The organism is Paenibacillus sedimenti (assembly GCF_014534655.1).
In the GTDB taxonomy this organism is placed as follows: Bacteria; Bacillota; Bacilli; order Paenibacillales; family NBRC-103111; genus Paenibacillus_E; species Paenibacillus_E sedimenti.
On sequence record NZ_JACVVD010000002.1, the window covers coordinates 288,358 to 403,700 of the forward strand.

Below are 115,343 nucleotides of genomic sequence, written 5' to 3' on the forward strand. Positions count from 1 at the left end.
AAAAAGGATGACCTTCTTGGGAAAGGACCTTGAAATCATAAGCAAAGAAGGCAAGCTGACTGAAGGCAGTGTAAGCAATAATGCAGCGGCGGGACCTGTGCCCAGTCCAAAGGACATGAAAGATTGAATAATCGGTATCTCGGCAGCTGTAGGGATTACAAACAACATACCTGCGATAGCAAAACCTGCAATAAGAAGAATGCTATTTCCGGATGCTTCCCCGACTGTCGGGAATAACCAGGCTCTGCAAGCACCTAACAAGAGCACAGCGATGATGTAGGCAGGAACAATACGCAGGATCATCGACCAAATGCTTTTGAGCCATTTTAGTAGTAATGAACCGGATTGTTCATCTGCGATTTTCATCGGTTTAACAGCCATGTTCTCCGGAGGATTCATGTTGCCGGCAAATCGATTCGCGTAGAAACTTACGCCAAATGTTAGGATTAATCCGAATATCAGTCGTATTAAGGTGAACTTCCAAGACAACACAAAGGTCATAAACACTAAGGTTGCCGGGTTAAGGGTCGGATTTCCGAGCCAAAAAGCAAGACTTGCGCCTACAGATACATTCTTTTTACGTAAACCTACAGCTAGCGGCGCTGCACAACATGTGCACATCATGCCTGGAATAGAGGCGATGCCGCCGATGAATGTGCTGCCGAAGGAGGTTCTGCCGAGTACTTTCAGCAGCCATGCGGATGGCAGAAGCACTTGTACCAATGAACCAAGGATGACGCCGAGCACGGCCGCTTTCCATACTGATTTATAATAAGCGAGTGCATAATCCCATGCAGCTTGCCAGGAAGGAGCGGGAGCTGTCGGGTTATTGCCGGATACAATAGATGATCCAATAGAATGCTTGATTGCCGCATCAAACGCTTTATGATAATAAGGCCACCATTTGACATAGGTTAACCCTATAATAGCGATGATGAGAAATACGATAGCCGATAATACGGCCTTTTTGCTGACCGGTTCAACTTGGGGTGCGGAATGGCTGGTTTCTGGCATGATAGCCTCCAAGCATTAGATTTTGATCACATAAATCGGTTATCATTATATCATGTCGTGGCGATGTTGAAGTAGATACATTAGCCCAACTGAAGAGAGGATTGAAGACCATGTCGACAACAGATAAAATTAAGCTTACATCTTATTCAACCAAGGGTGGCTGCGGGTGCAAAATCGGTCCGGCAGATCTTTCCGAAGTCATTCGAACTTTACCTCCGGCTGTACCGAATCCCAACCTTCTCGTGGGGATAGATACAAGTGATGATGCTGGCGTATATAAACTAAGCGAAGAGATCGCTCTCGTTCAAACCGTGGATTTTTTTACCCCGATTGTCGATGACCCGTATTCCTTCGGACAAGTAGCTGCCGCCAATGCGATCAGCGACATTTATGCGATGGGCGGCAAGCCTCTTACGGCGCTTAATATTGTAGCTTTTCCGATTCGTACGCTGGACAAGCAAGTGCTCGCTGAGATATTGCGAGGTGCTGGAGAAAAGATGAAAGAAGCTGGAATTACCCTGGTCGGCGGACATTCCATTGATGATAATGAACCTAAGTTCGGACTTGCCGTTACAGGATTGGTGCACCCCCAAAAAGTGCGAACCAACGCAGGAGCCGTTCCGGGAGATAAGCTGATCTTGACGAAGCCGATTGGCGTAGGGATTTTGACAACCTCGATTAAGAAAGACCGCTTATCGGAAGAAGAAGTGCAAAGAGTCACTCAAGTTATGGCTACACTTAATAAAACTGCTGCAGAAACGATGGAGCCTTTCGATGTGCATGCCTGCACAGACGTTACAGGCTTTGGGTTGATCGGGCATTCTCTTGAAATGGCCAAAGGAAGCGGAGTAGGCATCCGCATTGTTGCAAGAGACGTGCCTGTGTTGCCCCGAGTTCGTGAACTGGCTGAAGAAGGCTTCGTTCCGGGAGGTACCAAAAATAACTTCGCCCATGTACAGGATTCGATTACGTTCCCCGACTCCTTAGATCAGATCGGTCAGTGGATTTTATGTGATGCTGTAACTTCGGGAGGTCTTCTTATCTCTGTTGCAGGAGATCAGGCGAATGAACTGCTGCATAAGCTCAAACAAGCTGGGGTTGAAGCCAGTCTCATTGGTGAAACGACGTCGGAATACCCTGGACGTATTGTCGTCATCTAAAGGAGCGAAAACCATTGTTTGAAGATATCACCCTAGAAGAGCTGCTATCATTAAGGGACAAGAAAGAGATCAAAATGATCGATGTCCGCTCACCTTCGGAGTTTAGGGATTCTACCATTCCGGGCAGCCTGAATATTCCACTGTTCGATGATGGCGAAAGAGCGGAAATCGGTACTATATATAAGCAAGTAAGTATACAAGCCGCGAAAGACAGAGGACTTGAAATCGTGTCTGGGAAGCTGCCGGCTTTCGTCAAGACATTTGAGCAAATTAAAGGGCAAAAGGCTGTTTTCTGTTGGCGCGGCGGCATGCGCAGTAAAACGACGGCCACGGTTCTTTCATTAATGGGAATCCGGGCGTACCGTTTAACGGGGGGCTTTCGAACCTACCGCAAATGGGTCGTGGATACGCTCGAAAACATGGAATTCAAGCCGTGTACGTTTGTTATCATGGGTAATACGGGAGCAGGAAAAACGTTTATTTTAAGAAGATTGCAGGAGGAAGGATATCCTGTTTTGGATTTTGAAGGTATGGCTGGGCATCGGGGATCGATTTTTGGACACGTGGGGCTGCAAGCTAACAATCAGAAGACATTCGAATCTCTACTAGTCACCCAGCTTCTCAAGCTTGAGAATTCACCTTATGTTTTATTAGAGGGAGAAAGCAAGCGAATCGGCAAAGCGGTGCTGCCTGACTTCATGGTCAGAAAAAAGGAGGCCGGCAAACAACTTTTTATTGAAATGCCCATTGAGGAAAGAGTTCGCCATATCCTGGAGGATTATCAACCTTGGGAGAACAAGCAGGAGCTGGTGCAGGCCTACCATCACATCAAGGATCGCATTCATACCCCGATCGCCAAAGAGATTGGGATGAATTTACAAGATGGACACTATGAGCAAGCGGTTAAGCTATTATTAGAGCACTATTACGATCCACGCTATGAGCACGCCATGAAGCAGTACGCGCAAGAAAGAGTCATCATTAAAGCACAGACAATCGAAGATGCGGTACAAGCTGTCAAGGAACATCTATCAACGATGAGTTTACAATTTATATCAAAATAATTAAGCACATAAACAAACAGACTGCCGATGAAGGCAGTCTGTTTGTTTTAGGTCGAGTTGATGAACTCGAAGTTTTACTAAATCACGCGGCGCGCGGTCATGTAGTGCGAATTCCAGTACGAGTTAATCGTTGAAATTTTAACGCCGCCTGCACCGTACGTGTGCAGCATTTTGTTGTTTCCAATGTAGACGCCTACGTGTCCTACGCCTGGACGACCAGGAACGGAGAAGAATAGGAGGTCGCCTTTCTTCCAGTTGCCTTTCGATACATAAGAACCTACTCTCGATTGTTGAGCAGCTGTTCGCGGCAAGTAAATACCATATTTACCGTAAATATATTTAGTAAGTGTCGAGCAGTCGAATGTCCGAGTCTGTCCTACTTTGGAACCGAATTTATAAGGTGTTCCCATATATCTTTTGCCCAGTGAAATAATATGATCGGCTTTCGTCGATGCGGAAACCGTAGCAGCCTGTGTAGGCTGAGGACTACTGATTACCCCTCCTGAGATGGCGATGGTTGCTCCAAGTGTCATGATGGCCAAACGCTTGCCCCATTTATGTTGTAATTTCATAGTTTCCCTCCTAGAGTTTGTGTACGGCTTTTGCTGCCTGAACACAGTATATCAGACATCAAGTCTCCTATTATTTGCTAGAGGGAAGTGAAACCGTTAGCCGGTAAAGGACGAGTCCCTTTTATTAAAAAACGATGAGAATGTTCTTTTGAAATTATTCTTGACAAGCAGTCAGCAGCGTAAAAAAACCCAAGATTCGGGGGATACTAAAGGTAAAATAAGTCGACGGAAGGTGCCGGATGTTAGGACCGATCAAACCATTTGAACCTGTGATTGCTGAGGAAAAGCCAAAAGGCGGTGATTGGATCGCCCAGATCAAATGGGACGGCGTCCGGATGTTAAGTTATTTTGACGGCCGGCAAGTTAGTCTGGTCAACCGGAAATTAAACAACCGGACATTACAATATCCCGAATTCTTGAGTCCGGCAAGATACTGTAATGCCTCTTCCTTTATTCTCGATGGCGAAATGATCGCTTTAAGCAACGGCAAACCGTCTTTTCACGAGATCATGAAGCGTGATAGTTTGCGAAGCGCTCTGAGTATCGGGCGAGGGGTTAAACAAACGCAAGTTACCTACATGATTTTTGATGTACTATTTTGTAACGGCGCTTGGGTGGTGGATCAATCGCTTCAAGAGCGGCAGCATCTTCTCGAAAGTATCATTATTCCTCAGAACGATGTTCAAATTGTGCGAAATTTCATGGATGCTGAAGCCCTATACGCACTGATGGAGCAGCATCATATGGAGGGGATTATTTATAAAAATGTAAAAAGCACTTACCTGATAGATGGTAAAGACAGACGATGGCAGAAGCGAAAAGTGATGCGCGATCTTTATGCTGTCATAGGCGGTGTAACGTTCCGAGGTAAAGTTGTGAATTCTTTATTGCTGGGTCTGTATGATGAAAGTGGGCGATTAGTCTACATCGGGCATGCCGGCACGGGGAAATTAAGCAATCAGGAATGGAGAGACTTAACCCAGCGGATTGAGCCGGACGTGAGGGTGTCCAGACCTTTTATCAATGAACCAGAGCGCAATAAAGACGCGGTATGGTTGGAACCGAAGTTAACGGTTAAAGTTCAATTTTTGGAGTGGACACCAGGACTGACAATGCGACAGCCCAGTATACAAGCAATTAACCCGGTACCTATTAAACAGTGTACAGTTACACAGATGCATCTCTGAAAAAAGAACAGCGCCGAAGCCTTGACTATCAAGGTTCAGCGCTGTATGTGATGCAGAATAGTCAGGAAACGGGTTCTTTTGCTTTTTTAGCTCTGGATCTCGGCTTTTTGACTTCCTTTACTGTGGCGTCCTGATCAAGCGCTATCTTGCCTGCTGCACCTGCGCCCGCGGGCTTTGTAGCGTCGAGGCTTGCTTGCAGTGCGGCCATAAGATCGATAACGCTCGTTTTTTGCACCTCTGGAGCGGTTTGTACTTCTTCTCCGGCGACCTTGTGCTCAATCGCTTCCATTAAGCGGCCGCGGTACTCATCTTTATATTTTTCCGGTTCAAAAGGTGTCGATAGCTGGTTAATCAGCATCTTGGCCATTTCGAGCTCTCGGTCGTTCACGTTGATTTGCTCGGGAAGGTTAGGCACCTGGCTGATCGGGCGGATCTCATCCGGGTAGAAGATCGTTTCCATCGCGAGGCAATTATCGATAACACGAATAGCCGCCAGCGAGCTTTTGGAGCGAATCGAAACTTTGGATATCCCGATTTTGCCGGACTGTCTCATAGATTCCAGCAGCAAACTGTAAGCGCCGGCCCCGGTTTCTCCAGGTGCAAGATAATACGTCTTCTGAAAATACACCGGATCAATATCCGTTAAATTCACGAAATCCAAAATCTTGATTTCTTTATTCGCTTCTCCGGAAATCGTCTCCAGTTCATCCTTTTCGAAAAGAACAAATCGTCCCGGTTCATACTCGTAGCCTCTAGATATTTCTTCCCACTCTACTTCTTTCTCGCAAGTATTGCATTTTCGTACATAAGCTAAAGGTGTAATACAAGCTTTGTGAATATAACGCATAGAAATATCTTTGTCTTCCGTCGCGGAAAACATCTTGACCGGTACATGAACAAGCCCGAAGCTGATTGCGCCTTTCCAAACGGTATGCATCCGTTATCCCTCCCAAGCGGACAAATAAATATCATTGTACTAGTATTCTCTTGATGCGATTCCTTTATACGGCAATTACTTAAGAGAATTCTTTTCGAAGCGGGAGGGCATCTTAAGGTTGAAAGTTTAGGTTGATCCAAATAGAAGCTAAGGAGGGATTCTCGGATGGCACAAGATCCGAATGCAGCCCAAGATACGACTAATCAAGGGCAAGACGATTATTTCATGGACATTGACCGAATGATTAACGAAGGCTTGGGAGGCGGGAACGTCACCATGCACAATGGACTGATCGAATCCTCGACTACGGATACGATGGATCATCCGGAATCTGTTACTGATGAGCCGTAGACGGCTAAGCGAGAGGAGATAGGGATATGAACGTTCATCGGGCGCAAGAAATTATAGCAACGAATGAGAAGATTAACGTGGAGCTGAACGGTACGCCAGTCTGGATCGATAGCGTCGATTCTACAATGGAACTAGCCAGAGTTCATGCCGAACAGAATCCGGCCGATGCCCGTACCGTGGCTGTGCAAGAGTTGAAAGAAGTTCATTAAAGCCCCGAATACGAAGAGAAGCCCGCTCCGATATAAGGGAGCGGGCTTTTTGTCATGCGGGGAAAGGAGTTTGAACTAGACGCTGCTTTCTTTGCCGGCGGATCGTGAAAGTGATTTGTTTTTAAGCAGCATAAAGAGTAAATAGAGGGAGAGGAGGAACCATACAGTAGCGCCTAAGTCATAAAACAGCCCGGTGAATGTGGTGCGACCCAGGCCTTCTTCAAACAGCCGAGGCATATGATTTTTGATCGTATGATTAAGTTCCAGGAGAGCGAATAGGAGAACCAAGATCGGAGTAAGCCAGGGCTTCATGCGAAACCAGAATGCCGCAATGAGCGCATACGGCACCATTTCGGCCAGTGGAAACGGGTCAAAACCATATAAAATCAGACTGTCGAAGTTGTGACTGGCGAGCAGCGCCCAGCCGACGAGAAATAAGTAGAAAGCTTTTTTATTCATTTGTTATAATCGCTCCTTCGTTTTTGCTTTACTGTTCCTCAGTATACGCCGATTTCAGCTGAGCGGAAGGATGATTATTTTCACCCTGTTGGCGGGTTTTGGTAGTATAATCAACATGAGGTGATTAATTTTGAAGAAGGATCAAATCCTTTTTATTGCGGCGACAATTTTGATGGCCGTTCACGTGGTGGATTATACATTGATTGTTCATTCCTCGCTGTTATTCTCACTGACTTTATTTGTCATGCCCTACATCGCAGTTTCGATTTTTTGGCATAAAATGAAGGAGAAAATTCGCTTATCATTCGTGGTCATTTTTCTGCTGCTTGAATTCAATCAAGTAGCGACAGATACGATTCCTATTTTTATGGAGCGCGGTTTGGAGCGCAGCACCCTGCATGCGGTGCTTTATCTCATTTCGATTGCGCTGATCATGATTATCGGCGGTCGGATCACGATGCGCCTGGTCGGAAGAAGAGGGTGAAAGTTTTCAACCTGTAATGGACGCCGGTATCCAGTTACAATAAGTTTTAATTGATGTGAGGGAGGTTGGTATTAGGATATGATCACAGATATCATCAAAGTTCTGATCGTAGAAGACGATCCGTTCTGGCAAAAACGATTGTCCGCTGATCTGGATATGGAAGCGGATATTCATGTTGTAGGAGTCGCGGGGTCGAGGTCGGAGGCCTTGGAACTGGCGGAAACCAATGACTTTGATGTCGTGCTGATGGATATTCAACTGACTACCGCCCGCCTGGACGGTTTGGACACTACGAGAGATATGATGGTAGCGAAAGGCGGTAAGCTCAAAATTATCATGCTTACATCACTCGATGATCAGGATGTCATCGTAAAGTCGTTTCAAAATGGTGCAGTCAATTACATCACTAAATCCAGTTACTCGGATATTGTTCAAGCGATTCGAGATGCTTATCACAGCATCCCGACGCTTCACGCGGACTCGATCCCTGCAGTTATGAAAGAAATGAAACTATCCCTCCTAACCCCTGTAGAGAAGGAAGTCTATCTACTGAAAGAACGCGGGATGTCCAAGCCCGAAATTGCCGGCCGTTTGCATAAATCGGTCAACACAATCAAAACCCAGCTGCGCACGATTAAAAATAAACTGCTCAAGCTTCCTTGAACCGGTGCCCCGGAAACGTAAGCGAAAAGGTTGTCCCCGTTTCGGCTCCACTTTCTGCAACCTGTATCGTTCCCCCGTGCTTTTGCATGACATTGTAGCAATAACTAAGACCGAGCCCATAATTCGCGGAGTTCGGTTTCGTTGTAAAAAAGGGCTCAAAAATGCGCTCCAATACCTCCTTCTCAATCCCCGTTCCGTTGTCCTGGATGTCAATCACAAGTTTTCTCCCCGAACGTTTAGTCCGCAGAACGAGCTTCCCGCCTTCAGGCGGCATCGCTTCCAGCGCATTCATCACCAAATTGTTGATCGTTTCCCGCACATGCAATCCATCGCAAAGCAGATCGCCTTCTATTTCATACAATTTTTGAATGTCCACAGCTTTTTCTCTCAATCCGGGTATTGCCGATGCGGCGTCCAGCAGTTCGCTTAAGGTATGCCATTGCGGCTGCAGTGTGATGTCGTGGGCTTTCTCTTTGATACGAGTCGTCATTTTCATTAAATGGTCGGTCACGGAACGGATATCCTGCAGCAGTTCATAGGCTTGCTTAGGACGATCTTGTTCGAGGAGTGACAAGGAACGCTCATGGATATAGGAAATTTTTTGGATTTCATTCTTAATCGTATGATTTAATATCGATGTTCCCGCCGATAATGTCCGCGTTGAATAGTCATGTTTCTCTTGTTCCATCCGTAAACGGATACCCCATGTTCCATGCTTAATGCTGATCATTACGAGTCCCGCCAACAGAATGGTTGTATTGATGTAATTGTAGGACCAGAAGTCACTCTTAATGATGTCGAAAATATACCAGTCGATTCGGATCGTTTGAATTGTGTAGTAATTTAAATTCTCAGAAACAATGCCAAAGAGAAGCAGCAAGACATAAATCAGACGTTTTTTCCTGACATGCACAACTTTTTCTTTGACGTAAGCCAAGGTATAGATAGCACAGCCCAGAAGCGTGTAGAAATGAGCCATGAAGCGCAAAGGGACCATATGAATTTCGATGGGAAACGTAAAATCCCCCCTTACGCTCATGATGAGCAAAGGCGGCACGATTAAGCAAAAAGAAGCTGCTTTTTTGACCTCTTCCGGAATAAAATCGGCAAAATAAACGCTGCTAACCAAAAAAGCGCCGGCCAAGAAATAAAAATGGATATAAATGCCGGGAATGCTAAGCAAAACGAGGAGCTCTTTGAACCAGGGGTCCAATAGATGGGCCTGCTCTAAAATGGGAATGAAGGTGAACTGGATCGAATAGGTCAGGTTAATCGAACCAATAACCAGCAGCAAGATGGCAATCCATCTGGAGTAAGCATTATGATAGCCCACAAGGAGCAATAGCGCAGAAACGCTAAGTATGGCAAGTAAATTGATTACATAAATATACACTTGAGCCCTGCCTTTACATGGTTAATGAAAAATGAACATCTATATAGGATGTATTCGACAAGTTCCTCTTAATTTCCTAGTTAGCTTGCAATGTTGCTAAGGCAGCTTTACGAGGGCTATAATAGGAGCAGCACGCGCAAACGGAAGAAAGGGATGAGGAAAGCTGACTCAATCCGCATATACGTATCGATCCTTGCATGAGGAAGATACAGACAAACTGGGCAAGCTGCTGGCTGCTTATTTGATGCCGGGAGCGGTAATTACGCTGGATGGCGACTTAGGGGCGGGGAAAACCCGATTTTCTCAAGGCTTCGCTAGAGCAATCGGGGTTACGGAAATTGTGAACTCGCCAACGTTTACAATTGTAAAAGAGTACGAGGGAGCCGAGCTTCCTTTCTACCATATGGATATGTACCGCATTTCTCAAGCGGAGGCTGACGATCTGGGGCTGGAAGACTATTTCTATGGCTCAGGCGTGACGCTGATTGAGTGGTCGAGCTTGATTGAAGACCTGCTGCCCCCTGAGCGGCTTTCGATTACGATTGCCCATCACGGCGGGCAAACAAGAGTATTTCACCTGACTCCGCACGGGGAGCCTTATCAGGGCTGGTGTATACACATGAAGGAGAACGGACATTTACAATGACAGAATCGACTAACATGCATAAAGGACGACTCCTGGCTATCGATACGTCCACATCGTCACTGACAGTAGCCGTATTGGATAACGGCAAACTAATCGGAGAGCTCACGTCTAATGCCGAAAGGAATCATTCCATCGGGCTTCTTCCCCATATTCAAAAACTGCTTACGAACCTGAAGATCAGGCCCAAAGACTTAACTGCGGTCGCGGTAGGCCAAGGTCCGGGGTCTTACACAGGGGTACGCATTGGCGTATCTGTTGCTAAAACATTCGCCTGGTCGCTAGGTCTTGATCTGATTGGCGTATCAAGCTTGGAAGCTATGGCACTTGGCGGAAGCAACAAGGACGATGAGGCTGGAGAAAACAAGGGTGCAGTGAGATGGATCATCCCGCTCATGGATGCGAGGCGAAAACAGGCTTTCACGGCGGTTTATGAGAATCGTGGAGAAACATGGCGGGCCATTATGCCGGATGGCATTCGCGTGATGGAGCCCTGGACGGAGCAGCTTTTGGCTCTCGCGACGAATGCGGAACTTCGCCAAGAAGCAGCAGGGATAAGTAGGATCGAAGCACCGGAAGAGATTGTTTTTGTCGGTGAAACGGAGGGTTTTTCTGAACAGATCGATGGCTTCGCGCATCAATGGAACGGAACCGTCCGCACACTGCCACACCGAATTGAAGCTCAATATGTAGGCATGCTGGCTTATCCGCGTTTGTCCAAGGGAGAGAAGGTGGAAGTCCATACCTTCGTTCCGAATTACACGCAGCTGCCGGAGGCGGAAGTGAATCTGCTTGCCAAAGAGAAACAGCTCAAAGGGGAGAGATAATCATGGAGCAGCATCAGCCGCATATCATTCCGGAAACATCTTTGGTGTTCCGTTCCATGCGTTTGGAGGACATTCCCTTTATTTGCGAGATCGAGCAGGAAGCTTTTACGACGCCTTGGACGGAAGGCGCTTTTCAGAATGAATTGACGAACAATCAATTTGCCCATTATATGATTATGGATATAGAGGGCGAGGTCGCCGGTTATGGCGGCATGTGGCTGATCATGGAGGAGGCGCACGTGACCAACATAGCGGTTCGAAATACCTATCGCGGCCGCAAGCTCGGAGAGCGTCTGCTTCGGGAGCTGATGCGGACTGCGACATTTCTCGGCGCCATTCGCATGACGCTGGAAGTGCGGGCCTCGAATTATGTCGCGCAAAATTTGTACGAAAAGCTGGGCTTCCGCTCGGTTGGCGTCCGTAGGGGATACTATACCGATAACCGCGAGGATGCCATTATTATGTGGGCTGATTTGCCCAAGTCCAAGAGAAGAAGGGATAGTCTCGAAGACTGAGACCGTAGACAGGTGAAGAAGTTGACTTTGCATAAAGAAAAACCCATTTATATCATGGCGATTGAAACGAGCTGTGACGAGACCTCCGTATCCATTGTGGAAAATGGCAAGGTGATACGCTCGAACGTTGTGTCGAGCCAGATCGAGACGCACCAACGCTACGGCGGCGTCGTGCCGGAAGTCGCTTCCCGCAAACATGTGGAGTCGATCACATGGATGCTGCAGGAAGCGGTGGAAGAAGCGGGCGTAGCGCTGAGCGATCTCTCCGCCATCGCCGTGACGCAGGGACCCGGACTCGTCGGGTCTCTGCTTGTTGGCGTCGTCGCAGGCAAAGCGCTCGCCTGCGCCTTGGAACTGCCCCTAATCGGCGTTCACCACATCGCCGGTCACATCTATGCGAACCAGCTTGTGCATGAGCTGGAGTATCCGTTGATCGCTCTGGTCGTGTCCGGCGGACACACGGAGCTGATCCATATGGAAGGGCCCGGCCAATTCCGCATTATTGGCCGGACGCGCGATGATGCCGCAGGCGAAGCCTACGACAAAGTCGCCAGAGCGATGGGTCTGCCGTACCCCGGCGGACCGCATGTCGATCGGCTTGCCCAGGAAGCCGATCATGAGATCACGATGCCGCGAGCCTGGCTCGAAGCGGACTCCTACGACTTCAGCTTCAGCGGATTGAAATCCGCGGTGCTGAACGTCGTCAACCAATCAAAGATGCGCGGCGAAGCCGTACAAACCGCGCAAATCGCCAAGGGCTTCCAAGAATCCGTCATCGACGTTCTTGTCGAGAAAGCGAGCCGCGCCGTGCGGGAGTTCGGCGCGAAACAGCTATTGTTGGCTGGCGGAGTAGCTGCCAACAAGGGGCTGCGCAGCCGGCTCGCGGAGCGCTGCGAGCAGCTGGGCGTGCCGCTGCTCGTGCCGCCGCTCAGCTTGTGCACGGATAACGCGGCGATGATTGCCTCCGCCGCGTTCCTCAAGTGGGACAAGCAGGAGTTCGACTCGCTGGATCTCAAAGCAGAGCCGCTGCTCAAGCTTGAAGAGTGGTAACAATGGAGCAGTTTTTGGAGTCGTTTTTTACAAAGTAGGACGAGCAGAAATAACGATATGTTGAGCCGGCAACGGCTCTTTTTATATATGGTTTGAATTGGATCCCATACAACAACGACCATTGTTCGTTAATAAAATACTCTGGAGACGTTAATATTTCGAGCTTACCCGCTAAATTATGCTTTATAGAACAATTTCCCATAAATTGCGAACAAGGTGCTTTAAGTAAAGACTTTTGTTCGTTCGGGCTCATTTTATGCATACTTTCGGAGATATAGCGTTGATTAGTTCCTTATCAACGACCTTCGTTCGTTTTCTGCTAAAGGCCTGTCCTGCCAAACAGCCATAAAAAATAAATTTTCAGATAACTGTATTGACTTCGCAAAATCTGCATATTATAATCACAATCAATACTTTCAAACGCAACGAACGGGATTAGTAAGGTTGAACAGTTTCGCTCAGAGAGCTGCGCGGTTGGTGAGAGCGCAGACGAAACGACGCCTGAACTCGCCCGGGAGCGGTTAGACCGATAAGGATGCCAAGGATCCAGCAGCCAAGTAGGTCTTGACGGTTGACCCCCGTGATCGGGTACATGAGTGGTTCTGAGCAGTAATAACGCTTGGATCAATTAGAGTGGTACCGCGGAAGGTGATAAGCCTGTCGTCTCTTATACAGAGATGGCAGGCTTTTTTGGTTGTCACAAACAAGATAAACATACACGACAAGAACATAGACAAACGCAATGAACAAGAGTAGTAGGGGTTCACTTGACGGTACAGAAAGCTGCGGGAAGATGCGACGCAGTCCGTAAACGCCCCGAACTCGCTTGGAAGCGGTCGTCCTGACTAGCTCTACGGGCTGTTAGGGACGAACGGATGACCTCCGTGATCAGGTGGCATAGGGCGGCAATACCGTTCTGTGCTTGAGGTGGGCTCCACAAAAGCGGGGCCAACAAGAGTGGTACCGCGCCGTGGTGAAGACCCGTCGTCTCTTACAAGGAGACGACGGGTCTTTTTGTGCATGCTGCGAGGTTGACCCAGTCGGAGTTAACGCTGTAAAACAGCATTAAAACCGGCCCCGCCCCCCAGTAGCCACACATTAACGCTGAAAAATAGCGTTAGCTTTTAAAAAAATACCAATCAAGCAGCCACCCAGGCTCGCCCCAATAAGAGGAGGATTTTCACATGGAAAACAACAATAACAGACGTATCCGCATTTTTGACACGACGCTGAGAGACGGCGAACAGGCGCCGGGCGCATCCCTGTATCCCGAAGAGAAAATCCGCATCGCCAGACAGCTGGCGAAAATGGGCGTTGACACGATCGAACCGGGCTTTCCGATCTCCAGTCCCGGCGACTTTCAAGCGGTTCAGCAAATTTCGCGCGAGCTGCAGACCGTAGAAATTTGCGGCTTCGCCCGCGCCGTTAAGGCGGACATCGATGCAGCCGTAAAAGCGACGAATGATGCTGCACATCGCCGTATCCACATGTTCCTCTCATCCTCGGACATTCATCTGGACTTTCAGCTGCGCAAATCCCGCCAGCAGGTCGTCGAAATGGCCCGCTCCATGGTCGCGTATGCGAAGCAATTCGTAGACCGTATTGAGTTTTCGCCGATGGATGCAACACGTACAGGGGACGAATTCTTGTTCGAAGTGCTCGAAGCCGTCATCGCAGAGGGTGCGACGATTTTGAATATTCCAGATACCGTCGGCTATGCGCTTCCAGAGGAGTACGGCGCTATGTTCCGCAGAGTGCGCCAGAGCGTTAGAGGCGGAGACACGGTCGAGTACAGCGCACATTGCCATAACGACCTTGGGCTTGCGGTAGCGAACAGTCTGGCAGCCATTGCGGCAGGCGTTACTCATGTCGAAGTCACCGTGAACGGCGTCGGAGAACGTGCCGGCAACTGCTCGCTGGAGGAGCTGGTCATGGCGATCGAAACCCGCAAACAAACGATGGGCGTTGAGACGGGGATCATCATAAGCGAGGTGTTCAATACGTCCAAAATGGTCAGCCGCATCATGGGCTTCCCGATTGCCTACAACAAGCCGATCGTTGGCCGCAATGCGTTCCAGCACGAGGCTGGCATTCATCAAGACGGATTGTTGAAGAACCGCAGCACCTATGAAATCATGGATCCGGAGAAGCTGGGCATTCCACGCTCGATGATCATCCTTGGCAAACATTCCGGGCGCCATGCACTTAAGCATCGAGTCGGACAGTTCGGCGTCGAACTGACAAGTGAAGAGCTGGAGACCTTGTATACACGCTTTAAAGAGAAAGCGGATGAGCAGAAAATCGTAACCGACGACCAACTGATGGAGCTCGTTGGTTCTACGGTTGAAGGACAGATGGAAGCTTTCACGCTGAACCATGTGCAAGTCGTTAGCAGCAGCGATCGCAGTCGTGTCGCTTCCGTATCGGTTCGCAACAACCAGACGGGCGAGGAGAAAGTATATTCCGGAACCGGCGAAGGTCCGATCGAAGCGATCGTTCAGAGCCTTAGACAAGCGATGCCGATGGAAGTGGAGTTCTCCGATCTGGAGATGCATTCGTTATCCACAGGGGAGAAAGCGACTGGTGAAGCCGAAGTTACGATCTTGGTAGGAGGTCAGACGTACAAAAATACGGGGATCGATCAAGACGTTCTCATTGCTGTAGCGAAGGCTTTCGTATCAGCTTGTAATCAGGCAGTTCGTATGCAGGGCAACCCTGTACCTCAAATCAGTGCTTCCTCAGCTTCATAAGCGAAATTGTAAGAAAACTTAGATATATACACAGCATGTGTGCAAAGTTATTCACAGAACCTGTGTATAATGTGTATAACCGTAGCAAAGTCAAGCGTATCAAGGGTTTCAAAATTCCCAGGAAAAGAATAACTTTTTCACAGATTTTTGTGGATAATGTGGATAAATATGTGGAAAAGGGAAAAAAGGCTGAAAGAGAGGCAGATTATGCCTCTCTTTTTATGTGGATAACGATGTGGATAAGTGAATAAGTGAGAAAATGATCTCCCGTAAATTTTCGGAAGAATCCTGCAGTGGGTAGGTTCCCATTCGATGAAAATGCTATAGGCAAAAACGTCGGGGGAATGGAGATGGGTTTACGAAAGCTCGTTATTTTTGTGGGTATCTTGATTTTTTGGCTAGAGTTGTCCACAAGTCTAACGGAAGCGTATGCGCATGCGGCATCTACCCGTACAAACAAACCATATTGTCCTTGCTAGCTTTTGATGTTATTCTCAGGGTAGTTATCAAAAGGAGGGGTTTCCTATCGAGAGAGAACTTGCCTTAGAAATCGTCAGGGTCACTGAGCTTGCCGCATTGGGAGCGGCAAAATGGATGGGCAGAGGCGATAAGAATAGTGCAGACGGTGCTGCTACTTCGGCAATGAGAGCGATGTTCGACTCGGTATCCATCAAAGGCACGGTGGTCATCGGAGAAGGCGAGATGGACGAGGCTCCCATGCTGTATATTGGGGAGCAAGTAGGTAATCAGGAAGGGCCGGAAGTTGACATTGCCGTCGATCCATTGGAAGGAACAGAGCTTGTAGCTAAGGGAATCAATAATGCACTCGCTGTTGTCGCAGTTGCTAGCAAAGGGAATTTGCTTCATGCTCCGGATATTTATATGGAGAAACTGGCTTGCGGACCTCAATTAAAAGGACGTCTCCGATTATCTGAGCCGCTAGAGACGACATTGCTGAAAGCAGCGCAAATTTTAAATAAATCCATATCGGAGTTAACGGTTTCCATTTTGGCTCGGGAAAGGCATGCCGCTCATATGGAAACGCTGCGAAGCGTCGGGGTGCGCATCAAACAGATCAGCGACGGCGACGTTGCCGGAGCGATGGCGCCGGCCTTCCCGGAGTCTGGGGTTGATCTCTACGTAGGCTCAGGAGGCGCGCCGGAGGGAGTGCTTGCAGCAGCGGCATTATCATGTCTCGGCGGTGAAATTCAGGGCCGATTGCTTCCGTCTTCTCCGGAAGAAGAGGAACGTTGCCGACAAATGGGGCTTAAAGATCCGTTAAAAATATTATCAATGGAAGAAATGGTCGGGGACGGCGACGTCATTTTTGCGGCAACCGGCATAACGCCAGGCGATTTTTTAGGCGGGGTGCTTTATTTGCCTGGACATCGCGCTGAGACATACTCGATCGTCATGCGGGCAAAAACCAAAACGATCCGGTATATCCGAACAAGTCATTTCTTGCCGAATAAACCATTTCTCGATACGATTTAACTGAAGTGATGCAAATGCAAAAAACGCTTGGCCGAAGTTTACGGCCAAGCGTTTTTTGTTTTTCGAAGCGCAAGATTTAACGCATCTTCCTAAGCGAGCAGCGTTTCCCACTCCTCATAGCAAGCCGCGAGCTCGTTCTTCTTCTGTTCAACAGCAGCGCTCTTCTCCTGCACAAGCATATAGTCATTGTACACATCTGGATCTGCCAGTTCTGCCTCCAGTGCGGACACCTCGTCTTCCAGCCGGGCGATATCCTGCTCCAACTGTTCGATTTTTCGCTGTCGGTTGCGCTCTTCGCGCTTCGCCAGCTTATCCGCCTCATAGCTGCCTGTTCCGCTTGCGCTGCCAGTCCCGCCGGCTTGTTCGCTCTTCGCATGGACTCCCGCTGTACCTGCGCCAGAGCCGGCTTTTTTCTCCGCCTCTTTAGCGAGACGCTTCGTCTCCATCTCCGCAAGCTCGGCTTTTTTCTCCACATAGTCGTCGTAATTGCCTAAATAGCTGGTGACGCCATTAGGACGAAGCTCCAGCATGCTTTCCGCCATTTTATTGAGGAAGTAGCGGTCATGCGAGATGAACAACAGCGTGCCTTCATAATCCATCAGCGCGGATTCCAGCACTTCTTTACTGTACAGATCGAGATGGTTCGTCGGCTCATCGAGAATGAGTACGTTGGCTTTTTGCAGCATCAGCTTCGCCAAAGCAACACGGGCCTTCTCGCCGCCGCTAAGGGAGGCTACTTTTTTAAACACATCTTCGCCGCTGAATAAGAAACTGCCGAGCACAGTACGAATGCGCGCTTCCTCCAGATGGGGATACGTGTTCCACACTTCTTCCAGAACGGTGTTCGATGGGGTGAGCCCTGTCTGTTCTTGATCGTAGTAGCCGATGGTTACGTTCGCTCCCCATTTGAAGCTGCCGGCGTCTTGCTGGTGCTGGCCAATCAAACTTTTGAGCAGCGTCGATTTGCCGACACCGTTCGGTCCGATGAGCGCGGCAGTTTCCGAACGCCGCAATTGGAAAGAGATATCTTCAAGCAGACGTTTCTTTCCATCGTAGGAGAGTGCTAAACCGTCGACCTGCAGCACTTCTTTCCCGGACGTCTGCTCAATTTCAAATGAAAACGAAGCCCGTTTCAAATCGCCCATCGGCTTGTCGAGCCGATCCATTTTCTCAAGCTGTTTGCGGCGGCTTTGCGCTCTCTTTGTTGTGGAGGCACGGACGATGTTGCGCTGAACGAAATCCTCCAGCTTCGCAATCTCCTCCTGCTGCTTTTCATACTGCTTCATTTCAATCTCATAATTTGCCTCTTTGATCTCGATGAAACGTGAATAGTTGCCGGTATAGCGCTTAGAGGCGTTGCGTTCAATTTCATAAATGGAAGTTACCAGCGCGTCAAGGAAATAACGGTCATGGGACACAACCAGAATAGCGCCGGGATATCCGCGCAAATAACCTTCAAGCCACGTTAGCGTCGGAATGTCCAGATGGTTCGTCGGCTCATCGAGCATGAGCAAATCGGGTTCTTCCAGCAGCATTTTTGCCAGTGCCAGCCTTGTTTTTTGCCCCCCGCTCAACGTTTGAACCGGTGTTTCCGGCGGGAATTGGCCGAAGCCCATCCCATGGAGAATACCGCGAATTTTAGCCTCGATTTCGTAGCCGCCTTGCTCCTTGAACCATTCTGACTTCTGGGCGTAACGGTTCATCGTCGCTTCGTATTTTTTCTCATCCCCGGCGAGCTTCGGATCAGCCATTTGGGCTTCAAGCTCGCGAAGCTCTTTTTCCGTATCCAGCAGCGATGTGAACACGCCAAGCAGCTCATTCCAAATGGACTTGTCCGTATGCAAGCCGCTGTTTTGCCGCAAGTAGCCGATTTTCGTTTCTTTCGCTTTGAAGATATCTCCGCTATCGTAGGACATCTCACCCGCGATAATTTGCAATAATGTCGATTTACCTGCACCGTTCACGCCAACCAAACCGATGCGTTCCCTGTTTTCAATTTGTAACGTTATATTCGAGAGAATGGAGCGGACTCCATAGCTTTTTGAAAGATTAGAAACTTGCAATAGCATCTGACCTGCTACCTCCTGCTTTTTAATGAAAGAACCTGCAAAGATCGCCTTCCAGGCTCCTGAAAAATCCCATCAATTCATTAGTATACACCATGCGCACCAGCGTCGTATGCTTTATTTTGCCGGAATAGGTACGAATGGGGGCTTCGAGGATGATGCAGAGGAATGGGATACCCCGGACCCCTGCTGCACTAGTACTGAATGGGAATGTTACTCCCGAATCCTTCACACTCATGACATTTAATATTCACCATGGTAAAGGTTTAGATGGTAAAGTAAATGTATACCGGATTGATTTCCACTTTTCAAGATGAGGCAGTGATTGATCATCTTTTTATAAATTTGCAAAAATCACAACCGGCATGGACGGTATAAACCTCTGTTTCCGACCATTTCCCTGTCGTGGCGCGCTTTCGGCTGGGGCCAGCGGTGCGAGTATAGTTTTTTTCCTTGTTTATGTTAAAATGGGGGAAACCACTCCTCGTTAGGGAAGGGCTGAGCATCAATGAACATCCGAGAGCGGAAAATCGAATTGCGTAAGGAGATGGAAGCGAAACGCGCCTCCTTATCGCCTGACGAACGTAAAAATAAACAGCAGAGCATCCATGAAAGAATGGTCAAGCTTAGCACTGAGCGGCTGCTTGGGGACGCGCATGTGCAAAATCCCCATCCACCAACGGTACTGACTTATATGCCGATTCGATCAGAACCTGACGTTGCACCGTTCATGGAATGGAGTTGGCAGCAGGGAATTCGCGTGTTGTTGCCGAAAGTTGTAACCGAAACGAAAACGATGGATTTACATGTCGTAAACAGCTATGAAGATCTGGATACCGGCGCCTATGGAATTCGGGAACCTCGAAGTGATGTGCCGGTCGAGCTCGATTTATCGCGAATCTCGATGATTTTAGTACCTGGGCTTGCCTTTGACATGGATTTCGGGAGGCTTGGGTATGGCGGCGGATATTATGACCGCTTCATGCAATTGTTTGCAGCACGCGGGCTAAAGAGACCTTTGTCGGTTGCGGCAGCATTTGATTTGCAATTGATACCCGGGGTGCCTTCATCCTGGCATGATTTTCGGGTGGACGGTTTGATCACGGAGAGTAAACTGATTTTTAAATCCGAATTATCTTAGAGAGAGGTGAGTGCGCTGAAAGATTCCCCCCAATTGACCCATTTCAATGAGCAGGGACGAGCACGGATGGTGGACATTTCGGAGAAAACAGAAACGAAGCGCACTGCGACCGCTCGTGCTACTTTGATCATGAATAATGAAACCCTTGATCTTATCAAGCAGGGGAAAATGAAAAAAGGCGACGTCCTCGCCGTAGCCCAAGTGGCCGGCATTATGGCCGCCAAGAAAACGTCCGACTGGATCCCCATGTGTCATCCGATTGCGCTGACGGGGATTGATATTCAGTTTAGTGATAATGGCAGCAATGAGCTATACATAGAAGCGACTGTTCGTACGACGGGGCTGACCGGAGTCGAGATGGAGGCTCTGACAGCCGTATCTGCAACTGCTTTAACCGTCTATGACATGTGCAAAGCCGTTCAGAAGGATATGGTCATCAGTTCTACGATGTTAATGACCAAAACAGGCGGGAAAAACGGAGATTTTCAAAGAAATGAACCGTAAATAATGGGTTATCTCAATCACTACAAGGGAGAGGTGACATGGATGCGCTGGAAAGTTGCGATTTTGACGGCCAGTGACCGCGGTTACCGGGGAGAGAGAGAAGATACGAGCGCTCAGGTAATCCGCGAGCTGGTTGAAGAGGAGATTCAAGGCGAGATCATCGAGTACCGGGTCGTTCCGGATGAGATGGATGAAATTATGGCTTCATTAATTGAGATGACCGATTACTATCAGGCAGACTTGATCTTGACCACTGGCGGAACGGGACTGGCTCCCAGAGATGTGACGCCGGAGGCTACGCTTAACGTGATCGATCGTGTGGCTCCGGGTTTCGCTGAAGCGATGCGCATGATATCGATGCAAAAGACGCCGAAAGCGATGCTTTCGCGCGCGGTGTCCGGTATTCGCGGACGTACTCTGATTATCAATCTGCCTGGTAGCCCGAAGGGTGTTCAGGAAAATTTGATGGCAATTATTGATCAGCTTCCGCATGCGCTCGGTATCCTCACCGGCAAAGAAGGTGATCACGGGCCATGAAACCTGAATCGATGCTTCGCGAGGTTAAAGTGGAAGATGCGATCGGCATGATATTGCCGCATGATCTTACGCAAATTTTGCCCGGAGAGTTCAAAGGGCGGTTATTCCGCAAAGGCCACCAAATTACGGAAGCGGATATTCCCGCGCTGCTCAGCATCGGCAAAGAGCATATTTATGTAATGGAGCTGCAGGATGGCTATCTGCATGAGGATGAGGCCGCACTTCGTATGGCGCAAGCTGTGAAAGGCGATAATGTGGTGCTCACTGAGCCCCATGAAGGCAAAGTGAACGTGAAGTCGGCGATTCACGGGCTGGTCAAGATCGATCGGGCATTCATCGACCGTGTGAACGGGATGGATCAGATCGTGATGTCGACGGTGCGCACGAATACCGTCGTTGGAGCCGGCGCTCCGCTCGTTGGCACTCGCGTTATTCCGCTGATCGTGGAGGAGTCGAAGATCGCGGAAGTTGAGCGTGTGGCGGCTGAGCTGCAGGCGGAAGGCACGGTTTTGGTCGAAGTGAAGCCGTTCCGGAAGCTGCGCGTCGGCGTGATTACGACGGGCAGTGAGGTATTTAAGGGCCGAATCAAGGATAAATTTGGCCCTGTCGTGAAGGAGAAGGTCGCGCAGCTCGGCTCCGAGGTGGTGGACCAGCGCTTCGTGTCGGATGACAGCGAAGCGATTGTTCGCGAGATCCACGCGCTGCTGGAGCTTGGCGTGGATTTGATCCTGGTCACGGGCGGCATGTCCGTGGACCCGGATGACCGCACGCCGGGCGCGATCAAGCAGGCCGGCGCCCGCGTGGTCAGCTACGGCACGCCGATGCTGCCGGGCTCGATGCTAATGATCGGCTATCTGGGCGACGTGCCGATCATGGGCTTGCCGGGTTGCGTGATGCACGACCCGTATACGTCCTTTGATGTGCTTCTCCCGCGCATTTGCGCAGGGGAAGAAATTGTGCGCAGCGACATTACGGAGATGGGCTATGGCGGGTTTTATCAGTGTTAGCCGGTATTTGACATGGAACGTGCTCCTAGCTGCAAATCGTTCCTGTATCTTTGACGAAATTCGGCAGGTTTTCCCGGGAAATAATGTACGAAATACATTAGCATGCTAAAACAAGCCGAAATACGCCGATTCCCCTATACTTTGTTGTATTTCATACAATGACTTTCCTGTTAATAGACTGATTCACTCTAATTCATTGTATTTTCTACAATAGATTGTATGAAATGAGCGTCTTCAAGCGGTTTTTCCCTCATTTCATTGCACGATTTACAGTGAAATCCGCAGAATATGCGAGATTTCATCGATCTTCTGTAATAAATACAATGGTTCTTGATTGATGTATGTATAAATTGAAAGCTACAAACCAATGGAGATGAAAACCCATGTTTCAAAATATCGGCTTCACCGAAATTTTATTGATCGGGATCATAGCTCTTCTGCTGTTCGGCCCGCAGAAGCTGCCAGAACTCGGACGTGCGCTGGGGCGCACAATCAGCGAGTTCAAGAAGGGCACGCGCGATCTGCTGAGCGACGTGAACCCGACTCCGCCGGCGGCTGAGACGCCGGCGAACCCGACATCGCCTGCGCAAAGCGCGGCGGTGCCTGTTGCTGCGCCGGCTGCAGAGCAAGCAGGCAGGAGTCCTGTAGCTGCTGAAGCTGCGGAGCAAGCAGCCGGAAGTCCTGCAGCGGCTATTGCGGCTGAGGAGCCGGCAGCCCCCGCACCGGCGCCAGCGCCGCCAAGCAATCCGCGGCGCCTACCGGATTAATTGATGCTATGAAGTATTACTCATTTACATGTAAAAGCTCCATCTAATTTTGCCTGTGTCTCCTGTATTTTGGCATTTACATGGAATATTTCCCGTTAATATTACGGAATTGGGGAAGTTGAAGTGAATTTCACTCATTTAGCAGGAAGAATTCCTGTTATTTTACTCCATGTAGATATCAGTAATTATTTAGATGTAGTTTTTCCTATTAAATTGATGATCAACTAGTTATTCGATTCACTTAAGAGGAGAGACTTTGAGCTCCGCTCAAAGATCCCGGAAGAGGAGAGACTTTGAGCTCCGCTCAAAGATCCCGGAAGAGGAGAGACTTTGAGCTCCGCTCAAAGATCCCTATATTAGGTTGGTGAAACATGACAACGAACGAAGAAATGTCGCTGGTGGAGCATCTTGGCGAGCTTCGCAAGCGAATAATGTGGATATTAATCGCATTAATTATCGGCATGGCAGGAGGGCTCATCTGCGCCAAACCGATTATCCGCTATTTGAAAAACATCCCTCCAGCGGATGATATTGGCTGGAATGTCTTTTCGCCTTGGGATGCGTTGCGGTTGTATATGAACTTCGGTTTGGCGGTGGGCATACTCATCACGCTGCCTGTCGCGCTTTATCATATTTGGGCTTTCGTGAAGCCGGGATTACGTGAAGTCGAGCAGAAAGCCTCTATCATTTATATCCCAGCCGCTTTCTTCTTGTTTTTGCTAGGTATCGCTTTCGGTTATTTTGTCGTTTTTCCGATGGCTTTTTTCTTTACTTCATCCATAAGCAAAAGCCTTGAAATTACAGAGTTGTACGGGGCTGCGCAATATTTTTCCTTTATGTTCAACATCATTATCCCATTGGCGGTCGTTTTCGAGATGCCGATCGTGGTGATGTTTTTGACCAAAATCCGCCTGCTTAACCCTAAGCGATTACACAAATTCAGACGTTATGCCTATATGCTCATGGTTATTTTGGCTACGGTTATTACACCGCCAGATGCGATTTCAGCGATTTTGGTGTCGGTTCCGCTCATCATTTTGTACGAATTTAGTGTCTTTTTGTCGGGATTTATTTATCGCAAGCAATTGTTGAAAGATGCCGAATGGGAACGGGAATTTGGCCCTAAATGATAAAAACAGTCTGCACATTACCGCAGGCTGTTTTTCTTTTGAACAGCGGAATATTTACATTTCATTTGGGTAGAATGAGGGGGGTGCCCAAAAGATTGAAAAATGTGTAAAAGGACTTGCAAAAACTTTCCGTTTTGATTATCATAAGAATTGTTGTTAGCACTAAAGACGTTTGAGTGCTAACGCGCATACACACCCCATTACCAATTTCTAAAGGAGGCTATTTTCCATGATCAGACCGTTAGGTGATCGCGTAGTCATTGAAGCCATTGCGAAAGAGGAGACAACTGCGAGCGGTATCGTGCTGCCGGATTCAGCTAAAGAAAAACCGCAAGAAGGTAAAGTATTAGCTGTTGGCGCAGGCGCTATTAAAGACGGAGTACGCGTTCCGCTGGAAGTTCAAGAAGGCGACCGCATCATTTTCTCCAAATACGCTGGAACTGAAGTGAAATACGAAGGCCGCGAACTGTTGATCTTGCGCGAAAGCGATATTCTCGCTGTATTAGCCTAATTTAGCAGGCCTATAGATCAATTCGAACGTATACTTAGCTTTTCCGTTTTATTACTTAGTATGTACAATTAATCATTTCGAGGAGGTTTCCTTATCATGGCAAAAGATATTAAGTTCAGTGAAGACGCACGCCGCGCTATGCTTCGCGGGGTTGATGCTTTGGCGAATGCCGTTAAAGTAACCCTTGGTCCTAAAGGCCGCAACGTAGTTCTTGAGAAAAAATTCGGCAGCCCGTTGATCACTAACGACGGTGTTACGATTGCAAAAGAAATCGAGCTTGAAGATGCTTTCGAAAACATGGGCGCTCAACTCGTTAAAGAAGTTGCAACTAAAACTAACGATGTAGCCGGTGACGGTACGACAACAGCAACAGTTCTGGCTCAAGCGATTATACGCGAAGGTCTGAAAAACGTTACTGCAGGCGCTAACCCAATGGTTATCCGCAAAGGTATCGACAAAGCGGTTAAAGCAGCTGTTGAAGAGCTGAAAGTTATCGCGAAGCCAATCGAAGGCAAACAATCCATCGCTCAAGTAGCTTCCATCTCCGCTGCTGACGATGAAGTTGGCCAACTGATTGCTGAAGCTATGGAAAAAGTAGGCAACGACGGCGTTATCACGGTTGAAGAATCCAAAGGATTCGCTACTGAGCTCGAAGTTGTAGAAGGTATGCAATTCGACCGCGGTTACACTTCTCCTTACATGATCACTGACACGGATAAAATGGAAGCTGTCCTCGACAACCCGTACATCCTGATCACTGACAAGAAAATCTCGAACATCCAAGAAATCTTGCCTGTTCTTGAAAAAGTGGTTCAATCCGGTAAACAACTTCTGATCATCGCTGAAGATGTTGAAGGTGAAGCTCAAGCAACTTTGGTTGTAAACAAACTTCGCGGTACATTCACTTGCGTAGCTGTTAAAGCTCCTGGCTTCGGCGACCGTCGTAAAGCTATGCTCGGCGACATCGCTGCTCTGACTGGCGGTCAAGTGATTACTGAAGAGCTTGGATTGGAGCTGAAATCCACAACTCCTGATCAACTGGGTAGCGCGCGTCAAGTTCGCGTAACCAAAGAAAACACAATCATCGTGGACGGCGCTGGCGACAAAAAAGACATCGGCGCACGCATCACGCAAATCCGTTCCCAACTCGAAGAAACAACTTCCGATTTCGATAAAGAAAAACTTCAAGAGCGTCTGGCTAAACTTGCTGGCGGCGTAGCCGTAATCAAAGTTGGCGCAGCGACTGAAACTGAGTTGAAAGAGCGCAAACTGCGCATCGAAGATGCTCTGAACGCAACTCGCGCAGCGGTTGAAGAAGGTATCGTTTCTGGCGGTGGTACAGCCCTCGTGAACGTATTCAATGCTGTAGCTAAGGTATCTGCTGTAGGCGACGAGCAAACAGGCGTAAACATCATCCTGCGCGCTCTGGAAGAGCCGGTTCGCACAATCGCAGCTAACGCTGGTCAAGAAGGCTCCGTAATCGTTGAGCGCTTGAAAGGCGAAAAAGTCGGCATCGGCTACAACGCAGCTACCGGCGAGTGGGTAAACATGTTCGACGCAGGTATCGTTGACCCTGCTAAAGTAACTCGCTCCGCGCTGCAAAACGCAGCTTCCGTAGCGGCAATGTTCCTGACAACTGAGGCTGTCATCGCCGACAAGCCTGAAAAAGATAAACCAGGTATGCCTGACATGGGCGGCATGGGTGGAATGGGCGGCATGATGTAATTTTACATCATATCGTAAGTAAGAGGTGTCTCCATCATTCTTCATTGAGTGATGGAGACACCTCTTCACTTTTTTAGGTCGAAAGGTCTAATAAACTAGTAAAATTGTATTGTAGTTCTATTGATTTTCTGTTAAAATTTTCTTGTGTACAAATTGTGACAACACTTCGAACCTGTCTTAGAAATAGATCATGACTCCAATCATTGACCTCAAGTGACAATGGAAAGGGGGTGTAACTATGAAAAGACTACTCGCCAATGTTGCCAATCGCGTGTTAACAGCAATCGCTCGCAGGCAAGCGATAACCGGATGTATCTGGGGATGCTACGAGCAAGAGCTTCCGGAAGAATTAGAACAATACAAACGCGAATATATGGCGCGTAAAGCCGTCAAGACTGCACGCGTATGATTCATGAAGAACCCAAAAGGAGCCTTCCTCTAGTCATTAAAATAGACTATGCGGAAGACTCCTTTGTGATAAGAAGAGCTATTTATTTTCATTCATTTTTTTCGCTTCCTCAACGTACTTGAGGAATTGTTCCATAGATTGAGATGAAGTTTCGAATGCCCCATACCTGGCTTGAACATGTTCTTTATTTCGGATATACGCGTGAATGAGACTAGCTACCAGAAGTGCAACCATTCCGATGAATATCCATATATGTAAGGACGGAGTATCCAAACCAAACACGGTAACTTCCATATAGACAAGGCTGATTAATAATACAACCATCCAGATGAAGTTTTTGCGTTTGAAGGCTTGCTTGCCTACAAATCTTCTTGTGATTAGTGATAAGTTGATGCCTAATTTTCGAATAACCCAGCTTAGTATTAACAAGATTAAGGCGACCATAATGTGTGCCACCGTATAATGCACGATGTCTGTACGCAGAAGAGATTCATTGGTAAATCCCAGGGTTACACCTGATAGAGTCACTAACATGTCAATCGTACCCGAAAGAATATAACCCGTCGCGGCCACTATGAAAGCATATAAGAGAGGATATCTTCTAAACAAAACCAACAGAGACGTGAAAATAATAACTGTCAGTATTAAAAAAATAGGGCTATTCAAGACTTCTCTCGTATAATAATTCGTGATGGCCATGGACAATACAAGTACGATAATTTTCACATCATAAATCGTATCCTCGAAAAAACCTTTTCCTGTAAAAACATGCGATTTCCTAAGCGGGATTTGGAACAAAGTAAAAGTGAGTACTACAATTGCATAAAAGGTGATACTCGATGTGAAAATCATCCATAAAACCTCTAAAAAGCTCATATGACGTTACTCCTTATGATGTACTGCCTCTACTTGAGGGTCATTCTTCCCTGAAATAATAACTCCTGTTAAGACAAGTCTGTAGTCGTAAAGGATATGTAGAATGATTGGGATTAGCAAGCTCCCGCTCAGCAGGAAGACGAAAGTCGCCACAACACTGAAAATCAAGCTATTCATAATGCCTTTCAACCCCTGTAAGAAATGCCCCAATCCAAAAGCAATACCCGCTATAACAAAGCTGAGCCATAAAGGCAATGAAAAATCTTGCAACAGAGAAGGAAGCCATCCTCGCCACATTACTTCTTCACAAATACCTATCGTTAAGGCAACAAAAGTAAACACTCTTCGCTCACTTAATGTCAGCGGCATGGAGTCATTCAAGATGACTTCTCGCTTCACCATAGCCCGATACTGAGCACTGGTTAAAGCCAACACGACCGGTAAACTCTCGGAAATCAACCAGACGATAATCCCGGTCCACATGCATATTTCTACAACAAATGGAGCATGCATTTTTTCAATTGTCAATATGTTAGAATCCTTATTAAGTGCATAAAGAATTGCCGTAAGAGCCCAATACCAGCCGATCAGATGATAATAAAATTTAATTTTCCCCAGCTTGGATAAATTTTTATAATAAAAATAACCGAGCAATGGAAACATGACAATAAGGATGACCGATACTACATTCATTTGGCGTTAACCACCCTGGTTAGAACTGCTCCTTTATGTCTAAGTCTAAAACCCGTATCGGTCGGCAGTTTTTTGCAGACTTTTTAATAGGGTTAAGGCTTGCAGGAAAAAGATAACGGCCAACATAGGAGATTGAATGAAAAAATTGATCCCGATCACGCACGCGGCAGCAATTTTCAAGGCAGGATATTGATTCTTCGTAAAGCGACTAATATTGGTCGGAGCCCTCAGAAGAGTAATCCACAGGGCAATTGCATTGAGTACAATACCTGCGTACCAAAACTCAATCGGTACATATACCGATGCAAGCATGAAAACGCTTGTAAGAACATTGCAAGCATTAGGATGCTTCAGATGCAATCCACCTGAAAAATAGCGCAAAACCGGGAAGGCAATTAGCGGAATAAGCGAGTACAAGAAATCACCCGTGATGATACAAATAACCTCGACAATCGAAACAATAATGATGTAATTCAGCAGGTTGATCAATGCATGCTTCATGACGTTCACGGAAGACGATGGCTGTGTCGAATTGTTATGTATAGAAATTGCAATCTTCTCGGCAATATCATTGACTAGCATCGTTTTATATCGCCTCCTCTAATAAAATCCACCTGCACTAACTAATACATAAACCATTATACCAAAAATTTCAACATCTTTTTGTACAATCGCCTTGCATTTACCGACCTGCTTGGATATATAGCCAAGATTACTCCCAGAATAGCCCAAATATGCACCGATTAGGCAATGGTACATTCTTTGGACTAGGGATAAACGTATATTAACACAAACCTATAAAGGAGTGACCCCAACCATGGCTTACCAAGCAAATCAACCCTATCAAGGCAATTTCCGATGTCCCCCGGCGGACCCCATTATGATGGAGCCACAACGCGTCGTAAGAGACCATTACCACCCGCAGCGTGTTCAGGTCGTGCATCCGATTGAGATTATTAACAGGCATCACTGTGTGCCCGTGTATGAGCATGTGTATACGTGTAGTGAGAAGGATGAGTATTGCGGCGGGCATCCGCATCAGGGGCATATGAGGAGGTAGCGCTAGAATCCCCTGTTCCGGAACGGTATGATTCAGAACAGGGGGATTATGACTAAGCATCGACAAACGACTAGCAAGAGGTCATCACGAGAGTTCCTTCCGATATTCAGATGGGGACTGGCCGACATATTTTTTAAAGGTATTGCTGAAATAGGATAGATCATTATAGCCCAGGCGATCGGCAATATTAGAAATACTCAAAGCCGTGGTACTGAGGAGCTTCTTGGCTTCCTCCATACGTTGTTTCATGACATAATCAATAAAGTTGATTTTTGTCTGCTGCTTAAACAGATGACTCAAGTAACTCGGATTCAGATGCACTTTAGCCGCGGCTTCTTGAAGAGTTACTTCCCCGGGAAGTTTATCCTTAACGTACGCCATGACTTGCTCAACAGCTGAAAGTTCCTTTGGTTCCGTAGTAAAGTCAGTGGTTAGAACAGCAGTTCTCGTCAATTGAGACTGCTTTTTTTTATTTTCCAGATAGTTGGCAAGCCGCTGTAAGCAAGCGGCCATATCTTCAACAAGAACAGGCTTTACTAAATAATCTCTCGCCCCAAGCCGCATGGCCTGCTGGGCGTATTGGAAGTCATCATGACCGCTAAAAATAATGGTCTCGATAGGCAGGTTCAGTTGGCTCAATGCACGGATAAATTGCAACCCGTCCATGACAGGCATGTTGACATCGGTGATGGCCAAATCGACCGTGTTCCCTTTAAGCCAGTCCAATGCTTCTAAGCCGTTAGGGGCTTCATGAACAACGGTAAAAGGAAGCTGTGTACGCTCAATGACTTTTTTCACCGAAGTTCTAACCCACCGTTCATCATCCATTAATAGTATCTTATACATAAGCTGGTCTTTCACCTGCCTTTTGAATAATGGTCTGTTTACCCGGGGTCTGGGGCAGGGGTTTCCCCTAACGGAAGTCTGACTTTTATTGTAGTACCTTCACCGAATCTGCTATCCACTTGTACTCCGTATCCCTCACCGTACAAATACTCGATTCGGCGATGCACATTAAGCAGGCCGATATGCGAGCCTCCTGCCGTAATGTCTTTGTGCTTCAGGTCGTACCGAATATGTTCAAGCGCATCGGGGGAAATTCCAGGTCCATCGTCTGAAATTTGCAGGATACAGGACTGTTCATTTTCGATAAAAGCGCTGACGGTTATTAACGTTCGCTTGATGCCGGGTTCAACGGCATGATGAATACAATTTTCTATAATCGGCTGTAAGGAGAATTTGACAATCGTTTGGTTCAAAAGATCGTTTGGAAGCAGAAATTCATAATTCAATCGTTCCTCAAAGCGGAATTGTTGAATCCGCAGATAAAGCTCGCATACGCTTATCTCATCTTTTAGCGTGACGGTTAGAGAAGATTCTTTGAGATTATACCGAAACAATCGGGATAAAGAGGAGCTCATTTCCGCGAGATCATCCATATCCTTTTCCAAGGCTATACCGCGCATTGTCTCTAAAGCGTTATAGAGAAAATGCGGGTTGATTTGAGATTGCAATACTCTTAGCTCAGTTTCCTTTTGGCGCAGATTCATCTCGGATTCTTTGAGCTTAGAGTAATAAATTTCTTCGATGAGTTGGTTAAGATGTACGACCATTCGATTAAACCCATGGGAAAGCAGTCCGATCTCATCCTTGGACTCCACCTTAATTTTTGCATTGAAATCGCCGATTTCAATTCTTTTCATATAATGTTGAAGATTCCGGATAGGTCGAATAAGGCTGGATGCGAACGTGAACCCGATGAGATAGGCTGCAATGAGGGTGATGGAGGTTACCCATAGGATTGTCTGTCCTATATATCCTACCCCGCGTGTAAGCTCTTTATAAGGTACAAGAGTAAGCAGAGTCCATCCCAGAGCCGATGAATGGCTGTATGTCAAAAGCTCACGATTGGGTTTCTCGATGGTATAGGAGCCGCTGGGTGGATCGTCAAAGAGAGCTATTTCCTTAAAACCGGATGGTTCCCCCAAGAGTGAAAGGTCGTGATGATAAACATAATGACCCTTAGTATCCAGGATGCTCATGTATCCTGTCCGTCCAATGGTGACCATGTCCGCTATTTCTTGAAGGCGCTTAAAATTCACATCTGTAATAATCATACCGATTGGCTTCAAGGTTCTGGGACTTATTATGCGTTTAACGATCGATATGACAGGTTCATTCCGATCCTGAAGCTTTATCATTCTGCTGATGAGGATGGGTGAGCCGTCAGAAGGCACGTCGTTATACCAATATTCCTTAACGATTTCATCAATTGGAGTGGACTTGTTTAAACCGGTCGTATCAATAATTTGAAGGTCATCCAAAATAATGGTGATACCCGTAATATCACCCCTGGAATAGGCCTCATTATGCAAAAGTTGCTGAATGGATGCCCGAATGCCGCTTTGCTGGATTTCTTCCAGTGTGCTCATGGCCATTAATTTTTGCGTGTCAGGGTGGTTCACAATCTTTAGGGTAGAAAACTCAAAATCTCTTACATAATACTCAACATGTGTTTTGACCTGCTGGATAATTTGTAGGCTGGACTGCTTAGCCTCTTCTTCTAATACTTCGGAGGAACGAACATAAGAAAAATACCCGACCGTCAGCATAGGAACGACAACTAATAGCGCCGAATATACAAGAAGTTTAACGGTGAACGGCTGATCCCTAAGTAATAGAAGACGAAGCAACTTCTTAAGCATACCTTTCAATATCCTCCTTTTCTACTCGGATGAACAGATTCTACCCACGGAATTATAGTTCATTTGTGTCTCGCAAGCAATCGCGGGAGGGTATCACAGCAAAAGAGGCTCTGAATTTCAGAGCCTCCTCAGTTACATTCGTTTATTTCTTGGCTGCATCAATCGCATCAAGCACCGCTTTATATTCAGGGCGGTATTTATCAATAACCGGCTTGACAGCTTCCTGCCATGGTTTAATATCTGCCACTTGTGTAATGACAGCCCCGGCAGCTTTTACTTTAGCTTCGGAATCCTGTTCATATTTTTTCCACTCATCCCGCTGGTATTGAACCGAGTCTAGAGCTGCTTGCTTCACAATCTTCTTGTCTTCGTCAGACAGCTTATCCCAAGTCGCTTTACTTGCCAAAAGAACTTCAGGAACTCTTTGATGCTGATCGAGCAGGTAGTTCTTCGCTACTTCGTAATGTTTCGAGGAATAATAGCTCGGATAATTGTTCTCTGCTCCATCGATGACGCCTGTTTGGAGGGAACTGAAAACTTCGCCATAAGCCATCGGTGTGGCATTAACGTTTAAGGCTTTCATAATATCTACGTTGACTTGGTTTTGAATGACCCGGATCTTCATACCTTTCAGATCCTCAAGTTTTGTAACAGGCTTTTTCGTGTAGAAGCTGCGTGCGCCTGGCTCGAAGTAGGATAAACCCTTCATTTTGGAAGCTTGCAGGCTGTCTAACAGTTTCTCGCCTTCAGCACCCTGCAAAAATTTCCACATATGCGCTTCATTGTCGAAAATATAAGGCAGACTGAATACGCCGTAATCCTTATTGAATCCAGCCATTGACCCAGTGCTTACCCGAGTGAACTCAATAGCGCCTAATTGCACTTGTTCAATGACTGCTTTTTCTTCGCCTAGCTGAGCAGAAGGAAATACATCAATTTTAATACGTCCACCGGAACGTTCTTTCACTAGCTCAGCAAATTTCTTATCGCCAAGCGTTGTCGGATAGTCAGGAGGATGCGTTTCGGCAAGACGGAACGTATAGGTAGGCTTCTTGGCGTCGGCAGCTGTTCCGCCTTGAGGAGCAGCTGTATTCTCTTTTTTGCCGCAGCCTGCCAATAGAGAGCCTGCAACAAGAACTAAAGATAAAGCGCTTACGGTTAATTTATAGCTTTTTTTCACTTTGAAATCCCCCTTAATGTTTACTTCAAATTGATTATAAATGAAAGCGCTTTACAAGTTTATATACTTTCTTTTGACCTTTTTGTAAAATTTTTAGGTTTTTTTGCTGTGACTATAATTCCCATGATCACTTATCTAAAAACATATTTGGCAGCCACATGACAATATCCGGGACATAGGTGATTAAGAATAAGACGCCAATCATGGCAAAGAAGAAAGGCATCATTGCCCGGCTGCCTTTATCTACCGACACGTTGCCAATCGCACATCCGACAAAGAGAACCGTTCCAACGGGCGGTGTCAATAATCCAATCCCAAGGTTAAGAATCATGACCACTCCAAAATGAACCGGATCCATGCCAAGACTAGTAACAACCGGATATAAAATTGGCGTCATAATCAAGATTAGTGGAGCCATATCCATCGGTGCGCCAAGGATCAAGAGGAGGATATTAATCAGAAGCAAAATGATATACGGGTTATCGGTTATGCCTAAGAAAAGATCAGTAACCATAGCAGGTACCTTCAAGTAGGCCAGAATCCAACCAAATGCATCAGAAGCGGCGATCAAGAAGAGAACCATCGCAACCGTACGGAACGTTTTCTTTAAAATAACTACGCAATGGGATAAAGGTACATCCTTATAAACAAAGAATGTTAAAATAAAGGCGTACAAACAGGCAATAGCCCCTGCTTCGGTTGCTGTAAACCATCCGGAAAAAATACCGCCTAGAATGATGACACCTGTCAACATGGCAAGGAAGCCTTCACGTAATATTTTGGGGATCTCGCTGAACGGGATAGGATCTCCTTTGGGAAAATTATTTTTTTTTGCGATGATGAATGCTGTTGTCATCAATGCCGCAAGCAAGATCAAGCAGGGGATGATCCCGGCTAGAAATAATGCGGATACCGATACGCCGCCGGCCGCCAGAGAATATAAGATCATGTTATGACTTGGCGGCATAACGACACCTTGTATGGCAGCAGCGGAAGTTAAACCAACTGTAAACTCCGGTTTGTATCCTTTTTTCTTCATTGCCGGAATTAAGACAGATCCGATCGAGGAAGCATCAGCAGCCGCTGAACCCGAAATGCTGCCAAAGAACATACAGGCAATACAGGTAACAAGACCAAGCCCTCCGCGAATAGCCCCGACAAACAGCTGAGCCATATTAATCAGTCTGGTAGCCAAACCGCCTTCACTCATGATTTGACCTGCCAAGATGAAAAAAGGAATCGCGAGCAAGCTGTAAGAATCCATTCCTTTGACCATACGTTGTCCAACAACAATCCATGGGATATCCAGATAGATGATCGTTAGCAGCGTGGAGCCCGCTATCGTAAGGGCAATAGGAAATCTTAAAATTAACATGACAATAAAACTTACCGTTAAAATCATGGTTGCAATAGCTATTGTGCTCATTCGCCAAACTCCTCTCCCAAGCCTCGGTGACGAATGGTTTCAATACCGAGTAAGCTTAATGCGCTGTAAACGCAAATCATGATGCCAGTGATTGGCATTACCAAGTAATAAAGGCTGTTGGTTAAGCCCGTAGCTGGAAGTGTAGTCTCGTACTGATCGATAGTAAACTGCCAACCGTTAATTACGAGGTAGAGACCAAATCCAAAAACGACCAGAGCAATAACTTTGTCCCAAATTTGATTAAAGCGCTTTCCAAAACGATTCGTGAATGAATCTGTAGCAATGTGCAGTTTCTCTCTAAATCCGATGGCGATTCCCATAAAAGAAAACCATACCATCAGGAGTAACGTTACCTCTTCAGACCAGAAAAACACGAAGTTAAAAAGCTTTCTGGTAATGACCTGAATAATAACGATCAAAGTCATCGATGTAAGCGCGGTCAACGAGAACCATTCGAATATGGAATCGATGGACAAGGCGAGTCTTTTTATCACCTTCATGTTAGTTTCGCCTCCTTTTGTAGATGTCATGTTATATCTATACTTATTGTAAGGGCTTTCTTTGGTGATGTGAATGGTGTTGGTTTTAGGATTATTTGTAGTATTTTTGGATTGGGATATAAAAAAGATGCCACATCACAGTGGCACCCAGTTTAAACTATTTCAATTGAAAGTTAGTAGCAGCGATGGAGTCAATGATTTGCTTTTCGTTCGGATCTTTAGCAATTAGCTTATCAAAAAGAGGTTGATCCGTGCTTCCTTGCTTCTGCATAGCAGCTAGATACCATCTGGCAAGCAAGCGGTTCGTTTGATCATCGAATTGATCGGTGATATACGGTTTAATCATGGTTGCTGCAGCCGCATAATCGCCGCGCATATAGGATACTTGTCCAACATTTAGCGCGATGCCAGGTGTTACAGCGAACTCCCGTCCTTGCAGCTGACCTTTAGGTAAGTTTTTCAAAGACTCGATCCTTTGTTGAACATCTTTGTAAACTGTTAGTACGTTGTCCAATCTTTGATTGAATTCAGCAGCATTATTCTTTTCTCTCGCTTGATTCGCGAGTTCAATATTTAACGAAATGCTCTTCTCATAGAGATCGATATACCATGGATAGTTAGGTATTTGAGCGTTAGACCAATCTAATGCTTCTTGCTGCTTTCCTTTGATGAGCAGCATATTCAACTGCTGCAAAGCTACCATTCTATTATGAGGCTCTTTTTTAAGTAATTGATTTAATAAATCCTGTGCCTGATTGAAAAATTCTTCAGCTTTCGACGGGTCTTGCGTTTTCATTTGATTGTAAACTTGAAGAAGGATCCCGATACGGCTAATCTGCCCAGTCAACAAATAGTCAGGGTGAGCAGGATGCAGCGAGATGGCCTTGTCCAATGGAGCAACAATGGCGTTATAATCTTGACTTTTTTTCACAACTTCAAGCGTTTGTTTAAATGAACTATTCGCAGAGACAAGCTGTGCTGAAATATAGAACATCACGATAGAAAGTACGGCCAGCAGCGCTGGAAAAGCTTTATGCAGAGCAAGTGATTCGGATTTAATACGAAGTGGAGCGGATGAACTGCTCGATAACATTCCACCAAGTGCAAGGAACAGAACAGCACCCAGATATACATAGCTTAAGTCAAAGTCAATCATACTGTGGACGAGCAGTGAGATCGTTACAATGAAGAAGAGGAAATGCATATCCCTTTTTTCTTCTGAACTTTTTATAAAACTACGGATATAGAAGACCATAACAGCGATAACGAATCCGATAAATGCCAGGAATCCTAGTGCACCAGCTTCAACTAGATATTGAAGAGCAAAGTTATGAGCTTGACGACTTGTATAAGGGTTGTTTTGGTACTTCTCATACAAGGCTGCCCATGCGCCGCCGCCAGCCCCGATAATCGGGTAGTCGGACCATAGCTTTACAGCATCCTTATAGAAAGTTCCACGCTCCAGCACACTGTGCTGTTGGAAATTGATATTTTCTAGACGAGTCTTAACGTTCTCTGGGAGAATATTTTTGAGACCTGTATCGCTTAGCAAAAGTGTAGCTCCTAGGAGGCCGATTACTATAGCTGCAACAGGCAATACGAAGTTAGTAAATTTTTTGCCCGCGAAACGAGCTGTAATACGCTCTAACCGTGGTGCACCGAAGTGCTGAATAACGATAGCAACCACTGCTAAAACTACAGAAGCTAGCAGCAAGATCGACCAGCCGTTCCAAGATAAAGAAGCACTAGGTTGCTTCTGCAATTCTGTACCGATATTCGTGATTTTTTGTAGAATCACCAGGGAAGCAGCAAAAGCCAGTCCAAGCTGAATTAACGACAAAATCTGACGGCTGATTGATAGGAAAAAAAGTATAATTAAGAAAATGACTGGAATTACAACAAGAGCACCACGAGACAATGTGAGCCAGAAGGACACGATCATTGGAACCATCATCAGTGCATGAGGAAGAACAGAATACCATTTAAGTGACTTCACAATAAAGAACAAAGAACCAAGAAATAACATAATCAGAAAGGCTGCATATGTGTTAGCATATTGGAAGACGGATGTGAGACGAAGGCCGTTGGCGTCTGTCATCACTGCGTCGCGGTAATGGTATGGATTGTTTCCGTCCATAAGAGCAAACCAGCTCACTAAGTGGCCGGCAAAGTTTCCGTTGCCTAGCCAATACAAGAGACCGAAAATAACAATCACATATCCAGATATTAGAAGTAATCCGGCAGCAATCGACGTACCTAGCTTGTTTTTTGTCAGAAATACGCCTAAAATGAAGAAGGTTGCATACAGCATCTGGATGTATACCATATTTGTTGCCATATAGTGAGATGCTGCATTGGTTAATGAGAAAACGTACGTCAGCGGCATAAGCATGACTAAAAAGGTCAGCACATCTTTTTGCTCTTTGAGCTTATAAACAAAAAAAGCAAAGATGGCGATTAGTAACAAAATGATTGAAGACCATACCGATGCTGAGTAAATCGATCTTTCGAAGTCGTAATTACCACCATTAAATAATGCCCGCTGAAACGGGGCCCAGAACAGGAACAGGCCAACAAAACTAGTAAGTATCCAAAAAATGACCGAGCCTTTCTCGGTTGATATCGTCCCGTTCGCTTTCGCTCGCGAAGCCGCATACGTATTTCTACTTGCACTCATGAAAACAGTCTCCTTCTTCGCTAAAGTTCGAGTTTAATTTTAGCATAGTGGGGGAGTGCGGACAAATGGAAGTCTCAAGTAACAGTGTTAAAACTATTGTAGCATTGAAGAAAAGACTTCAAAAAGAATTACTTGGTTTATTTACTTAGGGTTTGTGATGGAAACCGATCGCTAATTTATATAAGTAATACTTGGAATTTTCAATATTCTCTAAATTAAGTTTGACTATACTCTGCAGATGGGGCATTTATGATGAGAGAAAAGTTGCTACTATTTAATCCAATTCATATTTTTTTACAATTATTTAAGAAAAAAGAACTAATATTACAATTTGCAAAAAGGGATCTATTAGCACGCTATAAGGGCTCTTATTTAGGAATACTATGGTCTTTCATCAATCCTCTCCTTATGCTAGTAATCTATACATTTGTATTTAGTGAAGTCTTTAAATCTAAATGGTCTAGCGGCACCGAAAGTAAGGTCGAGTTTGCTTTGCTGCTTTTTTGTGGATTAAATGCATTCAATATATTTGCAGAGGTGATTGGTAGAGCGCCTGGATTAATACTAAATCATACTAATTATGTGAAAAAAGTTGTATTTCCATTGGAAATTCTTCCAGTCACGATTTTACTATCAGCTTTGATGCAATCATCCATAAATTTTCTGATTTTAATTTCAGCCTTGGTATTGCTTATGCACACATTACAATGGACTGCTCTTTTCTTACCTTTAGTGTTATTACCGTTAGTGCTTTTAACACTTGGTCTAGGGTGGTTTTTTTCATCGTTAGGAGTTTTTATGAGGGATATAACTCAGTTTGTGGGCACAGCAATTTCTGCCTTAATGCTACTCAGTCCTATTTTTTATCCAGTATCTATTGTTCCTGAACAACTTAAAATTTTATATTATATAAATCCTTTTGGTTATGTTATTGAAGATGTTCGTAGGATATTGGTGTGGGGACAGATGCCTCAATGGAGTTGGTTAGCATCTGGTATGTTTATCGGGCTATTATTTTTTGTATGTGGATATGCCTGGTTTGAAAAAACTAGAAAAGGCTTTTCGGACGTACTTTGATGTTCATTTTGGAGGGGAATATGGAAAGTAAACCAGTAATTTCGATACAAAATGTAATAAAGACATATAAAGTATATGACAAGCCACTGGATCGTTTGAAACAAAGTTTTTTTAGAGGAAGACGACAATATTACAAAGAGTTCACTGCCGTAAATAATGTTTCTTTAGATATTATGAAAGGTGAAACTGTTGGTATTATAGGGAGGAATGGAAGTGGTAAAAGTACCTTGTTGCAGATGATAGCAGGTACTTTAACGCCAACATCTGGACACATTGAGGTTAGTGGGAAAGTAGCAGCATTACTTGAACTAGGAAGTGGGTTCAACCCGGATTTTACTGGGCGCGAAAATGTATATATGAATGGTGCGATACTTGGTTTAGATAGAATACAAATAGACAAATTATTTGATGACATAGCATCCTTTGCGGACATTGGTGATTTTATTGAACAACCAGTAAAGACATATTCAAGCGGCATGTACGTTCGCTTGGCCTTTGCTGTTCAGGCACTCATCCCAAAAGAGATATTAATTGTTGATGAAGCCTTGTCTGTTGGCGACGAATTATTTCAACGAAAATGTTTCGCTAAAATCGATGAGTTTAAAAAACAGGGCGGAACAATTCTATTTGTATCACATTCAGGGGGATCTATTATCGAGTTGTGTGACCGCGCAGTATTAATGGATTCAGGGGAATGTTTGATCGTTGGCAGAAGTAAAAGAATTGTTAACTTGTATCAGAAATTTATTTATGCTCCTGCATCTAAAAAAGATAGTATGCGCAAAGAAATTAAAAACTTGAACGCAAATGAAACAATCAAAGAAGTTGTTGTTTCCAGTAATGTTATTAATGGGCGAGAAGAATTAAGTAACTCTTCAAGAAAAAATTCCGCAAAAAACCAGGCTATGTATGACCCCGAGTTAAAAGTCCATGATTCAGTTCATTATGAATCCAGAGGTGTAGAAATTTTTGATCCTCAGATTCTAACTTTGAGTGGCGAGAAGGTTAATTTGCTAATATCTGGAGAAAAATATGTATGGAGATATTTTGTCAAATTCCATAAATCATCTGAGAATGTTAGATTTGGAATGATGTTAAAGCCTGCTACAGGGTTAGAATTAGGAGGAGCGGCTACGGCTCTTCAGGGGCAAGGCATTCCTCAAGTCATAATCGGTCAAGTGTTTCAAATTGATTTCATGTTTGTTCCTAGACTTAATGCAGGAACTTATTTTTTGAATGGTGGAGTAGTAGGCATAACAGAAGAAGGCGAAGTGTATTTAGAACGTAAAATTGATTTAGCTGTTTTTAAAATATTATATGAAGAAGAGGCTTTAATGACTGGTATCGTAGACTTTTCCATCTCTTCAGAGTATACAGAGATTAGTTAATAACTTTTAAGCTGTGGAGGACAACATGAAGAAAAGAGCAATATGCATTTTAGGAATGCATAGAAGCGGAACCTCATTTATCACACGTTGTGTTAATTTATTAGGGGTTAATCTTGGACCAGAGCATGTTTTGATGCCTGCTGGAAACGATAATCCCGAAGGTTTTTGGGAGCATTCAGAGATTGTTCAGATTCATGAAGATATTCTTGAATATTTTAATGTATCATGGCACTCCCCGCATGTACTTCCCAATAATTGGTGGAATGAAAGTGGTGTTAATCAATTTAAACAAAGATTAATTGCAATTATACAACGCGATTTTGGGTCAAGTGACCTCTGGGGATGGAAAGATCCTCGAACGTGTGTGCTTTTGCCTTTATGGTTAGAAATACTTAAAGAACTTAATATAGAGATTAATTTTATTATTTGTTTAAGACACCCGCTAGACGTTGCTAATTCTTTGAAAAAGCGAGATGGGTTTCATCTTGATTACTCTTATGGCATCTGGACTCTTTACACTTTATCAGCGCTTTATTGGACGCAGCAATATCCAAGAGTAATGGTAACGTATGATGGTTTTTTGGAAAATTGGCATTCCAATTTAAATGAAATAGCTGGAAAGCTAGAGATTGATTGGCCACAAAACCAAGAACATTTAAATCATGAAATGAAATCTTTAATTAAGCCACAGCTAAGACATAGCCAATCTAATTTAGCAGCTCTTAATAATGCGCCTACTATTGTCAAAGAAACTTTTGAAAATTGCTGTGCTATTATTAACAAACAAGAGACGCTGAATACCCAATCTTTTAACTCAAAGATTGGCAGTTTATTCACATTATATAGCGAAATTTCGGCTTTTTTATTTCAGCAAACTAATAGCGGTTTTATTCAGGTTTTTTGGTCAGAAACTGAGGGGGAATTTACAGAAGAAGATTCAGAACGTATAACAATTACCCGGTTGAACAACACAAGAACTTATAGTTTTTCGATACCAAAAAACGGAAAGTATATTCGAATAGATCCCACTAGTTTTCCTTGTGTTATACAAATGAAATCTATTGAGATGAAATCAAACAATAGAGAATTATTATGGTGCATCAATAGCAACAACCAGCTTGAATATATCACTAGTAGTATTGGGATGCACAAACTCGATTCATTCAATACACTCGATTATGTTTGTCTATCCAACGATCCTCAGATTTGGATAAATAATGAAAGTTATGTTTATGCGGAAGACATGATATTAGAAATAACGTTAAACTTAAAAGCAGCAGTCCCCGATGATTTTGTCAATTATTTTACTAATACTCTTAAATTAAATAATGAAAAACAAGCTCAACTTGAGGAAAATTTATTTACTGCTAAAACTGAAGCGGAACGTAAACAAACCTTATTAGAAGAACGAGATTCACGCTTTGATGAATTGCGTAATCTTTTATTACAAATGCTAAAAGAACAAGATGAGCAAAAAAATGTTTTTGAATCAGCAATAAAGAAGAATCAGGAAATGACTTCCGATTTAATGAGTATAAATGAAGAATTAATTGCAAGTAATGAGCAATTAGCGATTAAAAACATGCAATTAATAAATGAGCAAGAAAGACTAAATATGCAATACGAGTATTTAAATAAACAATTTGTCGATCAAACACAATCTCTTCAAAGTATATTGAGATCTAAATCTTGGAAGTTGATGGCTCCATTACGCCTTATAAAGCAAAAGTTCAATTCTAAGTCATAATTTTAATGTTCTACGTACTATTGTTAGTTTTGCAGCTGTGTCTATTGCTAACAACCACTGAAAGTACATTAATGGTTTTACAAACAAAGAATGGGGAGCAAAACATGATTATCAGTACATCAATATGTGCCAATTACTTGCCTAAAGCGTTTGTACTTGGAAATTCAATAAAAAAGCATATAAAAGATGCTAAATTTGTCATTTGTCTTGTAGAGAGTGAAATGCCCGAAGAGGCAATACAAGGTGTAAATGACGGCTATGCAGATGCTGTTGTTTTAGGGAAGCACTTAGGTATCGATCATGGATTTAATAGTTTTATGTTTAAACATACAATTGTTGAAGCTTCTACCAGTGTAAAAGGCTTTTTATTTAAACATCTCTTTAACGCATATCCAGATGAAAATAAATTTCTTTACTTTGATCCAGATACGAAGGTTTATGACGACATCACTGAGCTTAGAGATTTGTTGGATAGAAGACCTATTGTCTTGTGCCCTCATTTGCTTCATCCAGGACATATTGAAATGGAGATTAGCTCTATCAAATATGGTGTTTATAATTTGGGTTTTTTAGCCGTAAACCGTTCGGAAGAAGCAATGAAATTCATAGACTGGTGGGCAGATAGATTATTTCACTATTGCTATGACGAATTATCCAATGGATTATTCACTGACCAAAGATGGGTAGATTTAGCCCCGACTTTCTTTGATGTAGAATTACTAAGACATTACGGGTATGACTTTGGAACATGGGCATTAAAAAGTGTTCAAATAACGAAAGAAAGCAATTTATATTACATCAATGGTGATCCATTAAAGCTTGCACATTTCTCGGGATATGATAGTGGAACAATTGATATGGTTCAACGTTGGTGGGTTAAAGGAGAAACTGCTACTTTATACAAAGAAATGGTTGATGAATATACTCGTGAACTTGAGGATTGCGGCAGCAAACAGTTATCAAAATTAAAATGGAGTTACGGGTATTATAAAAATGGTCAACCTGTTTCAAAAGAGATTAGAATCTCATATAGAAATGAAAACAAGTTACGCTGGGAAATTGACGATCCGTATTTATATAGTGATGAAATTCTTGCTAAAAAACTTAACGTTACTTATGGAAAAGATTATCCCAAATGGGCTTCATACACTGTTAAGGCAATTAACATGACAGTAAATTATGGTTTTACGTATCTGTTTAAAAAAATTATAAAAAAGTTAGTTCGCTTATAACATTCATTGATAGGAGGTGTAGATTTGAAAACCATCTGTTTCGTTATGACATTTGCACGGAAATCAATGATGGCTAACCTTTTAAATAGAAGTAAGATTCTTTCGAATGAAGGTTATCGAGTCACTGTGATTGCTTATGTTGGCAATGATTTAGAATATTTCAAAAATTCATTTTTAGAGAATAATATAGAATTCATACAGATAACAGATATTAATGCGGACATTTCCATACAAAATGAACCTTATTTGGTTTCATATAAAGTATATCATTACCTCATGCAAAAGAAGTTTGACTCCATACACTTTTCCGATTTTATGGGCAGCGGTTTCCATAGTATTCAAAGTAAAAAAAACTTAGGCTATTTTAAAGATACTTCGTTAGTGGTTGACATATACGGGCCAAGCCAGTTTATTAACGAAGCTAATGAGGATTGGGGCGAGGGTGGTTTTCATCAACTCCTGACTCAGTATATGGAAAGGTATTGTTGTGAATATTGTGATTCTATTTCAAGTTATTCACAATATTTGTTTAACTGGGCGGACTCAAGAAAATGGGTGCTTTCCGCTAGTCGAGAGACACATCGTTACTTTAGTCTTTATCAAGATTTTAATATTTTTTCCGATAATAACCCAATTAACTCTGAGCATTTAATTTATATAGGTGAATTTGGAAAACTAGGTGGACTCCACATATTCTTCAATGCGTTATTAAGGCTTTCTGATCAAGAGAAGAGTACAATCAAAAAAATAACATTTATTGGTGAGAATGGTAACATTGAAGAGGTGGACGGAAAATCGTATATTGCTAATTTCATGCAGAGCCATTTAATTGATTACCATATTTTCGAGCCGAGAGAGATTTCTGGCGTCAATAAATACATGCAGATGAACAAAGGTATTGTAATTTTTCCAGCGATTATGCCTGAGAACAGTACGTATCTCTTTGAACTTGCAGTTGGAAAAATGCCTCTGATTGTTGCTAATGTTGAGGCTAATCTTGAAATTGTGAAAAACGCACAGTTTTTCAACCCAACTCCCGCGGCATTATCGAAGTTAATTTCTGAGCGCTCAAATTTGAATTACAAAGACATTGAAATTACTTATGATTCTAAAAATGCAATGATGCAGTGGATAAATTCTTTTTTAGATACTGCAATTGATCATTCAAATAAATTTGACCACATTAGCTATCCAAGGGTTTCTATTTGTATAGCATATTATAATCATGCAAAATATTTAGCTACTTCATTGAAATCACTAGAGAATATTGATTATTCTGATTATGAAATTATTGTTGTTAATGACGGTTCAACAGACGAACAATCTATTATGGAATTTAATAGACTTCAAAGTGAGTATAACACCAGAGGCTGGAAGTTTATAAATAAATATAATGAGGGCCCATCCATAGCAAGAAATTATGCTGCAGCTCATGCAACAGGTGAATATCTTGTGTTTATGGACTCTGATAATATCGCAAAACCTAATATGTTAAAAGATTTTGTCGATGGACTTCAACTATCAGGTAATGATTGTCTAACATGCTACTTTGATCAATTTTACGGTGAAGGATCTGATCCTTTAAAAGCTCAAGGTTCAACCTATACGGTATTAGGGCCATCGCTTGAAATGGGACCGTTCATGAACTGTTTCGGTGATACTAATTTTATTATTAAAAAAGAAGTATTTGAAAAAATAGGTGGATTTTATAGTAGTAGAGTAGTTACAGAAGATTGGCAAATTTTAGCGAAGTTATCCTTGAGTGGATTTAAAATTGACGTAATTCCTAAGGCGTTGTTTTGGTATAGAGTATTACCAGAAAGCAATGTCAGTTTTGGTAGTGAGTATTACAAGCAACGACTTATTTTACAAACCTATGCAGAATATTTGCCGCCTTACGCTTATCATATTTTGAATTCTTTGTGTAGACCTACTTTTGTGAATCAAAAGGGTCTTTCAAAGTATGATATAGCATACTTCAATCTTAAGGATAAGGTAAGAAGGTTGGCTAGAAAAACTCCATTCATAGAGAAATTCATAAGTAAAATGGTTAATATATTAGTGAAAAGGTGATGTTTGTGTATACCAAGGTTTTAAAATGGGAGGAATAAACGTTGCCAAAGACGAAGATGTTTATATTAGAGAATCAAAACATTTTCAAGTTGATAGTTTTGATCAGCAGTATTTTCGCAGCTCTTTATTGGAAGTTTATTTTTTTGCATAAGACTTATATATTTGCTGACATCGGGGGAGATACAATTGAATCTTACGTTCCGACTTATACACAATTTATTCGAGATTTAAAAAGTTTTAGTTTTAACTTATGGGATTTTAACGTAGGGGTTGGAGCAAGTAAATTTGCTGCAGTTTCACACGTGTTTGATGTATTTTTACTTCCGATGTTGGTATTTCCAACAAGTAAGATTTATATTGGTCTTGTGTTTTCATTATATCTAAAGACACTAGTGACAGGCATCTTCTTTTATAAAATATTATGCCTTTATAATATTAAAGACACTAAAATTAAAATTGTTTGTAGTGCAGTATGGGCATTTAATGGATTTATGGTTTTATGGGGGCAACATTATTTTTTTGCAACCTTTGTAGCGTATTTCACAATCATAATGTACGGATTGGAACTTTTACTTAGAAAAGGAAAACCTTACGTATTCATATTTTCAATATTTCTACTTGCGGTTCAAAGTGTCCATGAAATGATTCATATCACCGTTTTTGGTGCTATGTACTCAATAGCTCATGTTCTTTATTATAGTAATTCTAGTCTTAAGGCTGTATTTTTAAAACTATTAAATGTTATTTGCTGCTATACATTAGGGTTGCTTTTATCAATGTTATCATTTTTACCGCAATTAATAGTATTATTTGAGTCTCCAGAAGGAGGAAAACCATTTTCGTTAAACCAAATTTCAATTTATAGTTTTGATATTATTCTTCAAAATATAGCTACATTTATATCTAACAATTTTTTTGGTGTCGGTTCCTCATACTTTGGATACTTTAATTATTATGAAAAGTTACAACAGTCGACCTCTATACTATTATTACTTTTTTGTTTTATAGCATTGGCAGAAATAAAGGGGAATTCGAAAAAACTTAGGAATTTATCAATTTTCATTATTTCAATATTCATCCTATCGACCTGTACAAATATTATTTCATATATATTCAATTTATTTCAATTACCCGATAATCATAGGTATACTTATACTTTTAGCTTTATAATATGTCTGTTTGGTTGCCTAAGTCTCGATAGTTATTTGTTTAGTAATTCTAAGCAGAAATTTGTAGAGAAAACTTCTACGTACTTTAATGAAGTATTATTGACAATAATATTCATTGTTTCGATCTATAGTATGTTTTTGAATACAAACAATGACTTGAAATATAACCTAAAATTAATGTTATACGTATTCCTAGTATGGGTGCTTATCGTAGCTTATAAATATCTAATTTCAAGTTATATTAATAACCCGGGCAAGAGGCGAATAGTCTCAAATGTATTAATGAGTATGGTTATAGTAGAGATAGTATTACTAAACTACCCAACGATGAATCTAAGAAATTTTGCTGAGATTAATCATTATTTTAAAGATCCATCTTACAAGATTGTTAATGAAATTAAAGCATTAGATAAAGAATTTTATAGGATTGTGAACGATAACCCACTTACTGCACACAATGACTCTTTATTGGAGAATTATTACGGTGTTACCACTTATTCTAGTCTGAATAATAGAAGTTATATAAACTTTTCTAGCGAGACAGGATTCCAGTACTGGATAGGCGGAAAGAAAATAGGTTTTGTGCATCATAATTTAGCTGATCGAAGACTTTTAGACTTTCTCGGAGTTAAGTACTTTTTACAAAGTCACAAAGAAAGTTTAAATAATACTGAAATAGCTTTAGCTGATGGTAACTACCATCTTTTAAAAAACAATGATTATTACAACTTCGGAACATTCTACAATAAAATCATTAATTATGATGGAATCTCGGATTATGATCCAGAAGTTAAAAGAGACATACTTCTTGATAACGCTGTTGTTTCGATAAAAAATCAAAACATTGTAAATGCAAATTATAAGATAGAGGATAATTATAAAAACTTGGACTACAGCTTTTCTAGAAAAAGTGGTGTTCTTGTTGAGTCACAGTTAAATAACAAAATTGCTTATGTTGTTGAAGGTACTGATCCGAATGTCCAAGTAGATTTAAATATTTCAGCCCAGAATGACTCTTTTATTGAGATGATTGTGGAATGTGCAAAACAACAAGATATCCAAATTTTTTGGAAGGATGATAAAAACGAATTTAGTGAAGCTAATTCAACTAGAATACCTGTAACTGCTGGGAAACATAAAATCAATGTTCCTATTTACATCAATGGTTCCGATACGATAAATAGTATTAGAATTGACGTTGGTCAGCCTGGTGAAAAAATAAATTTAAGTGACATAAGAATTTACGAACGCCCAAATGTAACTGCTATGAAATCAACGAAGATTCCATTAAATATTACATCTTTTAAAGAAACAAAAATAACAGGAAATATTGAAATTAGTAATAATGGAATGCTTGTTTTAACGTTACCTTACGACAAAGGATGGCATGCTATTGTAAATGGAGTTGAACAAGAAACCATTGAGGTGGACTTTGGAATGACAGGTATTTATTTAAAACCTGGAAGCTATGACATTGAATTGTATTACAAAAATTTTTACTTTACCATCGGGATCATTATTAGCGGAATTACTTTGTTTGGAATCATTTTATATAATTTGATTATAAATACAAAACGAAAAGTTGGTATGAAGAACTTCAAGGGCAATTAACTGCTACAAATGGTATTTATTATTATCTGTTAGACTGGTGTTCCTATCCGAGAATTGAAGACAACTGGGGTGAAGGGAGCTATTTCGATGAAGAAAGCTGAATGTCTGAAAGGAGTTATGACAAGATCTGCAGGGCATTGAAAAAAACAAACCTATAATGTTTATTTGAAAGCCTGACGCTTATAACTTAGATAATCCATATGATTCCGTTGGAGCCTCAATTTTTTTCTGGGACAAATGGGATAGAACAAATCCAGCTAGTGAATGCAGTCCAGGCAATATGCATTCATTAATTTGCATGGATACAAGATACAGCCATTTATAAATGCTGATGCAACTAGAGTTTCAAAGGAAATTATAGGAATCTCCAGTTATCCTGTTCAAGGATATATAAAGGATAATGGGGATTATGAAATCATCAAACTGGGCAACTCTTTTTTGGATCAGAAGTAGAAAAGAAACATGAAGTATTGCCGAATTCGATAAATAATTATTTTTAGGTGGAGATCTCATGTATATATCTGTCGTTATACCAGTCTATCGATCTCAAAAAACTTTGGAAAAATTATATGATAAGCTAGTCGTAGTGTTAAGTGAGGTTTGTGATAATTTTGAAATTATTTTTGTTGAGGATAATGGTGGAGATAATTCTTGGAAAATTATTAATGAAATAGCATCAAAAGATAGTCGTGTTTCGGGTATTAAGTTTAGTAAGAATTTTGGTCAACATGCCGCAACATTATGTGGAATAAGTAAATCGAGTGGCAAATGGGTTATTACAATAGATGATGATCTTGAACAAGACCCCGAAGATATTAAATTACTAATCAAAGAATCAGATAGTTATGATTTAATATATGGGATATTAGAGGAACGGACCCATTCATTTTGGAGGAATTTTACGTCGGAGATGGCTAGAAAGGTGTTTAAATTAGCTATTCCTAATTTAAATTACAACTATACTTCTTTTAGGATGATTGATGGAGAATTAGCTAGATCGCTTGCAAAATTTGAATCTCCGTATCCTTTTGTTGATGGTTATTTATCATGGCTAACTAATAATTATACGACAGTAAAATTAAAACATGGTTTCAGAGTTGATGGAAAAAGTAATTATTCGATAATTAAATTAATCAAGCACACAATTAATATTTTTACTACTTTTTCTATTATTCCACTCAGAATATCAATATGGATAGGACTGCTAACTTCGATTTTGGGAATTACTGGATTGATATATGTGATTATAAGTAGACTATTTAGTTGGGTTACACTTAGTGGATATGCTTCAATTATGGCAACTATTTTATTTTTCGGTGGAGTGCAAATGTTTACTCTTGGTGTTATTGGAGAATATTTGGGCAGGATAAATTATAAAACTTCAGGGAAGCCTTTATTTTTAATAGGTGATAGTACCGGTGACTCGCATAGCGGTAAATAGAGATAATCTCAATAAGCAATTATTGTTTTCTTTCCTTTTCAGGCTGAAAGTTTGCTGAGATAACCAAAATATAATACTAAAGAGGTCAATATTATGATTAAAATTTGTTTTCTTTGTTCTGGTAACGGTGGGAATTTAAGGTTTATAAACAAATGTATTCAAAAAAAAATTATACCAAATATTGAGTTGGTTGGGATAATTGCAGATCGGCATTGTGAAGCGATAACTTTTGCGCAATATAATAATTTATCTGCATATAAAATAAACTATTCTAGAAAAAATAATGCTGAGTTAAAAGAAGCATTAATTTCTTTAAATCCTGATATTATTGTTACCAATTTTCATAAGATACTTGATGAAGAAATCGTTAATTTGTTTAAAGGAAAATTAATTAACCTACATTATTCATTATTGCCTGCTTTTGGTGGAGTTATCGGCGATAAACCAGTTAGGATGGCCCTTGATACTGGGTGTAAATTTGTTGGTACGACGGTACATTTTGTTGATGAAGAAGTAGATAATGGCTTTATAATTTCTCAAAATTTACTGCCTGTTGCTAATAATTCAGAATTTCAAGTGATCATGAATGAAGTATTTAGAATGGGATGTGTGAATTTATTGAATGCAATATTGCACATTTCAAATCAAGAAATATCAATTGAGAATAATTTATCAAATATATATGGTTACGAAAGAAATGAAATAGTATCTTCTCCACCTTTTAACCATAGTATGATTTTCAATGAAGATTTTTGGAGGAGTATATAGGGTGAAAACGGTATCTATTATTCAATCCAATTATATTCCTTGGAAGGGATATTTTGATATAATTAATGATTCTGATCTCTTTGTTTTTTATGATGATGTGCAATATACAAAAAATGATTGGAGAAATCGCAACAAAATTAAAACTAGAAATGGTGCTAGTTGGCTTACGATTCCTGTGGGATCTAAGTTCGATAGATTAATTCACGAAGTTGAAATTAATGATAGGACGTGGCAAACAAAACATTGGAAAACATTGTCTTTGGAATATAAAGATGCGCCGTATTTCAATATGTATAAAGATTTTTTTAGGTATATTTATTTTGATATTGAATGGACAAATTTATCCATATTAAATCAGTATTTAATTAAACATATATCTCGCGAATTTTTAGGCATTAATACAACATTCAAAAGTTCGCTGGAATTTAACTCTCATGGTCAAAAGTTGGATAAATTGATTGATATATTAATTCAAGCTGAAGCAGACGTATACATTTCTGGACCAGCTGCAAAGAATTATATTGATGAGAAAATTTTTATTGATTCAGGAATTAAATTAGTATATAAAAATTATAATTCGTATCCGGAATATCCACAATTTCACCCACCTTTTGAACATGGAGTAACTATTTTAGATTTACTTTTTCAAGTAGGGCCTGAAGCACCATATTATATTTGGGGTTGGCGGCAAGAGTCAAAAGAATCTCTAAAGAACATTAGGTGAAAAGAATTTGCATAGAGAATTATACTATCTGTTGCTAAGTATATTGTTTCAATCTTTTGCTGTTTTACTTGGAAAGTATGCTGCTAACTCTATTTCCGAATTTTCTTTATCAAGCTTTTTCATAAATTATTTTTATATGTTGTCCATTATTTGTTTGATGTTTCAATCAATTTTTTGGAATAAAACTTTAAAGTCTATGCCACTATCAGTCGCTTATCCGTTTACGGGCATTGTTTATTTTTTTATTATTTTTTATAGTTGGTATTTTTTTCACGAATCAATTAAAATAAATAATTTTTTTGGAGTCTGTATAATAATGATAGGTCTATATTTTCTCGGTAAAGAAAATTCTCAGGTGAAGAGTAGTGAAAAACAAGTATGATTAAACTGTTGCTTATGTTACTAATGCCTGTTATCAATAGTCTATCTCACATATCACTTAAATATGGAACTACTAGACAAAAAAAAATTTCAAAATTACTATTTTTATTAATTGGTTACTCTGGATTTATTGTGGTTACAGTTCTTTCCACGTATATACTTAAATTTATTGAACTGAAAAGTTTAACTACTGTATTAGCACTCAATTATATTTTTGTTTTATTTTTTGCAAGTGTTTTATTAAAAGAAAAGTTGAATCTTAACATTTATATAGGAACAATCTTCATCTTATTGGGTGTTGTAGTATTTAATTTATGAATTTTAAATTCATTAGTTTCAAATATCTAATTCCCATACACATTATGCAATATTAATTATTGAGGAGAGGGTTGCGGAATGTTACCGTTTAATATCCCTGGGTTAACTGGGAATGAAGAGGCTTATATTAGAGAGGCGTTTAAAAATCAAAAATTATCTGGTGATGGATTATTTACAAAAAAATGCCATGGGTGGTTTGAAACTAATTTTAACGTAAAGAAATCGTTGCTTACAACTTCCTGCACTCACGCGTTGGAAATGTCCGCGATACTAGCAAATATTAAGGAAGGCGATGAGGTTATTATGCCTTCATTTACCTTCGTATCGACTGCTAATGCTTTCGTATTGAGAGGTGCTAAGATAGTTTTTGTTGATATTCGACCTGATACGATGAATATTAACGAAAATTTGATTGAGGAAGCTATTACTAGGAAAACGAAGGCAATTGTTCCAGTCCATTATGCAGGCGTAGCTTGTGAAATGGATAAGATAATGGAAATTGCAAGAAGATATGATTTATTAGTTATTGAAGATGCTGCTCAGGGTGTGATGAGCACGTATAATGGAAACGCTCTAGGGTCAATCGGTCATCTTGGTTGTTATAGTTTTCATGAAACGAAAAACTATAATTGCGGAGAAGGTGGAGCGCTTCTTATTAATGATGATAGATTCGTAGAGCGAGCGGAAATTATTAGAGAAAAAGGTACCAATCGATCGAGATTTTTCAGAGGTCAAGTAGATAAATATACCTGGGTTGATTTGGGATCGTCTTATTTGCCAAGTGAAATAAATGCCGCATTTCTTTATGCGCAGCTTGAGATGGCAAGTGATATCAACAATAATAGACTACTAAGCTGGAATCGCTATTTTGAGGGTTTAAGGCCTTTACATGATGGAGGATTAATCGAACTTCCTCATATACCGCAAAATTGTGAGCATAATGCACATATGTTCTATATTAAAGTTAGGGATTTAGAAGAAAGAACGGAGTTAATAGAGTATTTGAAACAAAATCGTATACTTAGTGTATTTCATTACATCCCACTTCATAGTTCTGATGCTGGCTTAAAATTCGGGAGATTCCATGGGGCAGATCTTTTTACAACTCAAGAGAGTGAAAGACTAGTAAGGTTACCAATGTATTATAATATAAGTAAAGAAGATATTACTAAGGTAATTGAAAATATTAATAGTTTTTATGGGGTAGGCCAACGATATTCAAATAAAATTTATACAAATTGAGGTGTCTGGATGAAAGGAATCATTCTTGCAGGTGGAACAGGATCCCGTCTGTATCCACTAACAAAAGTAACTAATAAACACTTGCTTCCAGTTGGAAAATATCCAATGATTTTTCATTCAGTTGCTAAGCTTAAACAAGCAGATATCCATGATATTCTTATTGTCACAGGCAAAGATCACATGGGCGATGTAGTAAACCTTCTAGGAAGTGGTCTAGAATTGGGGGTAACATTTACTTATAAAGTACAGGATGAGGCAGGCGGAATTGCTCAAGCACTTGATCTCGCAGAAAACTTTGTAGGTGAAGATCAGATGGTTGTAATTCTTGGAGATAATGTCTTTGAAGAAAGTATCGTCCCGTTTGTGAAAAATTTCAAAACCCAACAAAATGGTGCAAAAATTCTCATTCAAGAAGTCAACGATCCACAAAGATACGGTGTACCTGAATTGCAAGGAGACAAAATTATTTCTATTGAAGAAAAACCAAGAAATCCAAAAAGCAGTTATGCTGTTACTGGAATTTATATGTATGATAGCTCGGTATTCGGTATTGTAAAAACACTTAAACCATCAGGTCGTGGTGAGCTAGAGATCACCGATGTCAATAACGCTTATATTGAAAGAAACGAATTAACATATGATATTCTCAAAGGTTGGTGGACAGACGCTGGGACGCATGCCTCATTAGCGAAGGCCAATGAGTTTGCCAAAGATATAGTATTCGGTGAAGAGTTTGGGAAACTAAAACTATAAGAGGTGCTTGATGGAAATCATATCCACTAAACTGCAAGGGCTATATATAATTGAGCCCGATGTACATGGCGATCATAGAGGATTTTTTATGGAGAGCTATAACAGTCGGAAATTCGCTGAACTTGGAATTGACTTTCCATTTGTGCAAGATAATCATTCCTTATCTGTAGAAACAGGTGTTCTTCGAGGTTGTCATTATCAGCTTAACCCGAAAGCACAGACCAAACTTGTCCGAGTCACTTCGGGGGCTATTTATGATGTAGCCATTGATATTCGTAAAGATTCTCCTACTTTTGGTCAATGGGTCGGAGTCATACTGAGTGAGGCTAACAAGCGTCAGCTTATTATTCCAAAGGGCTTTGCTCATGGTTTTTGTACAATTGCACCTAATACTCAAGTTTTATATAAGGTCGATGAGTATTATTCTCCTGAGCATGATCGGGGTATTCTTTGGAGTGATCCAGCTTTAGGCATAGATTGGCCTACTTCTAAACCTATTCTTTCTGAAAAAGATCAAAAACATCCACTACTGAAATACGCGGAAATTAATTTTACTCTTGGTTCAAATTGACATCAGATTAAAAATAATAATGCTATAAGAAGGCTTTTTTGTGAAGATTAAAAAAGCGATAATTCCAGCTGCAGGATTAGGAACAAGATTCCTTCCCGCGACAAAAGCAATGCCTAAGGAAATGCTACCAATCGTAGATAAGCCAACCATTCAATGTATAGTTGAAGAGGCTGTCGATTCTGGTATCGAAGATATTATTATCGTTACTGGCAAAGGTAAAAGGGCAATAGAGGATCATTTTGATAATTATTTTGAATTAGAGCAAAACTTGTATGATAAAGGAAAATTTGATCTTCTAAATGAAGTGCAAAAGTCTGCAAAATTAGTCGATATTCATTATATCAGACAAAAAGAGCCAAAAGGACTCGGACATGCCATCTGGTGTGCTCGTAAGTTTATAGGTGATGAGCCCTTTGCAGTGCTTCTAGGTGACGATATCGTGGTGTCTAAAACACCTTGTTTAAAACAGATGATAGATCTATACGGTGAATATAAATCCTCAGTTGTAGGCGTTAAGCAAGTAAGTGATGAAGAACGTTCACGTTATGGAATCATTGAAGCTGAGAAATTGAGTGAACGTGTGTATAAAGCAAACCAACTATTTGAAAAGCCAACTAAAGGTGTTACTGAATCGAACCTAGCCATTATGGGGCGATATATTCTAACCCCTAATATTTTCAAAATCTTGGAAATGATACCGACAGGTCGTGGTGGCGAAATCCAGTTGACCGATGCGATTTCGGAACTAAACAAAATTGATCATGTTTATGCATATGATTTTTTGGGGACAAGGTACGATGTAGGAGAAAAGTTAGGATTTATTAAGACAACAATTGATTTTGCCTTGGAGCGGGCGGATTTGAGACGGGATTTGTTGGATTATTTGGAGCGTGTCATTAAAAGTAATAAGGAGTAAATACGATTATGAAACTACTCATCACAGGTGGCGCCGGTTTCATCGGCAGCAATTTCGTTCATTATATGCTCAACCGGTATCCCAATTATGAACTCGTTAATTTGGATGCACTGACATATGCCGGCAATTTGGAGAACCTTACGGAGATTGAAGGCAACAGCAAGTACACGTTTGTCAAAGGTGATATTGCTAATAAGGAATTGGTGAACAGCCTCTTTGAAAAAGGGATCGATGCCGTGATCCACTTCGCCGCGGAATCGCATGTGGATAGAAGTATTCTTGAACCGGATATCTTCGTGAAAACGAATGTACTTGGAACGCAAGTACTTCTTGAAACCGCAAAGAAATACGGTGTACAGAAGTTTGTTCATGTTTCAACGGATGAAGTTTATGGTACGTTAGGTGAGACCGGTCTTTTCACAGAGGAAACGCCGCTTGCACCGAATAGTCCCTATTCGGCAAGTAAAGCTGGCTCCGACCTGCTTGTCCGCGCTTATCATGAAACGTTCGGACTGTCTGTTAACATCACGCGCTGTTCGAATAACTATGGGCCGTATCAATTCCCTGAAAAGCTTGTTCCGCTCATTATCGCCAACGCTTTGGCGGACAAGCCGCTTCCTGTATACGGAGACGGGTTGAATATTCGTGATTGGCTATATGTCGAAGATCACTGCAGTGCGATTGATTTGGTGTTACATAAAGGTGTTAACGGGGAAGTTTATAACATTGGTGGTAACAACGAGAGAACAAACATTCACATCGTACAAACGATTCTTCGTGAGTTGGGTATGCCGGAGTCATTAATTCAGTATGTAAAGGATCGTCCAGGACATGATCGCCGTTATGGAATCGATGCGACTAAGATTACGAATGAGCTTGGCTGGAAGCCTGTACATAATTTTGAAACAGGTATCAATGAAACGATTCGTTGGTATTTAGACAACCAAGCCTGGTGGAAACGAATCCAATCTGGGGAGTACCAGCAGTATTTTGCCCAGCAATATGGATCCCGTCTAGGAGTGTAGTATGAAAATATTAGTGACTGGTGCGAATGGCCAGTTAGGAAAAGATCTGATTAAACTCCTCGCCAAAGATAATGATGTATACGGTCTAGGTAGAGATCAACTGGATATTACAAATGAAAAGCAGTGCAACCAGGTTATTGGTGAGTTACAACCAGAGGTTATCATCCATAGCGCTGCTTATACTGCTGTGGATTTGGCGGAAACTGAAGAAGACCTGGCTTACAAGATTAATGCTTTCGGCACAAGAAATATTGCTGTAGCTGCTGAGAAGATCAATGCAAAATTGTGCTACATTAGTACGGACTACGTTTTTGATGGAACTGGTTCTAAGCCATACAGGGAATTTGACAATACGAATCCCCAAAGCGTATATGGCAAGTCCAAAAGAGCAGGGGAACAGTTCGTCCAGACGCTGACTACCCGATATTTTATTGTAAGGACGTCGTGGGTCTATGGTCTATTTGGAGCCAATTTTGTGAAAACGATGCTCAAGCTGGCTCAGGACCGAGATATGCTTAAGGTAGTCAGCGACCAAGTTGGTTCGCCGACTTACACAGTAGATCTAGTTAATTTTCTAGAACAACTTGTCCAAACGGAGCAGTATGGTATTTATCATGCTTCGAACGCTGGATTCTGTTCGTGGTTTGAGTTTGCGTGCGCCATTTTTGAGGAAAGCGGGCTGCAGACGAGGGTCGAACCTTGTACGACTGAAGATTTCCCTCGTCCAGCTCCTAGACCCCGTTACTCGGTTATGGAGCACATATCAATTCGTGCTAATGGATTCGACGATTTAAGGCCATGGCGAGAGGGTTTGAAGGTGTTTCTAAAGGAATTGGCGGCGAGCGACCACTGAATGATTAGAACTACTTGAATCAATAATTGGTTCAGGTAGTTTTTTTTCATTTAATTCAACGGTGATAAGAAAACTTGACGATCACCCAAGAGAGGGATAACATGATGAAGAAATCCGACAAATTTGAGGGTGGTGCATTATCATAGAAACTTCATCAAATAACCTAACTTTCCATAAATCAACGATCAAGAAACAGGATCGTAATAAACTTAATCAACATAAGAGCTGCGTATTATGGTTTACGGGCTTGTCTGGTTCAGGCAAGTCAACATTGGCTAATGAAGTAGAGAAGCAGCTTTACGACAGAGGAATTCGGACGTATATTCTCGACGGGGATAATATTCGACTTGGTCTTAATAAGAATTTAGGTTTTAGTGCAGAGGATAGAAAAGAGAATATCCGTAGAATCGGAGAGGTATCCAGGTTATTTGTGGATGCAGGGGTGCTAGTGCTGTCAGCATTCATTTCGCCGTATGAAGCGGATAGGGCAATGGCAAGAACCATGTTTGATACGGGTGAGTTTATCGAGATATACGTGAACTGTGCTCTTGAAATTTGCGAGCAGCGAGATCCTAAAGGTCTTTATAAAAAGGCTCGAAATGGAGAAATAAAAGATTTTACTGGAATTTCTGCACCTTATGAGGCGCCAGGCTCGCCAGAACTGAATATAGAAACCGGAAAGTACTCGCTTGAGGAATCTGCTAAGCGAATTATCGAGTACTTGATTCAGAAGCAAATACTCTAAAAGAGAACGGTTGAGTAATAAAATGTCATATGAAATTACGTTAATCGGTCTGGCTGTAGGACTTTTGGTTGGATTAATTGGAGTAGGTGGAGCAGCGTTATTGATGCCAATTTCGGTGTTGATCTGTATCAAGCCATCAATTGCAGTCGGTACTGACCTTGTATATAATTCCATCATTAAGCTATTTGGCACTGTACAACATGTTCGACAAAAAACAGTTGAATATAAGCTGATGAAATATTTAGCCATGGGGAGTATCCCAGGGGCGATTGCAGCAACGATACTGCTGCAAACTTATGAATCTATGTATCGCGATCAAGAAAAATTAATTAAGCAATCACTTGGTTTTGTCTTGTTATTGGTTGCTATTTCTATGATTCTTGTATCTTTTTTACGTAAAGGAGAAAACCGAAAGGAAGTGGAAATACACGAACTGCCGTTTAGAATGCCTGTGCAAGCAGTTTATAAGTTCACACAAGATCAAGATGATCGGCGAATTGTGGCAGGCACGATCGATGCTGGCGATGAAATTATTTTTTATCCTTCTGGTAAAAAGCACTGTAAAAAGTATTGAGGCATTTAATGCCGAGAAGCCCAGGTCTGTTTTCGCTGGAAATGCAGTAAGATTCACATTAGCCACAAGATTTAGAGCAAATTTGTTTTTGCTAGATCTGATAACAAACAAAGGATATACGCTAAAGATCGGTTGTGCGAAAGTCGGAGTTCAAATTGAAGAAGAGCTAAGAGTTGTTGATTCATCCTCTATATTTGGTCAGACTAAAAATAAGGTCGAACGTCACGAAGTAGCTGAGTTAATTCTAAAATACGACAAAGAAATCACCTTTGACGTGGCATCAGAAATTGATTTAACGAGCCATTATGTGCTCGTCGATCAATTTGAGATATCTGGAGGTGGTATCATTATTGAATCTTAACCAGATGATGCAGATGCAACATGGAGTAGCAATGAAGAGCAATTATACAGCGGGAAATGGAACGGTGAAAAAGATGTAGCACATAATGCATCTCAGTTAGAGAGCAAGCTCTTTAAGGATGGAAGATTCGTATATCTGATGTCGATCGAGAGATTCGAAGAGGGACAGTTCAGAAGACTAGCTGAAATTGTTAAAGTAATGCTTTCTTCTGGGCAGATTCTAATTATAACTGCGCAAGGGGTTAAAGAGAAGGAGTTAAGCGCCCTTCAAACGTATATTGACGAAGATAAAATAGAATGTTTTTGGGTCGGTGATGTAGTGCATAGCTACACTGATTATAACAAGACTTTTCACACAAACATTGATTCGGAAACGTTCACCCTTCATGTGAATTATCTGCAAGAAAAAGGAATTATTTTTGGAATTTGAGTGCGGAGACCAATAAATGAAAACAGTTAGCGTTCATATAGTGACTTACAATAGTGTTAATTATCTTGACGAATGTTTGCAAGCTGTTGCGGACCAAGACTATCCGATTAAGCAAGTGATTGTCGTTGATAATGCTTCGACCGATGGAACTGTGGATAAATTGACCCGCTGGTTGTATTTTTGTGATGTGGTTGGAAATTCAGTGAATAATGGTTTTGCGGGGGGACATAATCAGGCGATTCAGTTATCGGAAGCAGATTATTGCTTGATATTAAATCCGGATGTGACTTTGCAGCCGGGGTACGTTCGCACTTTGATCACGGCAATGGATGACGATCACGCTATTGGCAGTTCAACCGGCAAGCTATTATTCAAATCGAACCAATCTCTTGTAGATAGCACGGGGCTTGTTATCAACAAAGCACGAAGAGCTTTTGACCGCGGCGCGAATGAGCCGAGCAGGACTTATCAGCAGGCGGGAGAGGTCTTCGGCATATCAGGCGCTGCCGCGATGTATGCGCGGAAAATGATTGACGATATAAGTGTCAAGGGCGAGTTTTTCGATGAAGACTTCTTTGCTTACAAAGAAGATGTGGACGTAGCCTGGAGAGCTCAGCTTATGGGCTGGAAAGCTTATTTTGAGCCTGCGGCCATTGCCTATCATGAACGAGGCTGGAAGGAAGGCGGACGGAGCAGCAAGCCGCTCTTTGTCAGGAGATTGTCGTATATCAATCGATATAAAATGATTTTTAAAAACGACCGATTCCTTTATGCCATTAAACATATCATCCCGCTCTTGATTTACGAGGTGCTAAGCTTTGCTTATGCTTTGATTCGCGAGCCAAAGCTTCTTGTAGCTTGGGCAAGTTTTTTTCGAAATTTATCCGATCTTGTGGAAAAGCGCCGCATTATCCAGAGTAAAAAGAGAACGAATTTATACGAAGTATATAAATGGTATAAATGAATGGCATTGTTACCCTATCATGCTCTATTTATTAATCATCTGAAACACAGTACCGGTTACAAATATGAAACATAGAGCAAGTATAAATGTACTATAACTTATTAAATAAGATAGTCAATTTTATTAGGTGTTAGATTGTTGTAAGACTTTCAAAGCCTTACTTTTTTTATGAATTATTAATTGTAACCATGGTATAATTAACAATGAAACTAAACAAAACGAGGTTATCCATGGATTTAAGTATTATCATCGTCAATTATAATACCCGCGAGCTCACACTCAAGTGCTTGCAGTCAGTATATGCGTCGTTTTCATCATACAGTTATGAAGTTATTCTTGTGGACAATGCGTCCCGAGACCATACCGTAGAGGCAGTTCAAGAAAAGTTTCAGCAAGTGACTTGCATAGCTAATACTGAAAATGTTGGCTTTTCTAGAGCAAATAACCAGGGAATCCGAATTGCTAAGGGCCGGTATGTTTTACTACTTAATTCCGACACGGTCGTCCAATCAGACACATTGGAAACGATGATTCAATTCATGGATGCTAACCATAACGTGGGAGCAAGCGGCTGTAAAATCGTCCTTCCGGACGGATCACTGGACAAAGCGTGTAAGCGGGGCTTTCCAACCCCTTCAGCATCTTTTTATTATGCCTTTGGGTTCTCCAAGCTATTCCCTAACATCCCTCGCTTCAATCAGTATCAGCTAGGTTATCTAGACCCTGATCAGGAGTATCCGATCGATTCACTTGTCGGAGCATTCATGCTGGTGCGCCGTGAAGCGATAGATCAAGTAGGGATGCTTGATGAGGAATTTTTTATGTATGGTGAGGATATCGATTGGTGTTATAGAATTAAACAAGCGGGTTGGATCAATTATTATTACCCGCGCACGCAAATCATACATTATAAAGGCGCGAGCAGTCGCAAAAAGCCTTTTAAAATCATATATGAGTTTCATCGTGCGATGATTTTGTTCCATAAAAAGCATTACCAATCCCAATATTCTTGGTTGATTAATACGATGGTCTATGCAGGGGTTGGTTTGAAACTCATACTGTCACTAATTACTAATAAACTACGTTCGGCGAGGTGAGATCCATTTGATTCGGCAAAGTCAGAGGTTTTTAACACAACTTTATGCGTTAGTCGATTTTGTGTGTATCCAACTGGTCTTCCTCTTTTCATGGTGGCTCAAATTCGATAGCGGTTTGATACCGTTTGATGGTCCGTTGCCATTTAAGCATTATGTGCTGTGGAGCTTTATTTACGGCGCTTTGGCTATTGCGATCAGTTATTTTATTAATTTTTACACCCCGAAAAGAAGAAAGCAGTTCTCTTTTGAAATTTTGAAAATTGTACAGGTGCATCTATTCAGCTTGCTGCTGCTGCTTAGCATTTTGTTTATTTTTAAAGAAGTAGACGTTTCTCGTTCATACTTACTACTTTTCCTTGTGAATAACATTCTTGTTATCAGTTTTTATCGGTATATCGTTAAATTATCTCTCAAACGTTTCCGGGAAAAAGGGTACAATAAGCAGTTTGTTCTCATACTAGGGGCGGGAACCCTCGGACGTCAATTCTATAACAATCTAAAAATGCACCCTGAACTGGGATATGAGGTTGTCGGTTTTCTTGACGATTATCAGGAAAAGCATGAGGTTGCTTACCAGAACTACAAGCCCATTATAGGAAAGATTGACGACCTGGAAGAGATTCTTAACAGGTTGATCGTGGATGAAGTGATTATTGCCTTACCGTTGGATGCACACAGAAAATTCGGAAGCATTATTAATGTTTGTGAAAAAATCGGCGTGAAGACGCTAATTATCCCGGATTTTTATGATTTCCTTCCATCGCGGCCATATTTCGATAATTTTGCCGATATGCCGTTAATCAATGTAAGGGACATTCCTTTAGATGAATTCAGGAACCGTTTGCTGAAAAGAGTATTTGATATCGCCTTTTCACTAACTGCTATTTTGCTCACGCTGCCTGTTATGGTGGCAATTATCATTGCAATTAAACTAACTTCCCCGGGACCCGTTATTTTCAAACAGGAACGTGTAGGGTTAAATCGTAGAAGATTCATGATGTATAAGTTTCGCAGTATGAAGATTTTGCCGGAGGGTACCTTGGACACGGGATGGACGATTGAGAATGACCCGAGGCGGACGAAAGTTGGAACTTTTATTCGTCAAACGAGTTTGGATGAATTGCCTCAGTTTTTCAATGTTCTTTTTGGCCATATGAGTGTGGTGGGTCCGCGACCGGAACGTCCTTACTTTGTGGAGCAGTTTAAAGAAGAGATACCCAAATACATGGTCAAACATCATATCCGGCCAGGAATCACAGGATTGGCTCAAAGTAACGGTCTGCGTGGCAATACATCCATCGAAGAACGTATCAAGCACGACATTTTCTACATTGAAAATTGGACTTTTTTATTTGATATTAAAATTATTTGGAGAACGATCGTTAACGGGTTTATCAATAAAAATGCTTATTAAAAATATTAATCGACAGCATATTTCGAGGGCATCCTTCCCATACTGGTAGATATACTTAGTTTACGGGGAGGTTTTTTTATGATCGATCATGAAGACGCTTACCAAGAAGATAACCTATCTATTGGCAAAGGTTTAATAGTTGGGGTCATAATCGGCTCCCTGATATGGGCGGCCATCATAGCCGTAATTGTGTATATGTGGTTGAAATGAGTGAAATGCTGCTTGGTCTAACAGGGCCGTAGCAGCATTTTTGTTTCTGGGTGGCTTCTTTTCTCGACCAAGCCCCCAACTCGTCTGCATAATCGAACAAGTCCCCTCATATGCATGTACTAGTGATGTTAATCAAGCAGTGAGGGGATGATTCGATGCGCCGGGTCACATGGATGATGGTAACCATCATGTTGGGCTTAGCAGTTGTTCTCGCGGGATGCGGGATGGGGAAAAAGGATGCAGGATCTATTGTAAAGGATTTGGATCATGTGATCAGCAAGCCGGGCAGTTATCAAGCTTCAGGGAGCATGGTACTGTATACGGGGCAGCAGCCACAGGAGTATTCGGTGGAGGTGGCGTTTTCGCCGGAGCATTTTTATCGCATTGCACTCACGAATGCGTCGAAGGATGTTACGCAGATCGTTCTGCGTAATGAAGAGGGCGTGTTTGTTCTGACGCCCCATTTGAAGAAGAGCTTCCGCTTCCAAAGCGATTGGCCGGAGAATCAAGGCCAGGTTTATTTGTTCCAGTCTTTAGCGAAGAGTATCGTCGCGGATAAGGACCGTCAGTTTACGACGGAGAATAATGCCTATGTATTCGATGTTACCGCGAACTATCAGAATGAAATGCTGTCTCGCCAGAAGATCTGGCTGGACAAGAAGACGCTGGCTCCGCAACAGGTGCAAGTGTCGGATGCGAATCAGAATGTGATGGTTCAGGTGACTTTTACGAAGTTTGAGTTTGATGCGAAGTTTGATAAGGACTATTTCCAAATGGAACGCAATATGACAAGCTGGAATATGTCGAAGCAAACGTTGCCTACATCGGCTGGTGCGAGTGTAACGGATAAAAATCTGTCCGCTACAGGTGGACAATCCGACCAAGCGGCCCAAGGTCAACAGACGACTAGTACTAAGCCGGCCACTGACAGCAAGTCCAACGCCGCGGCAAGCAAACCGCAAAATATTGGCATTATCGAGCCATCCTACATCCCTAAAGATGTGGTAAAACAAGACATTACGGACATGAAGCTCGGTGAGGATCCGGCTGTACTTCTCAGATACAAAGGCAAGTATAATTACAGCATCATTGAGGTGCGACCTCAAGCGAAGACAGTGTCCTTGCAGCCTGGGACGATCGTGGATCTGGGCTATACATTGGCGATCTTGACGGGGGACGACAAGAAGACTTTGACTTGGACAGATGAAGGTGTAGAATTCCGACTTTCGACGGGCGATCTGCCGATCGCAGAAATGATGAAAATCGCGATGGCGACGCAAGGACAATCTGGTAAGTAAAATAAAAGGGAAGTCCTGCTCTTTTTGAAGCGGGTCTTCCCTTGTTTTTGTGTCCACGAAGTTCAAGAAGTGCTGTTTGTAGTGGAAATATTTTGAATCCGGAAAGTAAGGTTGACGGGTTCCGCAATAGGGATTAACATAGGGAATATGGGTCCGAACGGGTTCGGAAAAAGGGAAGGGGAGTCCTGCTCGCACGAGAGTAGGTCTTCCCTTGTCCTTTGCATTTGGTTGCAATTTGGCTCTGCTAGGCCAGCGCAAAATGGCAACTAGGAAATAGAGGTGGACGGCAATGGATGCTTTTTATAGACCTACGTGGGTTGAAATATCATTAGATGCGCTACGCAGCAACATAGAGGGATTTCAGAAGGTGCTTCCAAAGGGTATGAAGACAATGGCGGTCGTTAAGGCCGATGCTTATGGACATGGGGCCGTAGGCGTCTCCAAGGAGGCTATTGCTGCCGGTGTAGACTATTTGGGCGTTGCGTTCTTTGACGAAGCGCTGGAGCTGCGTAATGCGGGCATTACGGCTCCCATCTTGGTTCTGGGCTATACGCCACCCGAAGGGATTGAAATGGCACGCCAGAAGGACGTTACTATAGCTGTGTATAGCCACGAGGTGCTGGATGCCCTGCGAAAGCAGGTCGAGGAGCATAAAGGGCGAGAGCAAGAGAAGAAGCTCAAAATCCACGTGAAGCTGGACACAGGCATGGGACGACTAGGCCTGCATACGGAGAAGGACGCGATTCCTTTCATTGAGCAGGCTCTAGCATTGCCGAATGTAGAGGTAGAAGGCTTGTTTACGCATTATGCGAATGCGGATGAAATCGATAAAACGTACACGATTGAGCAATTCCGCAGATTCGAGCGGATCGTGGAATATTTTAAACGGAAGGAAATTAAATTCCCGTACATTCATGCAGGCAATAGCGCTGCAGCAATCGATCTGCCAAATTTGACTTACTCCATGGTGCGTCTTGGCATCAGTATGTACGGTCTGTACCCCTCTGAGGAGGTTAATAAGCAAAAGATCGAGCTGAAGCCGGTGCTGAGTTTGAAAACAGGGATTGTACATCTCAAAACGTTGCCTCCTAACTCCGGAGTCAGCTATGGGACGATTTACTTTACGAAGTCCGAGGAGAAGATTGCTACGCTGCCGATCGGTTATGCGGATGGTTTTTCGCGTATGCTTTCGACGAAAGCAGAGGCTCTTATTCGTGGACAGAGGGTGCCGATAGTCGGCAGAATTTGTATGGATCAGTGCATGGCGAATGTATCGGAAGTGCCCGACGTGCAGGCTGGCGATGAGGTTGTGCTGATCGGGGAACAAGATGGAGAACGTATTACGGTTGAGGATGTAGCTAGGCTACTGGGTACGATTAATTATGAGGTTACTTGCATGATATCGCACCGTGTAGCAAAGGTATATATCCGAAATGGGATACGTGAAGATGCCATTAACCCGCTTATGCGGCACCGGTACTAGTTCTTCATGCGGCTTCATAAAATTACCATGTAAATTTTGAAGGAATTTGAGAGGATTTTCAGCAACTGTTATCGAATACTACGTATTGAGAGTCTGATATCCAGCTGTGTAACATAATTGATATACCCAAGGCATATATCTATTGTATAATTTGGTTTTCATGATGACATACTGGTAATATTGTCTTTGTATCGTTTCTGGGGGTGCGAGAATTTGAGTAATGCGCATAACACGAAAAGGATTATGATTAGCTTACCTGACAATCTGCTGCAAGAGGTTGATGGCATTGTCGAGAAGGAGAACTCCAATCGCAGCGAGTTTATCCGCCAGGCGATGAAGCTTTATTTGATTGAACGCAAAAAGCGCAGCCTGCGCGAGTCCATGCAGCGCGGCTATATGGAGATGGCGAAAATCAATCTCAGCATGGCATCTGAAGCTTTTCAAGCGGAGGAAGAAGCGGACAATACGCTTGATCGCTTAGTAAGCGGGGTGTAGAAGGTGATTGTGAAACGTGGCGATGTGTTTTTCGCAGATCTTTCGCCGGTGGTCGGGTCGGAGCAGGGAGGCGTTCGTCCTGTTCTAGTGATCCAAAATGATATCGGCAACCGCTTTAGCCCCACCGTGATTGTTGCAGCGATTACCGCACAAATCCAGAAGGCAAAGCTTCCCACGCACGTCGAAATTGATGCAGAAACGCATGGGTTCGATCGGGATTCCGTGATCCTGCTGGAACAAATCCGTACGATCGACAAGCAGCGGCTTACGGACAAAATTACGCATTTGGACGAAGAAACGATGCGTAAGGTTGATGACGCTTTGCAAATTAGCGTGGGACTGATAGAATTTTGAATAAGATCTGGAACGGACGAGGGTGAGAGATACCCCTCGTTTTTTGGTTTGTTCGGTTATCCGGATTGAAACATATACATAACGGAGAATTGGGGAATGAACTGTGACTTTGATGGATAGGTTGAAAAAGAAAATGTTCCACACTAAGGAGGAGGGCGGTATGACCTCGAATTCCTCAGCAGATCAGGGTGGAAAAGTAGCAGAAATGGAAGATTCCCGCGAGAAAGTTCAGCTTTCTGAGGAGAAGAAAGCGGAAATTCAAGAGCGTATTCTAAAGCAGATCGGGGCAGAGCTGCAGCTGCCTACTGGTAAGGTGAAAACGACTGTAGGGCTGCTGGATGAAGGCAACACGATTCCGTTTATCGCACGTTACCGGAAAGAGATGACGGGCGAGCTGGATGAGAATCAGCTGCGCGACATTGAGGAGCGCTTGCAGTATTTGCGCAACCTCGAGGATCGGAAGATCGAAGTGGTGCGCCTGATCGATGAGCAGGGCAAGCTGACGGATGAGCTGCGCAAATCTATCGAGACGGCCGGTAAGCTGCAAGAGGTTGAGGATCTGTATAGACCCTATCGTCAGAAGCGTAAGACGAGAGCTAGCGTGGCCAAAGAGAGAGGCCTTGAGCCGCTCGCGGATTGGATCTGGAAGCAGCCTCGTCAAGGCTCGCTGGATCAGGAGGCTTCGCGTTACATAGACGCGGACAAGCAGGTGAACAGTGCCGCAGACGCGATCCAAGGCGCAATGGATATCATCGCGGAGAATATCGCTGATGACGCTAAGATTAGGGCATGGGTGCGCCGTTATACCCATGATCAAGGTATCCTTCGTACGGAAGCTAAGGATGCGTCGCAGGAGTCCGTATATGAAATGTACTACGCGTACCAAGAGCCTGTAAGGAAGCTGCCTCCGCACCGGATTCTAGCGATTAACCGCGGGGAACGGGAGGAAGTGCTGAAGGTTAACTTGGAAGCGCCGGTCGATAAGATTCATGACTATATCGCACGTCAAGTTATCAAAGGGCAATCGGTTGTACAAGATGTGCTTCGCTCAATTGTAGAGGATACGTATAAAAGATTGATTGCACCTTCCATCGAGCGTGAAGTGCGTAATGAGATGACCGAGATGGGCGAGGAGCAAGCGATTAAGATTTTCGCGGAAAATCTGCGTAATCTGCTGCTCCAAGCACCAGTCAAGGGTCATGTCGTACTCGGTGTCGACCCGGCCTACCGGACAGGCTGTAAGCTGGCCGTCATCGACGATACCGGTAAAATGCTTGAAATCGCCGTCACCTACCCGACCCCTCCGAACAATAAGGTCGCGGAAGCGAAGGCGAAGTTCAAGCAATTGATCAGCAAGTACGGCGTCGAGCTGATCGTTATTGGCAACGGGACGGCTTCCCGTGAAACGGAGCAGTTTGTTGCGGAGCTGATTGGCGAGATCAAAGAGCACAAGCTCAAGTACTTGATCGTCAGCGAAGCGGGCGCGAGCGTTTATTCCGCGTCGAAGCTGGCGCAGACGGAGTTCCCGGAGCTCGACGTAGCTGAGCGCAGCGCGATCTCTATCGCGCGGAGGCTGCAGGACCCGCTCGCGGAGCTCGTGAAGATCGAGCCGAAGGCGATCGGCGTCGGGCAGTACCAGCACGACGTCTCACAGAAGCGGCTCGACGAGAACCTGAAGGCCGTCGTAGAGTCGGCCGTCAACCATGTGGGCGTGGACCTGAACACTGCGTCCCCGTCGCTCTTGTCTTACGTGTCGGGCGTGAACGCGACACTGGCCAAAAACATCGTCAAGTATCGCGAGGAGAACGGCAAGTTCAGCAGCCGACAGGAGTTGTCGAAGGTTCCGCGCCTCGGCGCGAAAACCTTCGAGCAATGCGTCGGCTTCATGCGGATTCCGGGCGGCCGCAATCCGCTCGACAACACCCCGATCCACCCGGAGTCTTACGACGTCGTGGATCGGCTGTTCAAGGAGCTGCGCCTGGAACTGGCGCAGCTGGGATCGCAGCAGCTTCTATCGCTGCTGCAAACCCTGGAGCCGGAGGAACTGGCTCCGAAGCTGGGCGTTGGTGTCCCGACGCTGCGGGACATCCTGGACAGCCTGCAGCGGCCTGGGCGGGATCCGCGGGACGAAGTCCCCGCGCCGATCTTCCGCACCGACGTGCTGCAGCTGGAGGACCTTGCGCCGGGCATGGAACTGACCGGCACGGTGCGCAATGTCATCGACTTCGGCGCCTTCGTCGATATCGGCATCAAGAACGATGGGCTCGTACACATCTCTCAATTGAGCAATGGTTTCGTTAAGCATCCGATGGATGTAGTTTCCGTCGGAGACATCGTGAAAGTCTGGGTGCTGAGCGTTGACTTGAAAAAAGGCCGCGTCAGCCTAACAATGAAAAAACCGCAATAAAGTATAGGAACAAAAGCCTAGTGATATAATCACCGGGCTTTTGTTCATCATCGACTTCTTTCACCCTCTTTCAGTTTACGATCTGCTGATTTTTGTGGCCTCACCCTCTTCTTTATCGTCTGGTATCCTCTTGTTGAGCCCCACCCTCTTTTCTGAAGTCATTTACTATAAGACTTAGACATCCCTCCTTTAAGAATTACAAGCGCAGCAACGGGTGAGAATTAGGAATTAATGCCCGTTTTCGTTCAGTATATAAAACTTAGCAAGTTTAGGACCGCTAACGAACGAAAACATTCCCTCTATAGAAAACTGCATAAGCCACTCGGCAGCGGAGCGAATATTTACATTAAACTCAGCGGCTACTTCCCTGGGCCTGATTTTTCCATTGTGCCGTTTTGCGATTTCGATGATTTGCTGCTTCCTGATCTTCCACAAATCTTGGGGAGCAGGATAAACCGTCGATACTCTCTGCTCTTGTGCGAAGTTAAGGGCTTGACGTAACAGTCTTTGACATGCGGCGGGGTCATTTTCTAATTGAACGATATTCAATCTCAGTACGTGCCAGCCTGCCAACATGAGTTCATTTTGCAGTTGCATATATTCATAGTGCTCTTGTGAACTCAGTTGCTCAGAGCGAAGTTCACTAATTTCAATAAGAAGCCTGGCTCCATCTTGCGTAAACCAAAATCCTGTAACAGACTGGCTGCTTCCAACCTGGCCAATGGGATACTCCGATTTCCAAATCTCTTCATCGTGTACGGCGATAGGCCACCAAATCGTTTTCAAAAAAAGAGCTTCGGATTTCGTGAGGTTATGCATAAATCCTTCATCTGTCACAGTCACATATTGACGGTTAACGCTATCTTTACCCTTAAATTTCTCCACAAATAAGCCTCCTAGAAATAAATGGACGAAAAAAAGCACACCTCCGGTGCAGACCAAGCTGCAAACGGGGTGTGCTTCACTCCGACAACGTTATACATTTATTTACATTATAGAGGCGGTATGGGAATAATGCAATACCATTTTTACAAAATATGTCGAAATACTATTCTGTTGTAACAGGCAGCACTGTGCTTGCTGCAGATTGATTACCAGAATCATCTTCAGCCTTTACCGTGAGATTATATAAAGTATTGGACGTTAATCCTGTAAGAGTAAGGCTGGTGCTTGCCGTACTGCCTAGTTTCGTAGCGCCTGCATAAACATTGTACTGTTTCACGACGTCATTATCCGTACTTCCAGTCCAAGTCAATGTAATGGTTGAATTCGTAACACCGAGCAAGACCAAATCTTTAGGTGTTGTAGGAGGTGCTTTATCGGATGTCGTTGCTGTTACTACAGTGCTTGCAACAGAACGGTTACCCGATGCATCTATGGCTTTAATGGTGAAATTATAAGTTGTGTTTAGGGCTAGGTTACTGACTGTATGGTTTGTGTACCAAGGGTCGGTAGTGCCAACAAGCACTTTTCCGTTATAAATTTCATATTTACTGACACTCACATCGTCTGTTGTTAACGTCCAATCCAGTCTAACTTGGCGAGCGTTGGAAGTCGCAGAGCTTCGGAAATCTGTTACTGTAGCCGGCGCTGTAGTATCCGCAGGGTTCACATTAGGGCCGATGACTTTTTGTGGCAGGGAGTAAGTCATATTCGTGCCATTACCTAGCTGACCGTGATTATTATGTCCCCATGAGTACAAGATGCCGTCGTTGCCTAGAGCTATGGTATGATTATCTCCTGCAGTGACCGCGCTAACAGATGGTAAAGTTGTAAGCTGCACAGGAACAGTTCGAGTCGTAGTATGACCGAGACCCAGTTGGCCGTAGCCGTTATATCCCCATCCCCAGAGAGAACCGTCTTGTTTGATTGCAAAGCTAAAATATCTGCCTGCTGCAATACTTTTTACAGATCCGAAATTAAGGATTTGTACTGGCGTTGTTTGACTATGTGTTGAGCCGTTGCCAAGCTCACCGTTGCCATTGTAACCCCAGCTCCATATAGTGCCGTCGCTTTTTAGTGCGAGGACGTGATGATCCCCAGAAGCAATAGCTGTGATACCGGTTAATGGATTATTGGCTCCGAATGCGACTTGTACAGGGACATTGCTTTTCGTAGTTTGACCGTTGCCAAGTTCGCCGTAGTTGCTAGATCCCCAAGTCCATACAGTTCCATCGCTTTTTAATGCCGTAGAGAAATTTTTACCGGCTGCAATAGCCTTAACAGAGCTTAAGTTGGAGACCTGAACAGGCAGTTTCTGAGTAGTGTTGGTCCCGTCACCTAATTGACCCTCGCCATTATTACCAAAAGCCCATACGGTTCCGTCATTTTTTAGGGCAAGACTGTGATTTTCACCGGCGGCCACTGAAGTGAATCCGGTTTGGCTAGATACAAGTACTGGGCTATAACGATACGTTGTCGAATTGTCGCCTAACTGGCCGTAGCCATTATAACCCCACGCATATAGGCTTCCATCGTTTTTGATTGCAAGGGTATGGTTACTTCCACCGGCAGATGTTTTAACATCTGTTAGATTAATCGTTTGAATGGGTTGATATTGAGTATTGGTGGTTCCATTGCCAAGTTGACCATAACCATTATATCCCCATGACCATAGAGAGGCGTCATTGCGGATAAATAAACTATTATTCCCACCTAAAGTTAAAGGAAGCGATGTAATGGCAAGTTGAGAAGAAGTGGACACTGTGAGTGCATTACTTGCAGCAGAAACGTTTCCGGCACCGTCGACGGCTTTTACTGTAAAAGTATAGGAAGTATTCGGAGTTAATCCGTTCACTGTATAAGATGTGCCCGCTGAAGCCGGTGAAGTTGCAACCTTAGTAGTCCCGTTATAGATTTCATAGTTTGTTACACCCACATTATCGGTAGATGCCGACCAGGACAACGAGACAGAAGAGCCTGTTTTACCGGTGACAACCAAGTTTGAAGGAGCTGTAGGCGCCTGTGTATCAGCCGTACCTACAAGTTTAATTGCGTCCAAAGGAAGCGCATAACCTGTGCTTGCTGCATTTTTACCTGTTACAGTAAATCGAACGATCTTGAATCCTGCACTAGGGAAGTTAATCAATCCTCTGCTAGTATCCTCAAAAGCTGCGGCTGATTTGTAAAAGTCAATGGCCGAACCAAGATTGTTCCCATCGATGGAAAGTTGAGCAGTGCCGTTAGCTGTGCCTTTTTTAGCTTTGATGATGACTTCATAAGAACCAGACTTTGGTACGTTTAGTGCATACTCGACGTAGTCGCCCGCTGCATTGGCACTATAGTTTTCCCATTGTCCACCACTGGCTGCAGCATCTGAATTCACGACACTAGCGTCCCCCGAATCCGCTTGAGGAAGACTCTCGATTTCAAACAAAGTCTGCCCGGAAACAGCAGGATTCGTCGTTGCACTAACAGCGTTGCTAGCCGCGGATACGTTGCCGGCCGCATCCTTTGCTTTAACGGTGAAGGTATAGGCAGTGGCCGGTGTCAATCCTGTTGCCGTAAACGAAGTACCGGCAGTAGTACCTACTACTGTGGTACCGCTATACACGTCGTATCCGGTAACGCCAACATTATCGGTTGAAGCGGTCCAAGACAGCGACACACTTGTGTCTGTTTTCCCTGGTGAGGTCAAACCGCTAGGAGCAGTTGGAGCAACTGTATCTGAGGCTGTTTGTTTGACCAGCTTGATAGCGTCAAGTGCCAAGGAATACCCTGGACTTGCTGCATTTTTACCTGTTACGGTATAGCGGAATTTTTTGATGCCTGGCGTATTAATCGTTACATTACCGTTGGATAAATCCCCGTAAGAGGCTGCTGCTTTGTATAGATCGATTGGAGTGCCTTGTGCGACACCGTCAATGCTCAATTGAGCGGTACCCCGGCTGCTGTAGAACTTGACAGCAGTTGCAATGGAATACGTGCCGGCCTCTGTGATATTTACGTCGAATTCGATGTAGTCACCGACTGCATTGGAATTAAAGCTCAATATCTTCCCGCCGCTAGCTGCAGTATCCGAAACAACGGTGATAGCATCTGTGCCGGTTCTAGTAAGACTCTCGTGTTCGAAAACAAACTGATTTGCAGCAAGCAATGCTACAACAGGGGTTGTCGTTGCGGTTAAAGATTTGCTCTGTTCGGATGTGTTACCGGCGGCATCCTTCGCCCTTACCGTAAATGTATAGCTTTTGTTGGGAGATAAGTCGGAAACTGTGTAGGCAGTCTCTTTGCTGCTGCCAACTTGACTTCCGTTACTAAAAATTTCATACTCAGTCACGCCGACATTATCCTGAGAAGCAGACCAGGCAAGCGATATGGTCGAAGCGGTGGTTCCTGTTGTAGTCAGTCCGGATGGAGCAGTAGGAGCGATCGTGTCCAAACCGTAAGTGGCAGCAGTAACAGTAGTTATGGAAGGTGCTGGGCTTGCAGGCTGCTCGATGACTTGACTATCGTCGACTTTTTCTACAGACTCGGCTAGAGCCGTACCTCCAAGGCCAAGGGATTGTGCTGCTACTAAAAATGAGCATGCGAAAAGAAGGCTTTTTTTTCTGATTTTCACTAAAGATTCATCTCCAATTCATAATGATTGATTAAAATATGGGTTAAAAAGACAACACGAAAATAAGGGATCGTACAAAGGCGAAAAAGCACGTTAAAACAAAAGCAATGCATGGATACTCAAAAAAAGGAATGGTAAGAAGGAAAAAAATGGAGGTTCGATACGGTTTTATTGAAGTAAGTCTTGAGGAGAAACAGTGGTTTTTAAAGAAAGATAAGTAAAGATGAGGAAAATCAATGGAAGAAAAAATAAATCCTTGATTTATCTTATAGCAGATTCCTCCTTGAGATAATGTGTAATCACTTCACTGATACGTATTGTATCAGAAATAAAATAAAAAAACAGTAGTATTTTTCACATTTTTTAAAAAAAATGAAAGAAAAAAACTGGATCCCTTCTCACCAAAAAAAGGTTCCAGCTTTACTGATTAATATTTACGCTTGCCCGGTCCGTCGGTCGATTGGGTATCAGGCCACTCCTCTTGTGAGCGGCGGGTACGGTAAAAGAACCAGCTATCATTCAATAATCGAATTTGTCTGCGGTTTTTGTTCTGGAAGGCCCGCATTAATTGATTACAAAGCCATTGCGGCATGTGCCCATCCCCTTCCTCGCTATGTACTTACAGCATATGAGGAATAGGCGTTGAGGGTGCAAGTCCGAACTTATGGCTTTTGTGTTTCGTTACTCCGTTATTACGCTTCAAGCTCTTCTTCATACCATTGTTCGAGCTGAGCTTGCAGTGCGCGAATTTCAGTCAGCAGGGAGATGAGCGGGTAGCTCTTTTCTTGAATCCCAGCAAATGTTTGCTCAAGCCGGTTGATATAATCCAACCCATGAATGAGCTCATTCCCCGTGCCGATCAATTCCAAATTATCGCACTCGGCAATCACACGCGGAAGCTGAGGCACATCATCAGCCGTAAGTTTATCTACTTCTTTATGCAGACGTTGATTGAGTGCTGTCAATTGGTACATATATGAGGTAGGCATTTCTACAAATTCCAGTTGCTGTTCGAGTTTAAGAATGGCATATCGCATTTGTGGCATAATAGTCGTTAAATCCCCTCTCTGGAAAGCTTTCGTTCTTCTTTTCTACTTGACAGTATAGCTGCACATACGGTACAAATTCAAGTGAGAACTTGGCAAAGGATTTAGCTTCGAAGGATTTCTTCACTTTTGGGGGATTGTTTATGGATGATCGGGAGCTGCAACAATGGGTAGAGCAGATCTCTTTAGCATCGTTTGGCAGACCTTTTGTACATCAAGCGCGATTTAATCGAAGATTGAGGTCGACAGGGGGGCGTTACTTCACTAAATCCCATGATATTGAGATCAGTTGGGTGCAATGGGAGTCGTTCGGCCACGATGAGATTGAGAAAATCATTAAGCATGAACTGTGTCATTATCACCTGCATTTGCTTAAAAGAGGGTACCAGCATCGGGATCATGATTTCAAAACGCTGCTTGCACAAGTCGGGGGTACCCGATTCTGTCGTTCGCTGCCGCGGCCATCGAAGAAACAGTCTTATAAGTATAGGCTGGAATGCGTGAACTGTAAGACCGAATATTTTCGTAAACGTAAGATGGATGTGCGCAAATATGCTTGCGGAAAATGCAGGGGGAAATTGAAATCGTTCACACTTGACTTACAAACCCCTTCATAATAAAATAAAAATACTTCATTCCCTGATAGCTCAGTTGGTAGAGCACTCGACTGTTAATCGAGTTGTCACAGGTTCGAGTCCTGTTCGGGGAGCCATATCATTTGGAGAGATACCCAAGTGGCTATAAGGGGACCCTCTGCTAAGGGGTTAGACTGCGTAAGCGGTGCGAGGGTTCGAATCCCTCTCTCTCCGTATATCATAATAAGTCCGATGGTGCTAATACCGTCGGACTTATTTTTATTTTTGCTTCATCTATGATGAACATCTAACAGTTTTCTAACACCGTCTAAATCTATTTAAGGTAAGATAGACAGATATCCAGACAAACGGGGGTTAGAGACGATGACAAAACTATTTTCAATACGAGTGAGACTTCTTCTATTGTTATTGGTTCCTTCCTTGTTGTATGCGGGGACGAGTGTGTTTCTGTTGCAGCTGAATGTTTCAAATGCTAGCAAGCTCAAGTCTTCGCTTTATGAAACTACGAATAAAAGTACGTCGATTATTTTGAATGCGGATCGTGATATGTACCAAGCTTTAACAGCATATCAGCTGCTTGTTTCGGGTACACTGAGCACAGAAGATAAGGCCAAGCAGTTGAAATCATTTCAAGATAATATTAAACAGGCGAATGACCGAGTTAACAAAGCGACAAGTATCTTAAGTGAAAAGAATTTGCTTACAACTGCACATGGGGAATCAAAGCTGACGATCGAGCAAAATTTCAACAGTTTCCATACCCTGTTCAATCAATGGGCCAAAGAGGCGACGCAAGTCGTGGAATCGTCAAAAACAGGCAAGGGTGTTGTGGATGATGCCAAGCTGATGGGTACGTTCGAAAAAGGTCGAGAGGGTATGAATCAAGTTGGAGAGATTCTCGATACGTATGCCAAAACCAGCATAGAAGAGATTCAGGCTCAGAACAATAAGACCAAATGGTCGGTCTATATCAGCCTGACAATTATCATTTTGGCATTGCTCACAGCGGGTTGGTTTGTTATTAGTAAGATTATGAGGACGGTACGCAGGATTGTTGAGGTTACAGGGAAAGTAGCTGCTGGTGATCTTCGCCACGAGCCGTCGATGAAGTATTCCCGAGACGAGCTGGGACAAATCACAGAATCCGTAGATACAATGGTGCTGAAAATTAAAGAGCTCATTGGGGTGATTGCTCATAATACGCAATTCGTACATTCGGCTTCTTTGGAATTGAACGATAGCTCTAGAGAATCGGCAACTGCTGCGGAGCATGTGGCTTCCAACATTCAGGAAGTGACACAGGATGTAGAGCACCAAACGAGAAGCAGCATGGAGACAAGCAGAGCGATTGAAGAAATGGCGATCGGCATTCAACGGGTAGCCGAAAATTCGACCGTGATGGCAGAGCATTCCTCCCTGACTTCCAGCCATGCTGAGCTTGGTAACGATCTCTTGACCAGACTCCAGCAGCAAATGGTTAGTATATTAAAATCGGTAGATCAATTGTCAGTAACTGTACAATCCTTGACGCGCAAATCGGATGAAATCGGGCAAATCGCATCGAGCATTACGAATTTCGCTAATCAGACCAATCTCTTGTCGCTCAACGCTTCAATTGAAGCAGCGAGGGCCGGTGAACATGGTAAAGGCTTTAGTGTCGTAGCGAATGAAATCCGTAAACTAGCCAGTCAGTCCATTGAGTCGGCAGAGGGGATAAACCATCTGATTAATGAAACCCGTGTAGAGATTACAAGCGTTTCGGATTCCATGAATTCAACCAAGCAAGAAGCAAGTACGGGATCGAACATGATGCAGGAAGTCAACCGAAGCTTTCATACGATTATGCAGTCTGTCCAACAAATTGTTTCACAAATTCATGAGACATCAGCAATTACGGAGCAAATGTCGGCAAGCTCGCAGGAAATTTCAGCGACAATGGAGCATTCTTCGAACACTGCAGAACAAATTCTAATAAAATCACAAGGTGTGGCCGCGGCGACGGAGGAGCAGTTGGCGATGATGCAGAATATTGCTGCAGCTTCTGAGCAGCTGAAATCCGTGGTGAATACGTTGAATGAATCCGTGGCTTTTTTCAAAATCCAATAGGTAATAAACATGAAAAGTCCATAGGAAATGTTTCGCTTCCTGTGGACTTTTTTTCAGATTAAGTTTCATAATTTATGCTTGTCATCCTTCGAATTATCCGTTATAATAACACTTGTCGTCAAAAACGGGCTGCATGGTTCGAAGGCGTTCAAGGCCCGTTGGTCAAGGGGTTAAGACACCTCCCTTTCACGGAGGTAACAGGGGTTCGAATCCCCTACGGGTCACCATTTCAATAACTTTAGGAAGAGTATTCTTCCCACATATGCGCGGTCGTGGTGGAACGGCAGACACACCATCTTGAGGGGGTGGCGCTCACAAGGCGTGAGGGTTCAAATCCCTCCGACCGCATCCCAAGCAAAAGAACCTTGAACAATCAAGGTTCTTTTGCTTTTTGTCTCATAATTTACACTTCCATAACATTCTGCTTGCCCTTTGAGTTTATTAACAAGTAAAAGCATCAATAAACCGCAAATCAACCCCGAAATACATCCAAGAAAATCCAGTCCAGCGGAAGCCGGCGACAGAGTTGCGACCTACAAAAATTGGGAAATACCAGAATTGCTGGCCATTACTAAGCCAGATATAAGTGAAGTTGAACAAGCAGCGCGAGATACCGCCCGGATCTACTGCGTAAAGGGAACCAGCAGCCTTAAGAGGCTTCTGCGGCGTATAGGCTGGCGGTGGAGCAGTTGGCGGCTGCATGCCACCCGGGTGAGGGCCGCCTGGAAAAGGGACCCCAGGTTGTGGAAAGCCAGGCTGAGGGAACCCAGGTTGCGGGTATCCAGGCTGTGGAAGCCCAGGCTGCGGGAATCCCGGTTGTTGTCCTCCGGGCTGAGGGAACCCCGGGAACGGAAACCCTGGAGTCATGCCGGATCCAGGTAATCCGGGAAATCCGCCGCCGCCGGGAAATCCTCCCCCAAAGCTGCGTGGATCGTAAGCGGGTACCCACGCCATTGCTTGAGGAGGATAAGGCGTATAAGCCGTTGGATAAGGCATCGGCTGAGGATTTGGTGTTGGATAAGAAGCAGGTAAAGCCGAGAGAGTTTCATCGTGTTGATTTTCGGCGTTATGAATATCGCGGACTTCTTGCGTTTTTTTCGTAGACATTCGTTGTTCCTCCTTGGGTATAAGCGGATATTTTTCGATTTACTATATGCAGGAGGGTAGACGGATGTCACGATAAAGTGGAATTCTTAGAAAATTAGGGCTAAATGATGTAAATAGGCTTATTTTCCCATTATTTGGGGTGATATTCAGGATTGTATTCCCATGGTTGTGTGAAAATTTGTCGTATATAATTGAAATTGGTTATATTTTCAAATGAACGGCATATTCATATAAAGGAAGAAATCGCATGAATAATCGTACAATGATGAATGAGGCTGGTTATAGTCATAACCAATCAATTCAGGAACCGAATATGGTGTTGGATCAGTTTTTTTCCAATTATGGTCTTACACAGCGTGAATCCGAAATTCTTGCGTTAATTGCTACTTACGGGTATACGAATCGAGAGCTTGCGGAATATTGTTACATTAGTGAGAAAACGGTGAAGATTCATTTGGCTAACATCATGAGTAAAATCGGGATCAGCTCGATGCGCAGATTGCTGGCGCTGCTCTTGCAGCAAGCATTCATGGTCTCGAGCATGACGAATGAATCCAATCGGGTAACGTCAATAGGAATCAGATAGAAAAAAGAGAAGGCTTCTGTAGAAGAAGTGCTTCTCTTTATTTTGTATTTGTGAAATTCCAGCTGAAAAAAGCGCGCATATCCATCTGCATAATATCCTCGATGTCATTCATACGAACCCATAATTGCCCGATACACTTGATATTGCTTGCCAGAGCTGTATGTCGATGTTTGATTGTGTTCAGACTAATGCCAAAACAATGCGGACGCTGTGGATTTACAGTAAGATCCTCAAGCAATACGCTGATACCGGCTTCCGTTTCATCAATCTCTTCAGCCTGCAGTTTTTGAAAAGGTGCGCTAAGCGGTACATACAGGACCGACTTGCTCCAATCGAGTTCTCCCGGTCCAAAACGGATCGACATGACGAATGGCCGCAATCCCTCTTCATGGAAATCATAAAGGATGGTGAGCTTGGCCATCTGCGGACACTCCTTTTCGTTTCAACTGCTCAAGCTTGTCCATCATGCTTTTGGTGGCAACCGACCAATTAGCAGGATTATAGGTAGAGTTATGGCTTTGGGTATGCAAATGAAATTCATGGTCCACGATTCCCTGCAGAATTCGTCGCTGAATTTGCTCCAATCTTGCGGCTGCAAGTCGATAAGTTACGTTAAACTCCTCGGAAAGCAACTCCATAATTTCGCTTTTTCGCTCCGGAAGCGGGATTTGCTTGATCATGGAAATCGGGAGTGCGGCATACAGCTGGAAGTTAGTTGCATCCTGCTCCTGCCAATCCACATAATGCTCCGGCATTGTCATTTGATTGCCGGAGTGCCGCAATACATGACAGAGCTCGTGCAGGAAATCCTCCCACTGCTCCTTGGCAGATAGACGGCGATCGATATTAATGCTGAAAAGTCCGTTTTTTTCAATAGCCATGCTATTCATATCGAAAAAATAAGTCCAGATGTTGAGCTTTGCCGCCACATTCATAATTTGTAGCTGGTTTGGAGCAGTAATCCCGTGCTGGCTGTACAGAGCTTCAATCCATTGCTCCAGAGGCGTGGTTTGGTAGTGAGTAAACATGGAATACCTCCTCATGGGAATGTATGTTCGTTTATTGGAGTTAAAGAAAAGCCCCATAGGGCTTGTTAGCAGCTATTGTTGACTGTCCGGTTTGCGAGTTTGCTGCTGATCCTTAATAAAATTCCAAAAGCGCAGCATTTCATCGCGCCGCTCCTTGGGGGCGTTTTTGAAATCTTTGAAAAAAAGGCTGACCTCCGGATCATCGACTTCCAGAGCCTCGACCCCGGTTTGGGATTCAAGTGCATCGCTTTCGGTAGGCGCAAAGCCGGCAAGTAAAAGAAGCTCATCTTTGTCTACGGCGCTAAGGGCGTCAGCTAAGGCAATAACCGTTTCTCTGGAAGGACTAAAGCGGTTATTTTCTATGGAGTTAATGAATGAATAACTAACACCGGATCGTTCTCCCAACTCTCTGAGTGAGAAATTATGCTGCTGCCGCAGACGCCGGATTCGATTGCCGAATTGCACCATATCTTTCATCGATACATCACCTATTTCTATTGTAAATGTAGATGGGGCAGAAAAACAAGGGGTTTAAGTGAAAAATGTTTAGATAATCAAAACTTTTGTGTTGAGTTTATAAACGATTTGAAGTATGCTTTGTTTAGAATTACAAAACAATATATTAGGAGATGATCCAATGAAGATGGAAATCGTTCAACTTTTTGAGAATGAACAGATAGATCGTAAAGCTACACGCAAAAAAATCGAAGGGATGCTCGAGACGGTGCGCATATATGGACAAATCGGCTTGGTACGTAGACAAACTAAGGTAATATCGAGCTATGACCCCCGCTATCATGGAGCGACGAATCTGCTTAACAAGGTGACGGAGCGATCAGCAATCTATAACGTGGATACGGAAGAGCGGCTTAACAAGCTTTGTAAGGAGGTTAAAGAGGCCATCGGGTGCCTGGATGAAGATGAACAGGAAATAATTCGGAGGCGTTATTTGAAGCGGAATAAAGAGCCTGATGGTATGCTGTGTTACGAGCTGAATCTGAGTGAGAGAACTTATCGCAGGGTCAAAGCGAAGGCGATAGCGAAGCTTGCTTACATGCTCGGGCTTGAGGTGATGCGTTCATAAAACACGATTATTGGCCCTCAGCGTATAGGAGACCGGGAGTTGGCCGTTTGTTGGCAATTCGTTTGGTTATTAGCGTGATAAGCTTGTAATGTAGACAATTGAGGGAGGTGATCAAGGTGAACGAGAAAGAGGAAAGCAAGTCCCAAGCGATACAGCCTTCGCTATGCAAAGGATGTATGGGGGCGGTGGGAAGGAGTGAAACGGTTTTGCAGCAGGTTGATTTGTGAAAGAGGGTAAAACTTTTTACGGAAAAAATGTTTCGAATTTCAAAACAGCATGAAAAACCAGCAGGAGACCAATCTCCAAGCTGGGTTTTCTACTCCCAAACCGAAAGGAGCAATAACTATGATCCAAATTGGCTTCAACTTTCTCACAGCGTCTCTCGGAACGCTTCTGACGTATGCCTTTGGCGGATGGAATGAATTGATGAGCCTTTTTCTTTTGGCCATTGCTGTTGATTACTTCACCGGCATCGCCGCGTCCGTTAAAGAGCATAAAGACCTAAATAGCCAAGTCAGCCTTTGGGGTCTTTTGCGTAAAGGGCTTATGCTGCTCGTCATTATGCTTGCGCACCGCGTCGATCTTTTTCTTGGCACGGAACTCATGATGACCGGCGCGATTTATTTTTACCTTGCCAATGAGTTTATCTCCATTACTGAAAATTACGGAAGAATGGGGCTGCCGCTGCCGAGTCAAGTGAAACAAATCATTCAAGTGCTAAGAAGAAAGGGGGAAGATCATAGATAGAGGCACTTTCATCGATCGAATTATTCCAAAGCGGAATTTCACCTTCTGGCTAACGAGCTCAGAAAAGTTTTCCGGACAACCATGTACCGACTAAAAACGTACATAGAGACCGAATTCATATAAGAGAAAAAGATACATTTTGTAACTATAGTAAACGCACTCCGAGTGATTCGTTTGACCTATATATTTGACACTACTTACAGGTATCAAAGACTAATTGAGGGCTCAAATATAAGAAATAAGAAATAAAATTCGCTAAGATAGATACAAAACGTATCAGGTGTGATATAATATAACCAATAGTACATTTGAACTACAAGCCGCAGAAACTGGAGGCAACCATGAGCGCTATAGCCGGTGTTCTTAACTATTATGGAGAGCCTGTTTCCATCGAAGCTGCCAGGAATATGATGCAAGGTTTGCAAAAATACCCTGCTGATGATGTAAGAACCTGGTATGACGGCTCTGTGTTTTTGGGTTGTCACGCTCAATGGATTACTCCTGAATCGATTCACGAACGGCTCCCTTATTATGATGAACAAAGCAAGCTGGCTATTACGGCAGATGCGATCATTGATAATAGGGGTGAATTATTTAACAGGCTTCAGGTTGCGAAATCCCGGCGGGAACAGATGGCGGATAGTGAGCTCATTTTATTAGCCTACCTGAAGTGGGGGAAGGAAGCGCCGCAATACTTAATCGGCGATTACGCATTTGTCATCTGGGATGAGAAGAGGCAGCATCTTTTTGGAGCGCGCGATTTATTAGGCAATCGAACTCTATATTATCGCCATGATGCGCGGCAGTTTGTATTCTGTACAGTGATAAACCCGCTATTCACTTTACCTGGAGTCAATAAAGGGCTCAATGAATCGTGGATCGCAGAATTTCTTGCAATCCCTTACATTTTGGATTCGATCGATGTTCGCTCAACTTTATACAGCTCAATTGATCAGATTCCTCCTGCACATACCTTTCAAGTTGCAAACGGCAAACTAACATTGGAGCAGTATGGAACTTTCACAGTGCCTGATAAGAAGATTAAATTTAGATCAAACGCCGAATATGAGGAGGCATTTCGCCAAGTTTTCTTGGAAGCGATTACATCTAAGTCCCGGACATTCCGTCAGGTAGGCGCAAGCTTAAGCGGAGGATTAGATTCAGGTGCAGTCGTCAGCTTTGCTGTAAACCCTTTGCACAAGGCAGGAAAAACATTGCACGCTTACAGTTACGTCCCCCCGTCTGATTTTGTCGATTGGACCTCGAAAAGCATGCTTGCCGATGAAAGTTCATACATACGGGCTACGGTTGAGCATGTAGGAAATTTAACGCATAGCTATATGGGTTTTTCGGAACAAAATTCTTTTAGCGAAATTGATGACCTTATCGATCTTATGGAAGCGCCTTATAAGTTTTTTGAGAATTCGTTTTGGCTAAAAGGTATGCTCGAACAAGCCCAGCGGGATGATGTCGGTGTGTTGTTGAATGGAGCAAGAGGCAATTACACAATCTCATGGGGACCGGCTATCGATTATTATGCTCGGCTCTTAAGGAACCTGCGTTGGGTCCGATTTTATCGCGAAATCAAGCTCTATGGAAAGATTGGAAATATCGGGAGGTCCCGGTTATTGCCCTTCATCGGCAAGCAAGCGTTTCCTTTTTTGACGCGAATGCCTTTTTCCAAGAGAGAGCCGAATAAACCGCTTTTAATTCATCCAGACTTGGCCGCACGAACAGGCGTCATTGAAAAGCTAACCAACCATGACGTCGGACTGACCGAGTCGACGATGGACGAATTCGCAGCAAGGGAATATCAGTTTAATCATTTAGCCATATCGAATCATCAAGGAACATCGACCACGAAATTATCTTTACGCTACAGTGTCTGTGAAAGAGATCCGACCAGCGATCCGAGAGTGATTCGATTCTGTTTATCTGTACCGGTCGAACAGTTTGTCCAAAATGGCAGAGACCGTTCGCTGATTCGAAGGTCGACGGCAGGGTATTTGCCTGATAAGGTTCGTTTAAACCAGCGCGTTCGCGGTGTGCAAGGTGCGGATTGGATACACCGCATGCTTCCAATATGGCGCCTGGTTACCGAAGAAGTGAAGCATCTATGCCGTGATTCCGCCGTCTCGCAGCTGCTGAATGTGAAGCAGATTCAAGCATCGCTTGCGAAAATCGGAGATTCACCGAAGCCTGAACTTGCCTATGATCCGGATGTGAGATTGATCATGCAGAGTTTGATTGTATATCGATTTTTACAAAAAATTTCATGACGCCCCCCGCTTGAAAGGAGGTGATATCTATGGAAAAGCAAATAAAGCAAGAGTGGCAGCAGCCTACATTAGAAGTGCTCGACGTCACGATGACGATGGGTGGACCTAATGGAGCTGTTCCAGACCGAAACGGTAAAGGCGCAAATAACCGCAATCCTCAAGACTCGTAGGATTGTCCTTACTTAGGGCAGACTGTAATGATCCATTGCCCTTATACAATTCACGTATAAGGGCTTATTTGCTACGGGGGTGAGGAAGATCGTACATACTGTGCAACAAACCGTTTATCAGGCATTCGGCATGAGGCTGGTGAGCGAATTATCTTTGCCGGAAGTGCTTCAAGCAGCAGAACAAAAGACTGAAGCGGATGTTGAAATAAAGCTGGGAGACTTATCGGGAGATTGGAGCGAATTCGGAACTCCTGATGATTTCTATGCATACACGGACCATCAATTTTTATTTTATGTGCCTGATACGGCGATCTTTAGTATACGCGGAGGCAAGCAAATTATCGTATCTCCCTTAGCCGGATCTGTTGAGAAGAGTATTCGCTTATATTTGCTCGGAACTTGCATGGGTGCGATTTTAATACAGCGAAGAATCCTCCCACTTCATGGCAGTGCAGTCGTTATGAATGGGCGAGCCTATGCTTTCATTGGCGATTCCGGAGCCGGAAAGTCCACGCTTGCTGCCGCATTTCTCCAAAATGGTTACCCGCTTCTAAGCGATGATGTTATTGCCATTAAGCTTGATGGGATTAACAATCATCCTATCGTGATTCCGGCTTATCCGCAGCAAAAGCTGTGGCAGCAAAGCATAGATCATTTGGGGATGGAAGCGAACCGATATCAAACGATTTATGATTCCAAATACGCTGTGCCTGTATCGTCTAATTTCTGTGCACAGCCGGTTCCGCTTGCAGGCTTATTCGAAATTGTGAAGTCGGAAGCTGCTGAGGTGGAAATGGTTCGCCATCAAGGGCTTGAACGGTTGGCGATCTTATCCTATCACACCTATCGCAATTTTCTCATTCCCCAATTGGGAGGGAACGATTGGCACTTTTCAACCATTGCCAGCATGGGGAGCAAGGTGAATATGTACCAATTGCGCAGGCCGTCTGTTGGTTTGACGGTTCATGATTTGATATCTCGAGTCTTGCATATCGTTAATGAAGGGGCCGTTTAAATGGCGCAAATACTCATTTTTGTCAAGAAGCTGCACGAATTCGCCGGGTTTAAATTACATATCAATTTAGCAGGTATGATTGTGATTAGCTTGTTGGAGGGTGCCGGCATCTTTCTTTTAGCCCCTATGCTGAGTATGATCGGCCTTTTTGATTCAAATTCAGAAGTAATTCCGATTGTTTCTTGGATAGTTGAACCGTTAAACGGATGGCCGGATGGTATAAAATTATCTGTTATTCTCGGGATATTTATCAGTCTGCTTGTTTTCCAGGCGCTTTTGCAGCGTTATCAGACAAACCTGAACGAGGGGATCGAGCAAGGTTTTATCCGGCACTTAAGACTGGGAATTTATGAAGCCTTATTACAGTCCGACTGGTCTTTTTTCCTGAAAAAAAGAAAATCCGATTTAATCCATATCATGACTTCCGAATTGCCGCGAGTCAGTTATGGGATCTATCAATCCCTGCGATTAATGACGACGTTCCTGTTTACCTTTGTCCAAATTGGTTTTGCCCTATGGCTTTCAGCTCCTCTCACGGCTTCTGTCCTTATTTGCGGACTAGCGCTGGCCGTTTATTCACGAAAGTTCATTCGCAAATCGAAAACCATCGGAGACCAGACAACTTCGCTGTCCCAAAGCTATATTGCCGGAATGACCGATCATTTTAACGGCATTAAAGACATTAAAAGCAATATGATGGAAAGACAGCATATGACCTGGTTCCGTTCACTTTGCTATCGGATGGAACATAATTTTGTACAATTCACGCGACTGCAATCTGTCTCACAATACAATTACAAAGTAGCATCGGGCCTATTGGTCGCGCTATTTGTTTTTTTATCCTTCATCGTATTTCATGTGCAGGCAGAGAAGCTTGTTATTATCATTATTATTTTTTCGCGATTATGGCCCAAATTTTCCATGCTGCAGTCCGGCTGGGAACAGATTGCGACCACGATTCCTGCCTTCAAAAGCTTGTTGGACTTGGAAAAAGAATATGCAGCCGCCAAAGAAATGAACTTGCAAGACATTTACAATATTGAAAATCCCCTTCGCATTAACCAAGGAATTGAATGTCGCAACGTTTACTATCGTTATGAGACTAATCATTCCGCTTATGCGCTTCAAGATATCAACCTGCACATACCTGCGAATCGGATGACAGCTATTGTCGGCAAATCAGGAGCGGGTAAAAGCACCTTAATCGATCTACTGATCGGACTCGTTAAACCGGAAAAGGGAGAGGTATTCGTAGATGGAAATCCATTAACGATTGCCAGTATGTTTTCATTAAGGCGTGCTATCAGCTATGTCTCACAAGACCCATTTCTATTCCATGCGAGTCTTAGAGAAAACCTGCAGATCGCGGCGCCTCATGCGAGTGAAAAGCAAATGTGGGAGGCTTTGCGTTTTACAGCATCTGATGATTTTGTCAAGAAGCTCCCGCAAGGGCTGGATACGGACATGGGGGATCGTGGCTTACGCTTATCGGGAGGGGAACGGCAACGAATCGTTCTGGCGAGAGCGATCTTGCGTAAGCCGTCCATCCTGGTTCTGGATGAAGCCACCAGTGCGCTTGATAGTGAAAATGAAGCGAAGATTCAAGAAGCGCTGGAGCTGCTAAAAGGAACCATGACCATTATTGTCATTGCCCATCGGTTGTCGACGATCCGGAATGCGGATCAGGTTGTGGTATTGAATGGCGGAAGAGTGATTCAACAGGGTGGATATCAGCAGCTTTCCTTGGAGCGGGATGGGATGTTCGGTCAATTGCTTGATTATCAGGCGAGGGCGAAACGATAAGTTGGAAGATCACGGCGAAGCGTGATATAATGCTTTTGTTGATACAAAACGTATCCAGTTCATCATATGCTTGAGGAGGTAGTTATGTCAAGTCTAATCCCGTTGTTTTTTATACTTAACCTTTTTCTGTCTTCATCGACTCCGGAAGCCCTGGGAACGCCTGATAAGAATGTAAAAGATGTAACATCGAAGATAGAAGTCTTAGGATCGCCCTTTTCCAAACCCGTGTACGCAAGGAATGTTTGGGATATGCAGGTTTTTGACGGAAAGATCTATTTAGGGCACGGCAATAGCAGCAATGAAGGTCCTTCACCCAATGCAGGACCAACACCGATTTATTACTATGATCCGGTTGGCAACAAATTTGCATCCCAGAATGTTATTTCCTCCGCCTCCTCTGAGCAAGCATCCAGTACAAAGGAGTATGTGGACGAAGAACAAATCGACATCTTTAAAGTTCTGAACGGAAAGCTTTACATTCCAGGCAATGATGCTCGGGATGAAGGCTGGGAGTTCGGCAATTACTATAAGCTGGAAGGGAACGAATGGATCAAATACAGGAACGTCCCTAACGGCATCCATGTATATGACATGGCATACTATGAGGGTAAGCTTTTCGTGGCTATAGGTACAGATTCGACCCCTGATGTGCTCATGTCGGAGGATGATGGTCTCACATGGACAAAGATAGGTTCAATAGGTGGAAAGAACCCGCCGAGAGCGTATACGTTATTTGAATTTAAGAAAAAATTATTTGCTGTAAGTACGATTGCCGCCAAAAATAATAAGTGGCCTGATGAAGCTAAGATACTATCGATCAAAGGGGAACCGGCGGGAGCCGCTACCAAATTCGAGACTTCCCAGATTACCGTTTATGGAGACACGATGCTCCCTGGAATCACTAAAAATGTGATCAAATACGAACCGTCTCCTTATATGAAGATGGTACGCACAACTCAGGTGAATGATAAGCTTCTGTATATTGCAGGAGGTATCTTCAATGATCATCAATGGATTCCCCAATGTTTAATCGTGGCAAATGATATAAATGACGTACAGCGTGTGAATTTCCCTCGTCCGGACGCTCTGCCTATGGATATTCTTGTTCGTGACAATACGGTGTATGTGTTAGCCTATACCCAAACATCCCCTGGTCAATATACGAATACAGTATATAAGACAAGCACTACTGATCTGATGACCTGGACGGAGTTATTCGAATTCAATCAAGATGCGTTTGCACGGTCTTTTGAAGAGCTGAACGGGGATTTCTACTTTGGTCTGGGGAGTAACATCGACTACGCACCTGAAACCACAGGGACAATAATAAAAGTAAATAAAAGCGATTATTAAAGTGGTGCTAGTAAAGGATTCCGAATAAGGAGTCCTTCTCTTTTTTTGAACCGGATTATCGCATACTTTTTCTGAATTTTTGCGGAGGCATGCCATACATCTCCTTAAAAAGCGTACACAAATATTTCTCGCTTTGAATCCCAACGAGCATGCAGAGATGGGTGTTCGAATACTCGCGTTCCTTAAGCAGAGCTGCAGCTTTTTCAATTTTGCGGCGATTTACATAATCTACGAACGATTGGCCGTTTTCCCTTTTGAATAGAGCGCTGAAGTAAGTTGGCGCCAAGTTCACGGCATGAGCGACATCATCAAGCGACAAACGCTCCGATAAATGCATTTCGATGAATTGTTTTGCTTTAACAATCTCCTGTTTCCTTGACTCAGGGTGTTTATCCAAATACATGCGCATAGCTTCCAACAGCGTATGCCAGTGTGACTTAAAGGTCATACCCGAGCCACTTCCCAACTCCGGCCAAGTGCGAAGGTCTTTATTGCGCGATTCTGCTTCGCGCCGTATTTTCTCCATAAACTCTCCGATTAACTTCATCATCCGGTTCCGTGTTAATCGTTCCTGGATAGCCGCTTCTTTCAGCGGCTCAGCTATTTTTAGTATTTCCAAATAGGGCGGTTCTTCCAGAAGAGCCGTGTAAAGACGATCCAACCCTTTTGCCAATCGTTCCTCCGCATTATCTTTTACCGGAGTCACTGTTCTTCGGGTATAGACCTGACTGACAGTTACGTAATAGCCGTAGAGACAAAGCGATGAGGCCTCATGAAATGCTATTGGGAGTGAATGCCATCCGCTATAACGTTCGCTAATCGCTACATGAATGTTCTGCTTCATATATGTTCGGATATTGCTGATCAGCAGATGTCCGAGCTGTATGCTTTTGGACATCAGTTCGGCCGTACTATTCATCGCCGCCCATGACACAATGGCAATCAATCGCTCGTCCGACCATTCACAGGCAAAACCGCAAGCTTGCTCGCGAATCGTTTCCTCAGCTATGTTGATCATGCCGTATCGAATCGTACCCTGATCGTGCGTAGTATAGTTGTGAAGGAATAGGGAAACATCAACCCATTCCATGACAATGCAGCAATAGCTGTCAATCAGTTTATTATCGACATTCATGCTTTCTGTAAGCCCTGAAAATCGCTTAGGCATCAAATCGCCACGTATTAACTCACCGATCAGCTGCCTACGGATACGATAGACATTTTCTAATCGATGCTGCACTAATTTTTGAAATTCATTGTGCCGGGAACGCTGTAAATTCAACCGTTCCCTTGCCCGGCGGAGACTTGCAAGCAGCTCCTCTTCCGAAAGTGGCACTTTCTCCACATACTCATGCACATTCATGCGCATTGCTTGTTTGGCGTAAACAAAATCGGAATAGGCGCTAAGAATGATGAATTCCATATGCGGACGAGTGAGGCGCAATTGTTCGATCATGTCAATGCCGTTCATATCAGGCATTACAATGTCGGTAATGACAATATCGGGCTTTGTCGCCGCGACCAGACTCACGCCTTCTATTCCTGAATATGCCTTGCCAACTAGCTCGAACTCTGACTGAAGCCGGAAAATCTGTTCCAGTCTTTCGAGAATCATCTCTTCATCGTCAACAATGATGCAGCGGTAATTCAATTTCTCTCACCTCCGGTCCGATAGGGAAATGTAGCCCTAATGCATGTACCGCGTCCAAGCTCTGTTTCTATGGAAAGTCCGAACAGATCACTATAGTAAAGCTGAATGCGTTGATGAATATTGACTAATCCGATTCGCTTGCGCGTTCGGGGCTCATCTTCCGTTCTGGGGATCAAGGCGCTAGCCGCTTGCTCTTCTGTCATGCCTAATCCGAAGTCGGTCACATCGATGACGACACTTCCTGGGTTTCTGTATGCATGAATGTGAATTTCACCGGGGAGCCTTCCATTTCGATAACCGTGAAACAAACTATTTTCCACAATCGGTTGCAGCAACAAACGAAAGACCTTGAATGATTCCAATCCGGGCTCGATATTCTCAATTAATTGATAATGCGATTTGTAACGAACGTTCTGAATGAACAAATATTCACGAACGTTCTCAAGCTCATCGGACAGTGGGACGAATCGGGAATCGTTAGCGACGCCGTATTCCAATATGCGAATGAGAGATCGAACTATGGGGTCTACCTTGTCCAAATAACCAAGCTTCACCGCATTACTGATAGAGCCGAGAGTATTGTATAGAAAATGAGGATTGATTTGGGATTGAAGTACTTGGATCTCTTGCTCGCGCTGCAGGTCATGGCTTCGTTTCACTTGTTCAAGCAGTTCGATGATCTGCTTCAGCATCAGGTCGAACGATTGGGAAAGTTCCCCGAATTCATCCTTGCGCTTTAAAACAACGGGGATATGAAGAAATCCTTGTTTAACCAACCGCATTCTGCTCATTAGGAAACTTAGCGGTCTTCGGATGTAGTGGGTGATAAAGGTCGCGGTGATTGCACTAAGCACAAGCCCAATGCCCAGCATGGCCAAATTGTAGGTTTCCGTCCTTTTCAATGATTGCTGAAGCAAACTTTCCGAATGGAACGTTATGATCGTCCAATTGAACCGGGATCCGGGGAATTTATGATAATACCAGCTTCGCTTCGGCGTGCCGGTATACAGCACCCCGCTAATCGCGCTTTTGCTTAACAATTGGTCAGATGTCACTTCACCGATTGCGAATGTTCGCGTACGCTCATCCATTTCCACGATATTGGTGAGATTGCCTGCCACCAGTTTGCCGCTTGACTCCACGATCGCAATGCCGAGTAAATCGCTGCGATTAATGTTGAGAAGTGATTGCTCCATCGCTTTAAGGTCGATATCAAGCGCAGCGACTTTAGGCGGATTGGAACCGCCAATATACTTGGCCATGGTGACCGTCCAATCCTGTTGCTTCGAACGATAAGGAACGCTGACATAGATGGAAGTCTTGTTTTGCATCACTTGCGACCATAGTTCATTGCGTTGTTCATCAGGATCGCTAAACAGAACGCTTCTAGGACTTGCCCCTACCATGGAGGCGTCTTCATTAATGACATAGACATCGGCGACGGAGTTTGCGTTCATATTGTAGAGCTTGCGGAGGACCGGCAGTATTTCGTCGGAATTATGCATGTCATTGGCATGTGCCGATTCGACCGCATATAAGATCGTATCAAGCGCAGCAAAGCTTAAGGTGATGTACTGGTCTACCTTAGATTGCATTTGCTCGATGAGAAAGTCATTATTTGATCGAATTTCTTTTTCAATGATTCGGTATGACATCTGGAACACAATAAAAACGGTTCCGAACATGAAGGTGAGGCAAATGATGAACAATTTAAACGTAAGGCTATTGATTTGGAAGTTCATGGACAAGTTCCTCCATCAGATCGATGTTTCCATATTAGCATGATTCACCGAAAAGAAACCGTACCCGGAAGAGGGGACTTTATTTTTATTTTTCCTAAACTTGAATCCGTATAATTTTGGAATAATTACTTACGATTTTGGAAAAATGCGATATCCCAAATATATATAATTGGTAGCAGAGATAGTGATAAGGAGGATCGCTACACATGGATGGGATGTCGAGTGAAGCAAGCAAAGTCTACCTGCCGGCGGTTCGAAATACGCGAAGCAAGTTGTGGAAAACAGTATGGAAGTTTAGATTGTTGTACTTGCTTCTGATACCTGAACTCATCTACTTTATCATATTCAAATATGTGCCCATGGCGGGCATTATTGTTGCTTTCAAGCAATATAATTTGTCTTTAGGTTTCTTCGACAGCCCATGGATTGGATTCGATAATTTTAAAAATTTTATTAATGGCGTGTATTTTAGAGATATTTTGCTGAATACGATCTTGATTTCGTTGTATAAGCTGGTCTTCGGCTTTAGCGCTCCGATCGTGCTTGCGCTCATGCTGAACGAAATCCGGATGGTTTGGTTCAAAAGGACTGTGCAGACGATCACGTATTTGCCTCATTTTATCTCTTGGATCATCGCTTACGGTCTGATGGTTGCCTTATTTGCCCCAGGGAGCGGCCTCTTCAATGCATTATTGAAGCAGTACGGTTTCGACGCGATTCCTTTCTTAACCGATCCGGCATGGGCCAGAACGATGATCGTCGCCTCCGACATCTGGAAGGAAGCCGGGTGGGGTGCTATTCTATATCTCGCGGCACTTGTAGGTATCGACCCGAGTCTATACGAAGCGTCCCGCATCGACGGAGCTAACCGTTGGCGCCAGATGTGGCACATCACGCTTCCAGGCATCCGTAATGTCATTTTCATTTTATTAATTTTACGAATGGGCAGCATCCTTGATGCAGGTTTTGATCAAATCTTTATATTTGTAAACTCGTTTAATCAGGAAAAAGCCGATATTATCGATACATGGGTGTATCGACAGGGGATTGAACGCATGCAAATCGGACTCGCCACAGCAGTCGGTGTCTTTAAATCGGTCATCGGCACCGTGCTCGTTCTCTTATCGAATCAACTGGCGAAACGATTCGACGGACAAATTTGGTAGGAGGCTGGACAATGAAGGAGCATTCGCTGTTTGATCGCGGCATACAAACCATTATTTATTGCATTCTTATCGCTATTTCAATTGTTACACTGTTTCCTTTCTTTTATGTGGCCATGGTGTCCGTGACATCCGAATCGGAAGTGATTCGCAAAGGTATCGTCCTTATCCCCGATCAATTCGTATGGGGGGCGTATAAAACGGTTTTTTCCGGGTCATTCGGCATCTTGACGGCATATAAGATCACCTTGCTGCGTACCGGAATCGGAACCTTGCTCAATATGATTGCCACGACTTTAGCAGCGTACGTGTTGTCCCGTAAAGGATTGCCGGGTAGGAGCAGCATTTTGTTTATGATCATTTTCACGATTTTATTTAGCGGTGGAACAATCCCTACCTATCTTGTTGTAAAGTCTCTCGGGTTGATTGACTCGCTGTGGGCGCTTATTTTGCCCGGTCTTGTCAGCGCTTTCAACTTGATCATCATAAAAGGATTCTTCGAACAGCTTCCGTCGGAACTGTTAGAGTCGGCTACGGTGGACGGCGCCGGGGAATTGACGATGCTGTGGCGTATTGTTCTGCCATTGTCCCTCCCGTCGATTGTCACAATCGGATTATTTTACGCGGTTGGCCACTGGAATAGTTACTTTGACGGAGTCCTATATATCAACGATCGGAGCTTGTGGCCCCTTCAGGTTGTGCTAAGAACGATTCTATTGCAATCGCAAATGCAAGACGTCTCCCAGCAAAGCAATGATGCCTCCGTCAGCTCGGTTGCGATTCAAATGGCTGCGGTTATTGTTTCGACCGTTCCCATTCTATTGGTTTATCCCTTTGTGCAGAAGCACTTTGCAAAAGGGGTTCTTATCGGTGCTGTGAAAGGTTAGCGTGGCTTTATCCTGCTTGAATGTCCGGACGTTGAAGCAGATAAACATAATTATGAATACGAATTTACAAAGGAGCGGTCTAGATGAAAGGTTACTCAAAATGGCTTCCCGTTCTCACTACGATTCTGTCGGTATCAATGTTGTTAGCGGCATGCGGCGGCTCGCCGACTCCGTCCCAGTCCCCGTCCGTATCCCAACCGGCACAGGGGGGAACGGTGCAGACGCCCGAGAAGAAGGTAACAGTTACGATGTTTCACTCCGGAGGGTTCGCTCCGGCCAACCCGATTCCGATCAACAAAGATGAAGATCCGCTTCATCAAATGCTGGAAAAAGCGGCGAACATCGATCTGCAAATTACCTTCGTGCCGAACGATCAAGCTAAGCAAAAGCTCAACACGATGGTTACATCCGGTGATACGCCTGACCTGATTTACATGACTGACCGCCCAATGGCTGTCCAATACTATGATCAAGGAATAATCACAGATATCGAATCCGTGCTGAATAGTTATCCTGCACTTAAAGGTAACTACCCGGACTCCGTTTGGAACGCACTGAAGTACAAGGGCAAAGTTCTCGGAACGCCGGGATACGAGCTGGTTCAAGGAATTAGAGGATTTTGGATTCGCAACGACTGGTTGAAGAAATTGAATTTGAAAACGCCGACCACACCGGATGAATTGCTTCAAGTTATGAAGGCGTTCACATTTAATGATCCGGATGGAAACGGCAAGAACGATACGTACGGTTTTGTAATGGGCGTGCAAAAATCAGGCGAATTTAACAACTTGGGTATTGATGCACTGATGCTGATGTACGGCGTATACCCAGGCAGCATCGATTTAAAAGACGGAAAAGTGCAATATAATAACGCGGATCCTCGCATGAAAGAAGCTCTGGCATTCATAAACCGCATGCAGGAGGCGAAGGTGGTCGACCCTGATTGGATGACGATAACAGACAATGCGGGCATCGATAACAAATTCTTTTCTGGAAAAGTGGGAATTGTCTTTCAAGATTGGCGTGCTATGGAACTTGATAAGCAAAAGAAAATGAAAGAAGTATCCGGTGAACTGCCTGATTGGGTGCTGATTCCACCGATGAAGGGACCGAATGGGGATCAATATTCAACCATCACGAACCCGCAAAGCAACATGTGGTCTATTTCAACTAAAGCCGCAAAAGACCCTGAAAAAGTCAAGCGTATCATGACCATGCTCCAATATTGGTTTGCGGATAAAGACGCTTATCCTTATTTTGCCTATGGCATCAAAGGCGTCAATTGGGATATTGTCGACGGCAAGCCAAAAATCAATCAGGAAAATAAAGCCAACAAAGAGCTTCAAGACAAGTACAGATGGATGAACAATTATGCAAATAACCGCCGGGCAAACGATGCGTTGTACTTTAATTTCACGTACGAGAAAACCTCCGAGTTCCAAAAGATCAATCAGCAGTACGTCAAGCCTCTTAGTGTAGGATCTTTCGTTACTCCGGATTCGGCAGACCCGACGTGGGAGGACCGCAAAAAATTCATGAACGAATCACTGCTCAAGTTCATCGCGGGCAAAGATTCCTTGAATAATTGGGATAACTATTTGAAAACGCTCGACTCCAAGTACGCATTTCAAAAACATCTGGAGTATGTCGAGAAAAACTTGAAAGATCAAGGTATCTTGAAATAAGCATTGCTACGAGGCTGCCATTAGGCAGCCTCACATATGGTATTGTTATTCCCTTTGGATCTATTGAAAGAAGAGGTGTCTACGATGGGACTGGATTTCCATCAATGGATGAACCCGGTACCGAGAACAGCAACATTTTCTATGCCGGGTTATCACGTTTGGTGCGGGACAATGTCAAAAACCGAGGATGGGGTTTGCCACCTGCTTTTCTCCAGATGGCCGGAAGAGACGGGACATAACGGTTGGGTGACGCACTCGGAAATCGCTTATGCGACTGCGGATCATCCGTTAGGGCCTTATTCGTTTCAAGGCGTCATTCTGCGGGGTAGGGGAGGCGATTATTGGGATGCAAATGTCATACACAATCCAACGATGATCCGGGTGAAAGACAACTATTATTTATATTATATGGGGAATAAGGGGAACGGCGAATATTGGGATCATCGCAACCGACAGCGGATAGGTGTAGCTGTAGCTGAACATCCCTCTGGGCCGTGGACTCGTTTTAACGATCCCGTCATTAACGTAAGTCCTGAATCATGGGACCATCTGATGGTTTCTAATCCTACAGTGACATCCACGCCGGATGGAAAGTTTATCATGATTTATAAAGGAGTCGGGAAGGGGAGCCTGCCTAAGGGAGGGGCTGTCGTTTGCGGGGTAGCAGTGGCGGACACCCCCTTAGGCCCTTTTCGTAAGTTAGCGGGACCTATCATGGTGAATCCAGAGGACGACTGGTCCGTTGAGGACCCGTTTATCTGGCGTCAGGGCACAACATACTATGCATTGGTCAAAGACTTTCAGGGTTATTTTACGAAGCAGGGGATAAGCTCTGTGGCGTTATTCGAATCCAAGGATGGTATTCATTGGGTTCCTTCCGAACATTCTTTTGCCTTCAAGCCGGAGATCGTGTGGGAGGATGGCGAGGTACAGCAGGTTAACGCGCTTGAAAGGCCTCAACTTTGGATGGAGAACGACCGGCCGGCCGTGTTATTTTGTGCTGTTGCGGTGGATGATGCAAGAAATGTTTCGTTTAATGTGCATATCCCTTTAAGACTTGTTTAAGACACATTTTTTCCTAGACAATCCTATTTCCGTGATTAATTGGACATAACGAAGCCGCCAAGACCGTCTAGGTTGGGTGGCTTTCTTCTTGACTTAACTTGGAAGGTGTTATCGGATGACTCTCAACTTGTACAGTTAAATACTGCACCGTTTGAGAAGTTGATGAATATAATATAGATGATAGTGAAAGCGTTTACATTATCTTGCAGGTGCTCATGCCGGTTATAGGTTGGTTTTTGATTGGGATGAAGCTTTTGCAGACGAGTTAGAGGAGGTGAAGTTTTTTAGAATGAGAAAGGAATGCTATGAAGCACGCAAGATAAGAGAAATTTCGGTTTCGTTTTTTCCTTCTTAGACCAAGGGAGGTATTACTATGAAGAAAGGATTCATTGTATTCATCTTTTTTTTGATGCTATTTTCTAGTATCGCTTCTATTTTCGAAAGCAATAGAGTGTACGCGGCTGTGCAAAAAGAATTTTATGTTTCTCCGACAGGCAGCGATACAAGCGGTAATGGGACCATTGCTGCTCCATTTGCCAGCATGGATAAAGCCAGATTGGCAGTGCGCTCCTATTTGGCGTCAAACACGTTGACAGGAGATGTCATTGTATATTTCAGCGGAGGAACTTATAAACAAATTTCTTCTGTCACTTTCAGCTCCGAAGACTCGGGTAAAGATGGTTTCAACGTGATCTACAGGAATATGCTCAATGAGAATCCGGTCTTTAGTGGGGGCGAGGTGATTACAAACTGGATTCCAGAAAATGAAAACGTTTTCAAGGCGAACGTATACGATTCTGTTTATAACTCCGTTTATAGCTCAGTGTACACGCAGCTTGATTTCAGACAAATCTACGTCAACGGCACGAGAGGCATCAGAGCCAGAACGCCGAATGAGGGAAATTATTATACGATATCCGATGATGCATACAATGATTTTTCCCAAACTAGCGCGAATAAAAATGGATTAATTGTACCGGCATCGCAGCTCACGAATGTCACGAACTTGTCCGATAACGTTGAAATGTCCGTACTCATTGAGTGGATGCATAAACGGCTGCGAATTAGCGGGATTGAATCTGTTACTGAAGATGCCGGTAAGAAGCGGGCGGTTATTAACGAGACCGAATGGGAAGATATTACAGTGGAGCCCCAGGGAAACCAAAACTATCGATTGCGCCAGTATTGGCTAGAGAATTCGCTAAACTTTTTGGACAGTCCCGGTGAATGGTACTTCAACAAAAGCACCGGATATCTATATTACAGGCCGAGGCCAGGAGAAAACATGAATACGGCGGAAGTCGTCATTCCAAGAGTACAATCGCTCATCGAGCTGAAAGGGACATTTACTGCACCGGTGACAAATCTGGTGTTCCAAGGCCTAGAGTTCCAATACACGAACTGGTCACGACCCAATGACTACGGGTTTGTAGATGTTCAAGCAAACTCTCTGATTCCTTCTCCGCCAAATGATATGACAAACAACCAATATAGACACGATCAAAGAAAAGACCGGGTCCCTGGCGCAATCATGGCGACCACTTCCGATAACATCAAGATCATGGACAATCGGTTCAAAAATCTTGGCGGCACGGGAGTTCTGTTCGACATGGGCGGGAACGATAATTTGATTAAAGGGAATTCGTTTATGGATTTGTCAGCGGGTGCTGTCGAGATCGGAAACGATGCATACAGACCAATCGATACCAGAATGTGGCCGAGGCGAAACACGGTCAGCAACAACTACATGACAAGAATCGGCAGAGATTATTTTGGCTCCGTAGGGATCTTAGGATATTATAACGACTCGCTATTAGTGGAACACAACGAAATTGAAGATATTCCTTACACGGGGATCAGCGTTGGCTGGGGTTGGACTACGGATAATTGCTCAGTGGAAGCGAAAAATAACAGAATTCAATATAATCTTGTTAGCAACTACGTGAAGACGGTTAAAGACGGAGGCGGAATTTATACAGCCTGCGCGCAAACGGGTTCGACGATATCGAACAATTATGTGAGGAACCAGCTTAATAATGTGGCAGGTATCTATTTAGACGGAAGTACGCAAGGCTATAATGTAACCAATAACGTAACTTCCTCCATTCCCAAATGGCTGTTTATGCAAATATATGGCAATCAAGTCTCATTCAACAATACCGCGGAATGGAATTATACCGATAATGCCGCCCAGGATGCCAATCTTTCGAGAAATACGGTAGCCAATAACCAAGTCATCAATAATGGCAATTGGCCGGCGCAAGCACAAGCCATCATGAGCAATGCGGGGCTCGAGCCGGCATATAAGCATATCAAGGGCGGAACCGTTCAGGATTCTAAAATCGTAATTGTCGATAATGTAGACAACGGTTTTTACGTGGTTTCCGGAACTTGGCTCAGCAGCGACGGGCTGCCGAATAAATACGGAAGCAATTATCGCTATGCGGCAACCAATGTTTCCGCTACGGCCAAAGTAAGATGGTCGCCGGAATTGGCCCTTCCGGGAGATTATGATGTATATGTATGGTATCCTGGCCATACGAATCGTTGTTCGGACTGCAAGTATAAAGTCATTTATAATGGCGGCAGCCAAGAAGTTCCGGTTAACGAGACGACAAGCGGAGGGACATGGGTCAAATTAGGCGTATTTCCTTTCTTATCCGGATCTGGAGGAAGCGTGGAGCTTACCAATCAAGCCAATGGACAGTATGTTGACGCTGATGCGGTCAAGTTCGTGAAGGTAGAAGTTGTCGTTGACAATACCGATCCGGGTTTTACCGAGGCCTCCGGCTTCTGGTACACGGCAGGCAGTCTCCCGGATAAATACGGGTCGGATTATCGTTACGCTGTGAGCAGCACGACGGCCAATGCTAAAGTGAGATGGATTCCGAATATTCAAGCTGCGGGCAATTATAACGTTTATATTTGGTATCCCGCACACAGTAATCGTTGTACGAACTGTAAATATACCGTTTATTACAATGGAGGCAGTCAAGTCGTGACCATTAATCAAACGACAAACGGCGGACAATGGATATCACTAGGGACATTTGCATTTCTTGCAGGCACCGGCGGATACCTGGAACTGAACAATCAAGCAGTCGGAGCCTATGTAGGTGCTGACGCAGCTAGATTTGAAAAGCAATAGTAGAGGTATAGCTGAGGTATGCTGATGAAACAGCGTACTTTTTTTATTGTTTAAGATACATATTGTATCAAAAAAGAGGTGATGCTATAATAAACAATCATAAGAGGAACGTATCCTTTCCAGGAGGACATTGATGGCAGTTAAATCGTTAAAATCAAACTTTATTTATAATTTATTGCTTACTTTTTTGAATATCGTCATCCCACTGATTACTTTACCTTATTTATCGGTAATTTTGGGTGTAGACAATATTGGAAAGGTGAACTTAGCGACAAGTGTGACGACGTGGTTAGTACTGCTAGCCTCATTAGGAATACCTACCTATGGGATTAGAGAAATAGCAAAGGCTCGAGATGATAAAAAGAAATTGTCCATAGTCTTCTGGGAACTGAATGCTCTCAAAGCGATCATAACCGTTATTATTTTACTCATCTATGTCATTGTTATATTTAATCAGCCCAAGTTCTATTCGGAGGTGTCGCTTTACCTTATATTTGCGATATCCATCATAGCCAACCTTTTTTCAACGGATTGGTTTTTTCAGGGGATCGAGGAATACAAGTATATCACGACAAGAGGTTTCATTATTAAAGTCATTACGCTGGTGTTTATTTTTGTAGGAGTAAAAAACCAAGATGATTATATGATTTATGCAGGGATCACCGTGATTCTTATGTTAGCGAACAATTTAGTCAACATCGTATATTGCAGGAAGTTTATTGATTTTAAATTCCAGTTGAGGGAATTGCGCATTTTCTCACACCTGAAGAGTCTGAAATACTTTTGGATATCAGGAATTATTTTTAGTATATATACGCAGTTGGATGTACTGATACTTGGTTTGAATGCTTCCGATAAAGCCGTTGCTTTCTATACAAGAAGCAAGCAGGTGCAGATGATCGCCTTATCCTTCTCGACTGCTCTATCGCAAGTGCTGATACCCAGGGCATCGTATCTGTTCAATCATGACATCGATCGTTTTAAGGAAATTGTCGGCAAATCGGTCAATTACATATTGCTCATATCGATTCCCATGACGCTCGGAGTCATGATCTTATCCAAAGAAATTATGTGGATTCTGGGGGGAGACAACTTTATCGCCGGGGCACTCTGCCTAACGATTATTGGTTCCACCATCATTATTTATTCTCTGGGGACGCTCCTATATTCGCAAGTCTTATTGCCGATGGGTCATGATAATAAGAGTCTGAAAATCCATGCCATAAGCGCCGGCGTGAGCATCGTATTTAACTTTATGCTGATTCCCAAATTCGCGGAAATCGGTGCGGCAATCGCGTTTCTTCTTGCCCAGTCGGTTGGAAATGTCTATGGGATTCTGTTATCTAAACGGCTGGTTTCTATCAGAATCGTATCTAAATCCTCGTTAAAATATGGAGTTGCAGGAGCGGCAATGCTGCTTGCCATATACCTGATTAAATTAGCCGTCGCTGATAAGCTCATCGTTATTTGCAGCTCTCTGGCGCTAGGAAGTATTGTATTCTTCGCTGTTTTATTCGTCAGCCGAGAGGAAATCGTCATGGCATCCTTAACCAAAATTTCGAACAAAATCTTGAAAAATAATAAAGTGAAGAAGGTGATGTAGATGAATGAACCTACATTGAGCATTATTACGGTCTGCTATAACAGCGCGGCTACGATAAGAGATACGTTTGAAAGTGTTTTGGCGCAAAATTATGAAAACTATGAATACATCATTGTAGATGGAGGGTCCACCGACCAAACCGTTCAAATTATTAAAGAGTATGAACCCAGGTTCAGAGGTAAAATGAAATGGAAGTCAGAAAGAGATCAAGGGCTGTATGATGCGATGAATAAAGGCATACGTCAATCCAATGGCAAATTTATAGGAATTATCAACAGTGACGACTGGTACGAAAACGGCGTTTTTGATTCTGTCGATCAACATATTGAAGATCATCCGGAGATTGATTTATTTTATGGCATCATCCGAATCGTGAAGGACGGCAAGGAGTATATGATAAGGCGAAATAATTACGAGTTTATATCCGATTTCAGCGGCATGATTCAGCACCCTACGTGTTTTGTAAAAAGGGAGGTTTATGAAAAATACGGTTCGTTTGATACCCGGTACCGGATATCGGCCGACATCGATTTCGTTCTTCGAATTCTTCATAAAGGAATCAGGTATCATGCGATAGATAAAATAATAACCAATTTTCGTGTCGGCGGTGCTTCGGATCAACATAGCAATGCCAAAGAAATTTTAGACATTAAATATAAAAATGGCGTGATCACCAAGAATCAGCTTGTGATGTTGAGCTATAAGCAGAGAATCAAGGCTATATTATCAAGTGCCAGGAATGCGTTGAAAAGGAAGTTGGCATCTAATTAATTGGCTATTTTACCTGTATTTGTTAGGTGAAATTGGATAATGACACGCATTGACAAAATTTTTTTGAAAAATACGATACAAAACGGATAGTTGTGTGCTATAATTGATACATAACGTATCGAGTAATAAATTCTAGGGGGAAGCAGCTTGATCGACGCACAAGGCAATAACCTCATATTTTTATTGTGTGCCCCACGTAGCGGAAGCTCGCTTGCGACGGTTATGCTGCAGAATCATAGCAAAGTATTCGCAACGCAAGAGATGTGGTACTTGATGAGCTTGTACGATCTCAAGAACAATCCTTTACGACCTTATGGCGGCATGGGAATCATCAAGCAGTTCTATAATGCGATCGTTCCCAATGAGGTGTTTGAGCAAGCGTGCCGATCATTCTCCTTACAAATTTATAACGGTTTGCTGCAAGGCAGCGGCGCAGATCTGGTAGTGGATAAATCACCGCGCTACTATTACATCTTGGAGTTCCTCGATAAGCTGTTCCCGCAATCCAAGCGGATATGGCTCATCCGTAATCCGTTCAGCATCTTATCCTCTTATAAGAAAGTATATGCTGACAGTCATGAAGGCTTCAATCTTGCCGATGAATTGTACAATCCGCAATTCAATATCAAGATGACGGATCTGACAGCAGGAATGTTTAGATACTATGATTATTTTTCGGAGTCGCACCCTTTGGCCTATCGTCTTTTTTACGAACAGATGGTTTCTAAGCCGGAGGAAGAGATGCACAAGCTGTGCACCTTTTTGGGTATATCCTACGAGCAAGGAATTGAGAAGTATGGCAACCCGGTCAATTCCGTTAAATCGGATATGTTTTACAGCATGGGGGTAGGGGATCCGTTACTAGCGAACCATACCGAACCTCATTTGAACTCTATACATAACTGGAAAGAAGTTTTACAGAAAAATGAAGTTGAAATGTACGGCCGCGTTCTAGGCGCAAGATTGTTCCATCAGCTTGGCTATAGCGAACAATTGGCGGAAGCGGAAAAATGGGTAGGCGTGAAGTTCGACGATGAGCCTGATCAGGAGCTTTTGCAGCTGCGAACTACGCAATTGGCAGAAGTAACCGGATGCAAGTGGCAGGCCAAGTATCGGATGCAGTCCGAAAAGGCGGGTATACAAACAGAACCGGATGTGATTCATAACGCTTCGGTGGATTCTCAAGTATTTCAGCTTCAGACGACACTTCGAGCGCTTGAAATGAGGCTGGAGAACAGCTACTTGGAGCAGAAGCGGCTTCGAAAGCAATTGGATACGATCCGGAATAAGGTAAACCTGGTTAAATCGCTGATTCCTTTCGGTCATCGCATTACACATTGGGCATCGGATCACTTGATTCATCGCAGGAGGAAACCATGAGCGCCATAACGGGTATTTATAATTTTGATGATGCTCCGGTATCTTTGGAAGAAAGCCAATCGTTAATGAACGCCTTGCAACGTTATTCCGCTGATGCGACAGATACGTGGCAAGAGGGTTCCGTCTTTCTTGGCTGTCATGCCAAGTGGATCACACCCGAATCCGTTCATGAACGGCTGCCTCATTATGATAGCGAGCAACGGCTCGCCATTACTGCCGATGCCATTATCGATAACCGCACAGAATTATTCGGTAAATTGCAGGTGGAATCCCACTTAAGGGGTACCATCACGGATAGCGAGCTTATTGTGCTTGCATACCGGAAATGGGGCGTTGATGCGCCGAAGTATATCATAGGGGATTATGCTTTCGTTATCTGGGATGTGAAGAACAGACAGCTGTTTGCAGCCAGAGACATCTCCGGCAATCGAACGTTTTATTATCATTATCGCCATCGACAATTTGCTTTCAGTACAGCTGTTTTCCCTCTATTGACATTGCCGAGTGTGAAGAAAGAGCTTAACGAACTTTGGCTTGCTGAATTTCTTGGCATATCCGGCACATATGAGTCTGTTGATATTCATTCAACCCCTTATCAACAGGTAGAACAACTCCCCCCTGCGCATACACTGATCATTAGTAACGGGAAACTGGCACTAACCAGATATGCGAATATATCGGATGTAGAGCCTCTGCATCTGAAATCCAATGCAGATTATGAGGAAGCGTTCCAAGAAGTTTTCCAGGAGGCCGTGAATGTACGGCTTCGTACGCACAAGCAGGTCGGCGCTGCTTTAAGTGGCGGACTGGACTCCGGCGCGGTCGCCAGCTTTGCGGTCAAGACGCTGCAGCAGCAAGGGAAACAGCTGCATGCTTACAGCTACGTGCCTGTAGGCGATTTTGAGGATTGGACCTCTAAAACGCTCATCGCCAATGAGCGGCCCTATATCCAATCGACTGTGAGGCATGTCGGCAATATCCGGGAGAATTATCTGGATTTTGCAGGCACGAGCCCTTATTCCGAAGTGGATGAGCTGCTTCAAACGCTGGAAGTTCCTTATAAGTACTTTGAGAACTCTTTCTGGATTAAAGGGTTATATGAACAGGCTGAACGAGATCAAGCCGGTGTATTGCTTACCGGGGCAAGAGGGAACTTCACGATTTCATGGGGTCCGGCCATGGATTACTACGCGAAGCTGCTTAAGTATCTGAAGCTTGGCAAATTTTACAAGGAAATCCAGATGTACAGCGGTTTGACTGGAGTCGACAAGTCCCGCCTCATCCGGGTTGCCGGCAAGAAGGCGTTTCCCTTCATGGTAAGAGGTTCTTACGGGGACGTTCAGGTTAAGCTGCCTGAACACGTCAATCCGGATTTTGCCAAGCGAACGGATCTTTTGAATAGAATGCCTGCCGAAGACAATGAGATGCTGGGAAAACTGGCGGATGCCGTAGAAGTAAGAAAAGAGAGATTCAGCAATCTCTCCATCGCCAACAAAAACGGCGCACTGGCTACCAAAATGTCCCTTCGCTACGGATTATGGGAAAGGGATGCGACAAACGATCCGAGAGTCGTACGCTTCTGTTTATCCGTGCCGATCGAGCAATACGTCCAGAATGGCCAAGATCGTTCGTTAGTGCGGCGTGCCACGCTGAACTATTTGCCGGACGACGTCCGGCTGAATCAGCGGAAGCGCGGCGTGCAGCCTGCAGACTGGGTTCATCGTATGCTGCCCAAGTGGTCTTTCTTTATCTCGGAGCTGCAAGCGCTCTGCAAAGATGATTACGTGGCTGAATATCTGAATGCCCGAGAGATTCAGCAAGCGATCGCGGAAATTGGCGTGCCCAAGGCCGATCAAGCCTTTAATCCGCGGGTCAAAATGCTGATGCACAGCTATATCGTTTCCCGTTTCCTTCATGATTTTCACCAACAGGAAGCGAATATACATAATTACCAATTAACTTGAAAGGAGGTGAATACTATGGAAAAGAAAGAATGGCAACAACCATCTTTGGAAGTATTGGAAGTTAGCATGACTGCTGCTGGCGCCGGTACTAAAACAGTTGACTGGGTTTCTCCTCACGACGCTGACCTTTACAGCTAATTCTTTATGATCTCGTACTTAACCATGCAAGTCGTTTCATGCTTCGGGAAGAATAAACCTCTGTTTATTCTTTTCCGAACCATGAAAATGAAGCGGCGCTGTCCTGTCGAAAGACGGCGACAGTCGTTTCTGTTTTTAGGGGAAGGGGGAAGTATAAAGCATATGAAAGTATTGTATAGGGCATTTGGAATACGAATCAGCTCGACGATTCCACTTCCGGAATTGCCTCTTGATCATTCGATCAACGATAACGTCGATGTGACGGTTGATACAGGGGATCTCGCTTCACTATGGAATGAGATGGTGACTGGCGAGGATAATTTTGTCGCTAGAGAGGATACGTTTATTTTTAAAATAGCGGATACGGCCACATTTTGTATCCAAGGCGGCAGTAGAATCGTTGTTTCTTCGATTCCAGGCGCTGATGCTGATAAAATCCGCCTCTTCGTGCTGGGGACTTGCATGGGCGTTATCCTCATGCAGAGAAGAGTGCTGCCCTTGCACGGCAGTGCCATCGTGATTGACGGCAGAGCTTATGCGATTATCGGCGAGTCGGGAGCAGGTAAATCGACACTTGCTGCTGCTTTCCTCCATCGCGGTTGTCAGCTTCTTACGGATGATGTAATTGCTGTCTCCATAGATCCGGACTCCGGTCAGCCGATGGTTCATCCCGCTTATCCGCAGCAAAAGCTATGGCAGGAAAGCATAGACCGACTTGGCTTGCAGTCTGACGGCTTTCGTCCCATTTTCGAGAGAGAAACCAAGTATGCAGTGCCTGTAGCCTCCGAATTCTCCCAAGAGGCTATACCTCTTGCCGGCGTGTTCGAATTGGTGAAATCCCAAGACGAAGAGGTCGCCTTGCATAAGTTTTCGAGACTCGAGCAATTGCATGTCTTTATGAAACATACATATCGTTCTTCGTTGATTCCGCAGTTAGGCTTGGAGCAATGGCTCTTTTCCTTTGTTACAAGCATGGCCAGCCAGGTAGATACCTATCGGTTAACTCGGCCTATCAACGGATTTACAGCACAGGATTTGGCGGTACAAATTGGGCAAATAGCGGATAAAGGGGTGTGCGTATCTTAATGTCTATTTTACAAATAGCTTCGAATCAACGTATTGCTCAGAACGAAGGGAATCTGGTCAGCAACATGGATGGAGAAAAAGTCATGTTGAGCATCAAGTCGGGAAAGTATTACAATCTTGGCAGCACAGGCGGGCGGATATGGGAACTCATTGAGACGCCTGCTACGCTTCAACAAATTGTTGAGACTTTGTCAGCGGAATATGAAATTGAGGCTTCGGTATGCGAGGAGCAAGTACGAACCTTTTTAACATCCTTATCGAAAGAGGGACTTATCCAGATCAGAGAGGAACTGTGAGCAATGTGGAAAAAGGTAAGGACATTGCTGAGGCTCCATCCAAGGATGATACTGCTTCTATTTGAGGCTCTGTTTTATTTGGCATGGGCGCGCATATTGAAATCAGTCCCGTTCGCCAAGGTTGCTCCGTCGCTGGGCAATCGCCGTGAGGAGACTCCGCATACGGGGAATCAGCCTAATGAAACGTTAATTAAAGATATCTCTAAAGCTGTCCGCATGATGAGCCGCAACACCATATGGGAGAGCAAGTGCCTGGTGCAAGCCATCGCGGGAATGAAAATGCTGGAAAGACGCAAAATTGAAAGTACGCTTTACTTGGGAACGGCTAGAGATACCAATGGCAAAATGATTGCCCATGCTTGGTTGAGAAGCGGTTCCATTTACATTTCAGGAGCAGAAACGATGGACAAATTCACTGTCGTTGAAGTTTTCGGCAAGCGGATTCAGCGATTAGAGAGTTGAGGGGAACAAGGAATGGGGAACGTATACGCGCTTGATACAAGTAAGTGTCCAAAGGAATTAGAAGAGATCCTAGCGATCTTGCGGGTGCAAGGGAGCAGTCCGCCTGTTCAGACGGATGGTTCCGATATAGACTGGAAGCACTTTTTCCAACTTGCCAAGCATCATCGAGTATATCCGACCCTATACGCCAGGCTGAACAAGCTTGAAAGTGGGCGGATACCTGCGTCTGTCCTGCAGGCTCTGAGAGCTCAATACAACAAGAACATGTTCCAAATGCTGCATTTGAGCGCAGAGATGGAGCGTGTTTGCAGTTCCATGGATAAGCAGCAAATTCGGACTTTAACGCTGAAAGGGCCGGTGCTGGCCCAAGAATTGTACGGCGACCTTTCCCTCAGGACGTCCAAAGATCTGGACATTCTTGTGCATATCAGAGAAGTCGAGCAAGCGGAACTAGTGCTTGAGGAGCTTGGCTATGTTATTCAAGATAATCCGGTTCGCGTTCTGGATTGGAAATGGAAGTTCTATCACATCGCTTATTATCATCCGCAGAAGCAGGTCGAAATCGAGCTTCATTGGAGCCTAAACCCGGATATGGCCAAAGAAGAACCGCAATTTGAAGAACTTTGGGCAAGGCGAAGAGTCAGCTCGCTCGGCAGCGGTACGGTCTTTTATTTGGGCAGTGAGGACTTATTTTTTTATCTTGTTTCTCATGGGTCCAGGCATGGCTGGTTCAGACTGCGTTGGCTCGAGGATATCGACAGGCTGGTCAGAAAAGGGATTGATGCCAAAGCGCTGCACGCGCTATTGAAACAATACAAAAGCGTCCACTTGGGAGGGCAAGCGTTCATTCTCGCATCTCAGTTATTGGATACACCGTTAACCGAGGAGATGAGGAGTTTGTTTACCGGTCGCAGATCGTTACAGCTAGCACAAAGCACGCTGCTTTTTATTTATACGATGGCTGTTCTCTGTCCGGATCCGCCGCCTGAATTGGCAAAGCCTTTTCGCTCTTACTTGTTGTCTCTGAAGAACCGAAAGCAAAAATGGACCTACTATTTGAACCGCATGTACCCAAGCTCGAAGGATGCCCTTATGTTGCCGTTGCCCAAGGCACTACATTTTCTATACTTTCCATTACGCCCCTTCCTCTGGTGTTGGAGACAAATCAAGCAGCAATCATCGTTATAGGAGGGAATGTGATGGGGGAGCTTCTTTTTTTTGTAAAAAAACTGTACGCAGTTACAGGGAAAAAGCTATTTTTGAATATCGGCAGTATGATCACGGTAAGTTTGTTAGACGGAATTAGCATTTATTTGCTAGTGCCCATGCTTGGGATAATCGGCTTCTTTCAGATCGATGCAGCGAAGAGTTTGCCTATTCCAGGTCTATCTCATTTGCTGCAGAATGTGCAAAGCACATTAAATTTGCCGATTATTCTTGCAATGTATGTCCTCATCATTGCCGGCCAAGCCTTATTACAGAGAAGTCAGGCAATCCGCAGCTCGCAAATCCAGCAGCACTTTATCAGGCATTTGAGATTTGAAACGTATCGGGCGCTCATGCAGGCCAAATGGGACTTTTTCCTTGTGAAACGAAAGTCGGATTTCAGCCATATTTTGACGACGGAGCTGGCCCGGGTCAACCAGGGAACCAATATGTTCATGCAGTTAATTACTTCTGCCATTTTTACGGCGATTCAGATTGGCCTAGCTTTTTGGCTGTCCGCCAAACTAACAAGCGTCATTCTGGTCAGCGGTATTGTTATATTCGTGGTTTTTCGAAAATACGTAAGGAAGGCCCAGTCGATAGGCGACCGGACGACGGAGCTTTCGCAAAGCTATTACGCAGGGATTACGGAACATTTTAACGGCATTAAAGATATTAAAAGCAATCGGCTCGAGCACATTCATTTAACATGGTTTCATGCTTTATGCAAGCAAATCGAGGATAACGTCACCCAGTTCATCAGGCTGAACTCAACGACACAATTCCTTAGCCGTATTACGGCAGCGGTACTTATTGTCCTTTTTATTTATGTATCATTCGGGGTGTTTCATACACCTGCTGAGCAGATGATGGTGATCATTATCATTTTTGCCCGATTGTGGCCGCGCTTTAGTTCCATTCAATCAAGTTTGGAAACGATGGTATCGATGTTCCCGGCATTTAAATCCGTGATTCAACTTCAGCAAGAATGCAAGGACGCACAGGAATGGAGCGTGCAAAAGGATAGAGGCATCTCTCCCGCGATCCCGGTTGAGCATGGAATCGAATGCAGAGATGTCTGCTTTCGCTACAGCAATGACCAGCATTCCTATGCGCTTCATGATATAAATATTCATATTCCTGCAGGCGGTCTTACGGCCATTGTAGGCAGGTCAGGAGCTGGTAAAAGTACCTTGATCGATATCCTCATGGGGCTCATGCAGCCGGAGAGCGGTCAAATGCTCATTGACGGTGTGCCGCTCACCCCCGATAAGTTTCTTCCTTTGAGAAGCTCGATTAGTTATGTATCGCAGGATCCGTTTCTGTTCCATATGAGCATTCGCGATAATTTGAAATTGGTGAACCCGGCAGCGAGCGAACAGGAAATGTGGGAAGCGTTGGAATTCTCGGCCTCCGCCGAGTTCGTGAGCAAGCTTCCGCAAGGACTGGATACGGTCGTTGGAGATCGGGGAGTGCGATTGTCCGGCGGCGAGCGTCAGCGAATTGTGCTGGCAAGAGCTATTCTCAGAAAGCCATCGATTCTCATACTTGACGAAGCGACAAGTGCGCTGGACGGTGAGAACGAATTGAAAGTTCAGCAGGCGATCGATCGATTAAAAGGAAAAATGACCATAATCGTTATCGCACACCGGTTATCGACGATTCGTGGGGCCGATCAGGTCATTGTATTGGATAAGGGCGAATTGATTCAACAAGGAGGCTACCAACAGCTTTCGCAAGAAACGAGGGGGATATTCAGCAAACTGCTGGGTTATCAAATCGAAGCACGCGCCTAATGGAATGTGCCCCTGATCAAGGAGAGAGAAGCTTCTCATTCATGGTGAGACAGCTTCTCTTTTCCAATTGATCGATCAACAAGCGCACCGATTCCTCGATCGTAAGCCTCTCCGTATCAATAACGATGTCAGGCCGTTTCGGCACATCGTATCCTGCGGATATACCCGTGAAGTTGGGGAGTTCTCCGCTTCGCGCCCTCTTATATAACCCTTTGGGATCTCTGCGTTCACATTCCTCCAGCGAACACTTCACGTACACTTCGAGAAAATCATCGGGATGAAATAAACCCCTCACCATAGCGCGGTCATGCTCATTCGGTGAAATAAAAGCCGATAGCACGAACAATCCGGCATCGACGAATAACTTCGATACTTCTCCGATTCGTCGAACGTTCTCTTTGCGATCCTGTTCGGAGAACCCCAAGTCTGCATTAAGTCCATGTCTGATATTGTCACCATCCAGGACATAGGACCGAATGCTTCTTAGGTGCAGCTCCTTTTCCAGCGTGAAAACCAGCGTCGACTTCCCGGAGCCGGATAAGCCCGTAAACCATAATGCGCAGCTCTTGTGTCCGTTGGCCAGATGGCGTTCTTGACGACTTAAGTTGGAGTGATGCCATGTAATCGGCTGATTAGGAACGGATGGTTTCAAACAAGCTCACCTCTACGTTATGTATCTTATATGATTCATTATGTATCATATTAACACAAACTTGCAGAAAGTGACAGCTATGCTGACGTGGATTTACATCATGGAGTCGGCTGCTTCAGCGATGACAAGTGGAGCGGTTAATCGTTATCTCTAATGACGACAGTCGTTGATGAATAATTAGGATCTATAGACGAATTAGTATATGGCTCTGGCAGCAATTGCAACGAGAATGTTTCCAGCAATGGTTCTTTCGTGGAGTCATTCACTAATTGTATCTGAATAGATTTCACCGTTTCACCATCTGAAAAAGTTAGTAGGCCAGAGTTCGCAATGAAGTCCTTGCCAGCCAGTGCGTCCTGTTTAGGCAATGTAGTTGTCCTATATTGCGCTCTTAATACTCCACTGCTGCTTCCTGTGCGTACGACATTAACGGTTACTTTTCCTGAACCTTCATCAACTGCACGTGCCAAGGTATCGAACCGGAGTGTACCCTTATATGTACTATAAATGATATATTTGCTTGCATCTATTAGTACGATGCCGTATTTTTCTGAAATAACTTTAAGTGTTATTTTCTTTACTCCTTCCTGCAAACCGGCAAGTGAAACAGTAGCCTGGTGCATAAAGTTCCCGACGTCAACCATAGGAAAAGACCTTCCGTCAACATCTACAGTAATCGGCTTAATTGGTCCAACTGCATTGATTTTTGCTTCAACAATGAATGTAGGCGTACTAACGGTTTGATAGTTAGTGGGCAAACCCCAATTGAATTCATCCACCACTCCATCATCATATGCTGCCGATGCATTCATTGGAAGCAGCGTGGAGAAGAGCAAGGTAAAGATAAGAAATACGAAAGTTAGCTTTTTTCGATTCAGGACCATGATCTAAAATACCTCCTAGTTTTCATCTTATCAGTTTATTTCGTCTTATCGGAGCGGTTAATCGTTATCTCTAATGACGACAGTCGTTGATGAATAATTAGGATCTATATAGGTATAACCCCAAGGATTAGGCAGTAGCTGTAATGAGAATGTTTCCAACAACGGTTCTTTCGTGGAGTCATTCACTAATTGTATCTGAATGGATTTTACCGTTTCACCCTCTGAAAATCTTAGCAGGCCTGAGTTCGCAATGAAGTCCTTGCCAGCCACTGCATCTTGTTTGGGCAATGTAGTTGTTTTGTATTTCGCTGTTAATTCCCCACTGCTGCTTCCTGTGCGAACGACATTTACGGTTACTTTTCCTGAACCTTCGTCAACTACGCGTGCCAGGGTATCAAACCGGAGCGAACCTCTAATCGGACTTGGATCATAGATGAAATACCTGCTTTCTTCTAGTACTAGATTTCCTTTATAAGTAGCTTTAAATGTAAGCTTCTTTACTCCTGCTTGCGACCCTGCCAGTGATACTTCATAGAATCTCGTATATCTCTCAACAAAAGAAAAATCAAGAGGCCTTCCATCAAGACTTAAAGTAAGCGAGTCAGCTACAATTTTGGAAGCTATAGCTACAGTGAAGTATGGTGTATGTATGGTTTCGTTGTTAGAGGGATAATTCCAAAATAATTCACCTACCCCTCCACCATCAGTTACAGCCGATGCATTCATTGGAAGCAGCGTAGAGAAGAGCAAGGTAAATATAAGAAATACGAAAGTTAGCTTTTTTCGATTCAGGACCATGATTCAATATACCTCCTAATTTTCATCTTGTTAGTTTAGTTCGTCTGGAGCAGAAAGAAACAGCTATGTTGGGGTAGATTTCCATCATGGCTGCGGCTACTAATTGACGATAAGAGGAGCGGTTAATCATTATCTCTAATGACAACAGTCGTTGATGAATAATTAGGATCTATAGATGATTGACCTGAAGAATCCGGCAGCAATTGCAACGAAAATGTTTCCAGCAACGGTTCTTTCGTGGAGTCATTCACTAATTGTACTTGAATGGATTTTACCGTTTCCCCCTCCGAAAAAGTGAGTAGGCCGGAGTTCGCAATAAAGTCCTTGCCAGCCAGTGCGTCCTGTCTAGGCAATGTGGTTGTCGTATATCTCGCTGTTACTACTCCACTACTGCCTCCTGTGCGAACGACATTCACGGTTACTTTTCCTGAACCTTCGTCAACTACGCGTGCCAGGGTGTCAAACCGGAGTATACCTTTACCCGGATTTGTATTATAAATGATATATCTGCTTTCTTCTAGTAGTACGGCACCTGTTTCTGAAGTAACTTTAATCGTTAGTTTCTTTACTCCTTCCTGCAAACCGGCAAGTGAGACAGTACCCTGGTGCATAAACCTCTCGACATCAACCATAGGAAAAGACCTTCCATCAACATTTACAGTAGTCGACTTAATAGGTCCAACTACTTTGATTCTTGCTTCAACAATGAATGTAGGTGTGTGCACGGTTTGGTAGCTAGTTGGCGATTCCCAATAGAATTCATTCTCCCATCCATCAGATACAGCCGATGCATTCATTGGAAGCAGCGTGGAGAAGAGCAAGGTAAAGATGAGAAATACGAAAGTTAGCTTTTTTCGATTCAGGACCATAATCCTATATACCTCCTATTTTATATTCACCTAATGATAGTAATAATAGGGAAAAATTGTAATAGTCCATTGGAGGTATTCATTCGACCACAACGCCGGAAACTCTGTCGAAAAAGCGTTATATATGTACAAAACCCCCACATCGATAGATCGAAAGTGGGGGTTTTGTACTATATTAGTTCGTCTTATCAAGTTGGAACTTAACGCTTTTATATCCGGTGAGATCGTCAGCAGTCTCAAGCTTTACGGTATGGTTTTCTTTGGGACTCAGATCCAATAAGCTTCCTTGTGCGGTCCCGACCCTTTTTCCGTTCCCATTATAAAAGACTGCAGTAAAGACCGCGTTTTTAAGCTCTTTCGCTCCATCGTTTCTCACCTCGGCAACGATCTCCCACCCGAGCTTTCCTTTCACAACATTTAAATCATAGAACGATAGATTATCAGCTTGGTATTCGCCTTCACTAATGGTGCTTTGTGTTTTGTCTGAAATGTAGATCGATCGCGTAGCCTCTTCCCATTTCACTTCTTTACCAAGTAATTCTCCTACAGCTTTTAGGGGCACGTAACTGGATCCATCGATAATTTCCACTTGAATGTTGGTTTTATTGCCCTCCACATAAAGTTTAATGTCAGTAGCGGCAAAAACTCCGGCTGAGAATGTTAGTGTTAGGGCAGATGCGAGAATCATGACTTTGGATAGTTTCTTCAAATGAGTCCCTCCTCAAGAAAATGTATTTATGTTACATTCTGTATCAACACGAGTATTCCTCCTATCAGCCGACTAATTATCGCAAAAGAACAGCACTATTTCTCGCTTTTTAAGCTAAAGCTGGGCTTCTTCATGTGTCCGAGCATACAACTCTCGCATAGGATACCATAAGAGATAAAGTAGGAGAGAGACCTGCGATTCAGATAGAGTAGCACAAAATAAGAGAAAGGAGAGAGAGTCGTATGGCGGGAAGAGTTAGTTTAGCTGATTATCCTCGAATGGCGGGAGAGACTACGGATGACGGGAGATTCCAGAGAGCGCTTACATCTATAGGTTCTTCAGGCACCTTATATGTGCCAAGCGGTATTTATACGGTTCAATCCAGCATTGCACCCAATGTTTCTTCAATTAGTAATGTGGCTCGTTCAGGAGGTCTCACGATTGTCGGAGACAATATGTACTCCTCGGTCATCCAGTATACAGGTTCGGAATATTGTTTCGATTTTACGTTGAATCAAAATGAGGTCGACGCTTTATGGATGGTCAACATTCAGATTGATACCACAACGGGCGGAGGCGTGAAGCTCCCGCAGGGCGGACAATTGTATTTTGATGGCTTTTTTCAGAATGGATGTGCCTCAGGAAAATGGGGCATTTATATGGACGGTAAATTTCAGTCCGGCTATGGCGTATATATGGTTGAAATTACACGTTCCCGGTTTTGGAGAGATGCATCCCTGGGCGGTTATCAAGGCCAAGCTCTTTATATTTACGACTATCACACGATCAGTGTAAGCCAAACGTTCATTTCCCAAACCAAATTTAATGGGTCTATAGTTGTGATCGTTGACGGCAAAAATTGCTCGTTCCGGGATGTGGCGATTGAGGGGGGAAATCCGTCTACGACCCAACAGACGATGCTTGAATTCCGCGGGTTTAACTCGAATATAACTCTTGAGAATTTATATTTGGAGGGAAATTGGAACACAGGCATTTATTTCGATCCGGACGGAGCGGCCAAAAATGTGAACATCTACGGTTTGTATGCGTGGTGCTATAACCGTAAAGAATCCATTGCGTTAATTCCCGGTAAAAACGATA

General features: G+C 43.7%; 109 protein-coding genes, 4 tRNA genes and 2 other annotated features (2 of these 115 only partly in view). Of the genes, 83 read left to right on the forward strand and 30 right to left on the reverse strand.

All coding sequences use genetic code 11. The features are described 5' to 3' along the window. Positions 1–1,014 carry the 5' portion of a permease gene (locus tag ICC18_RS05920; RefSeq protein WP_188173453.1) on the reverse strand. The gene continues 63 nt to the left of window position 1, outside the view, so 1,014 of the gene's 1,077 nt are visible here — the first part of the coding sequence; it begins with the start codon at positions 1,012–1,014; its stop codon lies beyond the left edge, outside the window. Positions 1,015–1,124: 110 nt separating this feature from the next. On the opposite strand from ICC18_RS05920, the gene selD reads away from it, so the two are divergent. Together selD and mnmH are read left to right on the forward strand one after the other, a co-directional pair. Beyond that, on the forward strand, positions 1,125–2,174 hold the full coding sequence (gene selD / locus ICC18_RS05925; protein WP_188173454.1) for a selenide, water dikinase SelD: 1,050 nt from the start codon (positions 1,125–1,127) through the stop codon (positions 2,172–2,174). Positions 2,175–2,188: 14 nt separating this feature from the next. Beyond that, on the forward strand, positions 2,189–3,238 hold the full coding sequence (mnmH, locus tag ICC18_RS05930) for a tRNA 2-selenouridine(34) synthase MnmH (protein ID WP_188173455.1): 1,050 nt from the start codon (positions 2,189–2,191) through the stop codon (positions 3,236–3,238). Positions 3,239–3,315: 77 nt separating this feature from the next. On the opposite strand, the gene ICC18_RS05935 is transcribed toward mnmH, so the two are convergent. After that, entirely contained in the window at positions 3,316–3,810 is a 495-nt protein-coding gene (locus tag ICC18_RS05935) for a C40 family peptidase (RefSeq protein ID WP_188173456.1), read from the reverse strand. Positions 3,811–4,049: 239 nt separating this feature from the next. On the opposite strand from ICC18_RS05935, the gene ICC18_RS05940 reads away from it, so the two are divergent. Next, positions 4,050–4,997, forward strand: coding sequence for an ATP-dependent DNA ligase (locus tag ICC18_RS05940; RefSeq protein WP_188173457.1), 948 nt, complete (start codon positions 4,050–4,052; stop codon positions 4,995–4,997). A gap of 61 nt (positions 4,998–5,058) precedes the next feature. On the opposite strand, the gene ku is transcribed toward ICC18_RS05940, so the two are convergent. Next, entirely contained in the window at positions 5,059–5,934 is an 876-nt protein-coding gene (gene ku, locus ICC18_RS05945) for a non-homologous end joining protein Ku (RefSeq protein WP_188173458.1), read from the reverse strand. A gap of 165 nt (positions 5,935–6,099) precedes the next feature. On the opposite strand from ku, the gene ICC18_RS05950 reads away from it, so the two are divergent. Both ICC18_RS05950 and ICC18_RS05955 read left to right on the forward strand, forming a co-directional pair. Then, on the forward strand, positions 6,100–6,285 hold the full coding sequence (locus ICC18_RS05950; RefSeq protein ID WP_188173459.1) for a hypothetical protein: 186 nt from the start codon (positions 6,100–6,102) through the stop codon (positions 6,283–6,285). Between the two features lie 26 nt (positions 6,286–6,311). Beyond that, the gene (locus tag ICC18_RS05955) at positions 6,312–6,494 is read left to right on the forward strand and encodes an H-type small acid-soluble spore protein (protein WP_188173460.1); all 183 of its coding nucleotides are present in this window, start codon (positions 6,312–6,314) and stop codon (positions 6,492–6,494) included. Positions 6,495–6,569: 75 nt separating this feature from the next. On the opposite strand, the gene ICC18_RS05960 is transcribed toward ICC18_RS05955, so the two are convergent. Then, on the reverse strand, positions 6,570–6,953 hold the full coding sequence (locus ICC18_RS05960; protein WP_188173461.1) for a hypothetical protein: 384 nt from the start codon (positions 6,951–6,953) through the stop codon (positions 6,570–6,572). Positions 6,954–7,083: 130 nt separating this feature from the next. Between ICC18_RS05960 and ICC18_RS05965 the strand changes: the two genes are divergently transcribed. Together ICC18_RS05965 and ICC18_RS05970 are read left to right on the forward strand one after the other, a co-directional pair. Further along, positions 7,084–7,437: a hypothetical protein gene (locus tag ICC18_RS05965; protein ID WP_188173462.1), complete on the forward strand. Its 354-nt coding sequence runs from the start codon at positions 7,084–7,086 to the stop codon at positions 7,435–7,437. A gap of 78 nt (positions 7,438–7,515) precedes the next feature. Beyond that, positions 7,516–8,100 carry a response regulator transcription factor gene (locus ICC18_RS05970; protein WP_188173463.1) on the forward strand — a complete coding sequence of 195 codons (585 nt, stop codon included), beginning with the start codon at positions 7,516–7,518 and terminating at the stop codon, positions 8,098–8,100. On the opposite strand, the gene ICC18_RS34520 is transcribed toward ICC18_RS05970, so the two are convergent. Further along, positions 8,087–9,493, reverse strand: a complete 1,407-nt coding sequence (locus tag ICC18_RS34520; protein WP_188173464.1) for a sensor histidine kinase — start codon at positions 9,491–9,493, stop codon at positions 8,087–8,089. The genes ICC18_RS05970 and ICC18_RS34520 overlap by 14 nt on opposite strands. 193 nt (positions 9,494–9,686) lie before the next feature. Between ICC18_RS34520 and tsaE the strand changes: the two genes are divergently transcribed. From tsaE to glpX, 6 genes are all read left to right on the forward strand, one after another. Beyond that, positions 9,687–10,139 (forward strand): tRNA (adenosine(37)-N6)-threonylcarbamoyltransferase complex ATPase subunit type 1 TsaE, encoded by a 453-nt coding sequence (gene tsaE / locus ICC18_RS05980; protein ID WP_262495836.1) that lies wholly within the window; start codon positions 9,687–9,689, stop codon positions 10,137–10,139. After that, the gene (gene tsaB, locus ICC18_RS05985; RefSeq protein ID WP_188173465.1) at positions 10,136–10,963 is read left to right on the forward strand and encodes a tRNA (adenosine(37)-N6)-threonylcarbamoyltransferase complex dimerization subunit type 1 TsaB; all 828 of its coding nucleotides are present in this window, start codon (positions 10,136–10,138) and stop codon (positions 10,961–10,963) included. The genes tsaE and tsaB overlap by 4 nt, the downstream gene beginning before the upstream one ends. 2 nt (positions 10,964–10,965) lie before the next feature. Further along, positions 10,966–11,478 (forward strand): ribosomal protein S18-alanine N-acetyltransferase, encoded by a 513-nt coding sequence (gene rimI / locus ICC18_RS05990; protein WP_188173466.1) that lies wholly within the window; start codon positions 10,966–10,968, stop codon positions 11,476–11,478. Between the two features lie 54 nt (positions 11,479–11,532). Then, entirely contained in the window at positions 11,533–12,528 is a 996-nt protein-coding gene (gene tsaD / locus ICC18_RS05995; RefSeq protein ID WP_188173961.1) for a tRNA (adenosine(37)-N6)-threonylcarbamoyltransferase complex transferase subunit TsaD, read from the forward strand. A 416-nt stretch (positions 12,529–12,944) separates the two neighbouring features. Next, positions 12,945–13,199, forward strand: a binding site (T-box leader). A 62-nt stretch (positions 13,200–13,261) separates the two neighbouring features. Then, positions 13,262–13,523: a binding site (T-box leader), on the forward strand. 189 nt (positions 13,524–13,712) lie between these two features. Continuing rightward, entirely contained in the window at positions 13,713–15,278 is a 1,566-nt protein-coding gene (locus ICC18_RS06000) for a 2-isopropylmalate synthase (protein WP_188173467.1), read from the forward strand. 525 nt (positions 15,279–15,803) lie between these two features. Further along, positions 15,804–16,772 carry a class II fructose-bisphosphatase gene (gene glpX / locus ICC18_RS06005; RefSeq protein ID WP_188173962.1) on the forward strand — a complete coding sequence of 323 codons (969 nt, stop codon included), beginning with the start codon at positions 15,804–15,806 and terminating at the stop codon, positions 16,770–16,772. Between the two features lie 89 nt (positions 16,773–16,861). Here the strand turns inward: glpX and ICC18_RS06010 are convergent, their stop codons facing one another. Beyond that, positions 16,862–18,841 (reverse strand): ABC-F family ATP-binding cassette domain-containing protein, encoded by a 1,980-nt coding sequence (locus tag ICC18_RS06010; protein WP_188173468.1) that lies wholly within the window; start codon positions 18,839–18,841, stop codon positions 16,862–16,864. Positions 18,842–19,346: 505 nt separating this feature from the next. Here ICC18_RS06010 and ICC18_RS06015 point away from each other — a divergent pair. The 9 genes from ICC18_RS06015 (at position 19,347) to ICC18_RS06055 (ending at position 26,569) form a co-directional block, all read left to right on the forward strand. Then, complete coding sequence (locus ICC18_RS06015) at positions 19,347–19,979, forward strand: 5-formyltetrahydrofolate cyclo-ligase (RefSeq protein ID WP_188173469.1); 633 nt, start codon at positions 19,347–19,349, stop codon at positions 19,977–19,979. A 15-nt stretch (positions 19,980–19,994) separates the two neighbouring features. Continuing rightward, positions 19,995–20,483, forward strand: coding sequence for a cyclic pyranopterin monophosphate synthase MoaC (moaC, locus tag ICC18_RS06020; RefSeq protein WP_188173963.1), 489 nt, complete (start codon positions 19,995–19,997; stop codon positions 20,481–20,483). 42 nt (positions 20,484–20,525) lie between these two features. Then, positions 20,526–21,020: a molybdopterin adenylyltransferase gene (gene mog / locus ICC18_RS06025; protein WP_188173470.1), complete on the forward strand. Its 495-nt coding sequence runs from the start codon at positions 20,526–20,528 to the stop codon at positions 21,018–21,020. Then, the gene (locus tag ICC18_RS06030) at positions 21,017–22,027 is read left to right on the forward strand and encodes a molybdopterin-binding protein (protein ID WP_188173471.1); all 1,011 of its coding nucleotides are present in this window, start codon (positions 21,017–21,019) and stop codon (positions 22,025–22,027) included. The genes mog and ICC18_RS06030 overlap by 4 nt, the downstream gene beginning before the upstream one ends. Before the next feature lie 383 nt (positions 22,028–22,410). Then, on the forward strand, positions 22,411–22,794 hold the full coding sequence (gene tatA / locus ICC18_RS34715; protein ID WP_188173472.1) for a twin-arginine translocase TatA/TatE family subunit: 384 nt from the start codon (positions 22,411–22,413) through the stop codon (positions 22,792–22,794). A gap of 371 nt (positions 22,795–23,165) precedes the next feature. After that, positions 23,166–23,924: a twin-arginine translocase subunit TatC gene (tatC, locus tag ICC18_RS06040; protein ID WP_188173473.1), complete on the forward strand. Its 759-nt coding sequence runs from the start codon at positions 23,166–23,168 to the stop codon at positions 23,922–23,924. A gap of 229 nt (positions 23,925–24,153) precedes the next feature. Beyond that, on the forward strand, positions 24,154–24,435 hold the full coding sequence (gene groES, locus ICC18_RS06045; protein ID WP_188173474.1) for a co-chaperone GroES: 282 nt from the start codon (positions 24,154–24,156) through the stop codon (positions 24,433–24,435). 96 nt (positions 24,436–24,531) lie between these two features. After that, a complete protein-coding gene (gene groL / locus ICC18_RS06050; RefSeq protein WP_188173475.1) occupies positions 24,532–26,160 on the forward strand; it encodes a chaperonin GroEL in 1,629 nt (542 codons plus the stop codon). 238 nt (positions 26,161–26,398) lie between these two features. Continuing rightward, positions 26,399–26,569 (forward strand): AgrD family cyclic lactone autoinducer peptide, encoded by a 171-nt coding sequence (locus ICC18_RS06055; protein WP_188173476.1) that lies wholly within the window; start codon positions 26,399–26,401, stop codon positions 26,567–26,569. Positions 26,570–26,647: 78 nt separating this feature from the next. On the opposite strand, the gene ICC18_RS06060 is transcribed toward ICC18_RS06055, so the two are convergent. From ICC18_RS06060 to ICC18_RS06070, 3 genes are read right to left on the reverse strand one after another with little or no spacing between them, the layout of a single operon-like run. Beyond that, entirely contained in the window at positions 26,648–27,445 is a 798-nt protein-coding gene (locus tag ICC18_RS06060; protein WP_188173477.1) for a hypothetical protein, read from the reverse strand. 6 nt (positions 27,446–27,451) lie between these two features. Beyond that, positions 27,452–28,138: a CPBP family intramembrane glutamic endopeptidase gene (locus ICC18_RS06065; protein WP_188173478.1), complete on the reverse strand. Its 687-nt coding sequence runs from the start codon at positions 28,136–28,138 to the stop codon at positions 27,452–27,454. 45 nt (positions 28,139–28,183) lie between these two features. Beyond that, complete coding sequence (locus tag ICC18_RS06070) at positions 28,184–28,720, reverse strand: accessory gene regulator B family protein (RefSeq protein WP_188173479.1); 537 nt, start codon at positions 28,718–28,720, stop codon at positions 28,184–28,186. Between the two features lie 235 nt (positions 28,721–28,955). Between ICC18_RS06070 and ICC18_RS06075 the strand changes: the two genes are divergently transcribed. Beyond that, positions 28,956–29,198 (forward strand): hypothetical protein, encoded by a 243-nt coding sequence (locus ICC18_RS06075; protein WP_188173480.1) that lies wholly within the window; start codon positions 28,956–28,958, stop codon positions 29,196–29,198. A gap of 84 nt (positions 29,199–29,282) precedes the next feature. On the opposite strand, the gene ICC18_RS06080 is transcribed toward ICC18_RS06075, so the two are convergent. The 6 genes from ICC18_RS06080 to ICC18_RS06105 all read right to left on the reverse strand — a co-directional run bounded on the left by ICC18_RS06080 (position 29,283) and on the right by ICC18_RS06105 (position 37,686). After that, positions 29,283–30,044: a response regulator transcription factor gene (locus tag ICC18_RS06080; protein WP_188173481.1), complete on the reverse strand. Its 762-nt coding sequence runs from the start codon at positions 30,042–30,044 to the stop codon at positions 29,283–29,285. A gap of 38 nt (positions 30,045–30,082) precedes the next feature. Next, positions 30,083–31,903 (reverse strand): sensor histidine kinase, encoded by a 1,821-nt coding sequence (locus ICC18_RS06085; protein ID WP_188173482.1) that lies wholly within the window; start codon positions 31,901–31,903, stop codon positions 30,083–30,085. A 142-nt stretch (positions 31,904–32,045) separates the two neighbouring features. After that, positions 32,046–33,083, reverse strand: a complete 1,038-nt coding sequence (locus ICC18_RS06090; protein ID WP_188173483.1) for a TRAP transporter substrate-binding protein — start codon at positions 33,081–33,083, stop codon at positions 32,046–32,048. 127 nt (positions 33,084–33,210) lie between these two features. After that, entirely contained in the window at positions 33,211–34,509 is a 1,299-nt protein-coding gene (locus ICC18_RS06095) for a TRAP transporter large permease (RefSeq protein WP_188173484.1), read from the reverse strand. Further along, entirely contained in the window at positions 34,506–35,009 is a 504-nt protein-coding gene (locus ICC18_RS06100) for a TRAP transporter small permease (protein ID WP_188173485.1), read from the reverse strand. The genes ICC18_RS06095 and ICC18_RS06100 overlap by 4 nt, the downstream gene beginning before the upstream one ends. A 157-nt stretch (positions 35,010–35,166) precedes the next feature. Further along, positions 35,167–37,686 (reverse strand): O-antigen ligase family protein, encoded by a 2,520-nt coding sequence (locus ICC18_RS06105; protein ID WP_188173486.1) that lies wholly within the window; start codon positions 37,684–37,686, stop codon positions 35,167–35,169. Between the two features lie 249 nt (positions 37,687–37,935). On the opposite strand from ICC18_RS06105, the gene ICC18_RS06110 reads away from it, so the two are divergent. From ICC18_RS06110 to ICC18_RS06250, 30 genes are all read left to right on the forward strand, one after another. Continuing rightward, entirely contained in the window at positions 37,936–38,763 is an 828-nt protein-coding gene (locus ICC18_RS06110) for an ABC transporter permease (protein WP_223192365.1), read from the forward strand. 20 nt (positions 38,764–38,783) lie between these two features. Then, complete coding sequence (locus tag ICC18_RS06115) at positions 38,784–40,151, forward strand: ABC transporter ATP-binding protein (RefSeq protein ID WP_188173487.1); 1,368 nt, start codon at positions 38,784–38,786, stop codon at positions 40,149–40,151. A gap of 25 nt (positions 40,152–40,176) precedes the next feature. Then, a complete protein-coding gene (locus tag ICC18_RS06120) occupies positions 40,177–41,898 on the forward strand; it encodes a hypothetical protein (RefSeq protein ID WP_188173488.1) in 1,722 nt (573 codons plus the stop codon). A 104-nt stretch (positions 41,899–42,002) separates the two neighbouring features. Next, positions 42,003–43,130: a glycosyltransferase gene (locus ICC18_RS06125; RefSeq protein WP_188173489.1), complete on the forward strand. Its 1,128-nt coding sequence runs from the start codon at positions 42,003–42,005 to the stop codon at positions 43,128–43,130. Positions 43,131–43,154: 24 nt separating this feature from the next. Further along, the gene (locus ICC18_RS06130) at positions 43,155–45,203 is read left to right on the forward strand and encodes a glycosyltransferase family 2 protein (protein ID WP_188173490.1); all 2,049 of its coding nucleotides are present in this window, start codon (positions 43,155–43,157) and stop codon (positions 45,201–45,203) included. Positions 45,204–45,244: 41 nt separating this feature from the next. Then, on the forward strand, positions 45,245–47,983 hold the full coding sequence (locus ICC18_RS06135; protein WP_188173491.1) for a YfhO family protein: 2,739 nt from the start codon (positions 45,245–45,247) through the stop codon (positions 47,981–47,983). Between the two features lie 511 nt (positions 47,984–48,494). Further along, positions 48,495–49,424 carry a glycosyltransferase family 2 protein gene (locus ICC18_RS06140; RefSeq protein ID WP_188173492.1) on the forward strand — a complete coding sequence of 310 codons (930 nt, stop codon included), beginning with the start codon at positions 48,495–48,497 and terminating at the stop codon, positions 49,422–49,424. 93 nt (positions 49,425–49,517) lie between these two features. Further along, a complete protein-coding gene (gene purN / locus ICC18_RS06145) occupies positions 49,518–50,192 on the forward strand; it encodes a phosphoribosylglycinamide formyltransferase (RefSeq protein WP_188173493.1) in 675 nt (224 codons plus the stop codon). Between the two features lies 1 nt (position 50,193). Continuing rightward, positions 50,194–50,916, forward strand: a complete 723-nt coding sequence (locus tag ICC18_RS06150) for a WbqC family protein (protein ID WP_188173494.1) — start codon at positions 50,194–50,196, stop codon at positions 50,914–50,916. A 43-nt stretch (positions 50,917–50,959) separates the two neighbouring features. Then, a complete protein-coding gene (locus ICC18_RS34720) occupies positions 50,960–51,298 on the forward strand; it encodes an SMR family transporter (protein ID WP_223192420.1) in 339 nt (112 codons plus the stop codon). Between the two features lie 23 nt (positions 51,299–51,321). Beyond that, entirely contained in the window at positions 51,322–51,615 is a 294-nt protein-coding gene (locus ICC18_RS34725) for an EamA family transporter (RefSeq protein WP_223192421.1), read from the forward strand. A gap of 78 nt (positions 51,616–51,693) precedes the next feature. Then, a complete protein-coding gene (gene rffA / locus ICC18_RS06165) occupies positions 51,694–52,857 on the forward strand; it encodes a dTDP-4-amino-4,6-dideoxygalactose transaminase (RefSeq protein ID WP_188173497.1) in 1,164 nt (387 codons plus the stop codon). Positions 52,858–52,866: 9 nt separating this feature from the next. Further along, positions 52,867–53,610 (forward strand): sugar phosphate nucleotidyltransferase, encoded by a 744-nt coding sequence (locus ICC18_RS06170; protein ID WP_188173498.1) that lies wholly within the window; start codon positions 52,867–52,869, stop codon positions 53,608–53,610. 10 nt (positions 53,611–53,620) lie between these two features. Continuing rightward, entirely contained in the window at positions 53,621–54,181 is a 561-nt protein-coding gene (gene rfbC, locus ICC18_RS06175) for a dTDP-4-dehydrorhamnose 3,5-epimerase (RefSeq protein ID WP_188173499.1), read from the forward strand. A gap of 40 nt (positions 54,182–54,221) precedes the next feature. After that, positions 54,222–55,097 carry a UTP--glucose-1-phosphate uridylyltransferase GalU gene (gene galU / locus ICC18_RS06180; protein WP_188173500.1) on the forward strand — a complete coding sequence of 292 codons (876 nt, stop codon included), beginning with the start codon at positions 54,222–54,224 and terminating at the stop codon, positions 55,095–55,097. An 8-nt stretch (positions 55,098–55,105) separates the two neighbouring features. After that, entirely contained in the window at positions 55,106–56,122 is a 1,017-nt protein-coding gene (gene rfbB / locus ICC18_RS06185) for a dTDP-glucose 4,6-dehydratase (RefSeq protein WP_188173501.1), read from the forward strand. Between the two features lies 1 nt (position 56,123). Continuing rightward, on the forward strand, positions 56,124–56,975 hold the full coding sequence (gene rfbD / locus ICC18_RS06190; RefSeq protein ID WP_188173502.1) for a dTDP-4-dehydrorhamnose reductase: 852 nt from the start codon (positions 56,124–56,126) through the stop codon (positions 56,973–56,975). A gap of 142 nt (positions 56,976–57,117) precedes the next feature. After that, positions 57,118–57,720: an adenylyl-sulfate kinase gene (gene cysC / locus ICC18_RS06195; RefSeq protein ID WP_188173965.1), complete on the forward strand. Its 603-nt coding sequence runs from the start codon at positions 57,118–57,120 to the stop codon at positions 57,718–57,720. Positions 57,721–57,730: 10 nt separating this feature from the next. Further along, positions 57,731–58,294 (forward strand): sulfite exporter TauE/SafE family protein, encoded by a 564-nt coding sequence (locus tag ICC18_RS06200; RefSeq protein WP_188173503.1) that lies wholly within the window; start codon positions 57,731–57,733, stop codon positions 58,292–58,294. Continuing rightward, positions 58,236–58,655: a hypothetical protein gene (locus ICC18_RS06205; RefSeq protein WP_188173504.1), complete on the forward strand. Its 420-nt coding sequence runs from the start codon at positions 58,236–58,238 to the stop codon at positions 58,653–58,655. The genes ICC18_RS06200 and ICC18_RS06205 overlap by 59 nt, the downstream gene beginning before the upstream one ends. A gap of 138 nt (positions 58,656–58,793) precedes the next feature. Then, entirely contained in the window at positions 58,794–59,084 is a 291-nt protein-coding gene (locus tag ICC18_RS06210) for a hypothetical protein (RefSeq protein ID WP_188173505.1), read from the forward strand. A 16-nt stretch (positions 59,085–59,100) separates the two neighbouring features. Continuing rightward, positions 59,101–60,048, forward strand: coding sequence for a glycosyltransferase family 2 protein (locus tag ICC18_RS06215; RefSeq protein WP_188173506.1), 948 nt, complete (start codon positions 59,101–59,103; stop codon positions 60,046–60,048). A gap of 230 nt (positions 60,049–60,278) precedes the next feature. After that, positions 60,279–61,145: a glycosyltransferase family 2 protein gene (locus ICC18_RS06220; protein WP_188173507.1), complete on the forward strand. Its 867-nt coding sequence runs from the start codon at positions 60,279–60,281 to the stop codon at positions 61,143–61,145. Between the two features lie 7 nt (positions 61,146–61,152). Beyond that, on the forward strand, positions 61,153–62,559 hold the full coding sequence (locus tag ICC18_RS06225; RefSeq protein ID WP_188173508.1) for an undecaprenyl-phosphate glucose phosphotransferase: 1,407 nt from the start codon (positions 61,153–61,155) through the stop codon (positions 62,557–62,559). 78 nt (positions 62,560–62,637) lie between these two features. Then, positions 62,638–62,769, forward strand: coding sequence for a hypothetical protein (locus ICC18_RS34260; RefSeq protein ID WP_262495837.1), 132 nt, complete (start codon positions 62,638–62,640; stop codon positions 62,767–62,769). A 155-nt stretch (positions 62,770–62,924) separates the two neighbouring features. Beyond that, the gene (locus ICC18_RS06230) at positions 62,925–64,067 is read left to right on the forward strand and encodes an outer membrane lipoprotein-sorting protein (RefSeq protein ID WP_188173509.1); all 1,143 of its coding nucleotides are present in this window, start codon (positions 62,925–62,927) and stop codon (positions 64,065–64,067) included. A 289-nt stretch (positions 64,068–64,356) separates the two neighbouring features. After that, positions 64,357–65,550: an alanine racemase gene (alr, locus tag ICC18_RS06235; protein ID WP_188173510.1), complete on the forward strand. Its 1,194-nt coding sequence runs from the start codon at positions 64,357–64,359 to the stop codon at positions 65,548–65,550. A gap of 213 nt (positions 65,551–65,763) precedes the next feature. Then, positions 65,764–66,045 (forward strand): CopG family ribbon-helix-helix protein, encoded by a 282-nt coding sequence (locus tag ICC18_RS06240; protein ID WP_282559198.1) that lies wholly within the window; start codon positions 65,764–65,766, stop codon positions 66,043–66,045. A 3-nt stretch (positions 66,046–66,048) separates the two neighbouring features. Further along, positions 66,049–66,399: a type II toxin-antitoxin system PemK/MazF family toxin gene (locus ICC18_RS06245; protein WP_028553893.1), complete on the forward strand. Its 351-nt coding sequence runs from the start codon at positions 66,049–66,051 to the stop codon at positions 66,397–66,399. A 205-nt stretch (positions 66,400–66,604) separates the two neighbouring features. Beyond that, positions 66,605–68,806: a Tex family protein gene (locus ICC18_RS06250; RefSeq protein ID WP_188173967.1), complete on the forward strand. Its 2,202-nt coding sequence runs from the start codon at positions 66,605–66,607 to the stop codon at positions 68,804–68,806. Positions 68,807–69,034: 228 nt separating this feature from the next. On the opposite strand, the gene ICC18_RS06255 is transcribed toward ICC18_RS06250, so the two are convergent. From ICC18_RS06255 to ICC18_RS06270, 4 genes are all read right to left on the reverse strand, one after another. Next, complete coding sequence (locus ICC18_RS06255; protein ID WP_188173511.1) at positions 69,035–69,691, reverse strand: hypothetical protein; 657 nt, start codon at positions 69,689–69,691, stop codon at positions 69,035–69,037. Positions 69,692–69,854: 163 nt separating this feature from the next. Further along, positions 69,855–73,367, reverse strand: coding sequence for an RCC1 domain-containing protein (locus tag ICC18_RS34465; RefSeq protein ID WP_312029493.1), 3,513 nt, complete (start codon positions 73,365–73,367; stop codon positions 69,855–69,857). Between the two features lie 427 nt (positions 73,368–73,794). Continuing rightward, entirely contained in the window at positions 73,795–73,959 is a 165-nt protein-coding gene (gene cmpA, locus ICC18_RS06265) for a cortex morphogenetic protein CmpA (RefSeq protein WP_188173512.1), read from the reverse strand. 100 nt (positions 73,960–74,059) lie between these two features. After that, positions 74,060–74,413, reverse strand: coding sequence for a hydrolase/acyltransferase (locus ICC18_RS06270; protein WP_188173513.1), 354 nt, complete (start codon positions 74,411–74,413; stop codon positions 74,060–74,062). Between the two features lie 143 nt (positions 74,414–74,556). Between ICC18_RS06270 and ICC18_RS06275 the strand changes: the two genes are divergently transcribed. The 6 genes from ICC18_RS06275 to ICC18_RS06300 all read left to right on the forward strand — a co-directional run bounded on the left by ICC18_RS06275 (position 74,557) and on the right by ICC18_RS06300 (position 77,463). Continuing rightward, positions 74,557–75,030 (forward strand): SprT family protein, encoded by a 474-nt coding sequence (locus tag ICC18_RS06275; RefSeq protein WP_188173514.1) that lies wholly within the window; start codon positions 74,557–74,559, stop codon positions 75,028–75,030. Between the two features lie 19 nt (positions 75,031–75,049). After that, positions 75,050–75,125: transfer RNA gene (locus ICC18_RS06280), tRNA-Asn, on the forward strand. Positions 75,126–75,133: 8 nt separating this feature from the next. After that, positions 75,134–75,222 (forward strand) — tRNA-Ser (locus tag ICC18_RS06285). A gap of 150 nt (positions 75,223–75,372) precedes the next feature. Next, positions 75,373–77,115, forward strand: coding sequence for a methyl-accepting chemotaxis protein (locus ICC18_RS06290; RefSeq protein ID WP_188173515.1), 1,743 nt, complete (start codon positions 75,373–75,375; stop codon positions 77,113–77,115). 152 nt (positions 77,116–77,267) lie between these two features. Continuing rightward, positions 77,268–77,342: transfer RNA gene (locus ICC18_RS06295), tRNA-Glu, on the forward strand. A gap of 39 nt (positions 77,343–77,381) precedes the next feature. After that, positions 77,382–77,463, forward strand: a tRNA-Leu gene (locus tag ICC18_RS06300). A gap of 93 nt (positions 77,464–77,556) precedes the next feature. Here ICC18_RS06300 and ICC18_RS06305 read toward each other — a convergent pair. Beyond that, positions 77,557–78,222, reverse strand: a complete 666-nt coding sequence (locus tag ICC18_RS06305; RefSeq protein WP_223192367.1) for a transporter — start codon at positions 78,220–78,222, stop codon at positions 77,557–77,559. Positions 78,223–78,469: 247 nt separating this feature from the next. Between ICC18_RS06305 and ICC18_RS06310 the strand changes: the two genes are divergently transcribed. Further along, entirely contained in the window at positions 78,470–78,808 is a 339-nt protein-coding gene (locus tag ICC18_RS06310; protein WP_188173516.1) for a response regulator transcription factor, read from the forward strand. A gap of 37 nt (positions 78,809–78,845) precedes the next feature. Here the strand turns inward: ICC18_RS06310 and ICC18_RS06315 are convergent, their stop codons facing one another. The 3 genes from ICC18_RS06315 to ICC18_RS06325 form a co-directional block, all read right to left on the reverse strand. Further along, positions 78,846–79,229 carry a hypothetical protein gene (locus ICC18_RS06315; RefSeq protein ID WP_188173517.1) on the reverse strand — a complete coding sequence of 128 codons (384 nt, stop codon included), beginning with the start codon at positions 79,227–79,229 and terminating at the stop codon, positions 78,846–78,848. Then, the gene (locus ICC18_RS06320) at positions 79,204–79,836 is read right to left on the reverse strand and encodes an ImmA/IrrE family metallo-endopeptidase (RefSeq protein ID WP_188173518.1); all 633 of its coding nucleotides are present in this window, start codon (positions 79,834–79,836) and stop codon (positions 79,204–79,206) included. Before ICC18_RS06320 ends, ICC18_RS06315 begins: the two co-directional genes overlap by 26 nt. 72 nt (positions 79,837–79,908) lie before the next feature. Further along, entirely contained in the window at positions 79,909–80,313 is a 405-nt protein-coding gene (locus ICC18_RS06325) for a helix-turn-helix domain-containing protein (RefSeq protein ID WP_188173519.1), read from the reverse strand. 160 nt (positions 80,314–80,473) lie between these two features. Here ICC18_RS06325 and ICC18_RS06330 point away from each other — a divergent pair, with 160 nt between their 5' ends. From ICC18_RS06330 to ICC18_RS06360, 7 genes are all read left to right on the forward strand, one after another. Next, on the forward strand, positions 80,474–80,920 hold the full coding sequence (locus ICC18_RS06330; protein WP_188173520.1) for an ArpU family phage packaging/lysis transcriptional regulator: 447 nt from the start codon (positions 80,474–80,476) through the stop codon (positions 80,918–80,920). Positions 80,921–81,265: 345 nt separating this feature from the next. Then, positions 81,266–81,667 (forward strand): phage holin family protein, encoded by a 402-nt coding sequence (locus tag ICC18_RS06335; RefSeq protein ID WP_188173521.1) that lies wholly within the window; start codon positions 81,266–81,268, stop codon positions 81,665–81,667. Between the two features lie 341 nt (positions 81,668–82,008). Next, positions 82,009–83,946 (forward strand): asparagine synthase-related protein, encoded by a 1,938-nt coding sequence (locus tag ICC18_RS06340; protein ID WP_188173522.1) that lies wholly within the window; start codon positions 82,009–82,011, stop codon positions 83,944–83,946. Positions 83,947–83,975: 29 nt separating this feature from the next. Then, complete coding sequence (locus tag ICC18_RS06345; protein WP_223192368.1) at positions 83,976–84,116, forward strand: paeninodin family lasso peptide; 141 nt, start codon at positions 83,976–83,978, stop codon at positions 84,114–84,116. Positions 84,117–84,204: 88 nt separating this feature from the next. Next, on the forward strand, positions 84,205–85,131 hold the full coding sequence (locus tag ICC18_RS06350; protein WP_188173971.1) for a phosphoenolpyruvate carboxykinase (ATP): 927 nt from the start codon (positions 84,205–84,207) through the stop codon (positions 85,129–85,131). After that, on the forward strand, positions 85,132–86,934 hold the full coding sequence (locus tag ICC18_RS06355) for an ABC transporter ATP-binding protein (protein ID WP_188173523.1): 1,803 nt from the start codon (positions 85,132–85,134) through the stop codon (positions 86,932–86,934). Positions 86,935–87,018: 84 nt separating this feature from the next. Beyond that, positions 87,019–88,287, forward strand: coding sequence for a hypothetical protein (locus tag ICC18_RS06360; protein ID WP_188173524.1), 1,269 nt, complete (start codon positions 87,019–87,021; stop codon positions 88,285–88,287). A gap of 55 nt (positions 88,288–88,342) precedes the next feature. Here the strand turns inward: ICC18_RS06360 and ICC18_RS06365 are convergent, their stop codons facing one another. Then, positions 88,343–89,938: a response regulator transcription factor gene (locus tag ICC18_RS06365; RefSeq protein ID WP_188173525.1), complete on the reverse strand. Its 1,596-nt coding sequence runs from the start codon at positions 89,936–89,938 to the stop codon at positions 88,343–88,345. Continuing rightward, complete coding sequence (locus ICC18_RS06370) at positions 89,935–91,680, reverse strand: sensor histidine kinase (RefSeq protein ID WP_188173526.1); 1,746 nt, start codon at positions 91,678–91,680, stop codon at positions 89,935–89,937. The genes ICC18_RS06365 and ICC18_RS06370 overlap by 4 nt, the downstream gene beginning before the upstream one ends. Before the next feature lie 206 nt (positions 91,681–91,886). Between ICC18_RS06370 and ICC18_RS06375 the strand changes: the two genes are divergently transcribed. From ICC18_RS06375 to ICC18_RS06445, 15 genes are all read left to right on the forward strand, one after another. Then, positions 91,887–92,846 (forward strand): ABC transporter permease, encoded by a 960-nt coding sequence (locus tag ICC18_RS06375; RefSeq protein ID WP_312029494.1) that lies wholly within the window; start codon positions 91,887–91,889, stop codon positions 92,844–92,846. Positions 92,847–92,857: 11 nt separating this feature from the next. Further along, positions 92,858–93,730, forward strand: a complete 873-nt coding sequence (locus ICC18_RS06380) for a carbohydrate ABC transporter permease (RefSeq protein ID WP_188173527.1) — start codon at positions 92,858–92,860, stop codon at positions 93,728–93,730. 83 nt (positions 93,731–93,813) lie between these two features. After that, positions 93,814–95,415: an extracellular solute-binding protein gene (locus ICC18_RS06385; protein ID WP_188173528.1), complete on the forward strand. Its 1,602-nt coding sequence runs from the start codon at positions 93,814–93,816 to the stop codon at positions 95,413–95,415. Positions 95,416–95,451: 36 nt separating this feature from the next. Then, entirely contained in the window at positions 95,452–96,480 is a 1,029-nt protein-coding gene (locus ICC18_RS06390) for a glycoside hydrolase family protein (RefSeq protein WP_188173529.1), read from the forward strand. A 373-nt stretch (positions 96,481–96,853) separates the two neighbouring features. Beyond that, the gene (locus tag ICC18_RS06395) at positions 96,854–99,628 is read left to right on the forward strand and encodes a golvesin C-terminal-like domain-containing protein (RefSeq protein ID WP_188173530.1); all 2,775 of its coding nucleotides are present in this window, start codon (positions 96,854–96,856) and stop codon (positions 99,626–99,628) included. Positions 99,629–99,761: 133 nt separating this feature from the next. Next, positions 99,762–101,231 (forward strand): flippase, encoded by a 1,470-nt coding sequence (locus ICC18_RS06400; protein WP_188173531.1) that lies wholly within the window; start codon positions 99,762–99,764, stop codon positions 101,229–101,231. Next, the gene (locus tag ICC18_RS06405) at positions 101,232–102,002 is read left to right on the forward strand and encodes a glycosyltransferase family 2 protein (RefSeq protein WP_188173532.1); all 771 of its coding nucleotides are present in this window, start codon (positions 101,232–101,234) and stop codon (positions 102,000–102,002) included. It begins immediately after the preceding gene. Between the two features lie 147 nt (positions 102,003–102,149). Beyond that, entirely contained in the window at positions 102,150–103,382 is a 1,233-nt protein-coding gene (locus ICC18_RS06410) for a sulfotransferase family protein (protein WP_188173533.1), read from the forward strand. After that, positions 103,379–105,346 carry an asparagine synthase-related protein gene (locus tag ICC18_RS06415; protein ID WP_188173534.1) on the forward strand — a complete coding sequence of 656 codons (1,968 nt, stop codon included), beginning with the start codon at positions 103,379–103,381 and terminating at the stop codon, positions 105,344–105,346. Before ICC18_RS06410 ends, ICC18_RS06415 begins: the two co-directional genes overlap by 4 nt. 15 nt (positions 105,347–105,361) lie before the next feature. Then, entirely contained in the window at positions 105,362–105,484 is a 123-nt protein-coding gene (locus ICC18_RS06420; RefSeq protein WP_188173535.1) for a paeninodin family lasso peptide, read from the forward strand. Between the two features lie 162 nt (positions 105,485–105,646). Then, a complete protein-coding gene (locus ICC18_RS06425; protein WP_188173536.1) occupies positions 105,647–106,570 on the forward strand; it encodes a phosphoenolpyruvate carboxykinase (ATP) in 924 nt (307 codons plus the stop codon). Then, the gene (locus ICC18_RS06430; RefSeq protein WP_188173537.1) at positions 106,570–106,866 is read left to right on the forward strand and encodes a lasso peptide biosynthesis PqqD family chaperone; all 297 of its coding nucleotides are present in this window, start codon (positions 106,570–106,572) and stop codon (positions 106,864–106,866) included. The genes ICC18_RS06425 and ICC18_RS06430 overlap by 1 nt, the downstream gene beginning before the upstream one ends. Before the next feature lie 3 nt (positions 106,867–106,869). Next, positions 106,870–107,328, forward strand: a complete 459-nt coding sequence (locus tag ICC18_RS06435; protein WP_188173538.1) for a lasso peptide biosynthesis B2 protein — start codon at positions 106,870–106,872, stop codon at positions 107,326–107,328. A 12-nt stretch (positions 107,329–107,340) separates the two neighbouring features. Then, complete coding sequence (locus ICC18_RS06440) at positions 107,341–108,516, forward strand: nucleotidyltransferase domain-containing protein (protein WP_188173539.1); 1,176 nt, start codon at positions 107,341–107,343, stop codon at positions 108,514–108,516. A gap of 11 nt (positions 108,517–108,527) precedes the next feature. Then, positions 108,528–110,330, forward strand: coding sequence for an ABC transporter ATP-binding protein (locus ICC18_RS06445; protein WP_188173540.1), 1,803 nt, complete (start codon positions 108,528–108,530; stop codon positions 110,328–110,330). 16 nt (positions 110,331–110,346) lie between these two features. Here the strand turns inward: ICC18_RS06445 and cysC (ICC18_RS06450) are convergent, their stop codons facing one another. The 5 genes from cysC (ICC18_RS06450) to ICC18_RS06470 all read right to left on the reverse strand — a co-directional run bounded on the left by cysC (ICC18_RS06450) (position 110,347) and on the right by ICC18_RS06470 (position 114,242). Then, complete coding sequence (gene cysC, locus ICC18_RS06450) at positions 110,347–110,982, reverse strand: adenylyl-sulfate kinase (protein WP_188173541.1); 636 nt, start codon at positions 110,980–110,982, stop codon at positions 110,347–110,349. Positions 110,983–111,119: 137 nt separating this feature from the next. After that, positions 111,120–111,866: a Calx-beta domain-containing protein gene (locus tag ICC18_RS06455; RefSeq protein ID WP_188173542.1), complete on the reverse strand. Its 747-nt coding sequence runs from the start codon at positions 111,864–111,866 to the stop codon at positions 111,120–111,122. 57 nt (positions 111,867–111,923) lie between these two features. Continuing rightward, the gene (locus ICC18_RS06460; protein WP_188173543.1) at positions 111,924–112,664 is read right to left on the reverse strand and encodes a Calx-beta domain-containing protein; all 741 of its coding nucleotides are present in this window, start codon (positions 112,662–112,664) and stop codon (positions 111,924–111,926) included. Positions 112,665–112,786: 122 nt separating this feature from the next. Then, on the reverse strand, positions 112,787–113,533 hold the full coding sequence (locus tag ICC18_RS06465; RefSeq protein ID WP_188173544.1) for a Calx-beta domain-containing protein: 747 nt from the start codon (positions 113,531–113,533) through the stop codon (positions 112,787–112,789). 175 nt (positions 113,534–113,708) lie between these two features. Continuing rightward, entirely contained in the window at positions 113,709–114,242 is a 534-nt protein-coding gene (locus ICC18_RS06470; protein ID WP_188173545.1) for an FxLYD domain-containing protein, read from the reverse strand. A 242-nt stretch (positions 114,243–114,484) separates the two neighbouring features. On the opposite strand from ICC18_RS06470, the gene ICC18_RS06475 reads away from it, so the two are divergent. Next, positions 114,485–115,343 carry the 5' portion of a hypothetical protein gene (locus tag ICC18_RS06475; RefSeq protein WP_188173546.1) on the forward strand. 536 nt of this gene lie beyond the right edge of the window, so only the first 859 of its 1,395 coding nucleotides appear in the window; its start codon is at positions 114,485–114,487; the stop codon falls past the right edge of the window.

Excerpts from the sequence above, each read along its gene's own strand:
- ku (WP_188173458.1), bottom strand. The coding sequence starts at position 5,934 with ATGCATACCGTTTGGAAAGGCGCAATCAGCTTCGGGCTTGTTCATGTA.
- purN (WP_188173493.1), top strand. The coding sequence starts at position 49,518 with ATGATTAAAATTTGTTTTCTTTGTTCTGGTAACGGTGGGAATTTAAGG.
- ICC18_RS06445 (WP_188173540.1), top strand. The coding sequence starts at position 108,528 with ATGGGGGAGCTTCTTTTTTTTGTAAAAAAACTGTACGCAGTTACAGGG.
- ICC18_RS06455 (WP_188173542.1), bottom strand. The coding sequence starts at position 111,866 with ATGGTCCTGAATCGAAAAAAGCTAACTTTCGTATTTCTTATCTTTACC.
- ICC18_RS06010 (WP_188173468.1), bottom strand. The coding sequence starts at position 18,841 with ATGCTATTGCAAGTTTCTAATCTTTCAAAAAGCTATGGAGTCCGCTCC.
- mog (WP_188173470.1), top strand. The coding sequence starts at position 20,526 with ATGCGCTGGAAAGTTGCGATTTTGACGGCCAGTGACCGCGGTTACCGG.
- ICC18_RS06120 (WP_188173488.1), top strand. The coding sequence starts at position 40,177 with ATGAAGAAAAGAGCAATATGCATTTTAGGAATGCATAGAAGCGGAACC.
- ICC18_RS06055 (WP_188173476.1), top strand. The coding sequence starts at position 26,399 with ATGAAAAGACTACTCGCCAATGTTGCCAATCGCGTGTTAACAGCAATC.
- ICC18_RS06460 (WP_188173543.1), bottom strand. The coding sequence starts at position 112,664 with ATGGTCCTGAATCGAAAAAAGCTAACTTTCGTATTTCTTATATTTACC.
- ICC18_RS06395 (WP_188173530.1), top strand. The coding sequence starts at position 96,854 with ATGAAGAAAGGATTCATTGTATTCATCTTTTTTTTGATGCTATTTTCT.
- tsaD (WP_188173961.1), top strand. The coding sequence starts at position 11,533 with ATGGCGATTGAAACGAGCTGTGACGAGACCTCCGTATCCATTGTGGAA.
- ICC18_RS06405 (WP_188173532.1), top strand. The coding sequence starts at position 101,232 with ATGAATGAACCTACATTGAGCATTATTACGGTCTGCTATAACAGCGCG.
- ICC18_RS06465 (WP_188173544.1), bottom strand. The coding sequence starts at position 113,533 with ATGGTCCTGAATCGAAAAAAGCTAACTTTCGTATTTCTCATCTTTACC.
- ICC18_RS06250 (WP_188173967.1), top strand. The coding sequence starts at position 66,605 with ATGGAAGATTCCCGCGAGAAAGTTCAGCTTTCTGAGGAGAAGAAAGCG.
- ICC18_RS06390 (WP_188173529.1), top strand. The coding sequence starts at position 95,452 with ATGGTATTGTTATTCCCTTTGGATCTATTGAAAGAAGAGGTGTCTACG.
- ICC18_RS06340 (WP_188173522.1), top strand. The coding sequence starts at position 82,009 with ATGAGCGCTATAGCCGGTGTTCTTAACTATTATGGAGAGCCTGTTTCC.
- ICC18_RS06415 (WP_188173534.1), top strand. The coding sequence starts at position 103,379 with ATGAGCGCCATAACGGGTATTTATAATTTTGATGATGCTCCGGTATCT.
- ICC18_RS06110 (WP_223192365.1), top strand. The coding sequence starts at position 37,936 with ATGATGAGAGAAAAGTTGCTACTATTTAATCCAATTCATATTTTTTTA.
- ICC18_RS34260 (WP_262495837.1), top strand. The coding sequence starts at position 62,638 with ATGATCGATCATGAAGACGCTTACCAAGAAGATAACCTATCTATTGGC.
- ICC18_RS06330 (WP_188173520.1), top strand. The coding sequence starts at position 80,474 with ATGAAGATGGAAATCGTTCAACTTTTTGAGAATGAACAGATAGATCGT.
- ICC18_RS06015 (WP_188173469.1), top strand. The coding sequence starts at position 19,347 with ATGAACATCCGAGAGCGGAAAATCGAATTGCGTAAGGAGATGGAAGCG.
- ICC18_RS06140 (WP_188173492.1), top strand. The coding sequence starts at position 48,495 with ATGTATATATCTGTCGTTATACCAGTCTATCGATCTCAAAAAACTTTG.
- ICC18_RS06370 (WP_188173526.1), bottom strand. The coding sequence starts at position 91,680 with ATGAACTTCCAAATCAATAGCCTTACGTTTAAATTGTTCATCATTTGC.
- ICC18_RS34725 (WP_223192421.1), top strand. The coding sequence starts at position 51,322 with ATGCCTGTTATCAATAGTCTATCTCACATATCACTTAAATATGGAACT.
- rfbC (WP_188173499.1), top strand. The coding sequence starts at position 53,621 with ATGGAAATCATATCCACTAAACTGCAAGGGCTATATATAATTGAGCCC.
- ICC18_RS06220 (WP_188173507.1), top strand. The coding sequence starts at position 60,279 with ATGGATTTAAGTATTATCATCGTCAATTATAATACCCGCGAGCTCACA.
- tatA (WP_188173472.1), top strand. The coding sequence starts at position 22,411 with ATGTTTCAAAATATCGGCTTCACCGAAATTTTATTGATCGGGATCATA.
- ICC18_RS06425 (WP_188173536.1), top strand. The coding sequence starts at position 105,647 with ATGAAAGTATTGTATAGGGCATTTGGAATACGAATCAGCTCGACGATT.
- ICC18_RS06100 (WP_188173485.1), bottom strand. The coding sequence starts at position 35,009 with ATGAAGGTGATAAAAAGACTCGCCTTGTCCATCGATTCCATATTCGAA.
- rfbD (WP_188173502.1), top strand. The coding sequence starts at position 56,124 with ATGAAAATATTAGTGACTGGTGCGAATGGCCAGTTAGGAAAAGATCTG.
- ICC18_RS06360 (WP_188173524.1), top strand. The coding sequence starts at position 87,019 with ATGTCAAGTCTAATCCCGTTGTTTTTTATACTTAACCTTTTTCTGTCT.
- ICC18_RS06230 (WP_188173509.1), top strand. The coding sequence starts at position 62,925 with ATGCGCCGGGTCACATGGATGATGGTAACCATCATGTTGGGCTTAGCA.
- ICC18_RS06435 (WP_188173538.1), top strand. The coding sequence starts at position 106,870 with ATGTGGAAAAAGGTAAGGACATTGCTGAGGCTCCATCCAAGGATGATA.
- ICC18_RS06400 (WP_188173531.1), top strand. The coding sequence starts at position 99,762 with ATGGCAGTTAAATCGTTAAAATCAAACTTTATTTATAATTTATTGCTT.
- ICC18_RS06210 (WP_188173505.1), top strand. The coding sequence starts at position 58,794 with ATGTCGATCGAGAGATTCGAAGAGGGACAGTTCAGAAGACTAGCTGAA.
- ICC18_RS06030 (WP_188173471.1), top strand. The coding sequence starts at position 21,017 with ATGAAACCTGAATCGATGCTTCGCGAGGTTAAAGTGGAAGATGCGATC.
- ICC18_RS06385 (WP_188173528.1), top strand. The coding sequence starts at position 93,814 with ATGAAAGGTTACTCAAAATGGCTTCCCGTTCTCACTACGATTCTGTCG.
- ICC18_RS06125 (WP_188173489.1), top strand. The coding sequence starts at position 42,003 with ATGATTATCAGTACATCAATATGTGCCAATTACTTGCCTAAAGCGTTT.
- tatC (WP_188173473.1), top strand. The coding sequence starts at position 23,166 with ATGACAACGAACGAAGAAATGTCGCTGGTGGAGCATCTTGGCGAGCTT.
- ICC18_RS06170 (WP_188173498.1), top strand. The coding sequence starts at position 52,867 with ATGAAAGGAATCATTCTTGCAGGTGGAACAGGATCCCGTCTGTATCCA.
- ICC18_RS05935 (WP_188173456.1), bottom strand. The coding sequence starts at position 3,810 with ATGAAATTACAACATAAATGGGGCAAGCGTTTGGCCATCATGACACTT.
- ICC18_RS06085 (WP_188173482.1), bottom strand. The coding sequence starts at position 31,903 with ATGCTTAAGAAGTTGCTTCGTCTTCTATTACTTAGGGATCAGCCGTTC.
- ICC18_RS06070 (WP_188173479.1), bottom strand. The coding sequence starts at position 28,720 with ATGCTAGTCAATGATATTGCCGAGAAGATTGCAATTTCTATACATAAC.
- rfbB (WP_188173501.1), top strand. The coding sequence starts at position 55,106 with ATGAAACTACTCATCACAGGTGGCGCCGGTTTCATCGGCAGCAATTTC.
- rimI (WP_188173466.1), top strand. The coding sequence starts at position 10,966 with ATGGAGCAGCATCAGCCGCATATCATTCCGGAAACATCTTTGGTGTTC.
- ICC18_RS06305 (WP_223192367.1), bottom strand. The coding sequence starts at position 78,222 with ATGTCTACGAAAAAAACGCAAGAAGTCCGCGATATTCATAACGCCGAA.
- ICC18_RS06345 (WP_223192368.1), top strand. The coding sequence starts at position 83,976 with ATGGAAAAGCAAATAAAGCAAGAGTGGCAGCAGCCTACATTAGAAGTG.
- ICC18_RS06115 (WP_188173487.1), top strand. The coding sequence starts at position 38,784 with ATGGAAAGTAAACCAGTAATTTCGATACAAAATGTAATAAAGACATAT.
- ICC18_RS05960 (WP_188173461.1), bottom strand. The coding sequence starts at position 6,953 with ATGAATAAAAAAGCTTTCTACTTATTTCTCGTCGGCTGGGCGCTGCTC.
- tsaB (WP_188173465.1), top strand. The coding sequence starts at position 10,136 with ATGACAGAATCGACTAACATGCATAAAGGACGACTCCTGGCTATCGAT.
- ICC18_RS06315 (WP_188173517.1), bottom strand. The coding sequence starts at position 79,229 with ATGGCCAAGCTCACCATCCTTTATGATTTCCATGAAGAGGGATTGCGG.
- ICC18_RS06095 (WP_188173484.1), bottom strand. The coding sequence starts at position 34,509 with ATGAGCACAATAGCTATTGCAACCATGATTTTAACGGTAAGTTTTATT.
- ICC18_RS06430 (WP_188173537.1), top strand. The coding sequence starts at position 106,570 with ATGTCTATTTTACAAATAGCTTCGAATCAACGTATTGCTCAGAACGAA.
- ICC18_RS06270 (WP_188173513.1), bottom strand. The coding sequence starts at position 74,413 with ATGCCACAAATGCGATATGCCATTCTTAAACTCGAACAGCAACTGGAA.
- groL (WP_188173475.1), top strand. The coding sequence starts at position 24,532 with ATGGCAAAAGATATTAAGTTCAGTGAAGACGCACGCCGCGCTATGCTT.
- cmpA (WP_188173512.1), bottom strand. The coding sequence starts at position 73,959 with ATGCCGCAATGGCTTTGTAATCAATTAATGCGGGCCTTCCAGAACAAA.
- ICC18_RS06290 (WP_188173515.1), top strand. The coding sequence starts at position 75,373 with ATGACAAAACTATTTTCAATACGAGTGAGACTTCTTCTATTGTTATTG.
- ICC18_RS05950 (WP_188173459.1), top strand. The coding sequence starts at position 6,100 with ATGGCACAAGATCCGAATGCAGCCCAAGATACGACTAATCAAGGGCAA.
- ICC18_RS05940 (WP_188173457.1), top strand. The coding sequence starts at position 4,050 with ATGTTAGGACCGATCAAACCATTTGAACCTGTGATTGCTGAGGAAAAG.
- ICC18_RS06335 (WP_188173521.1), top strand. The coding sequence starts at position 81,266 with ATGATCCAAATTGGCTTCAACTTTCTCACAGCGTCTCTCGGAACGCTT.
- ICC18_RS06310 (WP_188173516.1), top strand. The coding sequence starts at position 78,470 with ATGAATAATCGTACAATGATGAATGAGGCTGGTTATAGTCATAACCAA.
- ICC18_RS05955 (WP_188173460.1), top strand. The coding sequence starts at position 6,312 with ATGAACGTTCATCGGGCGCAAGAAATTATAGCAACGAATGAGAAGATT.
- ICC18_RS06380 (WP_188173527.1), top strand. The coding sequence starts at position 92,858 with ATGAAGGAGCATTCGCTGTTTGATCGCGGCATACAAACCATTATTTAT.
- alr (WP_188173510.1), top strand. The coding sequence starts at position 64,357 with ATGGATGCTTTTTATAGACCTACGTGGGTTGAAATATCATTAGATGCG.
- ICC18_RS06080 (WP_188173481.1), bottom strand. The coding sequence starts at position 30,044 with ATGTATAAGATACTATTAATGGATGATGAACGGTGGGTTAGAACTTCG.
- ICC18_RS06205 (WP_188173504.1), top strand. The coding sequence starts at position 58,236 with ATGCTGGCGATGAAATTATTTTTTATCCTTCTGGTAAAAAGCACTGTA.
- ICC18_RS06075 (WP_188173480.1), top strand. The coding sequence starts at position 28,956 with ATGGCTTACCAAGCAAATCAACCCTATCAAGGCAATTTCCGATGTCCC.
- ICC18_RS06320 (WP_188173518.1), bottom strand. The coding sequence starts at position 79,836 with ATGTTTACTCACTACCAAACCACGCCTCTGGAGCAATGGATTGAAGCT.
- ICC18_RS06275 (WP_188173514.1), top strand. The coding sequence starts at position 74,557 with ATGGATGATCGGGAGCTGCAACAATGGGTAGAGCAGATCTCTTTAGCA.
- ICC18_RS06065 (WP_188173478.1), bottom strand. The coding sequence starts at position 28,138 with ATGAATGTAGTATCGGTCATCCTTATTGTCATGTTTCCATTGCTCGGT.
- selD (WP_188173454.1), top strand. The coding sequence starts at position 1,125 with ATGTCGACAACAGATAAAATTAAGCTTACATCTTATTCAACCAAGGGT.
- ICC18_RS06375 (WP_312029494.1), top strand. The coding sequence starts at position 91,887 with ATGGATGGGATGTCGAGTGAAGCAAGCAAAGTCTACCTGCCGGCGGTT.
- rffA (WP_188173497.1), top strand. The coding sequence starts at position 51,694 with ATGTTACCGTTTAATATCCCTGGGTTAACTGGGAATGAAGAGGCTTAT.
- ICC18_RS06105 (WP_188173486.1), bottom strand. The coding sequence starts at position 37,686 with ATGAGTGCAAGTAGAAATACGTATGCGGCTTCGCGAGCGAAAGCGAAC.
- groES (WP_188173474.1), top strand. The coding sequence starts at position 24,154 with ATGATCAGACCGTTAGGTGATCGCGTAGTCATTGAAGCCATTGCGAAA.
- ICC18_RS06355 (WP_188173523.1), top strand. The coding sequence starts at position 85,132 with ATGGCGCAAATACTCATTTTTGTCAAGAAGCTGCACGAATTCGCCGGG.
- ICC18_RS06000 (WP_188173467.1), top strand. The coding sequence starts at position 13,713 with ATGGAAAACAACAATAACAGACGTATCCGCATTTTTGACACGACGCTG.
- ICC18_RS06215 (WP_188173506.1), top strand. The coding sequence starts at position 59,101 with ATGAAAACAGTTAGCGTTCATATAGTGACTTACAATAGTGTTAATTAT.
- ICC18_RS06060 (WP_188173477.1), bottom strand. The coding sequence starts at position 27,445 with ATGAGCTTTTTAGAGGTTTTATGGATGATTTTCACATCGAGTATCACC.
- ICC18_RS06420 (WP_188173535.1), top strand. The coding sequence starts at position 105,362 with ATGGAAAAGAAAGAATGGCAACAACCATCTTTGGAAGTATTGGAAGTT.
- ICC18_RS06440 (WP_188173539.1), top strand. The coding sequence starts at position 107,341 with ATGGGGAACGTATACGCGCTTGATACAAGTAAGTGTCCAAAGGAATTA.
- ICC18_RS05970 (WP_188173463.1), top strand. The coding sequence starts at position 7,516 with ATGATCACAGATATCATCAAAGTTCTGATCGTAGAAGACGATCCGTTC.
- ICC18_RS06325 (WP_188173519.1), bottom strand. The coding sequence starts at position 80,313 with ATGAAAGATATGGTGCAATTCGGCAATCGAATCCGGCGTCTGCGGCAG.